This window comes from Paenibacillus sp. sgz302115, from assembly GCF_056120445.1.
In genome coordinates this window covers 634387-748930 of sequence record NZ_JBVYOK010000001.1, presented here as the reverse complement: position 1 = coordinate 748930, position 114544 = coordinate 634387, and the positions used below count along the sequence as shown (strand labels likewise).

Genomic DNA, 114544 nt, shown 5'->3' with positions numbered 1-114544 from the left:
TATGCAATAATCGTCGCTGTACAGATGAACAGTCCGGTAAGTCCGGCAATGAATCCGCCCCAGGAGCCAAGCGGCTGGCTGATGATCCAGACCAGCGAAGAGTCTGCTCCGCCCCGGAGATAGCTTTGTGTTCCAACTGTGGCGAGTGCGGAGAGGAAATACAGCACTCCCACGATAATTGCGGCAATGGTAACGCCTTTGACCGCCGCCCGCTGCGGGTCTTTGAACTCTTCAGAGAGATGGGACACAGCCTCCCAGCCAATAAAGCACCAGAACAAAATCGCTGCGGCCTGCCCGATGCTCATCCATCCGTGCGGGACAAAAGGTGTAAAATGCGCACTTTCCATCCGGGGAAGCGCTGCGGCAAACGAAAAGACCAAGACGGCAATAATTGCGATAACAACAGCAATTTGCACTTTTCCGGCCACCTGCATGCCGATCCAGTTCGTAACCAGCCCAACTCCCAGCATGGCAGCGGCCATGGCAATTCTGGCAGTGTCACTCCAGCCCATGGCTGCGGTCATATAGCCCGCTCCCGTTAATGCGGCTACAGGTCCGCCAATCGGCACCGACATCAGGAAGAACCAGCCGACCAGCGCTCCGGCTTTAGGTCCAAAAGCTAAAGTGACAAAATGGGAGACACCGCCGGCATTTGGATATTTAGCGGAGAGCAGGCCCATGGACAGGGCCAGGGGCAGGATCAGCAGTGTCATAAACCCCCAGGCCAATAGCGATGCCGGACCAGCCATTTCCGCAGCGAGACCGGGTACAATGAGGACCCCAGAGCCAAGCACTGCTCCAATGTACAGGGCAATAGCCTGCGGCATGCCGATATTTCGCTTAAGATGATTCGTTTCCTTCATATAACAATCCCGCTTTCCTTGTAATTAATTATAGAGTATCAGATAATAGACCCATTGGAAAAACAGAAATATCAAATGGTATCCATTCAAAAAACCGATGATACCTCTTTAGAGGGGATGTTTCGATGGAATCAAGGCACTTATATACGTTTCTGGCCGTGGTGGAAGCAGGCAGCTTTACTCGCGCCGCCCTGAAGCTGGATTACGCTCAGTCAAGTATTACCGCCCAAATTCAGGCGCTCGAAGCGGAACTGGGCCAGCCTTTGTTTGACCGCATCAGCAAAAAAATCATTCTCACGGACGCCGGACGCCGCCTGCTCCCCTACGCTCAGGAAATTTCCAGAATGCATACTATGGCTGAAGATGCACTGCGTTCGGAGACCGAGCTGTCAGGAGCTTTGCGGATCGGCGCGCCTGAATCCTTGGCAGCCTTCCGGTTACCGGGGATTATTAAAGAATTCCGCGGGAGATTTCCGCAGGTGCAAATTACCCTGAAGCCGGGGCTCTGCTGGGAGCTTACCGAGCTTGTGCGCTCCGGGGAGCTGGATTTGGTTTTTCTGCTCCAGCCGGAGACCGAGTATAAGGACATGCACAGCGAGACGCTGATCCATGAACCAATGACGCTGGTTGCGCCTTTAGGACATCCTCTCCTTGAACTGGACGAAGTGCTGCCGCTTCATCTGAAGAACGAAACGATTCTCCATACCGAAACTGGCTGCACCTACCGGACATTATTCGAGCGTCATTTGAATAGTCACGGTGTCTTTCCCGATCCCAAGCTGGAATTCTGGAGCATTGAGGCGATTAAGCAATGTGTCATGGCAGGGCTGGGCATCTCTTTTTTGCCGCTGATTACGGTCAGAAATGAGCTTGCCGAAGGCAAGCTGGCCCGCCTAAGCTGGAATGACGAGTCGCAGCGGGTCGCCACACAACTCGCGTACCACAGCAAGAAGTGGAAATCGCCGGCGCTTGCAGAATTTCTCTCAATCGTCCAGCAGCATGCGGCGGAGTGGAGAGCTTTAACCACTTGATTCTATGAAGCTAATCTATGGTACAATAGGTTGTCATTAACACAGGGGGGAGCTGGAGGTCATGAACGACTGGGAGCCTGACTATGAAGAAGAGCTGGACGCCTTTCTCATCTGGATGAAGGACGCAGGCTTTACCGCCTACACACAGAAATCTTATCTAGCTGATGTGCGGGAGTTCCTAGCGAGTCTGAACGGCAAGAAGCTGGAGACTGTCAAGAAGCTGCAAGTCGTTTCCTATTTGACCTCTGTCCGTGAACGCGGGGTAAGCGATGCAACCCGGAACCGGAAGCATGCCTCGGTAAACTGTTTATTCAAAGCCCTGATGGAGCTTGAACTGCTGTCAGCAAATCCTGCGGCCGGAATCAAGAAGTCCAGAACCGAAAAGAACCGTGAGCCGGTTTTTCTGGATGAAAATGATCTTCAGCGGTTTTTGTCCGTCGTAGAAGGAAAGTACCGAAGCCGCAATCTGGCTGTTTTTCTGCTCATGTCCTACATGGGGCTGCGGGTGGGGGAGGTGCACACCCTGAATCTGAGCGATTACAACGCCGAACGGCGTTCGCTCCGTGTTTTCGGGAAAGGCCGCAAATGGCGTAATGTGCCGGTGCCTGCGGATGTTGCTCCTTTTTTGGAGCAGGCGCTGACGGACCGTCTTGACCCTTGGCGCAGCAAAGAGGAAGCCATGTTCATCTCGCAAAAGGGACGGAGACTCTCCATCCGCGGAATTCAGGGCATCGCAGCAGATACCTTTGGGCGTTTTCAGAGCGGAGTTCCCGCTGCACATCGCCGGCCGTACTCCAGCCACAAGCTGCGCCACTCCTTCGCTACGATGCTGCTGCGTAAGGGGGCTGATTTACGCACAGTGCAGGAGCTGCTGGGCCACTCGTCAATTCAGACCACGACCGTATATACTCATATTACGAGCCGGGAGAAGGAAGAGGCGATGTCGCGGCTGCAAATCAGCATGCCTGAACGAGAAATAGCCGCCACAGAATAACATAATTAATATTATGTAAACAATTGGGTCACAATCAAGCAGACGAACAATTCGACTCCTTTGTGGAAGCTGCCAAGAATCGGGGATAACTACGGATTATGGAGATTGCCGGCCTCCCGCCTTCAGGTTGCCTGGAGATTTTTCCGGTAACAGGAGGGGGTGCAGCCGGCAATTTTCTTGAATTGCTGCACGAAATAATCCGTGTCCTGGTAGCCGACGCTTGCGGCGATTTCGGCAACCTTGAAGCTGGTTGCGTCCAGCAGCAGCCGGGCTTTTTCGATCCGCGCTTGATGCACGTAATCGTTGAAATACATCCCGGTTGATTTTCTGAACAGCTGCCCCAGATAGATCGGATGAAGGTAGGCTTTACCGGCGATATCCTTCATGGTCATCTGTTCCCGGTAATGTGCGGCGACATATTCTTTTACAAATTCAACAGGATCACTTGGAGGCTTATCCAGTTCACTCAGGTCATGCAGAGCGTCCTTCAGCATTCTTTTTTTGGCCCGCAGGAGAGCGCTGATCAGTTGGTCCTCTTCCACAGGCTTCAGAATATAGTCCACGGCCCCGCAGACCAGCGCTGTTTTTACATATTCAAATTCATCATAACCGGAAATCACGATAAAGCTCGTATCCATTCTGCCGGTCACGTTCTTCATAAGCTCAAGTCCGGTAATTCCGGGCAGCCGGATGTCCGTAATCACCAGCGCCGGATTCTCCCGTTCAATCATCTCAAGCGCCTGCTGGCCATTCTCCGCGTCACCGCACACATTAAATCCGTATTTCTCCCAGTAAATAATTCGTTTCAGGCCTTCCCGCATGCGGGGCTCATCCTCTACGATCAATGTCTTGAGCATCATATATTCTCCTTCCAAGGTGCCGGTTCCGGCTTGAACATAGCTGGAATTTGTATTTCAACTGTGGTTCCTTCTTCCGTACTTGAGTGTATGGAAAAAATAAATTCGCTGCCAAAATGCCATTTCAGCCGGTTGTAGACATTTTTCAGTCCGACATGCTTCCCCTGAATAACCTGGCTTTCCATGCTCGCGGTTAACTGCTGCAAATGCCCGGGTTCGATGGCAAGGCCATTATTGTGCACCCGGATGATGACGCGTTCCTGTGAACATTTGGCTGTTACCGTGATAGCACCAGGGCACTCGGAATGTTCAATCCCGTGGATGCAGGCATTTTCCACCAATGGCAGGATGCTCATCTTCGGAAGCAGAACCTCCAGAACATCATCATCAAGATCAAGCTCATAAGATAGACGATGCCTGAAGCGGAACTGCTGAATATCCAGGTAATCGGTGACAAAATCCATCTCCTCATAGAGCGGGATCAAATCCTGCCCCCAGCTAAGCGATCTCCGAAACCCTCTGCCCAGCAGCTTGATCACAGAGGCGGTTTCGTCTTCACCTTTGATCAGACAATTCATCCTTATCGCTTCCAGGGTATTGAATAAATAGTGCGGGTTGATCTGGCTCTGAAGTGCATTAAATTGTGCCTGTCTCCGGTCCAGCTCCGCGATATAGACATCATGGATCAACCCGTTGATCTGTTCGGTCATCCGGTTAAATTCCTCTGTTAGTTGGCCGATCTCATCACTCGCGGGTTTAGCTTTCAGAATTTCAAACCGCTGATTTTTCACCCGCTTGATCCCACCAAGTAAAAGACCCAATCTTGAATTGAGCGAACGGGAGATCAGGAGGATGATGATGCTCGGAAAAAGCAGATTCGCACAGGTCAGATATACGATGAGCCTCCGGGAATTCAGCAGGCTTTGATCCACAATGCGGCTCGGATACACCCCGGTCATTTGCCAGCCCTTCAGATAATCCACATCGTCAAAAGCGCTGCTGATCTGGGTCGTATTTTTGGATGCGGTTACATTCAGTCTCAGCGAAGGCTGCTCCTCTGACGAATAAATCACTTTTCCCTCTGGATTGATTAAATAAATCTGTCCCGGAAAGGAACGATCGAACAGGGTACTTTCCAAATACTCCGGTAAAATATCCACCTTCAGGATTTTATGATAATGAGAGTAGGCTTTGTAGAAATCCAGCTCACGAATGACGCTCAGGTAAGAGGAGGTGCAGTCTCCCTCAGGCGTACCTGCAGCAGCGTTCTTACAAGTTGCATTCGAAGTATTCGTATAGAGCATCCATTTCCGGTTGCTGCCGGAGCGTGCGGTTGCCTGATACCAGCCCTGTTCTCTAGTTGCCGCGTCGATAAATTGCACCGGTCCTGAATGGATCAGCGTGTCATTATCGGTGTACAGGTAAGCGTTGTAGAACTGTTTGTTAAGCGGTACGAACCGGTTGATCGAATTGTTCAGCACTTCGCTGTACACGGAGAGTACTTCACTCTCGCTGCTGTAGGACTGATCAAGCGCGCTGTACAGCACCCCGTCATTGTAAATGACAGAAGAGAAGCTGATGATTCCCTCGACCATTTTGCGGAAGTTATCCTTGTTGCGCTCCAGCGACTGCTTGAGATCCTTCACCTTGTCTGATCTTACATTGTCGGCAGTGATCGTATAGAAAAAAATGTTCGTCAGGAGCACCGGAACAAAGACCGCTGCAAAATACAGAATCATCAGCTTGTTTCTAAGCCTGAAATCGTTCCAGCGAAACGGATGCAGATTGTAATTCATCTGGATTTCCCCTTACATTCGATAACAAAGCTAATTTGTTATTATGACTCGCTTCTTTTATTCTAACAGTTATTAAGCGTTTTCAATAGTTGTTTTTTACAGCAATTCCTTTGATTTGCCGGGTATGATGTTAAGGTTCACCGGGTACATAGCCGGCTGACGGTCTGATACAGTATTGATATATTAGCGAAAGGGTGGTAGATATTTTGAATAAAAAAAGAGCGCTTACAATGATAGCTTCGACGACACTGCTCCTGTCGATGATGCTGGGAGGCTGCAGTTCGGGCAATAATGCCAATACTCCGGCAGCCAAAGGAAATGCTGATTCTTCGGGACAGAGCGCGCAGCAGACTTTTAGCTATTTTGTATTCGATCCTGGAGACAACGTTCCTGAGCACACGAAGATTGGGGACATCATTGAGAAAAAGACGGGCGTGAAGATCGTCTACGAACGTCTTGTCGGTGAAAAGGAGCAGAAGGTGGGCGTCATGATTGCCGGCGGCGATTATCCGGACCTGATTAATACGGATCAGACCGTGAAGTTCGAGGATGCCAAGGCGCTTTTGCCGCTGGAGGATCTGATTGAGAAGAACGCGCCGAACATTAAGCGGATCTATGGCCCTTATTGGGAGCGGCTGAAGGCAGCCGATGGACATATCTATGCGCTGCCGCAGGTCGCTCCCACTGGAACACCGATCAAGGGAATCAGTGCAGCCTTCTGGATTCAGAAGGAGGTGCTGAAAGAGGCGGGTTATCCGAAAATCACAACCTTTGACCAGTACGTGGATGTTCTGAAAGCGTATTATCTGAAGCATCCCCAAATCGACGGTGCGGATACGATTCCCTTTGAAATCCTGACGTATGACAACCGCAACTTTACACTGACTACTGCGATGCAGTTCCTTGCCGGCGGGCCTAATGACTCGCGTGCTCTTGTGGACCCGGTGGAGAACAAGCTGACCTTCTATCAGACGGATGAAAATATCACCAAGCGCTACTACGCCAAGCTGAATGAGATGTTCGGGGCGGGCATGATTGACAAGGAGGCTTTTGTCAGCAACTACGAGCAATATCTGGCTAAGCTGTCCAGTGGACGTGTGCTCGGAATGTTCGATCAGAAGTGGCAATTCCAGACGGCGCTCGATTCGCTCAAGCAGCAGGGCAAAGCCAACCGGATGTTCGTGCCGCTGCAGCTCACCTTCGATGACAGCATTCAGCCGGATTATCTGGACGTGCCTTCCATGAACTACAATATGGGCTTTTCGATCACAGTGAATTGCAAGGACCCTGTTGGCGCGATTAAATACGCCGATTACATGGCTAGCGATGAAGGGCAACTGCTGCGTAACTGGGGGGTAAAAGGGGAGGATTACACGGTCAGCGACACCGGGCGTTTCTATCGGAATGACGAGCAGCGTGCATTCTTCGCCGATCCTAAAAATGGCCTGAAAACGAGCGGTAACATTCTCTGGTACTGGCCGGGTTCTTCAGGTGCGATGCCTGACGGCAACAGCTACCAGCAGTATCAGCAGCCGGAGGAAATCGCCGCAGGCTATGATGACATGGACAAGGAGCTGTTGAAAGCCTATGGAGTCACTACCTATGAAGAATTGTTCGACGGACCTAATATGAAACGTAAATACTTCCCGCTATGGAGCATTGAGCTGACGGAGAAGAACAAGGTTTTCAATCAAAAGCTGGATGATATTAACAAGAAATACCCGCCGCAAATGGTTGTAGCCAAGAATAAAGACGAGTTCGAGAAATATTGGAAGGAATACACAACTGCCGTGAACAAGCTGGATGTTAAGAGCTGGCTCGATGAGCTGACCACAAAGGTCAAGGACCGGCAGGCGAACTGGTAAACGCAGCACCTGGGAAAGCGCCGCCTTGCTGTCAGGGGGCCGGCGCTTTTCTTTTCATAGAGAAGGAGGGAGAATTCCGTGTCTGCAACTGCTGAACTGGCAAATAATCAACCCATGATGCGCAAGAAACCATCCAAATGGAGAAAGCTGAGAAGCCAAAAAGCGCTAATGGTGATGTCGATACCGTTTCTGATCTATGTCATTATTTTTGCCTATGTTCCGCTCTATGGCTGGATCATGGCTTTTCAGAATTACAAGCTGGGCTCTTCTATGCTGCACAATGAGTGGGTCGGACTAGCCAACTTCCGGGAATTGTTCCAGGATGACAACTTTTTGCGGGTGATCCGCAATACGCTGGCGATGAGCACAATCAATCTCGTATTCGGCTTTGTCAGCTCCATTACACTGGCCATCATGCTGAATGAAGTGCGCAAACTTCTGTTCAAAAGAGTGGTGCAGACGATCAGCTATTTGCCGCATTTTCTGTCCTGGGTCGTAGCGGCGAATCTGATTATGAATGTGCTCTCGATTGACGGGGTAGTGAATAAGGTGCTGGTCAGCCTTCATCTGGTTAAGGAACCGGTGATGTGGCTCTCCGAGCAGCATTATTTCTGGTGGATTATCGGGGCCTCCAACGTCTGGAAGGAGATAGGCTGGAGTGCGATCATTTATCTGGCGGCTATGACGATGATAGATCCTTCCCTGTATGAAGCGGCCAGTATTGACGGGGCGGGACGGTTCCGCAAGATCAGGCACATCACTCTTCCGGGAATCAGCTCTATTATCGTCATTCTGCTGATCATGAACATTGGCCATATTCTGGATGCAGGCTTTGAGCAGCAGTATTTGCTGCAGACGCCGATGGTGGTAGATTATGCGGAAACGATAGATATTTTTGTACTCAAATATGGGATTAACCTGTCGCGGTTCTCCTTCGCCACGGCCGCCGGTATCTTCAAGACTGTCATCAGCGTCATTCTGCTGCTGGCGGCGAACCGGATGTCGAAGCGTTTGGGACAAGAGCGCCTGTTCTAGGAGGGAACTTATGACTACGATGACATCCGGCAAAACGAAACGTCCGGCAGGGGATTTGATTTTTGATATCGCGAACATCACCTTGTTAGTTTTCCTGCTGGTGCTGACCTTGTACCCGGTAATCAATACACTGGCGGTTTCCTTTAATCAGGCCTCCGACACGGTGCGGGACAGTACGTTTCTGTGGCCGCGCAAATTTTCAACGTTGAATTACAGCACCTTGTTTGAGGACGGGATGATTTACCATGCTTTTTTCATATCAGTGGCCCGAACCTTACTGGGGACGGTTACGAGTGTCTTTTGCACAGCGATGCTGGCTTACACGATCAGCCGTAAAGAATATTTACTGCGCCGCTTCATTTCTTTTATCTTCATCTTCACCATGTATTTCAGCGGAGGGCTGATTCCGGCCTATATGCTGATCAAAAACCTTCATCTATATGGCACCTTCTGGGTGTATATTATCCCCGGACTGGTGGGAGCGTTCAATCTGATTGTGATGCGGTCATTTATGGAGGGGCTGCCGGAGAGCCTGGTGGAATCGGCGCAGATCGACGGGGCCAACCACTTTTCGATCTTCATGCGGATTATTCTGCCGCTCAGCTTGCCTGTGATTGCTACTGTTGCGTTATTCGTGGCGGTAGGACAGTGGAATAGCTGGTTTGATACTTTTTTGTATAACTCATCGAATATCAACCTGAGTACCTTGCAGTACGAGCTGATGAAAAAACTGCAATCTGCCAACATGAGCGTCGGCGGTACGGCCGAATCCGCTTTTGCCAGCAGCAAAAATATTCAGGCCAACATCGTCACCCCGGCATCCATCCGTGCGGCGATTACGGTTGTGGCAACCGTTCCAATCGTGATCGTCTATCCGTTCCTGCAAAAGTACTTTATCACCGGCCTGACTCTGGGCGGAGTAAAAGAATAATTGTAATTAAATGCAAGGGAAAGCAAGGACCAATTTCATTGGCAGACATGACGATTCATGTTATATTTGTTGATACAAGAAGCTCCGTCCTTTCAGTAAGTGGGGGTTATTCTCCATTACCGGAAGGACGTTTTTTTTGCTTTCCGGTGTGCGCAGCACGTAAAAATAGGACTATCCCGCACCCCGGTTATGGTGGTGGAGATAGTCCATTCAGTTATGCGGTCTGGCTTACAGCTCCAGCTTGGAGATTTCACTCTTCAGCTTCTCAGCGGATTGCTGAAAGAGCGCTTTTTCTTCTTCGCTGAGCGAAAGGTCCAGCACTTCGCGAACACCGGAGCGGTCAACTACGCTCGGTGCGCCGAGGAATACATCCGATACTCCATTGTAATTGTTAAGCAGCGTGGAGACATTCAGCACAGCGCCTTCATTCTGCAGAATCGCAGCCACGATGCGGTCCAGGGCTAGGGCAATTGCATAGGAGGTAGAACCCTTGGCGTCGATGATTTCGTAGGCGGCATTCTTGGTATCTTCGAAGATTTCCTTGCGTTCCGCATCGTCGAACCCAAGATCAATCCCGGCAACATTGGCCAGGCTCCAGACCGGCAGCTCGGAGTCGCCATGCTCACCGATGATTTGTCCATGAATGCTGCGCGGATCAATTTCCTTATGACGGCCAATGAGGTAACGGAATCTTGCGCTGTCAAGCACAGTACCGGAACCGATGACACGTCTGCGGTCGAAGCCGCTAATCTTCAATGTGGCATAAGCAAGGATATCCACCGGGTTTGTGGCGATCAGCAGGATGGCGTGATGGTTGTATTTCGTGATTTTCTGGATAATATCCTTGAAAATCGAAATGTTCTTGCGCAGCAGATCAATCCGGGTCTCACCCGGCTTCTGGGAGGCGCCGGCGGTCACAATAATGATGTCCGCTTCCCGGCAATCTTCATAGGTTCCGGCCCAGAGCTTCACGCCGCCGACAAAAGGCATGCCGTGGTTCATATCAAGCGCTTCACCAAGCGCTTTCTGATGATTGACGTCGATAAGGACCAGTTCCTGCATGCGTCTACGCAGCAGCAGAGTATAGGCGGTTGTAGTGCCGACGGCACCGGTGCCGATAACTACAACGCGATTTGGTTTAAATGGGGGGGCCATTGCTACATCTCCTCCTGATTTTGAATTTTCTGTGTCCAATCTTATCCATCATAATCGCAAAGGTTATTGTTTTCAAGCATGCTTCTTCCAATCCATTACCCAAAAGCGGGCATGCTAACAACGAGGCTGGAACAAATGAAACAGCAATGTTTAGTATTTCCACAATTTTATTATTTATTGGAAGTCACATCTACTGACAGGAGAGAACTTAAGTATGGATTTATTCCGCAAGAAGCCGCTGGCCGCACCTGTAATCGCCGAAGCGGACAAGTTAAGCAAGACACTGGGTGCATTGGATCTAACCACTTTGGGAGTGGGAGCGATCATCGGCACCGGAATATTTGTAATGACAGGCGTTGCTGCTGCAGAGCATGCGGGACCGGCCCTGGTCCTGTCCTTCATACTGGCTGGTATTGCCTGTGTGCTGTCCGCACTATGCTATTCTGAATTCGCTTCCACGCTCCCGGTATCCGGCAGTGCTTATGCTTACAGCTACGTAGCCTTCGGCGAACTGCTGGCCTGGATTCTCGGCTGGGATTTGGTGCTGGAATATGGCGTTGCGGCGGCGGCAGTGAGCAGCGGCTGGTCGGGTTATTTCCAAGGTCTGCTTGATGGCTTCGGCCTGCATTTGCCCACGGCACTGTCCGGGGCGTATAATGCGGACAAAGGAACTTTTATCAACCTGCCCGCAATTGTTATCATTTTGCTGATTTCCTTCCTGCTGAGCCGGGGTGTCAAGGAAACGGCCCGTTTCAATGCGATTATGGTCGTAATTAAGCTGTCAGTGGTGCTTTTGTTCATAGTTACTGGCATTTTCTATGTAAAACCGGAGAACTGGACACCCTTTATGCCTTTTGGTTTTCACGGTGTAGTGAATGGCGCGGCTACAGTGTTTTTTGCCTATATCGGCTTTGATGCCCTCTCTACGGCAGCCGAAGAAGTCAAGCGTCCACAGCGTGATCTGCCGATAGGGATTATCTCTTCCCTTGCGATTTGCACTGTGCTGTATATCGTTGTCTCACTGGTGCTCACCGGTATTGTTCCTTACCAGAACCTGAATGTCAGCGATCCGGTTTCGTATGCTCTGCGGTTTGTGGATCAGAACATGATCGCCGGCCTCATCTCTGTAGGAGCTATCGCGGGGATGACCACGGTTCTGCTGGTATTGCTGTTCGGTCAGTCCCGTCTGCTGTTCGCGATATCGCGGGACGGGCTTCTGCCGCAGACCTTGTCCAAGGTTAGCGCCAAGACGCATACCCCTGTCCGCAGCACATGGATGGTAGGCGGCATTATCGCCCTGCTTACCGGCTTTGTTCCACTCGACCGTCTGGCTAACCTGACCAGCATCGGCACACTGTTTGCTTTTCTGGTCGTTTCCCTTGGTGTAATCGTGCTGCGGTATACTCATCCTAATCTGAAGAGAAGCTTTAAGGTTCCCTGGGTTCCAGTAATTCCATTACTCAGTGCGGCGGCCTGCGGCTATTTGATGTATAATTTGGGAAAAGAAACGTGGACCGGCTTTATCATCTGGCTGATCTTTGGACTCGTGATCTATGGACTTTACGGCTACAAGAGCAGTAATTTGAATAAGAAAAAATAACTATATAAACTGACTGGAAAATTACAGAAGGCAGAAGTGGCGGAGGGGAAGTTTGGAACTGTAGGAGCGATAGCGACCGCCTTTGTCTGCGGATTTCTACCGCGAATAGCGGTATAATTGAAGAAATCTGCAGACGGGCAGCGGCCGGAAGTCCAAACATTTCCCGCAGTCACGACCATAGCCGATTTGTTAGATTTACAGTTCAGTTTATATAGACAAGGAAGAGGAGAGAGAAGATTGTCACCTAAAATGCCTGGCTTCAAGGTTCTGGCAGCCGTATTTACGGTATTCCTGACCCTGCTTATACTCTCGGCCTGCTCTTCTCCTCCACCGGAGCCTTCCCAGCCCCCACAGCCGACGGAAGCGCCGGAAATAGGGCAGACGATTACACTGATCACACCCGATGCCAAGAATATCGACAATGAGAATACCCCGAAATATCAAATCCAGACCCGGCTGACCGATTTCAGGCTCCTGAATGATGCAGTAGGGCTGGCCTGGGGGGTGACCAAAAACGAGCTGCGTATCTACATGACAAAGAACAACGGCAGAACGTGGACCAACATCTCGCCTTCAACGAATGTGCAGTTTTTGGCTAACCCTGTGTATGGCAAAGATATTTTCTTCACGGACCCAAGCAATGGCTGGATTCTGCGAAGTGCCGCCGGGCTTACGGAAACGGTTGTGCTGCGGACCACGGATGGGGGAAACAGCTGGAAGGTTTCTTCTTTTCCTGATGCGAACACGATTTCATCAATCTATTTCAACTCGCCATCTCATGGCTGGCTGATGACTTCCTGGGATGCCAGTGCCACTAAAGAGAGCAAGGCGCTTTATGCAACGGTAGATGGCGGCGCGACCTGGAATATGGTGATGCAAAATGAGCAGTACAATCCCAATCTGCCGAATAATACGATCCCGATATCAGGGGTCATTACAGGAATGATTTTCAAGGACAGTATACATGGCTTTGTAACCCTGCAGACCGGGGCGCTCCCGAAGATCTACATGACCAAAGACGGCGCAGCAACCTGGAGTCAAGGCCCCGAATTTCTGGTGAATGACCAATTAGCAGGCTGTGACCGTGTGATCACCGGCGAGCCGGTTTTCTTTGACAAGGCCAATCAGAGCGGGTGGATGCCGGTAGGGTGCCAGAAGGAAAAAGATAGCTCCATTACTTACAATGGTTATTTTACAGCTAACGCGGGAGAAAACTGGAAATTTGTGTCGTTTGGACTGGGTAGCCAGACGGGAATTAACCGCCACATTGCTCCAACCTTTTTCAATTCGCAGTATGGCTGGATTTTGAAGCAGAACCTGTTGTACAAGACAACGAATCAGGGGCAGACATGGACTGCGCTTCCGGCCAGCAAAGTGCTGCAATCGAAGCTTGAGGAGTATCCGGAGATTGTGAAGCTGCAGTTTATTTCCAGTGAAGTGGGCTGGCTGCTGATTGAGAAAAAAGAAGACCGCAGATCAATCCTGCTGCAGACTACGAATGGCGGGATTAGCTGGCGTGTGATGTAGAACTTGATGGCAGGGAGGCGTTAATGTTATGGAGATTCATATCCGTAAGGCTCTGCGGGCTGATGCCCGGGAACTGTGCCGCTTGATAGAGCAGTTGAAAGGCGTACCACAGTCGCTGGAGCAAATAGAGCGCCGCTTGGAATTTATAGAGAATAGCCCCATTGAGGAGCTATATGTAGCCGTGCAGTCCGATGGGCAGGAAGATCTCCCGCTGCTTGGGGCTATGGGCTTCCGGCTGCGGGAGAACATCGAGGATATGACCCGCTATGGGGAAGTTTCGATGCTGGTTGCGGATAAGCAAGTCCGCAGGCAGGGGATCGGGCGGCAACTGATCGCATATGCAGAACAGTTGGCTTCAGAGCGCGGCTGTTTGGGAACCTGGCTGGTCAGCGGGCTGAAGCGGGCGGAGGAAGCGCATGTTTTTTATAAAGAGCTGGGTTATGAAATCACTGGATACAGATTTGTAAAGGTGACGGAGAAGGACCAGCATTAATTAATTAGAAATCCCGTTCGGATATCAGTTTTATAAAAAAATGAAACAAAAAAATCTTTATAAAAATTTTATTTATAAGTGTGAAAAAAATCACATGACAAACAAATAAACGTGTGATATATTTAACACATAGAGAACATGTTCATTTTTTCACAAACTTTCATCCCGAATAGGAGAGATTCTAATGAAAACTTTCGAAACGGATTATGTGACTAGAAACCTGCTGCAACTGTGCTACAACTGTGATGACGCTCACCTCTGTGAAACAGAAGAACAATGCAGAGCATGCTGGGCGGAAAGCGGAATGCTTCCAGTAGACAATGACGAAACCAAGCAATTATTAGATCTCGTACACGCCTAATCCAAAGGGCGGATTGATGTTAATGAAGGCCACAGCTGATCTCTGATTACAGAGAATGGTTGTGGTCTTTTTGACATGTCTGAGCCATTTACTCAGATTTAATGTTTTTGTAATGCTTTATGGAATAGCAGGGGCATATACATGTACAGAAGTGCCTGTATCCATGCTGTAAGCAGGATAACATGGGGAATAAGGGGGAATAGGTCATGGGAATGGGCCCGGATTCATCTTGGATGTTTGATCTGACGGGGACGGTAATACCGATCTTTCTCGCCCTGGTGATTGGCATTGTCGCTGTATCTGCAGGCAGGGGTTTGCTACAGTGGAGCCGGAACAACAGCTCGCCCATACTGACCATCCCCGCCCGCATCGTCAGCAAACGCAGTGAGGTGCGGCAGCAGCAGTCCCAGGAAGAGAACACAACCAGCCGCACCAGCACAACCTATTATTTAACCTATGAGGTGGAGAATGGTGCCCGGATGGAGTTCAAAGTGGAAGGCAGCGAATACGGCATGAGCGCAGAAGGGGATAGGGGGATACTGACTTATCAAGGTACAAGATACCACGGATTCCAGCGGCAGCCCCACTATTCAACTGCAGAATAGTACAGATGTAAGCTTGCTTATGAATATAACAGCTTGTAGCATCCCCTTGATTCCGGGTAACGGAACAAGGGGATATTTGTATGCTGCGATTCAAGAACTGGGCGGAATTTAGGTATGGACTGTCACCTCTTGGGCGAATGCACATACAATACAACGAGCAGTAGAGAAAAGTGCAGCTAAGGAGGAGAAGGCGTGGCTGTTATTAAGGCGAACTCGCAGGATGCTAGAGTGCTTGCAAGGCTGATGAGGGCAGAAGCCGAGGAGGATGGGGACTCAGGCATGCTAATGGTCGGCAATGTGGGGGTCAACCGGATACTTGGCAACTGCCTGGACTTTAGAAACATCCGCAGTGTGAATGATATGGTATTTCAGAGCCCTGGCGGCTTCGAAGCACCGCAGAAGGGGTATTTCTACCAGCGTGCCCGTGATGCTGATGTCCGCCTGGCCAGACGTGTTATTGGGGGCGAAAGAATATGGCCTGCGTCGAACGCGCTCTGGTTTTTCCGGCCTGTCGGAGAATGCCCGGCAACCTGGTACAACCAGCAGAATACCGGCCGGTACAAAGCACACTGCTTCTTTACGCCAACCAGTGAGGATTGTCCTTCATTATTCTAGGGTGCAGGAATGCCCGCGAAGACAGAGTTAAGCATGCGAAAGCAATAAAACATTTAGGAGGTATTTGGAAAATGATAACTCAGCCTTACCGTCCGGTTACTTATTCAATTGGCAGTATGCCATCAGGTGGAATGAGCAACATGAATAACATGAACAATATGAATAACATGGGCCCAATGAGCAACATGAGCCCTATGAGTGGTAAAGGTTCTATGGGAACAATGGGCAGTATGGGAAGTATGGGAAGTATGGGTAGTATGGGAAGTAGTATGGGGACCACCTTGCCCGCGACGCCTCCCCCAGTTACCAGCGGCAGCCCAATGACTCCTAGTGGAACTGTTACACCCACAACCGCTCCAGTATTTGAGCAATCATACATCGAAAACATTTTCCGGCTGAATCTTGGCAAAGTGGGTACTTTTTATTTCACATACGAAAACAACAAAGAATGGAATGCCAAGATCTACACAGGTGTACTTGAAGCTGCGGGCCGTGACCATATCATCATCAGCGACAAAGCTACCGGACAGCGGATAGTGCTGCTTATGGTTAATTTCGATTATGCAACCTTCAACGAACCGCTTACTTACCAATATCCAGGTGTAATCGGCAATCCGCCAACCACCCGCAACTGTCGTTAATCATTACGCGGTAAGCTGCATTTCTATTCCAGAGACGGCAGTCGCCCTACGAGGGAGGCGGTCGTTTCTTTTTTTGGTTCTGTTTGCACCTATCCAGGGCTGCCTTAATAAGATGTTGAGAAGTCGTTTAATTCTAAGGAGGAATAGAACGGATGCAGAAGATACGGCCTACCGTTAAGAAGATCAGAAGAGGCACTATTCAGACACAGAGACATGTACATGAATTCGAAGGCAGCACTAAACTGGCTGAAACCGGTGCAGATCGGCACAACCATCGGTTTGCAGGTGTTACAGGACAAGCGATTAAATCAGGAAAAAGCCATTTCCATGAAATTGAGTTCGAACACACTGACTTCTTGAACCATTTCCATAATTTGAAGAAGATTAGAACAGGACCAGCCATTCCAGTTGGAAACGGCAAACACGTACATTTTGTGACGGGTCATACTACACTAAATGATGGCCACATGCACCAATTCAATTTCGCGACATTGATTCAATCACCGCTGGTGTAATATAAGAAAATAAATTAACCCGCCGGGCGCCTTTGGCCTGACGGGTTTGTTCAATTTAAGAACAAGCCCCTTACGTTTTTGCATGAAGAGGCCATGTGAACTGATGAATCTATTGTTTGCTTACCGGCACCTGAAATTCAAAAGGATTGCTGATTCCGGACAAATTGGCCTTGATGGTCAATTCAAATTGGTCAGGCAGTTGTGTACCTTCAATACTTGAAATTTGCAGAAGAGCTGCATTTTTTTGCACACTGTGATCGGAGTTGATAATAGGCAGCAGGTTCATTTGACCCTTAACAGGCTCTCCGTTTATCAGAACTATAAGCTCGTCTGGCAAGAGCAGACCTTTTTCAGTGGGGGCAGGTTCACCGACTAAACGATCTTCGTTTGTAGTCAATCCTTCGCGCGTTAAGGCAATGGACAAGCTCTTTCCATCGTGGTAAGCCTCTGCAATAGTCAGGGTCGCCCCCTCATGAGTATCACTGATTCCAAGCTTCGTAATCTGGTCGTTGCCCGCAGAGGATCTCAATTCGTTATTGACTGAATCATGGAAGAAGCTGCCTACAACAGGAATCTGGCTCAGGGCATCTGCCATTACTGGTGAGATAAAGCCGGTACTAACAATTCCAAGACCAAGCGCGGCTGCTGTAGCGGCGGCGATTGACGTTTTCTTGAGTATGCTTCCTTGTGCAGCAGTTTTTTTCATAGGATTCTCCCTTATCCGTTTTATAATTTGTGTACTGAGGCTGTACTCGGGCGTTCCGGTTTCACCAATCATTTCATCAATAAGCTTCATCTGCTTTTCATTCGTTGGGTTAAGGCTATGATGATAAGCAAGCTTATACAGCCATGCGGAGAAAGGGACGGCTGGTGTGTAACGGTGAATTTCCTGATGTGCTTTGAAAAAGATTTCTTGAACCGCATCCTCAGCTTCCTCCCGGTTTTTGAGCAGGTGGTAGCAATATATATACAGTGGCTTTTCAAATCTGCGAATGATAGTTGTGTACGCTTCAAGATTACCATTTCTTACAAGTTCAACCGAAGCCTCGATCTGCTCATCAGAAATGTTACCGGATCTCCCTTCTTCCAAGTGATCACCTCCTTTGCTTTACGTCTATATAACAATTTTCGATATGCGTTTTGTGACAAGGAATAATAGATCATATTTTTACACCAATAGATACCTGTTTTTATGCTCCGAGTAATAATATAATAATGTATATATTTATATCCGTGATTTCAGTCAGGAGATGAAGACATTGGGAAATTGATACTGAAAGGAACAACTGGCGCTGCCCAGGCTGACATTTTGAACAAACGAAGGAGGTGGGCCTATCTGCCTGAATCGTGGAGACGGTGGATAGGAGTATAAATTGAGCGACCCTTTACCCGGTATATTACATGTAGGTCTTATTATTTTGCTGGTGTTGTGTAATGGCTTTTTTGTTTCGGTTGAATATGCGATGGTGAAGGTACGCAGCGGCCGTATTGATTCCCTGATTGAGGAAGGCAGCAAAAGAGCAGTAGCAGCAGGTAAAATCGTACACAATCTCGACGGCTTCCTGTCCGCCTGCCAATTGGGGATCACCCTTGCCTCGCTGGCGCTTGGCTGGCTGGGGGAACCGGCAATTGCAACGATTGTGGGGCCAATTGTAACAAGCCTAGGATTTGGCGAAACATCCGTTTTTGTGATCTCTTTAATCATTGCTTTTCTGTTCATTACGGTTCTGCATATTGTGCTGGGTGAGCTTGCTCCCAAGACGATAGCGGTGAATAAAGCCGAAGCTGTGCTGCTGTTAGCCGCAGGTGCGATGAATGTTTTCTACCGTATCATGTATCCATTTATTTGGGTAGTCAACGGTATGGCCCGCGGGCTGCTAAGTATTTTTCGACTGGCGCCGGCCTCAGAGCTCGCAACAGCGCATACAGAGGAAGAAATCCGCATCATTATGCAGGAGAGCAACAAGAGCGGACTTATAGATAATACAGAAATGACTTTGGTGGACAATATTTTTGAATTTTCAGGCACGATGGCCCGGGAGATTATGATCCCCCGCACCGAAATGATCTGTCTGAACAACCATCTTTCAATAGAAGAAAATCTGGAGGTTGCCTTCGACGGCATGCGGACTCGTTATCCTGTCTGTGACGGCGATAAGGACCATATCCTTGGCTTCATTCATATTAAGGATCTGATCCGGGACAATGCGCTCAAGTATGATGAGCTGATCCGTCCGATTCTTACCGTACCCGAGTCGATCCAGATCAGTGCCCTTCTGAAAGTGATGCAGCGCGCCAAGACGCAAATTGCCATCCTGATTGATGAATATGGCGGCACATCGGGGATGGTAACGCTGGAAGACATCATGGAGGAAATTGTCGGGGAGATTCAGGATGAATTTGATGAAGAGCGTCCTGGCGTTGAGAAGCTGGGGGAGGATGAATACTCCATAGACGGCCTGATGCTGATTGAAGAGATCAACGACCGGCTTGGACTGAACATGGAGACCGATGATTATGACACCATTGGCGGCTGGCTGTACTCTAAGCTTGAGGTGAATCCGCCGCATAATGGCCAGACGGTTGAATTCGACAGCCACCTGTTCGTGGTGGAGGAGACCGATAACAAAAGAATTTCCCGCATTAAGGTGTTGAAGGTGCAGCAGCTTCTATCCGAAGAGGCGGGAGCTTAATTCAGCAATAGCAAAGCTTTAAGAGGCATGGCGTTCAGTACTGGCGCTGTGCCTTTTTGCCGTGACCATAAAAGCTTTGCCGCCATCAGGAGGAACTTCCGATTCGCTTCTATTCATGTCGGGTATAAGGAATGTAACCAGCGCTTATCCATCATCCGAAGGAGAAAGGGGAAGAGGCAATGCCCGATCATCTTCACTATAACGTGCTGCTTGTCCTTTTTTCTATTATAGTCGCATTGCTGTCTTGTTTTGCGGCACTCGATCTGACTGAACGGTTGGTCCGGGACAAAAGACCCCCATCCTATATCCTATATATTTCCTGTCTACTGGGGGTAGGGATGTGGAGTGTGCATTTTATGGGCATGATGGCTATAGAGCTGGAAATGGCTGTTTCTTACTCGCTTCCGCTAATGCTTCTTTCATTGTGCGTCCCCATCGCGGCGTCCTATATACTGCTTGTGCTGTTCAATCATCCCCGGACCTGCAACAAGCTGTACCTCGGATTTGGCGGGTTGCTGTTTGGCAGCGGCCTTCAGATTATGCATTACTGTGGAATGCTGGCGATGAACCCCTCTTTGAACTATGAGCAAAGCAGGCACTCTATTGCAGTGTCTGTCTTGTTTTCACTTATCATTCCTGTCGTTACCGTCTCCTTTGATTCCAACTGGGTGCGAAATTCCTATAATATGTTTACCGTCAAAAAAATAATGCTGATGCTCACGCTGACCGGCGCGCTTCTGGGAACCCATTACTCCGAGATGGCCGGAACCACTTTTGTTACACCAGATATGGCGATGGATACAGGGAAAAACTCGCTCCTTAGTGATTCAGTACTAGAGCTGATTTTGGCATGTGCCTTTCTACTTATGGTGACCATCGTATTTAGTCTTCTATATAGGGACCGGCAGCGGGTGCTGCACTCCTCGCAGTTTAATGAGCAGCGCTACATGGCCTTGTTTGAATTCAGTCCGGATATGGTGATTTGTATTGATCCTGTCCGTCAAAATGTCATCAGTGTCAATCCTTCACTCCGTCAGACAACAGGGTTCGGCACAGAGGAGCTGGGTAACTATAAAAATGTTATGTATACCGCTCAGGATGAAGAGGCGCTCAAAACCGCAGTCAAAAGAGCGGCAGAAGGTGAATCCAGCAAGCTGGAATTGTCAGTCAGAACCAAAGGCGGACGCAAGCTCGTGTGCAGCGCAACTGTTTTTCCATTGGTGCATGATAAACAGAACTTTGTGTATATTGTTGCGGAGGATGTTACCGCTTTGGCGGAATATCAGCAGGAGTTAATTGTGGCGAAAAATGCTGCCGAGAGCGCCGCCCGGATGAAAAGCGAGTTCCTGGCTACCATGAGCCACGAAATCAGGACCCCGCTTAACGGAATCATTGGCATCAATCAACTGCTCACAGAGGAAATAAGATTGCCTGAGCATTTAGACCTGCTTAAGCTCCAGAACACAAGCAGTCACGCTCTACTAAAAGTAATGAACGACATCCTCGATATCTCCCGCTTGGAGGCGGAGAATTTGCTGCTGTACATAGAGCCTTTTCAGCTTGCAGCCATGCTTCAGGAATGTATGGACCTGTTTGCAGTGAATGCCAGCGATAAAAATTTGAGCCTTCAGCTTCAGCTTGAGCCGTCGATCCCCCAAACTGTAGTCGGTGACAGTGCGCGAATCCGCCAGATTCTCGTTAACTTAATCGGAAATGCAGTTAAATTCACCCATGCCGGGGAGGTTAGTGTAATTGTAGAGCCTTATAACTCTGCTGGAGCAGCCTTGGATCTGCAGTTTACAGTTAAGGATACGGGCATTGGGATCTCGCCTGACAAGCTGAGGCTGTTGTTCCAGCCTTTCTCCCAGGTGGATGCTTCCCACAGCCGCAGCTATCCCGGAACCGGACTTGGGCTGGCTATATGCAAAAAGCTGGTCGATTTAATGAACGGCGAGATTTGGGCTGCAGCCGCAGATGGCGGCGGGACCGAATTTAGCTTTCGGATTACGCTGCAGACTATTGAACAGATCGGGACAGAAGCCGTGTGAATGGGGTTTGCCAAAGCTAGAGTTTTAATTATATAATTTTAAATCATATGAACTTCATCACACCAGTCCGCACAGGACGGAAAGGAACTCTCTTTTGAGCAAAACAAAAAATAATAATGTCATGGCTCCCCAATTAAACAAGCAGGAGAGACGCAGGGCAGAGCTTGAGAAGCAGAAGCAGAAGACGAGAATTCTGATTATCAGTACAGTAGCGTTAGTTGTTATCATCTTTGTAGGGTTATTCATGTTAGCTTCGAAGGACAGTTCCTCGTCAACAGCAGGTTCCGGTACAGCATTCAACTTCAATTACAGTGAGCTGCCAAGACTAGGCAAAGAGGATGCCCCGGTAAAAATCGTCGAGTTTGGCGATTTCAAATGTCCGGCGTGCGCCCAATTCTCCGGCTCGATCAAACCGCAGCTTGTTCAGGAATATGTAAATCAGGATAAGGCAGCACTTTATTTTGTGAATATGGCCTTTATTGGCCCGGATTCGGTAACAGCCTCTTTGGCCGCATTGTCTGTCTACCATCAGAACAGTGACGCTTTCTGGACCTACTACGATGCTCTATATGCTAATCAAGGTGACGAGAACAAGGAGTGGGCAACCGCAGACTTTCTGGTGAGCCTGGCGCAGAAGGAAAAGCTCCCGATTGATTTTGATCTGCTGCGCAAAGACATTGAGAACCGCACCTATGAAAGTGAACTGCAAAGCGACATTAAGATCGCCAAAGATGCAGGGGTAACTTCCACACCTACAGTTTTTGTTAATGGTGTAAAGGTGGATGAGCCTTTCAAGATGCAAGCGATTGACGCACAGGTTAAAGCCGCCACCACAGCAGTGAGTGCCAAGTGATGAAGTTTTCCAGGTTCTGCCGCCGCCACTGCCTTTATCTGGCCTGGTTCGTATCCGTAATTGCCGTAGCAGGCAGCTTGTATCTCAGCGAGGTGCTGAAATATGAGCCCTGCAAGCTCTGCTGGTTCCAGCGCATCTTTATGTATCCGCAGCTCATCCTGCTCGGAATTGCCACCTACCGGAATGATAAAAGCATTATTCCCTATGTGCTGCCCTTAAGTCTGATTGGCGGCTCGATCTCGCTCTATCATTATGCCGAGCAGAAGATTCCCGCACTCAGCAAGGTGATTCCTTGTACAATCGGCGTTCCCTGCAACAAGGATTATCTGAATTATTTCGGGTTTATTACCATTCCGTTGCTCGCCCTGATTGCTTTTGCTATGATTGCGATTTTGCTCTGGAACGGTCGTAAAGAAGAAGAGGCAGAGTGAGAAACTTCTGACACAAATATTAATCGAAAACCTGTAAAAACACGTGTTGCAGGGATAATTGAAGAGAATGAAAGATCAGGTTATCCCTCATCATGGATTTGCGTTTTTTGAATGTTTTTTCATTCTTTTTTCATTTTTTTCACCGCTTTACGGAAGACGCGTTGTAGATTATCATTAGTCCTTGTGAGAAGTTGAATACGCGCTGAATTTTCCGTAAGGGAAAACGGGGGAACCATTATTGGCAGATGTGCCAAAGGGGTGAATCGGTAGCGGGTCAGATGACCCCGACCGTAGGGCTACCACAGTCCGAATCCGCCAGCTAACCTCGTAAGCAATGGTGGGATAATGACGATGCTGTAAGCATGCGGATCATTTCCGTATGCTTATTTTTGTGCCTGCATTTATGAAACCCGCTAATGAAAACAGCGCACGGTACTACCGATTCGACTTAACAAAGAGAGGAACTGTTACTACAATGGTAAGCAAGGTAAAACGACTATTGATCGGGCGTCCGATGAAGTCGAACGAACTCGATCATGAAAAGTTATCCAAGGTAAAAGCATTGGCTGTCCTATCTTCTGATGCGCTCTCGTCTGTAGCCTATGGGACGGAACAAATCCTGATTGTCTTGGTGGCTGCCGGTTTTACAGCCATCTGGTATTCACTGCCAATTGCATTAGCCGTATTGGGCCTGCTGGCTATTTTGATTTTATCCTATCGCCAGACCATTTTTGCCTATCCTCAGGGCGGCGGCGCGTATATCGTAGCCAAAACCAACCTCGGGATTCCAACCGGCTTGCTCGCCGGAGGCTCTTTGTTGGTGGATTACATTTTGACCGTTGCGGTAAGCGCCTCGGCGGGTACGGATGCGATCACATCCGCTTTTCCAAGTCTGCATAATCATAGCGTACTTATCGCTGTTACCGTAATTACGCTCCTGACCATTGTCAATTTGCGGGGAGTTACGGAATCTGCATCATTCATTGCCATTCCGGTATATCTGTTCGTAATCTCGATCTTTGTGCTGATAATATCCGGAGTATTCAAATATATAACCGGCGGCGCTCATGCGAATGTCCCTGAAATTGGGTCGGCCGTTTCCAACGTCAGCCTGTTTCTGTTGCTCAAGGCCTTCAGCTCCGGCTGTTCGGCACTGACAGGTGTTGAGGCTGTATCCAATGCCATTCCGAATTTTAAAGCCCCGGCGGAGAAAAATGCCGCTAAAACCTTGATGATGATGGGGATTATCCTCGGGATTATGTTCACGGGAATTACGCTGCTTGCTTACTGGTATGGAATTACACCGGATGAAAAAGCGACAGTTGTTTCACAAATTGCCGAATCCACCTTTGGCCGTGGCGCTTTGTACTATTTCATACAAGGCATTACAGCAGTGATCCTGTTCCTGGCTGCCAATACAGCCTACTCAGCGTTTCCGCTGCTCGCCTTCATGTTCGCTAAGGATAAGTACCTTCCGCATGCATTTATGGTCCGTGGTGACCGCTTGGGCTTCTCCAACGGCATTATTTTTCTCGGGGTTCTGTCGGCTTTGCTGGTAGCTGCATTCCACGGCAATACCGACGGCCTGATTCCTTTGTATGCGGTGGGTGTGTTTATTCCGTTTACGCTGTCCCAGCTTGGCATGATGGTGCACTGGTTCAAAACCAAGCCCAAAGGCTGGCATAATAAATTTGCTGTGAACACAGTGGGGATGCTCACAACTCTGACTATTACGCTCATCTTCATTATTACGAAGTTCTCCAGTGTATGGATGGCCTTCATCTTCCTGCCTGTTGTCATGTTCGTATTCCATCGTATTCACCGCCATTATCTGAATATTGCAGATCAATTGCGAATTTGCCCGGCAACAGATAAGCCTTGCATTAAGGGAAGCACAGTAGTCGTTCCTGTCGCGGGTGTGACACGTGCGGTGCTTCATTCAATCAGCTACGCCAAGTCCTTGACGGACAATGTGGTGGCTGTGTACATCGGTTTTGATGAAGAAGAAATTCACAAGATGGAGCAGAAATGGGAGGAGTGGAACCCGGGTGTACGCCTGATTGTGCTCCGTTCCCGTTACCGCAGCATTATCCGGCCGCTTGTCAAGTTCATTGATACGGTAGAGTGGAAGACGGCTTCAACCGACCATATCACCGTCTTGATCCCGCAATTTATTACCAAGCACTGGTGGCAGGCCATTCTGCATAACCAGACCAGCTTGTTCATCCGTTCTTATCTCATGAATCAAAAAGACATTGTTGTAGCAACCGTGCCTTTTCATTTGCACAAATAGACAGATGGTCATCATTATCTAGGCTGTTTCCGAGGAGTTCGGAAGCGGCCTATTTTTTATGGAAGAAAAATGATTTATCAATATGGTATTATATGTATTACGAATATTTCAGGGGGGAGATAGGAAATGGCTATTTATTTTGTAAGACATGGTATAGATGACGAAGGATTTCGTGGCGGGTGGAGTCAACGGGGACTTGTAGCTGAGGGGTACAGGCAATCGGAGAAGCTTGGCAATTATCTCAAGGAAAACCAATCCACATTCAACATTCATCGTATTGTTAGCAGCGATTTGCAGCGGGCATTAGATACGGCAAATGAGATTGCCAGGGCACTGGAACTGCCAGTTGAAGGCAGCGGTTATTGGAGAGAGACGAACAATGGTGTTATAGCTGGCATGCCCAATGAAATTGTAAATGAACGGTATCCTGGTTTGTATTTTGCAAGTTTGCAGATGGATGAGAGGTATCCCGGCGGAGAAAGTCCCCTTGAGTTTTTCACTCGCATTAAAGAGATATTATTAAAATTATGCGAAGAGCAAGTAAGATGCAGTCATAATGAAAATGTAGTCGTTGTTACACACGGAGGTGTAATAAATGTAATTTATCATATTCTAAGAGGGTTAGATTGGACAAACAAAAGCAGCAAAGCATTCCCGGCTTCAAATACCAGTATTCATAAAGTAGAGTATTGTGACGGAGGCTGGGAAATTTTAATAGAAAACCATACGGAGCATCTAAATTATACCAAAAACTAAACATTTATATTGACATGGATAATGATAATCAATATCATTTAGTGGAGTGAGACTAAGGCATTCAGCTTAAGCTTCATACTATTTAAGCGAATGTTACGAAGCGAATTTTACTGTGATGTTGAACCTGCAGGAGCAACTGCTTCTTAAAACTTTTTAGGAGTGAAAACCATGTCAGAACGTTTGAACACAGAACAATTAAGTATAGGATATGCTGAGGCGGTGATCGTCAAGGGATTGGATCTGTCTCTTCCAACAGGGAAGATCACAGCGCTTGTCGGGGCCAACGGCTCCGGGAAATCTACCATTCTCAAGACTATGGCGCGTATCATGAAGCCTAAGAGCGGCAGCGTGATGCTGGACGGCAAGTCGATTCACAATCTGTCCACAAAAGAGGTAGCCCGGCAGCTTGCGATTCTGCCGCAGAATCCTACCGCTCCGGATGGTCTGACCGTCTCTGAACTGGTTGGCTACGGCCGCTATCCCCATCAGAAGGGCTTCGGTACCATGACTTCGGAAGACCGCGATATTATCGCTAAGGCGATCTCTGTTACCGGGATGGAAGCATTCCATGACCGCCCGATTGACCGGCTCTCCGGGGGGCAGCGCCAGCGGGCCTGGATTGCTATGGCTCTGGCTCAGCAGACGGATATTCTTTTCCTCGATGAGCCGACAACGTTTCTTGATATGGCGCACCAATTGGAGGTGCTGCAGCTTCTGCAGAAGCTGAACGAGGAGGAAGGCCGCACGATTATTATGGTTGTGCATGATTTGAACCATGCGTCCCGCTATGCCCAGCATATGGTGGCGATCAAATCGGGCAGTGTGATCAGCGAAGGCACTCCGGCCGAGGTAATGACGCCGGCCGTGCTGCGTGAGGTGTTCGGGATCGAAGCGGATATTGTTCCTGATCCGCGTACGGGTGTGCCGCTCTGCCTGCCTTATGAATTGGCGGCATACAAAGCGGTAGGGATGTAAGGAGGCAAGGTCATGAATGAAGCGCTCAGCCAAGAGCTGATCAGCAAGTTTGACCTTCATCCCGCAGAACCTGCCGAGGCTTTGCATTCTTTTAAGGCGCTGGAGCTTGTCCATAAAGAGGGAATGCGCGATTTCCTCGAATGTTACCGCCCTCTTATGAGAGCACTGGATGATAAAGCGGCTGCGGCATATATGGGAAGCTGGTTCTCGAGTCTGGCGCTTGCGGTGCAATATTCGCTCTCCGTGTATTCCTCAATACCGGTAATAAGCTTGTCTCGTTTATCCATCCATCTCATTCCGGTCAACGGGTATTGCCGGATAGTTTTTTCGCTACAGGACTGGGAGATAGAGAATGCCCCGAAGGAAGCGGCGCGTGAGGGTTGGCGCAATGAGGTGCTGACCCGCTTCTACCGTGATACAGCAGCTCCGTTGCTGCGGAGCTTGCATGAGGCAAGCGGTCTGAGTCTGAGTGATATATGGGGCCAACTGCCGACTAAATTCAACTACTATATGGAGCAGTTTGCAGATGGGCTTCAGGATTCCAAGCTGCTGGATACTTTGCAGGACGATTACAGCTATCTGAAGCACAGTCTGCCGGCAGAAATTCTCGGGATGAAGCGGAATCCGTTTGATGTCACGGTTCGCAGAATAGAAGCGCTGGACGACCCGGGGCGGACCGTGCAGATGCGCAACCGCTGCTGTCTCTATTACCGGACTGAAGGTGGAAGCTACTGCTACACCTGTCCCCGCTTGAAAGAAGAGGAGAGGGCGGCACGGCGGGTAGAATACCGCAAAAAGGCGGCCCGCGCCCAAGGATAGGTTATAAACGTGAAATCTGACTCATAATGATTACATATGCAGCAGGCCCAGGCTCCCGTCATTGACAAGGGAGCCTGTTCGTTGTTAAAGTTGTGGTTGCCCTGGTTAAATTCCACACTATTTTTTTTGCATATAAGCAGCGGAGTATGATTATCCGGTGAATAAGGATCATTATTTTTATAGAGTCAAAGGAGCAAAGAAGATGAACATCAGCAAAATATATGAGGATCTGCAGCAGTTGGTTCCGGCTGGAGTGGTTAAGCGCGATGAGGTGCTGGAGAGCCATGTGTTCACCCGTATGGGCGGTCAGGCGGACATCCTGGCAGCGCCAGTGACATATGTGGAGCTTCAGTCCATTGTTACATATGCCCGCGTAAATGAAATTCCGCTTACAGTCCTGGGTAACGGCTCGAATGTCATTATCCGTGACGGAGGCATCCGCGGAATTGTTCTGCTGACCTCTGAATTAACCGAAATGGGGCTGCGGGACGATTTGCTCTATGCCCAGTGCGGCGCAAAGATTATTGATGTCTCCAGATTTGCCTTGGAGAAGCAGCTTGCCGGACTTGAGTTCGCCTGCGGAATTCCTGGCACTGTAGGCGGAGCGCTGTACATGAATGCTGGCGCATATGGCGGTGAGGTCAAGGATGTGCTGCATAGCGCACTTGCCGTTGACAAAGCTGGGCGGCTGGTGACTTTGCAGGGAGATGAACTGGAGTGGGGCTACCGTAAAAGCGTCTTCGCCAGCGGGGACTTCATTGTGCTGGAGGCCCGATTTGCATTGCAGCCAGGGGATTCAACGAATATCAAAGCCATAATGGACGATTTGACCTACCAGCGTGAATCGAAGCAGCCACTGGAGTATCCTTCCTGCGGAAGTGTCTTCAAGCGCCCTCCCGGAAGATTTGCCGGGCAATTGATTCAAGAAAGCGGACTTCAGGGAACAAGAATCGGCGGTGCTGAAGTGTCGCGTAAGCATGCAGGATTCATTGTGAACACAGATCATGCGACGGCTAAGGACTATATTGGGCTGATCCATCATGTTCAGGCTACGGTTAAGGATAAGTTCGGTGTGGAGCTCGAGACGGAAGTTGAGATTATTGGAGAAGAGTAACTGACATAGGACGCAGGCTGAAATGCCGCGTCCTGTTTTTTTCTGCATAAGAGGCAGGGTCATGCTTCAGCCAGTGAGATGGAATACTTTCCTCTGTCAGTCCGCAGTTCAACCTGACCGTCATTCACAGCATCCAGACGGAGCCCGCTGACGGCAATCTCATAGCTCTGCTGAGGAAGAGGTACTAGCTCGCCATCCCTGTTCAGGGTACTGCCAGTGCCCCGCAAGATCAGCGCGCTGTCCAGATAATCGTCAATAACGTCATCGGCATTGCGGTAAGCGACGGCTTCCAGACTGAAGTGGACGGTGTCGTGGTCATTCATCTCCTGCTTCTCAATCACAATGGTTGCGCCCACCTGGGCGGTCAGCCAATCCATAAGTTTCTGTTCGCTTTGATCCATCAGATGATCCCATCCTTATCAAGGAGATTATAGAAGTTAAGTTACCCTTTTGTTCGAAATTGAATCCATAGTTCTGTCAGTGTGGGAAAAATTATAATTAATGTGATGAATAATTTATGCCATGAAAAAATGCGTCAGGGCTGCTCTTTTCACTGATTTTGGATCATCTGTAAGGGTTGCCAGGCTACGGCCTGACATGGTATAGTTCAATTCGCAGTACTATGAATAAAGAAGAATTCTGCGGATAACCCGCAGGAGAGGTTCGCAAACTCCCTCTATAAAAAACTAAGACCGTTTTGGCATAATGGCTCTCTAATGCAGAGGGCTTGCTTCATGTTATGCTGTGCGCAAAAAGACAGCGCCTGTCAGTCAGTATGCATATTATCCGTCCAGCAAGGACGGGAGGCGTTTCTTCTTAGTAGAGCCAGGTTTTCGAAGCTCATTCTTCTTTCCTGTTCCGGCGGACAGCCGGGGGAAAAGAGAGGGGTTTTTTGTCATGTCAGAAGGCAGATTGAAAGAGGAAATGCAGGAGGTTACCCTGCTCGGCAACCAAGGCACAACGTACAAATTCGGATATGATCCGGATATTCTTGAGGTGTTCGATAACAAGCATCCGGGTCGCGATTATTTTGTTAAATTCAACTGTCCGGAGTTCACAAGCCTGTGTCCTGTTACCGGGCAGCCGGATTTCGGGGCAATGTACATCTCGTATATTCCCGAGCAGAAAATGGTTGAATCGAAATCACTGAAGCTCTACTTGTTCAGCTTCCGCAATCATGGCGATTTCCATGAAGACTGTGTGAACATTATTATGAACGATCTGATCTCGCTGATGGAGCCGCGTTATATTGAGGTCTGGGGCAAATTCACCCCGCGTGGCGGCATTTCCATCGATCCTTACTGCAACTGGGGGCGTCCGGGGACCAAATATGAAGCGATGGCCGAGCACCGGCTGATCAATCATGACCTGTATCCTGAGAAAGTGGACAACCGTTAATCCGGGGCAAGGAAAAGGAGGAAATCGATCATGAACAAAAAAGCACTGGTCGTCTTCAGCGGCGGCCAAGACAGCACAACGTGTCTGGTATGGGCGCTGCAGCAGTTCGAGGAGGTTCAGGTGGTGACCTTCAATTATAATCAACGCCATGCGGCTGAAATAGAAGTTGCCAAGGAGATTGCTGCGAAGTTCAAGGTGAAGCAGCATATTCTCGATCTCGGTCTGCTGAATCAGCTGGCACCGAACGCATTGACGCGTGATGAGATTGAAATCGTTGCGGGTGAAGGAGAGGAATTGCCGAGCACGTTCGTGGATGGGCGCAATTTGCTGTTCTTGTCCTTTGCGGCAATTCTGGCGAAGCAGCTTGGGTATGCGAATATTATCACCGGAGTCTGCCAGACCGACTTCAGCGGATATCCCGACTGCCGGGATGTGTTCGTCAAATCACTGAATGTGACCCTCAATCTGTCGATGGACTACGAGTTTGTCATTCATACACCGCTCATGTGGCTGGATAAAAAAGAAACCTGGAAAATGGCCGATGATCTCGGCTGCTTCGAATATATCCGTGAGCATACGCTGACCTGCTATAACGGAATTGTCGGCAGCGGCTGCGGCACATGTCCGGCTTGTCTGCTGCGTAAGCGCGGCCTGGACCAATATGAAGCAGAACGAAATGAGGTTGGTTCCTGATGCTGGGCGAGGTATCCGTATGTAAGATTTTTACCTTTGATGCAGCCCATCAACTGGTCGGGCATAAAGGAAAGTGCAGCAACCTGCATGGTCATACCTATAAGCTGGAAGTGGTGCTGAAGGGCAAGCCACTCGCAGCAGAGGGTCACTCCGACGAAGGGTTTGTAGTTGATTTCAGCGATATCAAGGCTACGGTGCAGGAGAGTCTGGTGGAGCATCTGGATCATGCTTTTCTGGCGATGGGCAATGAGCCTGTATTGGAGACGCTGGTAAATACGGGGTCCAAGGTGGCGCACCTGTCATTCCGGACAACGGTGGAAAATATGTCGGCATATATCGCCTACAAGCTGAAGATGGCCTCACTTCCGCTGTATTCCGTCAAGCTGTGGGAAACGCCAACCTCTTGGGCGGAGGTGCTGGCGGCGGACATCCCCGAAGAAGGGCCGTACTATCGGCTGTATGGGGGTTGTGACTGTGAGTAAGCTACCGGTAATTGAAATATTCGGCCCGACGATTCAGGGGGAAGGTGCGGTCATCGGCGTCAAAACGATGTTCGTCCGCACCTACGGCTGCGACTACCGCTGCGGCTGGTGTGATTCCGCTTTTACCTGGGATGGATCGGCGAAGGACAAGATGCGGATGCTTGCACCGGAGGAGGTTCTGGCGGAGCTGCTTGCGCTTGCCGGGAATAATTTTGACTGTGTGACGATCTCAGGGGGCAATCCCGCTCTGATTGGCGAAGGCATGGGGACATTCATCCGGCTGCTGCATGAACGCGGCATTCAGGCGGCGATTGAAACCCAGGGCAGTAGATGGCAGGACTGGTTCTACGACGTGGATGTGCTGACGGTCAGCCCCAAGCCGCCAAGCTCAGGGATGAAGACCGATTGGGAAATGCTAGATGGTATTATGGATAAAATGAAGGCACAAGGCAGGTCTGCCCATAGCCTGAAGGTAGTCGTCTTTAACGACGAGGACTATCTGTACGCGAAAAGCATCCACAAGAGATATCCGGAAGTGCCGCTCTTCCTGCAGCCGGGCAATGATAATGTGACGGAAGAGGGGGACATCTCGGCCCGCCTGCTGGGTCGGCTGGAATGGCTGTTCAATCAGGTAATTGCTGATCCTGAGATGAACCGGGCGCGGGTGCTTCCGCAGCTGCATGCCCTTATTTGGCATAATAAGCGGGGCAAATAAATCCGGTGCTAGACCGGGCTTCTGCAACGCTGCAGAGGTCCGTTTTTTTATGAAAAAATCTGTTATAATCTTTAAGGTGAATAGACAGTCCGTTAGAGATTTTCAATTGCGAAGGGAGAGAATGAAGTGGCAAACGATTCAACCGCATTAGTAATCATTGATGTGCAAGAGGCGATGTTTTCATATCCGGGCATGAAGCTGCATGATGAAGAGGGCGTAATGGACAGAATCGTTGCACTGCTGCATAAAGCCCGTTTGGCAGGAACGCCTGTCGTGTATATTCAGCATACCGAGGATGAAGAATACACCAAGGGTACTCCCACCTGGCAGATCAGCAGCCGCATAACTCCGCGCGAGGAAGATTTAATTGTGGAAAAGCCGACCTGGGACGCGTTTCACCGGACACCGCTGCATGAGGAGCTTCAGAAGCGTGGCATCACCGATCTGGTCCTCTGCGGAATGCAAAGCGAGTTCTGTCTGGATACCACGACCAGACGCGCATTCAGCATGGGCTACTCCAGTGTGCTGGTGGAGGATGCGCACAGCACCTTTGACAATGCCAATTTAAGCGGCGGCGAGATCGTGAAGCATCACAACTCTGTGCTGGGTGGCAGATTTGCCAAGCTGCGCAAGGAACATGAAGTGGAATTCTAATGGAGTCCGCCAGATTAGCTATGAAGCCTATCCGCCGTTCACGGCTGAGACTTTTCGCGGGCAAGCGTTATTTTACCTGGAAAAGATATTGGCAATGGTTAACCCAGCGAAAGAATAGAGCAACAGCACATCTTGCAGAAGACCTGCGCTATACCTCAGCCACACATGCGACACCGCTGCTGCGAAGTCTGCGTAACGTCGATATGCAACTGCAATACAATAAAATAACGAATCTGAAGCTTGCAGTGGCGAAGCTTAACGGTCTGACAGTGTGCCCCGGCGAGACTTTTTCCTATTGGCAGACTATTGGCAAGCCGACACGCCGTAAAGGGTATCTAGATGGAATGGTGCTGCATTACGGCGGGTTCCGTTCCGGCACGGGAGGCGGCTTATGCCAGCTCTCTAATCTAATCTACTGGATGACGCTGCACACTCCGCTGACCGTTACAGAGCGGCACCGTCACAGCTATGATGTCTTTCCCGATGAGCAGCGGACCCAGCCTTTCGGCAGTGGGGCAACCTGTGCCTACAATTATCTGGATCTGCAGCTGATGAATCGAACGGACGAAGTGTATCAGCTCAAGCTGTGGCTGGATGACAGTCATTTGTACGGGGAATGGAGATGCAGCGGGCAACCGCTATACACCTACGAAGTTTACGAAGCAGATCACGTGATCAGTCTGGAACCATGGGGTGGCTATATCCGCAGCAACAGTATCCGCCGCAAGGTCATGACCCGCACGGGTGAAATCGCCCGTGATGAAGCGATTGCTGACAATCATGCGCTTATGATGTATTCACCGCTGCTTACATAGTTAGTTTTATCCCAACCGAAAGGAACCAAAGCTGTGAATTCAAAAAAACCGCCCGTTCCCGTCCCGCTCCTGATGCTGGTCGGAATTGTGGCTATTTCGTTTTCTTCTATATTTATTAAATGGTCGGCGGCTCCGGCCTCGGTTCAAGGCATGTACCGGCTGCTCTTTACTTCGCTCCTGATGCTGCCTTTTGCCCGTCCCTACAGTGGAGCCCTTTACGCTCTGCGCCGGAAGGACTGGCTGCTGCTGGGTTGCTCGGGGATGATGCTGGCTTTGCATTTTTTGCTGTGGATGGGCTCACTGAAGTATACCTCCGTAGCCAGCTCGACGATGATTATGGCGCTGGAGCCGGTATTTATTATGCTGGGCGCATACATGCTGTACAAGGAACGGAGTACATCTGCCGCCATATTGGGCCTCGCAATCGCGATCTTCGGGGTTGTCTTTATCGGTTGGGGGGACATAGGGCTGTCCCCGGATAATGTGAAAGGCGATCTGTTGTCCATTGGCGGAACTGTTGCAGTGGCTGTTCATATGCTGATTGGCCAAAAGCTTGTGTCCCGTATGCCTTCCTACCTCTACAGTCTGATCGTCTTTATCTCAGCGGTGCTGGTATTTGCCATCTACAATTTGCTGTCCGGCATCCCGTTTTTTGCTTATCCGGCACGTGAATGGGGAATCTTTATTCTGCTTGCTGTCGTACCGACGGTATTCGGCCACATTCTGTTCAATTGGCTGCTGCAGTATGCTTCGGCGACTACAGTTTCGATGAACATTCTGGGCGAGCCTGTGGGGGCAAGCATTTTGGCATTTCTGCTGCTGGGTGAAGCGCTGACCGGACTGCAGTGGATCGGCGGTGTGCTGGTGATGGGCGGTCTGGCCGTCTATTTATTCGCAGGAAGAAAAAAAGCCGCAAGGGCAAAAGAAGCCCTTAAAAACGCATCATAGCAGAGATTTTCACTAGAAAAAGGGGCCTAATTGAATGAATGAACATGATCCGAATCAGGAAGTAACCCAAAGCGCAGTTCCCTCCAGTGAGGAGCTGTGGAACGAGGATACATATGCTGCTTGGACAAGCCGCTTTGGTACACCTTCTGAGGCTGCGGCAAAGCTTGTAAAGGAGCCTGCGGGCAAGCTGTTCCCGCTTGGCGGTTATCTCGGAGAAGTTAGAGGCAAAAGGATAATGAATCTCATGGGTTCAAACGGCATGAAGGCTGTAGCTCTGAGCCTGCTGGGAGCCCAAGTAACCGTCGCCGATTTCTCGGAAGCTAACGCCCGTTATGCTGGTGAGCTGGCTGCCGCAGCGGGAGTTCAGTTGAATTATATTGTCTCGGATGTCTTGAAGCTGCCGCAAGAGCTGCTGGACGGCTCGTATGATATCGTTTTTGCCGAGATGGGGATTGTGCATTATTTTACGGACCTGGCACCGTTCATGGATACCGCGTACCGGCTGCTGGCAGCCGGCGGAAGGTTTGTACTGCGTGATTTCCATCCGGTAACGACCAAGCTGATCACCTCGAAGGGATCGACCGCGAAAGTCCGCAAGCATAAGGTGAGCGGGGATTATTTTGACACCGCACTGGAGGAGAAGAAGGTTTCGTATTCGAAGTATTTACCCTCGCCAGGCGAAACCGCGGAAGACGTGAAACACAGTGTCGTGTATTGGCGCCGCTGGACGCTGGGTGAAATCGTAACGGCAGCAGCGCGCAGCGGACTTGTGGTCCGTGAATTGGCCGAGGAGCCGAATCTGTCTTCCGAGGTGTATGACAAAGGAATTCCCAAGACATTCGTCCTGGTGGCGGAGAAAAAGTAGTCTGTTAACCAAACGGTATAGCCTGAGGCGCTTGTTCAGCGGCCACTTGAGGCTATGCCGTTTTTTTTATGGACCATTGCTTATTCCGCTGCCGTACCCCCAACTGCCAAATTCACAAAAGCCTGCTGCAGGGGAGTCAAGGCAGAATCCTTCCGCCAGGCGAGCACAAAATCGCCATGATCCGGCTGCACTCCCGGGAGCGCCGCATAAGATAAGCTCCCGGCTGCCACTTCTTCCATAATTCCCGCCTTGGAGAACAACGCGACACCTCCGCCTTCACGAAGTATTCTCTTCATCGCCTCCGGCGAATTCAACACCACATGTCCCCATACTTTTACCCCGTTCCGCTGGGCCCATTGATCCGCAAGCCTCTGCAGGGAAGAGGACGGTTCATGTTGAAGCCAGGGTTCAAGGACGAGCTGCTCCGGTGTTAAATCATGAATATTTGCGAAAGGGTGGCCGGGGGCGAAGACTAGTACGGCTTCATCCCGCGAGATGCTTTTTGTATGGAAGGAGCTGTCCTGACCAGCCGCGCTATGTAAAGCCGCCAGCGGAATTTCTCTGCCCCGCAGCCGTTCACGTATAACATCCTCAGGCTGAACCGAGAGTGAGATGTCCAGACCCGGATATTGTCCAATGAATTGCGCGAATGTTTTTGGCAGAAGATATGTACCGGGAATATAGCTTGCCTCCAGATGCAGGTTACCTGAGGAGAGGGAGGAGTACTGTTTGATGCTGCGCTCTGCCTCGGCTGTCAGTGCCACAATTTTGGCCGCATATTGATAAAGAGTCCGTCCAGCGTCAGTAAGGAGTACTCGCCCGCTGCGGTACTGAAAAAGGGGAGCTCCCAGCTCAGCCTCCAGACTTTTCATATGGAAGGATACCGTCGGCTGTTTCAGTCCCATTTCAGCGGCAACATCGGTTACTTTTTTATATTTTTCAATCAGGACAATGATTTGTAATTTAACAATATTCATAATTTACCTCCGGCAAATAGGGAATCGTTAACAAATAGTATTCTCAATATAGATTATATCTATTGAATTATACATTTTCTATTATGTTATTTATCTTTTATTTTACAAACATAAGAATTTTCCCTGACGAACGGGCTCTAGAATAAGAAGAGTCAGATGTGACATGAGCACAGTCTGATGCTTCCAAAGGTGAGTTTTGTACGAACACAGATCATGTAGCAGACACTCACAAAACATAGCAGATGCAGCAGCAGATGCTATACAAAACACTCAGGAGGAGACAAAAAAATGCAATTCAGAAAATCGTGGGTCATGGCTTTGGCGTTAACTGGTGTAGTAGCACTTTCAGCATGCGGTAACAACGGTGGAAATAATGCAGCAACCAATAACGGAGGAAATGCGGCTGCCACAACTGCTCCTACAGAAGCAAGCAGCGGCTCGGATCTAAGCGGATCTATTCTGGCTTCAGGCTCTACAGCACTACAACCGCTCGTTGAGCAAGTAGCTGAGAAATTCATGGAAAAGAATTCCGGCGTAGACATTCAGGTTCAAGGCGGAGGCAGCGGCACCGGACTTACTCAAGTAGCTGAGAAGCAAGTGGATATCGGTAACTCCGATGTATTTGCAGAAGAAAAGCTGAAGGATGCCGATGCTGAAAAAGCTAAATCGCTCGTTGACCACCAGGTAGCGGTTGTAGCGATTGCAGCAGTTACTCATCCGGATGCAGGCGTAGATTCCTTGACCAAACAACAGCTTGTCGACATTTTCACTGGTAAAGTGACGAACTGGAAAGAAGTTGGCGGCAAGGATCAAAAGATTCAGATCATCAACCGTCCGGGCAGCTCCGGTACACGCGCTACCTTTGAAAACTTTGCACTTGGCACCAAAACAGAAGATCTGCAAGGTTCGATCCAAGAGGATTCTTCCGGTACAGTTAAGAAAATGATCGGCGAAACTCCGGGAGCTATCGGTTACCTCGCTCTGTCCTATCTGGACTCTTCTGTTAAAACATTGAAATATGACGGTGTTGAACCTTCCGTTGACAATGTAATTGCTGGTAAATATCCGGTATGGGCTTACGAGCACATGTACACTAACGGCGAACCTAATGCACAAGTAAAAGCATTCCTTGACTACTTCATGACTGATGAAGTACAGAACGGTGATGTAGTGGATCTGGGCTACATTCCAGCTTCAAAAATGCAGGTTTCCCGTGATGTAGAAGGTAAGGTTACTACTAAGTAATCCATTAGTAACACCCAAGCAAATCATCCATTAGAACTTCATGTGATTAGAGGCGGAATTCTTCTGCCTCTCTTTTCACTTTAGAAAGAGGGAGCATGTTGACGGTAAAACCGAAGAAAACACGGATTGAAAAACATCATATAGAGGATTTCATTGGACGTTCATATATGTCCTTTTGTGTACTGCTATTGATAGTTATCATTGTATCGATGGTTTATTTTGTAGCGTCCAAAGGGATTTCTACCTTTACCAGCGGTGATGTCAAGATCTCAGAATTCTTGTTCGGTACAAAATGGGCGCCTGAAGGAGATACCCCATCATATGGAGCGTTCCCTTTCATTGCCGGCTCATTTCTGGTTACGCTACTTGCAGCGCTTATCGCAAGTCCGCTCAGCCTGTGCGCGGCTCTGTTCATGACTGAGATTGTACCGGGCTGGGGCAAAAAGCTGCTGCAGCCTGTAATTGAATTGCTGTCCGGAATTCCATCCGTTGTATACGGCTTTGTGGGACTAAGCGTAATTGTTCCGTTTTTGCGTAATACATTTCCCGGCCAGGGCATCGGGGTTGCTGCAGGCGCGCTTGTCCTGTCGGTCATGATTCTGCCGACCATTACAAGCGTGGCTGCAGACGCGCTGGCTTCTTTGCCGCAAAACTTGAAAGAGTCCTCCTTTGCGCTCGGTGCCACACGGTGGCAGACGATCTCCCGGGTAATTCTCCCGACAACCTTCCCGGCGATTATGACGGGGATTGTTCTGGGGATGGCACGCGCTTTCGGTGAAGCCCTTGCTGTTCAGATGGTTATCGGGAATGCGCCGTTCGTTCCGCGGTCGCTCTTTGAATCGGCTTCGACCCTGACCAGCGTCATTACGCTGAGCATGGGGAACACTACGATGGGCTCGCCGCATAATAATGCGCTGTGGAGCATGGCACTGGTTCTTATGTTGATGACCTTTGTATTTGTCCTCCTCGTAAGAATGCTCGAAAGGAGAAATAAAATATGAAGCCGAGAACCGCAGATAAAATAGCCACAGGGCTGATCGTATTTTTCGCATTACTTATTGTAGCCATCCTCGTAGGATTGCTTGGATACATTATCATCCGCGGCTTCAGCCATATCAGTTGGGATTTCCTGACATCAGCACCGCAAAAGATCCGCGCAGGCGGGGGGATTGGCCCGCAGTTGTTCAACTCCGTTTTCCTGCTGGTGCTGACTTTAATCATTACGATACCGCTTGGACTTGGCGCGGGAATCTTCATGGCGGAATATGCCCGTCCCGGCAAGCTTACGAATTTTATCCGTCTGATCGTGGAGGTATTGTCTTCTTTCCCTTCGATTATCGTCGGTTTGTTCGGACTTTTGTTAATCGTCAATTATTTTGATCTTGGCTTCTCCCTGATATCCGGCGCACTTGCGCTTACCTTCTTCAACCTGCCGCTGATGGTCCGGATCACGGAGCAGGCGTTCCGCACAGTACCGAAGCAGCAGAAGGAAGCGGGCTTTGCTCTTGGGTTGTCCAAATGGAAAATCGTTACCACCGTGCTGCTTCCGGTAGCCTTGCCAACGATTATCACCGGAACGATCCTGTCCGCAGGCCGTGTCTTCGGTGAAGCGGCTGCACTCATGTTCACAGCGGGTATGAGCAGCCCGCGCCTCGATTTCTCGAACTGGAATCCGCTCAGCCCTTCTTCGCCGCTGAACCCTTTCCGTCCGGCGGAAACGCTGGCTGTGCATATCTGGAAGGTCAACAGCGAAGGCTTGGCGCCTGACGCCGCACAAATCGCGGCAGGAGCTTCGGCTGTGCTTGTAATTACCGTACTGATTTTCAATCTGGCGGCGCGTTATTTCGGCAGATTTATCTACCGTAAGCTCACGGCTTCCAAAAGAATGAGCTAAAACCAAGAATACGATAGATCAATAGGAGGAGTAAGAGATGGGTATTGCAGAACCAGTGGTGCGCGAATCTTTTCAAACGGAGAATCTAAGTATATTTTACGGCACATATGAGGCAGTGAAGGGGATTAGCCTTCCTTTTGCCCAGAATACGGTTACGGCGCTAATCGGGCCTTCCGGCTGCGGCAAATCGACATTTCTCCGCTCGCTGAACCGGATGAACGATGAAATCTCCGGCTCGACAACGAAGGGGAGCATCTGGATTGACGGCGTGGACATTAACGCACCCGGCACAGATGTTATCAGACTGCGGCAAAAGATCGGAATGGTCTGGCAGAAGCCGAACCCGTTCTATAAGTCCATCTACGACAATATCGCCTTCGGGCCGAAATACCACGGCATTAAAGGTAAAGCTGCCTTGGATGAAATCGTTGAGAGCAGCCTTCGCCGCGCCGCCTTGTGGGACGAGGTCAAGGACCGGCTGAAGGATTCGGCGCTGGCCTTGTCCGGCGGACAACAGCAGCGGCTGTGCATAGCACGGGCCTTGTCGGTTAATCCGCAGATTCTGCTCCTGGATGAGCCGGCTTCGGCGCTGGACCCGGTATCCACAGGTAAAGTTGAAGAGCTGATTAAGGAGCTCAAAGAGGAGCTGCGGATCGTAATCGTTACCCACAATATGCAGCAAGCGGCGCGCATCTCGGATTATACGGCATACTTTTACCTGGGTTCGCTTGTAGAATATGATAAGACGGAGAAGGTCTTCAGCAACCCTGAGAATCAAATGACGCAAGAGTATATCATGGGCCGCTTCGGCTGATTTTACTTAGCAGGTATGGTTCCTCCATTGTGAGGGGCCATATTTTTTTGTTAAGCCCTCAGGTATTCCGAATTTGTTTGGGCGCCGAATCATGGCTTGCGTGAGCCCTGGAGGTTCATTGCTTTCCAGGGCGAAGGGGCAATATTTCTTGGGGATGCCGTGTTCTCATTGATGAAGCGCATAACCCCCGATCCTGAGTTCGCAGTGAAGCGCAAAGAATATGTTGCTTCAATTCCGCTTACGCTGATTGTCGTGATGCCCGAAGACCCACGGCAGAGAGAATGGGATGAGGATTACGCCGCCGTGGGGACGTTTATAATAGGAAACTGCAAAAATAGCCCGGTAAGGGCAACCAAATAAAATATGAGCTATCACATTACACAGGATACCGCCCTATTGGACAAGCAGGGCGGTATTTCTGTATCTGGATAGCGGTACTTCGGGCCAAGTTGGCCCGAAGTTATTTTTTACAGGAAAGGAGGGTCGCACATGGCGACAACCTACTTTAAGCCACATCATATCAGCAAGGGCGAAACGATAGCGCAGTCTATGAAAGACCGTTTTGACTACGGGCAGAACCCGGAAAAAACACAGGGCGGCGATTTGGTTCTTGCCTATGAGTGCGACCCGAAAATCGCAGATGCAGAGTTCCTTTTAAGTAAAGCCAAGTACAAGGCCACCACAGGCTGGGAACAGAAAAGGGACGAGGACATTTTGTGCTATCAGGTGCGCCAGTCCTTTGTTCCCGGCGAAGTGGATTCCGAAACAGCGCTTAAAATCGGCTATGATTTCGCCATGCGTTGGACAAAAGGCAAACACGCTTTTTTCGTGGTTTCCCATGTAGACCGCCCTCACCCCCATGTGCATATCTACTACAATTCCACTACCCTCGATTGCACAAGGAAGTTTCGGGATTTTCCCGGCTCGGCTCGTGCGGTGCGGCAGCTTTCTGACCGTATCTGCCTTGAAAATGGTCTTTCCTATATCGCCAATCCCAAACTGAAAAGCAAGGGCAAGTTTAAGCACTATGGCGAATGGCAGAGCGGTAACAAGCCGCCTACTTTTAGGGAACGCCTAAAGGCGCAGATTGATATTTGCCTTGCAATGAAGCCGCCGAATATGGATAGCTTTTTACAGGCTATGGCGGCGGCTGGTTTTGAGGTTAAGCACAGGAGGGGCGGCGGGATCAGTTTCCGCAATAAGGGGCAAGAACGCTTTACACAGCTTCGGGCTTCTACGCTCGGTAAGGGCTATGGTTTGGAGGATATACAGGCGGCGATTGAGGGTCGGGCTGCTCCTATGGAACGGCACAAGGTAAATCTGATTGTGGATATTCAGTCCCGTATGAGAACCGGGAAAGGCCCCGCTTACGAACAGTGGGCCAAGATATATAACCTAAAGCAGATGGCGGCGGCATTGCAGTATTTGCAGAAAAAATGGTTTGATGGATTATACAGATTTAGAGCAAAAAGCTACACAGGCGGCAAACCATTTTCATACACTTTCGGACAGCATAAAATCCACCGAAATCGCCATGCGTACCAATACGGAATTAAAGGCGGCGGTTGTGGGTTATGCCAAGACCCGGCCTGTGTTTGAGGGGTACAAGGCGGCTAAGTATAGCAGGAAATATCTTGCGGAGCATGAAGCGAATATAGCCGCCTACCGGGCGGCAAGGGCTACAATGGATAGGCTTCTGAACGGTGCGAAGCTCCCTAAAATGGATACGCTTAAAGCGGAGTTTCAGCACTTGGCTTCTGATAAGAAAAAGGCTTACCGGGAGTACCGAGAAGCCAAAAAGGATATGCAGGAAATTATAATGGTGAAAAGCAATATCGACCATCTGCTCGGCCTGACGGACGGGCAGAAAAACAAGGAAATGGAGCGATAGCGACATGACGCAACAAGAGGTGCAACGCACCGACTTCGGGCCAAGTTGGCCCGAAGTCGCAGGGCTTGGGGAAGGCACTCCCCAACAAGCAGTTTTGAGGATTTCCCGCAAGGGAAAATCCTCAAAACGTGCTGGTGTATAGACACCAGCCCTGCTTGTCGTTTAGCGAAAGCCCGGAAAAGTAGCGCGTTTATTTTTGCACTGCGTAGGTGTAACGCTTGAATATTTCCACAATTGGTATTATTATCGATAGTAGGAATAATGGAGGTGTGACATGCCAAAAAACATTTATGACATTATGTTAAACTCTACCCGAATGAGAATAGTGCAAGTTCTTGCTCCAGACAAAAAAATGACTGCGACAGAAATATGTGAAATCATCAACGACGTTCCTCGCACTACTTTATACAGACATATTAACATTTTATTGGATGCAAATGTGTTGACGGTTGTTGAAGAAAAAAAGATACGAGGGAGCCTTGAACGGACTTTGGCGTTAAATGTAAATGAGTTAGTTGCGCAAACCTCAGCGGACAGTCTGCCTCAACAGGCGTTTCGCTTTTTGATGAATATATATGGCAAGTTTGAGCGGTACAGCAAAAACTCAATCCCTGTACAGGGCAATAACAAGATATTTTTTAACAATACGATTATGATGCTGACCGATTCTGAGTTCGACCAATTTCTGTCGGAGTTACAAGCATTGCTAATAAAGTATCACTACGAAGCAGCAGAGGGGCGAAAGCCAAGGGACATTTCCTTTATATCAGCGCCCCCGGAAAGCGAAAGCGATAATGAATAGGCCAAAAAAGAAAAGAGGGGAAAAGATCAAGATGGTAATTTTGACAATATTAGGAATAGTTCTTGCATTAAACTTATTTAGCTTTATTATTAACAAGGCATTTTTCTCTCACGAAATAGACAGCATTGCACCTTATGGGAATATGGTGGAAGTGAGCGGAAAGAAGATGCACATTTACTCTATGGGAGTTGGCGAGAAAACCATTGTGCTTTTGCCCGGTTTTGGTGTTGCCTTGCCTTGCGCCGACTTTGGGCCTCTTATGCGGGAGCTTTCCAAAGAATACACTGTTGTCTGCATTGAGTATTTCGGTGTTGGTTTTAGCGACGGGATAGACACGCCGCGGACGAATGAAAATTATACGGAGGAAATAAGGGCGGTATTGTCTGGATCAGGCTTTAAGGCCCCGTATGTATTGATGCCACATTCCGGTTCTGGCATCTACGCTGAATACTATGCCACAAAATATCCCGACGAAGTATCTGCAATGATTATGCTTGATACAACCTCATCGGTAAAGATTGAGCCCGAAGCTCCTAAGTTTTTATTAGAGTTAAGCAAGGTTCAACAGGCCATCGGGCTTGGCCGAATTTTCAACCCGCTTGTTGTTTCCTCCATGCTTTCAATGACTGAAAAAAGCGGTTATACAGAGAAAGAGATTGAGGACTATACAAAGTTTATGAACCACGTTAATAATGATACGATCATCGACCAAACGTACCGGCTAAATGATAATATTCGTGAAGTCATGGGGATGGACTTCCCTGATATTCCTGTTTTGATGATAAGTGCATCGGAAACAGTGAAAAAGGTTGGTAAAGAATACGAGCAGGAACACATCAAAGGATTAGGTGACAATGTAGAATCTATAACTCTTGATGGTTCACACTTTATCTACCACAACCATGTTCAGGATATTTTCGAGGTCACTCTTAGATTCTTGGAAGAAAGCAGACAAAGTTAAAGTGAAATAGTCACAACATAAACACTTCGGGCCAAGTTGGCCCGAAGTCTGCCACAACAAAACATGAAAAAAACCCGCCGCTTATGCGGAAAAGAAAAAAACCGTTGTTCGGCGGATAACTTTAATTACGCTTTTTTTGAGAATGGCGGTTTTGAGAAATCAGAGCCGCCGTTCTCTGTGTATCGGAGGGCTTGGTTAGTTGCGCCCTTTTTGTAGAACATGGCGGCATTAGGAGGAATGTTACCATACTGCCGTACCTATAAAGACCAATCCAAGACAGCTTGTACCAAACACACAATCAGGCACAATCATCTGGAACAAGGTGTATTTCATGTCATTGAAAAGATGGTTTTCCTTGCGGCAGAGTTTTCCGAGATTGTTTCAAGAATTAACACCGCTCCATTGCAGAAAAGCCAGTCTATACGGCTGAACGATCTGATAGCGGCAAAGGAAAAAGAGCTTTCCAAGATTATGCGCTACAAACAAAGCATTTACCAAGATTGGAAAGATGGAGAGATAAGCCACAAAGATTATCGCCATATGCAGGAAGATTACGAGCGGCAAATGGAATCCATCAACGAGGTTATAAGGAACCTAAACGAAGAAAAGGCCGAATTTGAAAATGGGATTGATACGGAAAACCCATTTTTAGCAACCTTTCGGAAATATGAAAATATCGACAAGCTGACAAGAGAGGTTTTAATTGAGCTTGTAGACCACATCAAGGTATATGAAAATGGCAGTATCAGCGTTAGCTTGAAATTTGCCAACGAGTACCGCCGAGTAGCTGAATACATCAAGCTCAATACCCACTCAAATGCGGTTTAGACAGACCGCAATTTTACAGGCAGTTTGTTTTCCTAATATAAACGCTCCGGTCTCCGCATTGGTGCAGAATTTCCAGCTTGCTGCGTGGGAGCAGGGACTCGGCACGATATGGAAGACCATACATTTATGCGCCGGATTTTCGCACTGCAATCGGTGTGAAGCCAGGAGAAAAGATTGTTGCCATGGTTCATGTTGGATATCCGGAAACCGTTCCCGGTGCCCGTCCGCGCACAGAGGCCGGCAAGCTGCTGCAAGTTATAGACAGCTACCCGGAGAACGGGACGTTAGGCTAGGATTATACGATTCGTGCTTACGGCATCGTCATTATTTTAATACTTCTTTTCGGGCATCCTGCGGGGTGCTTTTTTTGTATAATAACATGCCATAATGCAATATATAATGTACATAATGACGTTTATAGATTACAATATTACCATTCTATAATGATGCTGGAGGGGGATAGGTGGGCGATCAGAAGAATATGAAGCTGAAGCTGGCGCGGATTCAGAAGGATCTGTCCCAGGAGCAGCTTGCGGAAGCGGTGGGGGTTACTAGACAGACAATAGGGCTGATTGAGGCCGGCAAATATAATCCGTCCATCCGGTTGTGCATTGCCATCTGCAAGGTGCTGGAGCGAACATTAAATGATATTTTCTGGGAGGAAGAAGCTTGAGGAATAGAGGATTTAAAGATGAACGTCTAACAGCCGAGCATCAAAAGCTGAATTCACACGGTTTTCTGATTGTGCTTGCGGGTCTGTTGACCAGCGTAATGGTTAAGGTATTTATTCTGCAGTGGGATATAAAGTACTGGTTGGATGTATTCCTTATTCTGATGGCAGCCTGTCTCTATATTACGGTGAAGGGGATTCGTGGTGGTCTGTACCTGCTGCCGGGCAGAGCCGGAGAGAAGCAGAAGCTCAAGAAGGCGAATCTGCTGAGCGGTGCCATAGGAGCAGCCGTCTGGACGGTCCTGATGATCACCTATGACGTACTGGAGAGCGGGAAGGAGGGCTTGCTCCAAAATGTGGCAGGCACATTGGTGGGAGCTGTGATTTTTTTCTTTGGCATCACCTGGGTGCAGAGCGCGATGGTTAGAAGATCAACTAAAAATGCCGATAAACCCCTGGACTGAACCAAGGGGACGATATTGGTGCTGTTGCATGTGTGCTAAATGTAAAAAATAGCGGAGAATTTGCGGTTGCTCTTGATAAACTAATCTCATTAGTTTATATTGTAACTAATGAGATTAGTTTTTGAGGAGGATGTTTGATGAGAGTAACTCAAGAAGGCCATTTGCTGCAGCTTACCTGGATGCCAAGATTTTTTCCTGTCAATTGTTACCTTGTTGAAGAAGCGGATGGCTTGACATTAATTGATGCGGCAATGCCGTTCAGTGTTCAAGGGATTATGCATACTGCGGCTCGGCTGAACAAACCGATTACCCGCATCGTTCTGACTCATGCGCATGGCGATCATGTGGGTGCGCTGGATGAGCTGAAGAAGCGGATTCCTGAAGCGAAGCTGTACATCTCCGAAAGGGACGCCGCTCTGCTGAGAGGGGACCGTTCTCTAAGAGCTGACGAGCCACAGACTCCGATTAAAGGCAGTGTGCCGACCAAGATATCTTCGAGGCCTGACGTATTGCTGCATGAGGGCAATTCAATCGGCTCATTAACGGCCATCAGCACGCCCGGCCATACGCCGGGTTCCATGTCTTTTCTGGATGAGCGGACAGGGGCGCTGATTGTAGGCGATGCTTTCCAGACCTTCCGTAGAGTCGCGGTTTCGGGGACGGTTGTTCCTTGGTTCCCTTTTCCGGCCATGGCCACCTGGAACAAAGCTCAGGCGCTGAGCAGCGCAATAAAAATCCTGGAGCTCTCGCCCAAGCTGCTCGCAGCAGGTCACGGCAATCTGCTGAAGGCTCCAGGAGAACAAATAAAACAGGCAGTTCACACAGCACAATTACTGCAGGAGAAGGTGGGAAGCTGAGATGTCACCGAGAGCTGGATTAGATACACATACACTTGTGCTCGCAGCGGCTGAAATCGCAGATGAGCAGGGGATTGAGGAAGTTACCCTGGCTGCGCTGGCGGCCAAGCTGGGCGTACGTTCACCATCGTTGTATAATCATGTTAACGGTCTTCAAGGACTGAGATCATTGCTTGCTGTTCACGGCCTGGAGCAGCTATACGCTGCCATGGCTGCTTCTTCAGCGGGGCTAAGGGGAGATGAAGCTCTTCACGCTATGGGGCGTGCGTATGTTGACTTTGCAAGGAAACACCCGGGGCTGTATGAGACTACATTGCGTGCGCCGGAGCAGGGGAATTCAGCGCTGGAGAAGATGAGTGAACAGCTGCTGTCGTTAATTATTGAAGTGCTCGCCAGCTATGAGCTTGGAGAAGAGGGAGAACTGCACGCCGTCCGGGGCTTCCGCAGCTTACTGCACGGCTTTGCCGCTCTGGAGAATAAGGGAGGCTTTGGCATGCCGCTGGACCTGGATGTAAGCTTAACCCGGCTGATCAGCATGTTTATTGCCGGTATTCACAGCATGAGAGCAACTGCTGAATAACTAAACTAATAACAACCGCCGGGAGGTATACGAACGTGAGTATTGTTGAAGAGCAAGGGATGGTTACAACATACGAGGAAATGAAAGCTGTCATCGACAGGCTGGGAATTGTGCCGCTGGCTTCACTGATCCCGGAGCATCCTTCCGTGAACGGCTTGACCAAAGCTGAGAACTGGCACACTGATACTGAATTGGACCCTTGGGGGTGGCGCGCACGCTTTCCCGGCGAAGGTCTGGCTGCATACGGCAAGTTCATCAAGAAAAAAGCAATTCTGGTCTCAAGAGAATGGTTCCCGGCATATGTGGCGGCAGCAGGCAGCAAGCTGGACCTTGAGGAGCGTTACAATAGCGGGCTGGCCACCAGGGAAGCACTGACTCTGCTGCAGATCATCCGCGATAACCAGGGCATAGAGACACGCGAGCTGCGCAGGCTGGCTGAGATGAAGGCGAAAGAGAAGAAGACCCCATTTGACAATGCGGTAACGGAGCTGCAGGGTACGCTGGATATTGTGATTTCCGGTGTGAAAGAGCGTTATAATGCCGAAGGTGAGAAAAATGGCTGGAACAGCACCTCGTATGAAACGACGAGCCATTGGATGAAGGAGAATGGAATTCCAGCATTTAATGGCACAAGGGAGGAAGCAATAACGTGGCTCCGCTCTCGTATGGAAGGGAAATGGACTCCAGGGGCAATAGGCTGGCTTAGCAAGGTACTGTCCTGGTAACATAGAAACGGCTGATCGTCTCCCGCAGGGGATGGTCAGCCGTAAACGCTTTCTATAGGGTACATAATAACACAACCTATTCCAGCATGGGAGCAAGGTAAGCGATCAGGAAATACAAGAAACCGAATAATAGCATAATGTAGGCAGTGTATTTAATGGCATTGGAGGCAACAATACTTAAGTCTTTAGGGGCATTTCCTTCCGATCGTTCCTTTTCAAGGGGCTCTGTGTCCTGGGATAACGACTCTTTCATCCGGATTACCTCCTCAAAAGTTATGTGGGAACTTGGAAACTGATTCCTTATCTGTATTGTGACATAATTGTGAATTTAATTCAACAATTATGTGAATATTATTTGAACATATCTTTAAATTGCAATTATCCATCTGATTAATTACAGTTATTGAACCGAAAAAACACCCTGTAGCTCTCCATTTCAAGAAGAGTTACAGGGTGTTCTGTATGAATTGATGATTTGTCAAGAAGTTCAATCCAAGAGCTTATGCCCAGTTTCCATTGCGGAACAGCGGTTCTGCAATGCCATCATCCGTAATTCCGTCGATATTCATCTCAGGCGAGCCCATCATGAAGTCCACATGGGTCAAGCTTTGGTTCATGCCTCTTTCAAGAAGCTCTTCCTTGGACATCTTGGTCCCTTCCTGCAAGGTGAATGCGTATGCTGCACCCAGAGCCAAGTGGCAGGAGGCATTCTCATCATAAAGGGTGGTGTAATATAGAATGCCGCTTTCCGAGATCGGAGAATGATAAGGAACAAGAGCGACTTCGCCAAAATAAACAGCGCCTTCGTCCGTAGCGAGCAGGGTGGCTAAAGCGTCATGGCCTTCCTCTGCCGTAAAGTCTGTAACCTTGCCGTTCTCCAGTGTAAGTGTAAAACGGTCAATAATCTTGCCGCTATAGCTGAGCGGCTTGGTGCTGCTGACTTTGCCGTTAGCACCGGTCTTTAGTGGCGCTGTGAAAACCTCTTCTGTTGGAATATTGGCCAGGAAAGGCACGCCGCGTCCGTTCACGGCACCCGCCTGACACCAGATATGGCCTTCAGGCAGCTCAATTGTCAGATCAGTGCCTGGAGCAGAATAGTGCAGCTTGCGGTATTTTTTCGCGTTCAGGATGTCACAGCGCTGCTTCAAGCCGTTCAAATGAAGTGTCCAGGCTTCAACCGGATTCTCCAGGTCCGCACGGACAGCCTTGAATATAGCATCCCACAGTAGCCCAACCTGTTCCTCAGGAGGAGCATCCGGGAATACCTTAGCAGCCCAGACCGGGGAAGGGAAGGCGACAATACTCCAACTGGCATGGTTGCCCATCAGCATTTCACGGTAAGGAGCTGTAGCCTGACCAACTGTGCGCTGGTTATCGGCAATTCTTGCAGGCTCTATTCCGTTCAGCAGATCCGGATTGGTCGAGACGATTGTCAGGAAGGCTGCACCGTTCCGGGCCAGATCCTCAAGCTCATCCGCCTGCCATTTTGGCGGCTCCAGAAAGCTGGAAGCAGGCGCAAGCTCATACCGGGTCCGCGTGACAAGCTCATCCGTATAATTGACTTTAACCAGCTTCGCACCGGCCTCATAAGCTTGACGCACCACAAGACGCACCAGCTCTGCAGAAGCAATATCGGCATTGACCACAAGAGTCTGCCCAGGCTGAATATTAATTCCGATCTTTACCGCAAGCAATGCATAATTCTCCAGCTTTTGCTCGAAACTCAGCATAGTTTCTAATCCTCCCCGTATCTCTGTCTATGTTCTTAAAACTAAAACGCCCAGTTTCCTTTAAGGAATACCGCTTCCCGTGTGCCGTCGGCCGTAATACCGTAAATGTCCATCTCCGACGAGCCAATCATGAAATCCACATGGGTGACACTGGTGTTCAGGCCGTGGGCAATCAGCTCATCCTGTGTCATTTCCTTGCCGCCTTCAATACAGAAGGCATACGCTGTGCCGATTGCCAGATGATTGGAAGCATTCTCGTCAAAAAGTGTGTTGAAGTAGAGGATATTGGACTCAGAGATAGGGGATTTATGCGGAACGAGGGCAACCTCGCCAAGATATTTTGCCCCTTCATCCATGGCAATGAGATGCTCCAGCGCTTCCTGGCCTTGTTCAGCACTCACACTGACAATACGGCCTTGCTCAAAAGTAATCGAGAAGCCATCAATAATATTGCCCCCGTGACTTAGAGGTTTGGTGCTTCTCACGGTTCCATTAACACCGGTCTTGAGTGGAGCTGTGAATACTTCTTCGGTCGGCATGTTGGCTACAAAAGTATGGCCTTTAGCGTTGATGCTGTCCCCTTGCGCCCATAAATGGCCCTCTGGCAGTTCAATGCTGAGGTCAGTGCCAGGTGCTATGTAGTGGAGGCTTTTATACTTTTTGGCATTCAGGACATTGGCTTTCTGTTCAAGGGTGTCCAAATGCTCCTGCCAGGCGGCTACCGGATCTTCCCGGTCCAGACGTACGGTGTGGAAGATGGCTTCCCAGAGCTTATCTACGCGTTCTTCTGCGGGAACGTCCGGGAATACCTTATCGGCCCAAGGCTGCGAAGGGATGGCTACAATGCTCCAGCTAACCTTATCGGACATTTGATACTCGCGGTATTTCGTGAGTGCGGCTCCGCGGGTTTTCTGGTAGGTGGCAATACGTTCAGGATCAATGCCTTTGAGCGCATCCGGGTCTTCTGCAATGACATGGAGAAAAGCTGCGCCATTCTCAGCGAACTCGGTCATCTCTCCGGCGAACCAGGTAGGCGACTTGCTGAAAACTTCCGGTGCGGCATGTTCAAATTGCTGGCGGGTAATGAACTCGTCGCTCCAGTTGACCTTAACCTGACTTACACCGATGGCATAAGCCTTGGCTGTAATGAGACGCACGAATTCAGCGGCCGAGATCGGCGCGCTTACGACCAGGATTTGTCCAGGTTGAACGTTAACACCGATTTGAACGGCCAAATCCGCGTATTTACTAAGCTGCGCTTCAAAATGAGACATTACGATTTCCTCCATTTACTAATTATTAGTCTTTAGTATTAAATTATTAACCGCCGGATGAAAAAAGTCAATTAGAGTACAAAGGGAGGGATTTGCATTCATATCAATGATATACTATGTAAAAAGCAAGGATGATCAGATGAAAGGAAGATCAGAGTATGAACGTAGAAATTATTAAAGCAGAAATGAAACGGGAAGAGGACAGCAGCTTCATTGGGAGGACGATCTTCAAGCTGGAGAATCATAACTCTCCTTATGAAATCACATTCTTCAGCAAACGCGGTACGGAATGGGATTATAGCTTGAGCTTTGCCGGCGAGCCGGGCAGTGAAGAGCAGTTCCTGGAAACCGACCAGCTTCTGGAAAATGATGACGATGTCTATAATCAGTTGCTCGATGCGGCACTGGATACCCAAGAGCTTCCGGAAGAGGAAGCGTAACAACAAATGCGACCGCTTTTGGCATGGACTGCCGGGAAAGGGTCGCATTTGTCATGTTAGAGTATAGCGGATGTTCTGTGCCGCAGCAGCGGAACTGGATCTAGCCAATGGTAATGTTCCCTTCAGGATAGCGGTAGAGCTCTTTGCTGTTCTTGGGCTTAAGCGCATAGGCCAACGTCAGTGGACCCGTCCGGCCGACGAACATAAGAATAATTACAAGGATTTTGCCTGCCGTTGTCAGCTCTGGAGTAAGCCCCATGGTAATGCCGGATGTACCGAAAGCCGACACGGCTTCAAACAGCACAGTGAGAAAATCCGCACGCTCTGTTACGGACAGCAGCATGGTGGCAGAGACAACAAGCATGAGTGAGAGCAAGGTCATGGTGATTGCGCGGTATACATTCTCTTTGGATATCCGGTTGCGGAACATGACGATGTCTTCTTTCCCGCGAAGCCTGGCAAATGCAGTGCTGACCAGAATTGCGAACGTAGTGATCTTAATCCCTCCGCCGGTCGAGCCGGGAGCCGCCCCAATAAACATTAGCAGAATCATTAGAAATTGTGTGGATTCCCGCAAAAGTGGAATCTCGATCGTAGTGACCCCTCCAGAACGCGGAGTAACTGCCTGCAGGAGCGAGGCCATTATTTTGCCGCCAGGATGCAGGGGCTTCAGCGTTGAGTTCAGCTCCAGCCAGAAAAAGACCGCAGCGCCAACCACTATTAACACGGCGGAGGTAGAGAGAACCACCTTGGAGTGAAGTGTAAGGCGTTTGCGCTTAGGGTAATCGACCACATCGGATAGTACGATAAAGCCGATGCCGCCGAGAAAGATCAGCAGTATAGAGGTAATATTCACAATAAAGTCCTCCGCATACCGGGTAAGCCCGCTGAACGGTCCGTGTATATCTCCGAAAAGATCAAAACCGGCATTGTTAAAAATGGAGATGCTGTGGAACAGTCCGTAGTATAACGCTTTGCCAAGCGGCATATCCAGCGTAAATCTGGCGGCAAGAAGAATAGCTCCGCTGAGCTGGATGACAAGCGAGTACAGGATTACCCTCCGGATCAGCTTAACGATCCCTTGCATCGAATTCTGATTCATGGATTCCTGCAGGAGAAGACGGTCTTTCAGCGAGATTCTCCTATTGAGCACGAGCGTAATTACCGTAGCCATAGTCACGAACCCCAGGCCCCCGAACTGAAACAGCACCAGCAGAACAATTTGTCCAAATACGGTAAGCTGCGTTCCGGTATCAATGACCGCTAGTCCAGTGACACAGGTGGCGGAGGTTGCCATAAATAAAGCGTCGATGAAGGAGATCTGCTCGCCGGTGGAAGCCGCCGGCAAGCACAGCAGAACCGTTCCTGCTACAATTAGTAGAAAGAATCCAAGTGATAATATTTTGGGCGGCGTCAGCCTGAGGTTCCCAAAAGATAAGTTAGCCAAAGCTCATTCTCCTGACGTCTGATGATTATCTGACAAGATTATAGCATAACTTTACACCCCTTCACTTATAGGGGCAGGAAATTGGCAGATTTTATCGAATTGGTTAAGTGTACCAACTACAGTTTCACAGGGGAGGCATTTTGACAGTGACAAGTCCGATTCTGAACCAGATTGGTGCCGTCTTCATTCCGGTTAGTGATATTGAGAGGTCGAAAGACTGGTATTGCAGCTTGCTTGGGCTTCCGCTCGACGGAGAAGTATTGTTCGGACATCTCTACGTTGTGCCGATGCAAGGACCGGGAATTGTGCTGGACAGCAAAATTTTTACAGCCGAGGCTGTACTGAAGGTGCCGGCTTTCCATCTGAACACGGAGGATATTGACGCTGCATACGATTTTGTCAAAGCATCCGGGGCGGAAATTCTGACAGACATTGAGAATGATCACTGGTTCAATTTTAAGGACCCGGACGGGAATATATTGATGATCTGCCGATGTTAATAGAAGTGAGAATATAATTCACGTCATTAATTAATTCAGATGATTAATGGCATTAATGAAGAAACAGGAGGATTTCGTTCATGATTAGAGAAGCAGTGGCGGAAGATGCGCCCTCCATTGAACAGCTATACCGGATACTGCTGCCTGACCAGAAGGATATTAAGGTCCTGCCTGCAAGAATCGGTCAAATCGCAACCAATCCTGAGAGCTTTCTGTATGTATATGAAGCAGAGGGAGCCGTAGTTGGAACGGTACATCTTCACTTTTGCATGGATGCGCTGAGCGGCGAACGGCCTTTTGCTGTGATTGAACGTGTAGTGACTGCACCGGAATCGCGTGGCAAAGGTTACGGAGCCGCACTGATGAGACATGCCGAGGAGACAGCTGCAGCCAGGGGAGCGCTTAAGGTGATGCTCTCCAGCTCCATGAAGAGGACGGAGGCCCACCGGTTCTATGAGCGGCTCGGTTATGATGGAGATGGCAGCAGACTATTTAAGAGGTATCTGCAATAATCATTGAGAAAGAGCAGGAGGAAAAATTGCAATGATCGTTACACTGAGGAAGCTGGTCCCGGCTGATGCCGCTGAGCTTCTTAATCTGCAGCACCGCCTGGATGAAGAATCAGCATTCATGCTGCTTGAGCCTGATGAGCGGCAGACGGGTATTCAGCAGGTGGAAGAGATGATCGGGAGCTTTGCGGGCGCTGAAACCTCTATCCTGATCGGTGCTGAGGCGGATGGCAGACTGGCAGGCTATCTGTCGGTTAGAGGCGGAAGCGTTAGACGCAACCGGCACAGTGCTTATATCGTCATTGGCATCTTGGATCAGTATCAGGGCATGGGTATTGGCAGCGGCCTGTTTAAAGAAATGGAGAACTGGGCAAAGGAAACGGGAATCGTCCGTCTGGAGCTTACAGTTATGGTACATAACGAACGTGCTTTGGCGTTATACAGCAAGAACGGGTTTGAGATTGAAGGGACCAAAAAGAAGTCGCTTAAGGTGAACGGCGAATGGGTGGATGAATATTACATGAGCAGAATATTTTCAGCTTAAATGGAATTTCTCTATTGATTTCGGCGTTTTGCAGCAATCTTGAAGGAAACGCTAGAACTAAATGGAGAAATTCCATTTAGCAAATGCAAGAAAGGCGCTCCATACTCGGAGCGCCTTTCGCTATATATAAGATCGCTAGAATGCCATTATACCTATACAGTGCTGGGTTGGCCAATCTTCATCTCAACCTTGCGGATGCGGTGACGGTTCATCTCACGGACAGTGAGTGTCACATGCTCATGAATCACACTTTTGCCGACTGCGGGTTCCTCCAGATGGCTGTACAGCCATCCTCCAATAGTGGTGACCTCGTCATCATCAAGATCAAGACCAGTCAGTTGCTTAACTTCCAGGACGGAGACCTTGCCGTCAAATAGATAATGTGAGTCACTGAGCTTCTCCACGTCCCGGCGTTCATCGCCGTCAAATTCATCGCGGATTTCACCTACAATTTCTTCGAGGATATCTTCGATGGTGATCAGACCGGAGGTCCCGCCGTATTCATCCAGCAGCAGCGCGATATGCACACGCTCCATCTGCATACGGGTCAGCAGGGTTTTAACCGGGGTCACTTCAGATACCGTCAGAAGCGGCAGGATCAGGCTTTTGAAATCGAAATCCGGGTTGTTGTCATATTTCAGGTAGAGCTGCTTGGTATTGATCATCCCGATGATGTTGTCCTTGCTCCCATCTGCAACAGGGAAGCGGGTATACTGCTCTTTGCGGATGATCTCGAAATTCTCCCTCAGAGAATGGTTAGTGTATAAGCATATCATGTCTGTCCGCGGCACCATAATTTCTTTGGCCAGCATTTCATCGAAGTTAAAAATCCGGTTCACATAGCCGTATTCGGCTTTGTTGATTTTGCCGCTTTCGTAGCTTTCCGACAGGATCAGGCGAATCTCATCTTCGCTATGCGCATCTCCATGCTCACTGGCCGGCTTCATTCCGAACATGCGGACCAGCAGATTGGCGGAACCGTTCATGATCCAGATCAGCGGGTACAGAATTCTGTAGAACCAAATAATCAGCGGTGAGGTAATTTGACCGATTTTCTCCGGAATATTTATAGCGGCTGTTTTCGGGGCAAGTTCACCGACAACAACATGCAGGAATGTGGCAATAATAAATGCCAATGCAAAAGCAATAGGCTCACTGACACTGTGGCTGATGTTCACCAGATCGAATACCGGAAGCAGCAGCCGCTCAAATGCAGGTTCTGCCAAAGCCCCGATACCGAGGGCAGTAATAGTGATCCCAAGCTGGCACGCAGACAAGTAACCGTCGAGGTTGGCGGACACTTTTTGTACAGCTAAAGCGTTCTTCTTCCCGTCAAGCACCATTTGGCTAACCTGGCTGCCTCTCAGCCGTACCAATGCAAATTCCGTCGCTACAAAAAATGCGGTTAAAACAATCAAAATTGCCACAAGCGTCAAACTAAGTCCTATACCCATAAAATCTTTACCATCCCTTTCGTTGTTAAAATAGGTTATACTCATATTATGAGTTCACATGAACTCATTGTACGAACTTTTCTACAGAAAATCAAATGGCGAAGGGGTGCCATATATGGAAGCTATCACACTGAGCCGGATTGAGATGTCCGAATTGCTGTTGTCTTTAAACGGAGTTTTGGAGCGGAGACCGCTGCATATTTTACAGGAAGCCTGGACGAAATTTCATCGTGAAGAGGTACAAAAGGGCACGACCTTGCCTGCTTTTTTGTCCACAGAGATTCCTCCGCTCCTGCAAAAAATCATTAACGGCGGCAGAGTTAAAGGTCTATCGCTCGGGGAAATTGCCACACTCGGCCACTTGATTGAGTACTCTACGCTGTCGGTTACGGCCATGCAGAACTGGGTCAAACGCGACTTTAAGGAATATCTGGGTTCGCCCAGGGAGGGCAAGAAGTATTCAGTCAATCAGGCGGCGCTGCTCTTTATGATTGATGATCTGAAGGCGGCGCTTGATTTCGAAAGCATCCGCCAGCTCTTCAGGCTGCTGTTCCTTGCACCGGAACGGGATGATGATGATCTGGTTGAGCCGGCTCAACTGTATTACGGCTATGCGGAGCTGTTCGAGGAGATCAAAAGCTCTCCCGTGCTGCAGGTTCAGGGTCTCGCTGACCGCAGTGCCCAGCAGGAATATTCCACGAAGGCGGAGCGGGTGCTGAAGGTGTCGCTGGAAAATATGATGAAGCGGCTGAACCATCTGACGAGATCACAGCGGGATACGGTGCGGAATATGCTGATGATTGCTGCGATCTCCGTGCAAACCAGTTATTTTCAAGCGCTGGCCCGGCAATACTGTAATGCGGCGTTATTCCTTGATTTTTGAACCCGGCAATTTTAGAATGTGTAAGAAAACAAGCTATATTCAGGTTGATCAGCCGGAGTCAGAAAGAGGTGCTTGAAGATGAGTAAATTGTCGCTGCTGCAGCATCCGAAGCAAAGAAAGCTGCTGTTTAGCGCAGGGCTTAGCTGGATGTTTGACGCGATGGATGTGGGAATGATTTCTTTTGTGGTAGCGGCGCTTGCCAAGGAGTGGGGGCTGGGACCGGAAAGAATAGGATATTTAACGAGTATAAATTCTGTGGGCATGGCTGTAGGCGCTGCGGCAGCAGGCATTCTCGCTGACCGCTTCGGCCGTAAATCGGTGCTCCTGTGGACGCTGCTGATTTTCTCCATAGCGAGCGGATTATCGGCTTTTGCCGCAGGGTATGCCGTGCTGTGTGTGCTGCGTTTTGTGGCCGGCTTCGGGCTCGGCGGAGAGCTGCCGGTTGCTTCGACTCTGGTATCCGAGAGTGTGCCTGCGAAGGAACGTGGACGGGCTGTAGTGCTGCTCGAAAGCTTCTGGGCGGCAGGCTGGATCGCCTCGGCCTTGATCGCTTATTTCGTCATTCCGGATTACGGCTGGAGAATCGCTTTTGCCATCGGCGCGGTTCCTGCGCTGTACGCGTTATATTTGCGGCGTGCCATTGATGATTCCCCAAGGTTTACGGAGAATAAAAAGAAGACCTCCGTTCCTTTTCGCAGCCGTATTGCTTCAGTCTGGTCAGTGGAACACCGCCGTTCGACGATGATGCTGTGGATTTTATGGTTCACGGTGGTCTTTTCCTACTATGGCATGTTTCTATGGCTGCCTACGGTTATGGTCCTCAAAGGCTTCAGTCTGGTCAGAAGCTTTGAGTATGTGCTGATTATGACGCTGGCCCAGCTTCCGGGCTATTTTACAGCCGCCTATTTCATTGAGAAGTTCGGGCGTAAGTTTGTACTTGTCATCTATCTGCTGCTCACAGCGATCAGCGCGGCCTGGTTCGGAAATGCGACCACCGAGGGAATGCTGATGGCAGCCGGTATCTGCTTGTCGTTCTTCAATCTGGGAGCCTGGGGCGGAATGTACGCTTATACACCGGAGCTGTACCCCACAGCCATCCGCTCGACAGGAACGGGCATGGCGGCCTCCTTCGGACGGATTGGCGGGATTATCGCACCTTCGCTGGTGGGTGTGCTGGTAGGCAAGTCTATCGGCATCGGGTCGATTTTTATGCTGTTTTTTGTGACGATTGTTATCGGTGCGCTTGCGGTGCTCTTTCTTGGTAGAGAGACTAAGGGAACTGAGCTGACCTAAGCTTCGGTGGAGACGGTATCTACTTGATGTTCATCCGGGAAGAATGCTAATATTAGTAGTGAATTGTAGACTGGACAACGTAATGCGAGACCAAGTAGAAACGGCCACGCCGTCCTTAAAAGGACGGTATTCGTTTCAGCGAGAAATATAAGGATAAAGTATAGGGTGAAACTTATACTTTCTTATATTTGAACAAGACGGTTCCTTCACAACTGTGAACAGGACCGTTTTTTCATAAGGCCGGAATGGCCGGCAGCTTGAAAATAAGTCTGCTGGCGTGCGAATGGGGGGGGAGAGCTATGAAGAGAAACGGGGAAGGGCTGCACTTTACGGAGCTGGTGTGGGAGAGCACAGAGCAGAATCTGCCGATTCCGCCCCGGAGTTCCGCTGACGCAGCAATACCCAAATCTCCGGCTGCCGGAGAAAAGAAGAAAGCGCCCGAGGAAACTACGGTACAGCTACAGCTATGGGATATGGAAGAAACGCAGGAGCCAGTGACTACGACGGAGAGTGAGTTTGTTATGCGCGCGCGGGAGCTGGTGGACCGCAAGGAAGCTGCGGCGTTGTTTGTTCCATTTAAAAGCTATTGGCCGACCTATGGACATATGACGGGGGCGCAGAGCCGGTGGTATTTCTTTTGGCGGGACGAGGTTAGGCAGGGCAGGTACCTGAAGACTGATCTTTCGTACATCTTCTTGCATGTTTATGAGCTAATTAATGGTGTGGGCTGGGACGAGCCTGAGGATGGCTACAGACAGCTTAATCTGTTATGGGAGGCGTACCGGGATCAGTATAAACGTCTGGATCAATATCTTGGCGGCTGGATTGCGGATTTTTCGTTTGTGCATCATCTGGAGGTTCCGCTCTCGGGAATTGTTGCCCGTACGCGCGGTCTCGCCGGTGATCTGGCCGAACTGGAATTAATGCGCTGTCTGTCGGCGGCTCCGGAGCAGTTGACGTTCGAAGTGCTGACGGTAATGTCGGACTATGATATCAGCAAATCCAAGTTCTATACCGGTGACGGCAAAACGGCTGCGGAACGTTATATCCCACAGGTGGTTGCTCTGATTGACGCCTATGTGGCGCGGAAGCACGGCTCGAATCTGATCGGGATGTTCCCGCCGGGTCCGGCGGTGTCCAGGGAGCGTTACCTGTTCCGCAGCGCCGTCTATGATATTTCATTATATGGGTATTCAGTGCTTGTGCCTGTGGTGCGGATCAGCAAATCGCCTCCGCTGCGCAGTCTGATTACACGCCTGTTCCGGCTGACTGAGAATAAGCTGCGTGAGCTGCTGGGCTTCCGGGGGAGACTCAAGGACGTTCGGGTCGATGCGGATATGGAGGATTTGGTGTCGCGGTTTCTGAAGCGCGAATTCCGCAAAGCGGAGCAGGAGGAGAAAGGTCCAGCCGTAGTTATCGACCAGAAAAAGCTGGAGCGGCTGCAAAGCGACTCTGAAATCGTGCGTACAATGCTCACGGTAGAGGAGATCACAGAGCTGGAAGACAGACATGAAAAGGAAAATGTTGAAGCCTGGGATAGCGCCGGTTCGTCGGTAGAAGAAACCCTTGAAGCCTCAGAAGCTGTAAGTGAAGACGATGGGGATGCGACAGTCGAGACGCTGGAGCTTGCTGTTCCTGCTGCAGATGAGCTTTTACATAGCCCCGGCGACAGCGACGCTTCGCCATGGGAGCAACTGGCGTCCTCGCTGACTTCCTTGCAACGTGCTGTAGTGCTTGCCCTCGCCGCAGGAGAAGGTTCCACTGCAGTACATAATCTGGCTGCTGCCGGAGGTACCATGCCGGAGCTGCTGTTTGATGAGATCAATGAACTTGCAATGGACCTGCTCGGGGATCTGCTGATCGACGGCGAAGAGCTGAACGAGGAGTATGTGCCAATGCTGCATTACTTAATGGGGTGAAGGATAAATGAATGAACTGAAAATACCGAAACGGATAACAACAGCGCTCGTGAACTCACTGACTGCGGGAGTAGTGCCGCGTATCGGGCTGGAGCATATCGCTGTCGGCCGCCGTCCGGAGGTGGAGGCGATTCTTCGGGATATGGACAATATCGCCGAAGGCGGAGCCGCCTTCAAGCTGATCACCGGCAGATTCGGCAGCGGCAAAAGCTTTTTGCTGCAGATCATCCGCAACTATGCTATGGACCGGGATTTTGTCGTTGCCGATGCCGACCTGTCGCCGGAGCGGCGGCTTGTGGGTACCAAGGGCCAGGGGCTGGCCACCTATCGTGAGCTGATGAGCCACCTGTCAACACGCACACGCCCGGATGGCGGAGCGCTGGAGATTATGCTGCAGAAGTGGATTGTTACGCTTCAGCAGGCCGTTATGCAGGAGAAGGGCTATGGGCCGGACTCCCCGCAGCTTGGAGAAGAGGTCGAACAGAGAATCTACATGGTAGCTTCAGAGATGCGTGGTCTGGTGCACGGGTTTGATTTTGCCAAGGTACTGGCATCCTACTGGAATGGGCATAAGCTTGCGGATGATGATCTGAAGCAGGATTCCCTCCGCTGGCTGCGCGGTGAATTCGCAACCCGCACTGAGGCGCGGAAGGCGCTGGATGTGGGAGTCATTATTGATGATGACAACTGGTACGATTATATGAAGCTATGGGCTGAATTCACCGGTGCAATCGGCTATAAAGGGCTGCTGCTGTTCATTGACGAAGGCGTGAATCTTTATAAGATCACCAACAGCATCTCCCGCCAGAGCAACTACGAGAAGCTGCTAACCATGTTCAATGATACGATGCAGGGCAAAGCGGAGCGGCTGGGCATCTTCATCGGGGGAACGCCGCAGTTCGTGGAAGATGGCCGCCGTGGATTGTTCAGCTATGAAGCTTTACGTTCCCGTCTGGTTGCGGGACGTTACGGCGGAACGGGGCTGAACAATTTCACCGGGCCGATTATTGCCCTGGACATGCTCTCCCATGAGGAGATTCTGGTGCTGCTGCAAAAGCTGCGGGATATTCATGCCCTGCATTACGGCTATGAAGCCAGGCTGACGCAGGAACAGCTGGTGCATTTCATGGAGGAAGCTGTAGGCAGGCTTGGCGCGGATGAGCTGCTAACCGCACGCGAGGTGGTTCGCGATTTCATGGACCTGCTGCATACCCTGCACCAGCATCCGGAGCTTTCGTTCGAGAAGCTCGTAGGCGAGCGTACCCCGAAGCCAGCCGAGACAGAGAGAAACGAACTGGATGGCTTCCTTGCGGAGTTTGACCTATGAGCAGTAATCCGTTCTACAGGCTGGCTCCATTTATTAAAGAGTTCATCTATAAGAACCGCTGGGAGACTTTGCGGGAGGCCCAGGTGGATGCTTGCCGGGTGCTGTTCGATACCCCGCATCACCTGCTTATCGCATCAGGTACGGCTTCGGGCAAAACGGAGGCCGCCTTTTTCCCGGCGCTTACCGAGCTGTATGAACAGCCGTCCGCCTCGGTGGGCATTCTCTATATCGCGCCGCTCAAGGCGCTGATTAATGATCAATTCACACGGCTAAATGATCTGCTGCGTGAAGGCCATATCCCTGTCTGGCATTGGCACGGCGATGTGCCGCAGGCTGACAAGAGTAAGCTGATGCAGAATCCTTCGGGCGTGCTGCAGATCACCCCGGAATCGCTGGAAGGGCTGCTGATGAACCGTCCGAACGCGATTCCGGCGCTGTTCCATGATCTGCGGTTCATCATTATCGACGAGGTGCATGCCTTCATGGGTGCTGACCGCGGCATTCAGGTCCTGAGCCAGCTTGCGCGGATCTCGCGTATGGCCGGCTGTCATCCCCGGCGGATCGGACTCTCCGCTACGCTGAGCGATTACGCCTCCGTGACGGAGTGGCTCGCCGCCGGAACCCGCGAGAGCGTGGAGGTCTCCGCGCCGCAGGGCGGGAGGAAGCTGCGGCTGAGCGTAGAGCATTTTTCCTTCCCGGATGCGCGGGACGAGCAGCAGGCTGAGCATCTGGAGCGGGCAAAGCAAGCTTACCAGGGCTTTATTTATGACCACACGCACCTGAAGAAGGCGCTTATCTTCACCAACAGCCGCTCGGATGCAGAGGAGGCGATTCTGGAGATGCGGCGGCTTGCTGCCAAGCGCGGGGAGCGCGATGTGTTCTACGTGCATCACGGGAGCATCTCCGCGATGCTGCGTGAAGAGACGGAAGCCGCGCTTCGGCAAGGCTCCGGTCCGGCGGTGGCTGCAGCGACGCTGACGCTGGAGCTGGGGATTGACCTCGGCGAGCTGGAGCGGGTGCTGCAGGTAGGCGCGCCATATAGCTGCGCCAGCTTCGTCCAGCGGCTGGGACGCTCAGGCCGGCGGGGCGACGCGGCCTCTGAGATGATCTTCGTCACACCGGAGGAAGAGGACGAGGAGGCGCAGCTTCCGGCGCGGATGCCGTGGACGCTGCTGCGGGCAATCGCGGTTATCGAGCTGTACGTGCGCGAGAAATGGGTGGAGCCGCTGGTAGTAAGACAACTGCCTGTGGGCCTGCTGTACCATCAGACGATGAGTATTCTGAAGAGCATGGGGGAAGCCGAACCGGAGGACCTGAAGGCGGCAGTATTGAGCCTGCCATCCTTTCAGAGCATCGACCCTGCGGATTATGATGCCTTCATGGAATATATGCTTGGCATGGGCCATATTGAGGCTATGGATGAAGGGGGCCTGCTGATTGGCATAGCCGGGGAGAAGATCGTCAATAACTTCCGCTTCTATGCGGTATTTAAAGACGATGAGGAGCATGTGGTCTACAACGGCACGGAGGAGATCGGTTCGATTACTACGGTGCCGCCGCCAGGCTACTGCTTCACGCTGGCGGGCAAGCTGTGGAAGGTGGAAGAGGTGGACAACCGCCACAAGGCAGTGTACGTCAAGGGCTCGCGCGGCAAGGTGGATACCTTGTGGGTTGGCGGAGGCGGGGATGTGCACACACGAATCATGACCAAAATCCGCGAGGTGCTGGGAGCAACCACACTGTACCCTTATTTGGCACCAAGTGCGGCTGCGAGGCTGGAGCGGGCCCGCCGTCTGGCGAAGGAGAGCGGGCTGCTGACACATTCCGTCCTTCCGGCAGGCGGGGACTCCATGTTCATTCTGCCTTGGGCAGGAAGCCGGCAGTTCCTTACGCTGGAGCGCCTGCTCAAAAACAACTTGAAAGACAGGCTGGGCCTGCGTTCTGTTACTCCAATGGAGCCCTATTATATGGTGGTGGCCGGAAAGGCAGATTCGGAGACGCTGGAGGAAGAGATTATGGCCGAAGCAACAGCCGTGTCAGACCCCATAGCTCTGCTGGGACCGGATGAAGCGCCTTACCTGGGCAAATATGATGAATTTATCCCGCATGACCTGCTGCGCAAAGCTTTTTCACTCGACGGACTGGATGTTCCGGGCCTGCTGGGTGTGTTAAGACAATGGCGGAAGAACGAATAAACGCCCTGCACTAAAAAAGGAAGCTGATGCCGATTTCAAAAACCGGTGTCAGCTTCCTTTTTGGTAAGGCACATTCAGTGCTATTGCTCAGCGGGTTAGATGTTGTTGAAGCTATTCCAAGTGTTTATACTGCTTCCATCATTAATGAAAATCACAGCGAGAACGATTATAGCAATTAGAATGGCATAAAGGATCGTGCCAATAATTCCGCAGACCAGTCCGGCAATCGCCATGCCTTTACCTTGCTCATAGCGGGTACGGATCTCTTTTAGGGAAATTGCTGAGAGAATGATGGCAACGATCCCGAATAAGAGGCCGACATATGGTGTTACAACGGCTAGAATACCGAGCACCATAGAGGCAACAGATTTGCCGTTCGTCCGGGCTGGCGGCGGCGGGGCTGGTGGATAATACTCCTGATTTCCAAATGGCGGTGGTTGATAACTCATGTAGTAGCTCCTTTAAAAGTTTTATTAGCTTACGCTTAGTTTTGTGTGTTGGTGCTCTTTTTATTATATCGGCTGCTCTATGTAGTTAATCCAGTGCTCAAGCGTTACAGCAAGCAAAAGTCCGATGGACCCGGCCAGACGAATGGAGGGGATATTGCTGTCCAGGACCTGATATCTTGGAATGTGGCCCCTTTGCAGGATATGAAATAATGCTGTGCAGACCACACGACGTGCCAATCCCTTTCTTCTCCCGGCCTCTGCCGTATGTACGGCGCCAATCTCCCATATCTGATCTTCGTTGCGGAAAACCAGACAGGTGCTCAGCGGAGCATCATCTTCGAAAAGAGATATGGAAAAAGCGCCCTCCTCAAAATAATGTGCGACCTCCTCTCTCGTATAATCATTCGCCGCCCACAGCGGGAGCAGCCGTTCGTCGAGCAGTTCACTCAGCACAGCGCTCTCATCCCTGGCGTAGCTCTGTCCCGGTGCAGAGGTGAAGGAATAGAAGCTGCGGACTTTATGCAGCGGGTAATGCTCGGCCAGTGCGCGGAGGCATTGTTCCTCCTGAAGCTTGAAGACCAGTCTGGCATCCTTGGGCAGCAGCTCAAATAGAGCAGGAAAAACATCCGGGCTGCTATAGTCCATGAGCACAATCTTATCAGCATCAGGATATGCTCTGCGGTCATAAGCAAATGCTCCGGCAGGCAGCAGCAGAAGAATTCCCCAATGTTCGCGCTGCTCAACTAAATAGCTGTCGATCACCTGATGATAAGAGGCCATCATTTTTAGCAGGGTGACATTTTTCAGCGGATGCTTCCGCAGATGCTCCATAATCACTTCTTGATGCCCCAAATATTGTTCACCTCCTACCCTGAGTGAGTGGACCATCACCTGTATTTCTTCAATTTTACTATAAAATTCCGTTTATGACCTCACCTTTATTTACCGGCCTTCAGAAAAGTTGAAAAAGCTGCCTTCCCGTCATGGTGTGACGTTCGTGCAGCCCGCTTGGTCAATTAAGTTTCATTTTTGGTAACTCCATTTAAGCTTGGCACATAATTGGCAGATTTTTGATTCGACGCCATTAGCGGTTCTTCTGTAAAATGAGCCTGATTCCGCTGACTATTTTTCTTATCGGCACGATTATTGGAGCGGTCCTTCTTGGGATCGGCACTATTCTTAGGCATTTCATTCACCTCCATCTCTGGACATAGTATGAGACCCTGGTTTGCATTTTATCCCAGAATCCGATACAGTTCCACACGTTCACCTTACTTAGAACGCTTTCGACACCAGTTATTATCCGTTGACAGATGTTGCTATACTATATGTACAAAATAATGCAAAGCAGGTGACAGTCATGGCGGAAAAAACCAAGATTGCCCAAGTTGTTGCCTACGATCCCGCATGGAAAACGGAATTCGGCAGACTTAAAGCATGGATGCTTGAAATCGTGGGGGATCTTATCATTGCTGCTGAGCATGTGGGCAGTACCTCTGTGGAAGGATTATCAGCCAAACCCATTATTGATATTGATCTTGTGATGGAGAATTATGATGTTTTTCCGGACATTGTGGAAAGGCTGCGGCAATACGGATATGTGCATCAAGGCAATCTCGGCATTGAGGGCAGGGAGGCGTTCAAGCGGGAGCAGGAGGACCAATTCATGAAATACCATCTGTACGTGTGTCCCAAGGACGGCAAGGGTTATTTGGAGCATATCGCCTTCCGTGACTATCTGCGGTCTCATCCAGAGGCGCGGTTGGAGTATGAAGAAGTGAAGAAAAGGCTGGCTGAGCAATTCCGCTATGACATTGACAGCTACTGTAACGGGAAGACTGAGGTTGTCCATTCCATTTTGGAAAAGTCCGGGAAGTGGGGCGGCCATCCGAATAATTAATGATTCTTTAAGGAACGGGAGGTACACTTAATTGTACTTGCAGTGATGTGAATGAAGCTCACTAGAATCGTTCAGAGAGGATCACTTATGAATAGAGTATTGTTAATCGAAGATGAGAAGAATCTGGCCCGGTTCATAGAGCTTGAGCTGCAGCATGAATCATATTCAGTAACACAGGCGCATGATGGGCTAACAGGTCTGAAGCTGGCGGAGGAAGAAGCCTGGGACATGATTTTGCTGGACGTTATGCTGCCTGGGCTAAACGGCATCGAGGTGTGCCGGCGCATACGCAAGGTGAAGATGACACCCGTCATTATGATTACGGCAAGAGACGGCTTATCCGACACTATTAACGGGCTGGACAGCGGTGCCGACGATTATCTCGCCAAACCTTTTGCGATAGAGGAATTGCTGGCCCGGATGAGATCCCTTTTCCGGAGATCAGGTTCCTTGAATGACGCCCAACTGTTAGTGTGCCAGGATATTAAGCTGGATGCTCTCGGCCGGACCTTAACCAAGGATGGGGTGCCTGTTGAACTCACGAAACGTGAATTTGATATCCTCTTGGTGCTGATGCAGAACATGGGGCGGGTGATGACACGCGAGATGCTGCTGGAGTCGGTATGGGGCTATGAATCGGATGTGGATATGAAGGTCGTCGATGTGTACATCAGCTATTTAAGAGGCAAAATTGATTCACTGGGCCAGCCCAGCATCGTGCAGACCTTGCGCGGCCTGGGATACGTGATCCGCAAATGAGCAGAATCTCCTTGCTGTTCTCGAAGCTCTCTATCCGGTGGAAGCTGGCCATCTGGGCCTCTGTACTGCTCTGTTTGCTTTTTTTGGGGTACAACGGTGTGCAGTATTTTGTAATTAACCGCTGGATGTTCCACCAGGAGGAAACCTCCATCACCAAGAATATGGGGGAGATTCAAGGATATCTAAAAACAGAGGATGGAAAGGACAACTGGATCGCGAGCAGCCATGCTTTTATTGAAAGCATCAATGTGAGCCACCAAATGGTTCGCATTCTGGATTCTCAGGGCAATCCGGTGTTGACTGTTTCTGATCAGCTTCCAGAGGCTTGGGTCAAGCCGCAGGTTTCCGGCACGACTACAATGGAGAGCGTATGGCATGAGGAGGAGCATCTGCTGCTGATCAGAAGTCCGCTGCATATGTCACAGTTCACCGGCACGATTGAAATTGTGAATAACCTGGAGAACTCTGACAAGCTAAGCGACGTGCTGCTGGCTGTTATGCTCGCCGGTTGGATCGGGGCTATTGTGCTTAGCGGATTGGGCGGGGTTTTTCTGTCCCGGCAGCTCCTGCGGCCGATTCAATCCTTAAGCGACACCATGATCAGCATTAAGCAAAAAGGGCTTCAGGAACGGGTAAGCATCTCGGGCAGCAACGATGAGCTGGCACAGCTCGCAAAAGTATTCAATGATCTGATGGACCAGTTGGAGAGATCCTTCTATAACCAGAAGCAATTCGTTGAGGACGCCTCCCATGAACTGCGGACGCCGATATCCATCATCGAAGGGCATATTTCGCTGCTTAACCGCTGGGGCAAGCACGATCCGCAGATTCTGGAGGAGTCGCTGAATGTGTCGGTTCAGGAGCTGGGCCGGTTAAAAGGAATCGTCAACGAGCTGCTGGAGCTTACGCGGGCTGAAGAAGAGATTAAAGAGAAGCGTGATTTTCCTTGTCTCGTAATGGATACCGTCCAGTACACCCTGCGGAATTTCTCCCTGCTGCATGCCGATTTTAAGTTTAGCCAAAGCCTGGATGCGCTTGCCGGTGTGATCATCAAAATTGTACCGAATCACCTGGAACAGATATTGCTCATTCTGCTGGATAATGCCGTAAAGTATTCGGGGACCGTGCGGGCCATTACGGTAAACGGAGCCCTGCATTCGAACAAGGTTCAGATCAGTGTGGAGGACCGGGGAATCGGGATACCTCAGGAGGATTTGCCATTTGTATTCCAGCGCTTTTACCGTGTCGATAAATCAAGGAGCCGTGAACAGGGAGGAAGCGGCCTGGGACTTGCAATTGCCGAACGATTGGTCAAAAGATACGGCGGTGAGATTACGGTCTTCAGCACACCAGGCCTCGGCACCACCGTAAACCTTTCTTTCCCGATAAACCCAATGTAGCCGTTTCCGGTATGGTCCATTTCTATTCCTGCCGCAGAAGCGTCCGGTATTCACTGGGCGACATGCCGCAGAATTTGCGGAACTGCCTGGAGAAATACAGCGCATCGTTGAAGCCCACCGATGAAGCCACCTGATCAATCGTAAGTGTGCCGCTTAGCAGCCCCTTGGCTTTGTCCATCCGGGTCTTGAGCAGATATTGCTTCGGGGATAGGCCGGTCTTCTGCTTGAAAGCCTTGGACAAATGCGCCCGGTGGTAGCCGAGCGTGGACGCCATATGATCAATGCTGATTTGCTGATGGAACTGCAGCGAGATCCAGCGGATGGCCTGATCAATCTGCCGGTCGATAATCTCCGGCATTTCTGCTGGCCTTGCAGGCAGCAGGTCAAGATTGTCCTGCCCGAAATGATGCAGCAGCAGCCTTGCCCAGCCGGAAGCCTCCAGGCTCTCAAGCTGCGGGTAAGCGGACTGCTGGAAGCACAGCCGGATGCGTTCGTACAAGCTGTGAAGGCTGACGGTACTCTCCGAATGCAGCAGCGGCTGATCCTTCGTAATGCCGATGCCGGCGAGCAGCGTGGATACCGCTGTACCTTGCAGCGCTACCCAGGCATAATGCCAAGGGTTGTGCTGATCCGCCTGATAGCTGAACAGTGAGCCGGGGAAGATAACAAAGGTGTCCCCGCTGCGGCACTGGTGAGAGACGGTGCTGCTCTGAAAGCAGCCTTCTCCATCCAGAACGGTATGGATCAGATAATAATCATGTACGGACGGTCCAATTTTATGGCCGGGATAAGGAAGGCCTTCTCCGCTGAACAGGACGGCAAAGTCCTGCTCTTCCGGGAGCAGGTTGAAGCCGGCTGTAAATTGATAGTGCTCAGGAATCATGGACTCGCCTCCTTTTTTGCTTATGGGAACACACTATTGTCAGGCTACATCAGGCCTGCCCTAAATGCAACATTCTTTCACTTAACATCTAGTGAAGCTCCGCAGGTTTATAGTATGCTAGCCATATAAGGGAGGAGAGGAAATCTATGGTGAAACAACTGATTGTAGGAGACGTCATGCATGAGCTGGCCGCTACGCGCCGAATCCTGGAGCGCTTACCCGAGGAGCATATGACGTGGAAGCCACACGTGAAATCGATGACGCTCAGCGGGCTGTCCACGCATCTGATCAACCTGCTGAACTGGCAAATTGCAATTTTTCTTTACCCGGAATTCGATCTTTCGACCGTGCCGTTTCGGCGGGAACCTTTGGAAAGACGCGAAGACGTGCTTGAGGAATTCGACACGAACGTCGCCAAGCTTGAAAAGCTATTAGCCGAATGCGACGTAGAATCGCTCGGCGAGGAATGGACCTTGCGGAACGGCGACCATATCATCCTGCGCCAGCCGCGGGCGATCGCGCTTCGCACCTTCGGAATAAGCCACATGGTCCACCACCGGGCACAACTCGGGGTGTATTTACGGCTGCTCGATATTCCGGTGCCGGGCCCTTACGGTCCCTCGGCCGACGAGCAAGGCAAATGAACTAAGCCGCGCTCCGAATACGCACGATGCCCTGCAGAGATGCAGGGCTTTTTTTGTTGATTAGCCATAAACATAAACATTTGCCACTACAGTGGTCATCCAATTGTCCATGAACGATTGTGTTCAAGTGTGTGTTCGTCCAAGCCGCTAAGCTTATAGTGCATACACATATAGATATAATTTGCGGAAGCTGCCGGGGTCAATCCGGCGCTTACACACGGAGGTGAGCTTCGGTGATTGTTAAGAAAAGTGTACTATCTCCCGGAACCCCGTTTGCCACACCCTATTATGTAGTCAATAGCTTGCAGCCCGGACCGGTCTTTATGGTGGTCTCCGGCATTCATGGAAACGAGCGGGCCAGTATCCGTGCTGCCAAAAATTTAGCCGGAAGCTTCACACGCAAGGAGCTGCTTCTCCGCAAGGGCAAGCTGATCATCGTCCCTCTGGTGAATCAGAAAGCATACAGCAAGCATATACGAGGCGTGCCGGATCTCAACCGCACCTTTCCGCGAAACGCTAAGGCCCGTGCCAGCCATCCGCTTGCCGCAGCTTTAGTTGAGCTTGCACGGCGCTATCATCCTTCGTGGTACCTCGACCTGCATGAGGCAAACGGACTGTCGCAAAAAAACCGCAAGCGGGTGGGGCAGACCCTGATGATCAGCCCGGGAAGCAAGGCAGCCCCTGTAGCGCGGCAAATTGTTAAGCGGATGAATGAGTCTATTTCTGTTCCTGCGTATCATTTCAATATTCACCTGCGCGAGCGTTCAGGGACATCCCGGATGGCGATGCAGCGCATGTTTGGCGCGAGAGCAATCACCGTAGAGACCTGCTGGAGTCTGAGCTTCCCGCTGCGGGTCCGGTATCAGACGGAGATTGTCGGCCTTTTCTTGAGAGCGGCGGAATTGACACGCTAGAGTCAGGGCCGCTAACGGGCGGAATAGTTCAAGAACATTCGCGGTGAACCCTACCTTAAGGGACGGCGAAATTTTTAGTGTTTAATCCACGTAACAAAACGAGTTCTCATACAACTCATATACAGTGAGCAGCTGCTCCGCAAGGCTTTTCTCAGCATTTTTAATCCATTTATTAAATGCCATGTGAAAAATTTCAACCGTAAACCGCGCGGCAAGCTCCGACAAATCGCTATCATATGTGGCAGATAACGAGTTTGTGACAGACGCAATGAGCACCTGCCCCTTCAACAGCTCCCGTTCCTGCAGATCAGGGTTGCTTTGAATAATTTGATTCCGCGCTAGCACCCTCTCCCGCGAGTTATCGAAAAACCCGGAAATCGATACAAAACCTTCAACCGCAAGCTTCAGCGGTTTTTTCTCTACGTCAAAATTGTCCGTGATAAAAGCCGCGACCCCCTGTCCCAGCTCATTGTTCGTGTCAAAAAGCACGTCCGACTTGTCCTTGAACTGCCGGAAAAAGGTTCGCTCCGTCACACCCGCAAGACTCGCAATCTCCTGTACAGTCGTGTTTTCATAGCCTTTTTCCATAAATAATTTGGTGGCCGCCGCCTGTAATTTTTCTTTGCTTTTCATTTTTTATCATTCCTATTTATGTGATTGATGGAAGAAGATAGAAAGGTCAGTTTCTGACATTTTTTCTTGACAATAAAAATCCTGCAGGTATACAATGATTTCAAATGTCAGTTTGTGACACTATTTTATCAAAAAGAAGGAGAATACACAATGAAAATCACAGTACTCGGCTCACTTGGCAATATTAATCGTTACTATCTTCCACGTCTCATCGCTGATGGGCACGACGTCACGGTCATCACAAGCTCCAGTGATCGTATCGCTGACATCGAAGCCCTCGGGGCCAAATCAGCAGTCGGCTCAAACCGGGACGTCGACTTCCTTACCCGGGCTTTCACAGGCAGCGACGTAGTTTATCTCATGATTTCAGGCATCAATCCAGCCTCCGGTATAGACATGTGGCAGAGCGCAATCGAGCTCTCAGAGAATTATAAGACCGCCGTGCAAAATTCGGGCGTGAAAAACGTCGTCAACCTCAGCTCAGTCGGTGCCGACAACCCTAACGCCGGCATCCTTTACATCTATCATTTTGCAGAAGACGCGCTTAACTCGCTTGAAGGCGTGAACGTTGCTCATATTCGTCCTGTCGGCTTTTACAGCAATCTTTTTGCCGACATGCAAAGCCTCAAAACGATGCAAACCCTCTTTAGTCCAGTTTCGGCTAATATCGCGCACGGTTGGGTCAGTCCCATTGATATTGCGGACGTCGCTTACGCCCTGATTGACCACACCCCAGCGGGCAAAAGCGCGAAATTCGTCGTTAGCGACTGGGCCACAGGCAAAGACTGGCTTAAGGCTCTTGCCGAGAATGGTATCGAAGCCAAATACCAACAAATCCCTTTCGAAGCCCTCGTTGAAAATATGATAAAACTAGGCTTCTACGAAGACACCGCTAACCGCTTCGCCCAAATGAGCCGCGCTGGTGAGAGCCCCGATGAATTTTACGCCAGTCTCCGCGCCACCGACTACCACCTAGGCAAAGTCAAGCTCGTAGACTTCGCGAAAGTTTTTGCTGCTGCATACAAGGGGAGAGACAATGAACGAAACACGTACGGATATTGAAAACAGAGTATTTTTAATTTCAGGGGGAACATCCGGAGTAGGAAAAGCAATCGCAACGGGACTAGCTAAACTTGGCGCCAAGGTCGTGATCATCAGCAGAAGTGCGGAGCGTGGACAAGCTGCATTAAAGGAAATTTCGGAAGCCACAGGCAACAGCAGGGGAGATTGGGTGGCGGCGGACCTTTCGCTACAGTCATCGATCCGGGAAGTCAGCGATGTGATCAAGCGGAAGTACGATCAATTGCATGTGCTTGTTAATGCTTGTGGTGCAATCTATTTTAAGAAGGAATTGACGGCTGAGGGGATTGATCGTACGTTCGCGGTCAATGTGCTTAGCCATTATCTGCTGACTAACCGGCTGCTCGACATCCTCAAGGAAAGCGGACCTGCACGCGTCATCACAGTGTCGGGTAACCCTAGATTTTTTAAGAATCCCGTCATTAACTTCGATGATATTCAAATGGAGCGCCAGTATAGCGGGATGAGTGCAGCCAACCAGTCGCTGTTCGCCAAGACGCTGTTTGCTTTCGAATTGGCAAAACGTTTGGAAGGAACGGGAGTGACCTCCAACGCTTTTTATCCGGGGTTTGTGAAATCCAATCTTTCGAGGAACGCGCCTTGGTATTTAAGGGCCGCTGCACCTCTCATGAACGCATGGGTCAAAGCAGAATGCGAGATCGGGGTTTATCTGGCATTCGCAAAAGAAATAGAGCGCTCAAATGGCGTGTTCTTCGATGATAAGAAGCAGATCGTACCGATTCACACCAGGTTTGATGATGGAGCGGGCAACAAACTGTGGAGCTTGTGCGAAGGGCTGACAAGTTACTGACCGAGCCGCTTGTCTAGCTATTGAGAATGCTTTGTCAATAACGGAGTGATATCGAGCAAAGGCCATCCCGCAAAAGGATGGCCTTAAAACTTGCATTTACAGACAAAGCGGAGAACCATATCCAGAGTCAGTCTACAACATACTTTATTTTCTTTTGACAGCAAATACACTCCCGTAGCTTCCTTTATAGACCGGGCTGCCGAAGGCTTTTACCCATTCCTGGTAGAGCTTGCCGGAGCTTCCATCTTTGACGAAGATATAGTCGGGATGATCGGCTTTCACAATGTCCGGGAGATACTCTGAGAAGCCGTACATCGAGCGTTCAAACGCAGTCCAGCCCATTGCACCTATGGATGCCTTAGTGATAAAAGGGTCCTGTCTGCCGTCACAGAGCACATCTCCTCCGCGAAACATTACATACCCTGACGAACCATAGCTCGAGAGGACCCTCGGTCTTGTGCCTTGGGCGGTATGCTTCAGAACATAATCCATTTCATCCACGGGATAAGCCCTCGCGTCGATTACCGGCGGCACAGCAAAGATATAGCCGATATTAAAAAGCAGACCGGCAGCCAGCGCAAGCATCAGCAGCCTGCGGCTGAACCGGAAGGTGGTGTTGCGGAGATATGGAATCGCTTCGAAAAAGGCGCCGGCAAAATAAGGGATGAACAGCCACATGAACAGATTCTGTTTGAAATTGGACACGCCCAGATACAGAATGCCGGTCATGAGGAAGAAGCGGAACGGTTTCTTTTGCAGGGAAAAGGGCAAGGTTACGGCAAAAAACAGCAGCAGCAGCAGAATCGGCAAGTTCTCCAGACGGCTGTACTGGATGGGCTGCCATTCATTGATCAGCATGTTGAAGTTCTTATGGGTCACGGTAAAGATAAACAGCAGGCTTTTTAGTCCACCCGGATTGAGAAGACCGGAGAGCCACACCAGAATAAACACAGCAGCCCGCCGCCACGTAAGCTTCCGCTCCAGCAGCGATTCCAGCGCAGCCATACCTGTGAATACCGCAATCACCAGCCATACGCCAGTGTGAATATTCGCTACAGCGCAGGAGAGCAGGATCATTGCCGCAGCATACTTAAGGTTTGTCTTAAGCTGGAACTCGCGCAAATACACGAAGAACCATACGATCATCCAGGAGGAGATCATCTGCGGTCTGCCTTTGAAATAGTTGTAGTAGATCCAGCTTGTGATCAGCAGTACGAAGGGAAGCAGCAGCGGGTGCTCTTCCGTCATGCCCAGCTCTTTGCGGGAAATGCGGCCCAGCCGGAGCAGACCCATCACCAGAAGGAAAAGACATAACGCGGTCAGCAGATATACCCCCGGCCATCCGAATTTCTGATACAAGGGAGCTAATATTATCTGAAAGCCGAATTCATGCGGGATATAAGGCAGCTTGTCTCCATAAAAGGTATGGATGGCGTGATGCAGAACGGTCCCGTGGGCAATCATATAGCGGCCGAGCTCAATATGCCAGAAGGTGTCCGGGTCATTGTAAGAGTATTTAGGCATCATAAGTGCAACGACAACGAATATCAGCACCCCATAGCCCAGCTTGAACCATTTTGTTCGCATTGGAATGAATAAACCCCTTTTTCCACCTATTATATCTCTGCATTGTTAATGAACGGTAAAATAAAAAATCCTCATGATTACCTTTTCCCAATAAGTCCTCCCGTAATACGTGTCCATCTGCCCCTTTTGCACAAAAGCATAGCCTTGACAATGGCTGGAATGGTGTATATATTACATATATACAATAAATACATTAATCACAAAAGGTGCTGGTGCCGCAACATGAACATATTGATATCGAGTACCTCCGGCGAGCCGATTTATGCCCAGATTGTAAGGCAGGTCCGTCAAATGGTTTTACAGGGGGAGCTGGTCTCCGGCACACCGCTGCCATCCATCCGTCTGCTGGCCAAAGAGCTGCAGATCAGTGTCATCACTACCAAACGCGCATACGAGGAGCTGGAGCGGGAAGGGCTGATCAACTCTATCGTCGGCAAGGGATCTTTTGTATCCGGGGCGGATCAGGAGTTCATCCGGGAGCAGCGGCTGCGGATTATGGAGAGTAAGCTGAAAGAGATTATTGAAGAGAGCAGGCTTTTGGGAATGGAATACGATGAGCTTGCGGAAATGCTGAAACTGCTCTATGAGGAGGAACAAGAATGAGTGAAGTCATCAGATTGAACAACTTAACCAAAAGCTATGACCGCTTTGAATTGCGGGATATTACACTCGGGATTAAGGAGGGGTATATCACGGGGCTGATCGGCCCGAACGGAGCGGGTAAAACAAGTCTGATTAAAATGATGATGTCGATGGTCTACCCTGACCAGGGTGAAATTGAGCTGTTCGGGCAGAATCACCTGCGGCATCAGGCGGCGATTAAAGAACGGATCGGCTATGTATCGGATGAGAATATCTATTATGAGAATCTCACCGTCAAGCAGATGAAGCGGGTCGTTGCCCCGTTCTACAGTCATTGGGATGAGCATACATACCAGAAATACCAGGAGCTGTTCAAGCTTCCGCCCGGCAAGAAGATCAAGGATTTGTCCAAAGGGATGAAAATCAAATTCTCGCTCGCGGTTGCCCTGTCGCATAATGCAGATCTGCTGATTATGGATGAGCCGACGTCGGGACTGGACCCCATCTTCCGCAGGGAACTGCTGGAGCTGCTCAGTGAGCACATTCAGGATGAGAAGAAGTCGATTTTGTTCTCCACCCATAACACTACCGATCTGGACCGGATTGCGGATTATATTGTTTTCATCAATGACGGGCGGATTATTTTCAACGAGATGAAAGAGACGCTGGCGGAGAAGTATCTGCTGGTGAGAGGCGGGAAGGAGCTGCTTGACCGGGATGTCCGGCGCTGGTTCATCGGCATCCGCGAGAGCGGACTGGGCTTTGAAGGACTGATCGGCAACCGGGCGGAGGGAGAACGTTATTTCAAGGATACCGCAATTTGCGAAACTCCGACGCTGGAGGAAATAATGTATTTTACCGTAAAAGGAAGTGAAGCCCGTGTATAGCTCGCTGCACTTGATCCGCAAGGATTTCATCCTGCTGCGCAAGTTTATGCTGCTGATGATTCCCTACTTTGTGATAATGGCTTATACGAATATTGATTACTACACGATGTTTGGGCTGTTTCCATCCATGCTGCTGATGATGAACGTTTGCACCTTGGATGTGCAGCATAATAATCAACGGTTTCTGGTCAGTCTTCCACTTCGCAGGCAGCAATTGGTGCTGGCAAAATATTTGGCGATGCTGCCCTATTGCTTGTTTAGCCTAATCTGCACTCTGTTATTGTATTATGTTGCCTTCTTCGTAGGCTGGACATCACAGCCCGTAGCCTGGAGAGAATTGTTCTTGGTCATCGCGACTTTTCCATTGCTTGCAGCCATTTATTTGCCACTCTACTATTGGCTGGGACAAAAAGGAATGCCAATCGTCAATGTCATTTTTATGCTAATGATAATGATCAATGTCACCGGCTTATCCAGCTTGAAAGACCGCTTTCCGGCGCTTTCTGAGTGGCTGGCTACTGGAAATACAGACAACATGCTTATACCGGTTATTGCCGGCTTAGGTTATGTAATCATCCTGTATTGTTCTTATCTGATTTCGCTGCGGATTTTCATTAAGAAGGACGTATAAACTCATAAATCTCCAGAAGTGGCCTCTGATCATCGTCAGGGGTCATTTTTTTGTCACAACTCAAGGCGAAAAAACCATTTACATCATGCCCCCCGGGGGGATATATTTATGAGAACGGTTCTCACTATATTTGAGGAGTGAATGGCATGGGAGAAATGATACGAACGAAGGAAACCCAAGCTTTCTCTTGGAAGTCTGCATGGGAAAAGAACGGCGGAATCCTGATCGCAGCCGCCTGTCTGGTGCTGATTGGAGTGGCCTGGAACCTGGACCGGAGCGGGCAAGAGGCACTGTCGATTATCTTTTTTGTCATGGCTTATGCTGTGGGCGGGTATCGCAAGGCGTGGGAAGGCCTCGAAACCCTGATTAAGGAAAAGGATCTCGATGTCGACCTCCTTATGGTCGTTGCGGCCATTGGCGCGGCAAGCATCGGCTACTGGCTGGATGGTGCGGTGCTGATCTTCATTTTTTGTCTTAGCGGGGCGCTGGAAGATTACTCTATGGAGAAGACCAACCAGGATATCGCTGCGATTTTGAAATACCGTCCGGAAGAAGCGGTAAGGCTAATAGAGGGGGCGGAAGAGCGGATCAAGGCCTCCGAGCTGCAAAAGGGAGATCTTGTGCTGGTGCGCCCCGGCGAGCGTATCCCCTGTGACGGGACCATCGTCGAAGGCAGCTCCTCAGTTGATCAGGCTACAATTACCGGTGAACCTATTCCCGTGGATAAAACGCTGAACGATGCTGTATTTGCCGGTACAATGAATGGGCAGGGCGCCCTTCGGGTGCTTGTGACCAAGGCGGCGGACGATACGCTGCTCTCCCGGATTATACATATGGTGCAGGAGGCGAAGAATGAGCTGCCGCCGAGCCAGCTTTTTGTGGAGCGGTTTGAAGGCATTTATGCCAAAAGTGTGGTCGTGCTTGCGCTGTTGTTAATGGTGCTGCCGCCATATCTGTTTGGCTGGACCTGGGAGGATACGATTTACCGGGCGATGATCTTCCTTGTTGTCGCTTCACCATGTGCACTTGTGTCCTCGATTATGCCTGCGATCCTATCAGGCATCTCCAATGCCGCCCGCAAAGGCGTTCTGTTCAAGGGAGGTGTACACCTGGAGCAGATCGGGAGCGTGAACGCAGTGGTTTTTGACAAAACCGGAACACTCACGCAGGGCAAGCCGCAGGTGACGGATATCCGTCCGGCGGACGGCTTCACGGAAGAGGAGCTGCTGCGCCTTGCGGCATCGCTGGAGAAGCTGTCCCGGCATCCAATTGCCGGAGCGGTAGTTGAAGCGGCCGAGGAGCAGAAGCTTATCCTTGAGCCAGCGGCTGCGATGCAGGCGGTAACCGGCATGGGCGTCAGCGGACTCGTGAGCGGCAAGCCCTGCCGGCTTGGCAAAAGAGCTCTGCTGCCCGACCTTGCCATAGCTGCAGAACCGATTGCCGAAGCGGAACAGTTGGAGGCTGAAGGGAAGACCGTCGTCTTCGTCGAATTCGGGGGACGATATGCCGGCATGCTGGCTGTGCAGGATGTTCTGCGTTCCCATGCCTCAGAAGCGATTCAGCGGCTTAAAGCGATGAACAAGCATGTGGTCATGCTTACCGGAGATGCCAAGGCTACTGCAGAGGCTATCGGCAGACAAGCGGGAGTTGAGGAGATATACGCCGAGATGCTGCCGGACGGGAAGCTGGACGTGATCCGTAAGCTGACAGAGCAATATGGTAAAGTGGCGATGGTCGGGGATGGCGTGAATGACGCACCAGCACTGGCGGCAGCATCCGTGGGCATTGCGATGGGAGCGGCCGGGAGCGATGTGGCGCTGGAGACGGCAGGCGTGGTGCTGATGACCGACGATATTGCCAAGATTCCTTATGCCATCTCACTCGGGAGCCGTACCAGCCGGGTCATTAAGCAAAATATTGCGTTTGCCCTCGCCGTTATTTTGCTTCTTGTTGTGTCCAACTTTGCGGGCGGTATCAATTTACCCTCCGGTGTGGTCAGCCACGAAGGCAGTACGCTGGCTGTAATCTTAAGTGGCCTGCGGCTGCTGAAATAAGCCCTGTTTGTTTCTTGGAATCTATTCTTGCTATAATACCCCTAAAGCTATCTTCAGATGATAGAAAAGAAGCCGGGGTGTAAATATATGGTTCAGGAAGCAAGTGGTCATCATCATGACGAGAATTACGAGCACAAGTACCGCAAGCAAATCGTTAACCGGCTGGCCCGCATTGAAGGCCATGTCCGCGCCGTCAAAGAAATGACCGCCGAAGACCGCGATTGCTCGGAGGTATTGCTGCAAATTGCCGCTGTGCAGAAAGCGCTGGACAAAGCCGCGAAGCTGCTGCTGAAGGACCATCTGGAGAACTGTGTGGTCAAAGCCGTCCATCACGGCAACGAGGAAAAGGTGCTGGAGGATCTGAACAAGGCGATTGACAATTATATACGCTAGCAGAGACAAGTGGCTGTACTATCCTTAGGGGGATGGTGCAGCCATTTATTTTGCCTCATGCATAATGTCATATCTATCTGCTTAGAAATATGATATTTTATTGCAAAATTTCAAACCAAGGGGGCGTCTGAGTGATCACTCCGCATAATCTCGAAGACTACTATGTAAGAATCGGCAGATTGAAGCAGCGTTATTTATCTGAGCGCTTTGAATGTGATCTCCCGGCATTCGCTTCCCATGCAGAGGCGGCAGACTGGTTCCGCAGTCTGTTCGCGGACAGCTTCATCTTTGTGGAGGAGATAGAGGCGGCCAATTCGGAGAGCTATTACTTGTATGACATCATCCATGACCGGGAGCTATGGGAACGCCGGCAAAGAGATTTACGTGACAAGGGAACGGTAACAGGTGCGGGCATGCTGCTCTGTACGCAGAGAGTAGATATTTACGAGGATGGCTCTGTACAGTTGTCCTTCTAGGCAGAATTAGCCACAGCAAAATTTAATACTGGATCAGCGTATTTTACGCTGGTCTATTTTTTTGGTAATAACATCAAAAAGTGACCAGACGCATAATCACTTCCCGGGATCGGTGTATATTCAAATTATGAGAAATAGATTTTGAAACTTTCAAAATTTGATTGTAATCCTCCTTTTTGTTTGGCTCCCATTATAGAATGAGGTTGTTGATAAACATTATCATTCAGGGGGCTAAAGAATATGAACGCAGAATTCAAGATTGCAAGCGACACTTATTGGGTTGGAAAGATCGACGACCGGGAGGTTCCATTCCATCGCCTTATATTAGCGAAAGGAACCACCTACAACTCTTACCTGCTGAAGACAGGCAAGCCAACCGTTATTGATACCGTCGATATGGAGTTCGGACGTGAATATGCGGAGCGCCTGGGTCAAATGATTGATCCGCTCGACATTGCATATATCGTAATTAACCATACCGAACCCGATCATTCCGGCGGACTTGCTGCACTGGCTTCCCGAGCTACCAATGCCACTATTGTATGCACAGGGATTGCCGTACCGGAGCTTCAGGAAATGTATAAGCTGCATAACCGGAATTTCCTTGTAGTCCAAGACGGCGATACGCTGGACATTGGCGGAAAAACGCTGTTGTTCAAAGAAACGCCGTATCTCCATACGGCAGAAACGATGATTACCTACTGCATTGAAGACCGGATATTGTTCCCTTGCGATATTTTCAGCACACATGTGGCTGTGGAGAAGCTTTTTAGCGATGAAGCCGGGTTTGATATTACAGAGGATTTCAAGGGCTATTACAACGCAATCATTCATCCTCACAGAAGATATGTAAGAACGCTGCTGGCGGCTGTCAAGGATTTGGATATAACGATGATCGCACCATCCCACGGTTTTATTATCCGGGAAGATATCCGCAAATATATAGATCTCTACGCCACACTGAGCCGTGAGACAACCCGGGGTAAGAAGGCAGCCATTGTCTATACGACGATCAAAAACAACACGAAAAAGATGGCTAATATCTTGCAGACTACCTTGCAGGAGAACGGTATCGGGACAGAGGTTTGGGATGCAGACAAGAGCAGCATGGAAGATATCCTAAGCAGTATCAATTCGGCGGACGCCGTCTTTATCGGCAGCTCCACCAAATATGCGGACATGATCGGCAACCTTGAGCCATTGCTGAAAGAAATGCAGAAGATGAATCTGGAGGGCAAGCTGGCGGCGGCGTTTGGTTCCTACGGCTGGAGCGGAGAAGCTATTGAGGTTATTCAGGATTATCTGAACACAACAAATATGACCGTACAGAGCACTTCGGACGTGATCAAGTCGACGGGAATGACACATGTGGAGTTTCCGGTGCGCGTTCGTTTCTCTCCCAAGGAAGCAGATAAGGTGCAGAAAATTAAAAATGCTGCCGAATTTGTCTCTGACTTGCTGCTGAGCTCATTTTAAAGGAGGTAGAAGATCCATGCCAAAGCATTTTATTATAGTGGGCAGCGGAGTTGCGGCAGTTCATGCCGCCAAGGCTATCCGTGACCAGGACCCGGAAACGGAAATAACGATTCTCGGTGAGGAGGATCATCTTCCCTACAACCGGATCAAGCTGACCAAGGGCTTGTTCAGTGACCTGCACAGTGAGAAGGTGCTGATCAAGAAAGAGAAATGGTACCAGGACAACCGTATTTCTGTCCAAAAGTCGACCCGCGTTGTGTCCATCCATACAGACCGGCAGCAGGTAGAGACAGCAGAGGGCAAACTCCTCACTTACCACAAGCTGCTGCTCTGTATGGGGGCAAGAAACCGGGCGCTCTCAATAAACGGCGCAGGACTGAAAAATGTGCATACCATCAGGGACATGAATGATGCCGACAGGCTGAAGGCAAGCCTTGCGAGCGGCAACCGTGTAGTCATTATCGGGGGAGGGGTACAGGGACTTGAGACTGCCTGGGCATTGCATGAAGGCGGATACCAGGTAACTGTCATCGAAATGTCCTCCCGCCTTATGACCAGACAGCTTGACGAAAGCTCCTCACAGCAGCTTTTGCAGACGATGGAGAACTCAGGTGTGAAGGTTGTTCTTCAGGCTGGAGTGACTTCAATTACAGGCGTAGAGTCGGTTACTGGAGTAATGCTGGATGATCAGTCCACGATCCCTTGTGAGCATGTGGTTTACTCGATTGGTATCGTACCGAATATAGCACTTGCAAAAGAAACAGGGATTAACACCCGGTCCGGCATCGTTGTTAACGCAAATATGGAGACAAGTGTACCTAATGTGTATGCTGCCGGAGATATTGCGGAAATCAATGGCCATGTAGAGGGCTTGTGGGGAGGAGCCATGGAACAGGGGCGTATTGCCGGGAGCAACATGGCTGCAGCGGAGAATGCTGTTTATCGCAGAGCGGTTCCTGTTACGTTATTTAATGCTTTTGGAATCTCGCTTTTCTCGATTGGCAGTACAGATGAGAGTCAGTGTGACCTGACCGTAGCGACTCAGGAAAATGGCATCTACACCCGGATATTTGTGAAGAATGACACAATGGTTGGAGCGATCTCATGGGAGGGAGCCGCCGCTTCACTGGTCTATAAGGATGCTATCGAGCGGGGAATCAGCCTCACCGGCATCCGGCTTGCAGAAGGCAGCCTCTCAGAGATTATGGCCGAAGTACAGTCCAGATTACACAATTAGTTTTATATACTATATGAGGAGATGAACAGAATGCAAAAATATATCTGTCTGCCATGCGGTTACATCTATGATCCTGCGATTGGAGACCCGGACGAGGATGTAGCTCCAGGTACTGCATTTGAGGATCTGCCTGAAGATTGGTGCTGCCCGGTCTGCGGGGAGGACACTAGCCATTTTGCGCCTGTAGAAGATAAGGGTGCGGTTTCCTAACGCCACTCTGTATACAAAAACTAGGGGGAAACAGACATGTCGGAACATTCCTGCCAGAACGCCGCGGAGCCCTGTACACGTAAAGTGCCAATCTTCGCTTCGTTAACCGATGGGGATCTTTCAAGGATCAGCGCTATGATCAAACATCGGAAATATGCCAAGGGTCAGGCGTTGATTCTTGAAGAACAGCCGACGGACACACTATATATTATTCAGCAGGGGCATGTTAAATTGTCCAAAATGACCCCGCAGGGGAAGGAACAGATTTTGCATGTTTTGACGACAGGCGACTTTTTCGGCGAGCTGAATATTTTTAATAGCGAAGAGCTTAGCAACTTCAGTGCCTATGCATTAAAAGATACCAGTATATGCATGCTGACCAAGACGGATATGGAGCAGCTAATAGCGGAGAACCCGGATATTTCTTACAAGCTGCTGAAGACTGTCACCAAAAGGCTGGCCCACACAGAAAATCTCGCCCAGAGCCTGGCAACCAAAGACCCGGAAATTCGGATTGCCTACATGATTCTGGAGCTCAGTGATAAATACGGCAAGCAGCGGGGAGGGCGGATTCATATAGATCTTCCTCTGTCCCGTGAAGAGTTGGCCAATTATGTTGGCGTTACCCGGGAAACGATCAGCCGGAAATTTGCTGTTTTTGAAGATTTGGGCTTAATCGAGCTGATCGGCAATAAACAGATGATCCTGACGAATCGTCCTTCCTTGGAAAAGTATATAGATTAGCCTATGCAGTGGGAAAACAGGCCAATGATCTTCTCCGATCATTGGCCTGTTCTGTTGTGTCAGCTCTTAGTGAACACCAACCGCATTATAGGCTTGGGTCACTGCAGCAACCTGAGCAGACCCTGCTCCGAACAATTCGGTTGCAGATTGAATGACTGCGGTGCGCGCAGCAGAGAAGTTAGAAGAAGTTGTGAGGTAATAGACGAGTGCATTGTAATAGATTTGAACAGCATCTTCACGGCCGATGCCTGTGACCGTCACACCGTTGAATGTGCCGCCTTGTGCTGCCAGATAGAAGGCTTTGTTATTGATACCGCTGTTCGTATGCACACCACCGTTATCGCTGGTGCCGGTGTAGCGGTCGCTGTATTTGTCAGGCTGGTTGTAGAGGGGCGGGTTGGCCAGTGAACGAAGAGCGTCGCCAGCTACTCCCGGGGTATACACATCATCTCCTATCAGCCAGTTGTCGCCTTCAATCGCATTGCCGATGATGTCCGAGAAGGATTCATTCAGCGCTCCAGGTTCTCCATAGTATTCGAGATCAGCTGTTTTTTCCGTTACGCCATGCGTAAGCTCATGTCCTACAACATCCAAATCACCGGATAATTGCGTAAATGTAACCCCATCTCCATCTCCGAAGACAATTTGAGTTCCATTCCAGAAAGCATTGTTATAGGAGGTGTAATAGTGGACGGTGGAGCGGATCTGCAGCCCATTGTTGTCCAGGCTGTTGCGGCCGAAATGCTGGAGATAATAATCGTAGGTTTTCTCCGCATACGCATGTGCATCAACGGCGGCTTTGTCCGTCCAGACGTTGGTGCTGCTGGTTAGGAGCGTTCCAGGAAGGCTGGTCCGGTTTCTGGCCGTGTAGGTAACGATCCCATTGCCCCGAGTACTGTCGTAGAGCTGATAAGTGGAACCGGAGAGGCGCGTCTCGAACGTTTTGGTATCACCGTTGACCCCTGTCCCTGTACCGGTCAGATCCTCCAGAATATTATACTTGAACAACACACTTCCATCCTCTGCCGAAATGAAGTACCGTATCCGCAGCGGTTCAGGCTCAAGCACATTCACTTCCGTTTTATAAGCTAATTTAGGTTCTCCTTCTACGATAAAATAATAGAGTTCCGCTGCGGGCTCAATTTGGGCTTCCCCAAGCGGTCCATACTCCAGCGTCGCATCCTGAGTTGCAGCTGAAATGGCCTCTGTTCCTGAAATGGTTTTGAGCGGAATCAGCGGCTGCGGGATGGACTGGTAGACATCTTCAACCACGCTGCCGAGCAGGGAGGTAACGTTGCCGTTTTTATCAATATGAAGTGTCTGATCTGCACCATATACCGGAATACCGGAGATGTATTGGCTTAACCGGTAGTGCTGGCTACCTGTCTTGCTGTTTGTTTTTTGCTCCGTAATTTGAAATTTGCTGCGTACATCTTCTTTGGCGGATAGGCTCAGGTTCCCTTTGACACTTTCGAGATACCCCCACACCTTATCTTCAGGAGTTGATCCGGCCGGTGCTTTCCAGGTTTGGTCCGTAAGAGAAATGGGGGAAGAGCTCGTGAACAGCTCACCTGACTGGCTGTGCTCATTGCTCTCGGCTGCGGCACCTACGGATGCGAATGAGCCTAATGCTACAATACCTGCAAGAAGGGAAGCTAAACTTTTTTTCATAAAAAATACTCCTCCAATCAAAATAGTTGGTTTTTAATTGTGCCGAATTCTTGTAGACATCCTTTATCTAGCCTGTATCCAAGCTGCGATCTGGCTGTAAAGACAAGTGCAACGGACAACCTTTTGATTAGAGTAGGTGAGAGGACACCCCCATTTCACATGGATTTACAACTACATTTCAATCCACGACAAGAAAACTGGATATTTATGTAATTATAGTATTTTTATTATATTACAAAATTAGGAAGAGTCAAGAGATTTATGTAATTTTATGGAGAATCAAGAACGCAACGAAGCAATGCTTTGATTGCCATACTTTGCAGAATAAAGAGTTATATTGAATTCATGACTAGGAGGCCAGACTGTCGAGAGTTTCGATGGCCTGGTCTTGTAAACGGGAGAAGGACAGGATTTTAAGAAAATTGGGTTAAAAGAATTAAATTTGGGGAAGCGTTCGAAACAAAAAAACTCCCGGGGAGGCTTTTTTTGTCCTGCATCTTGACGGGGGTTTTGAAAGCGGTTATATTATGAATGTAAATAATACGTTATATAACGTTATATGAGGGAGAGAGTGAAATGAGCGTGAAAAATGTAATTCAAGCGATCAATGAACAAACTGAAAACGGGATTACGGAAGTCTATCTGGTTGCCTGCGGCGGGTCTCTGGTTGATATGTACCCATCCAAGTATTTTCTCGACAGTGAGGCGCAGAAAGTCGTTTCCGGTATGTATACGGCCAATGAATTTGTCCATGCCCTGCCCAAACGGCTGAACAAAGACTCCGTCGTCATTGTCTGCTCGCATGGAGGCAATACTCCTGAATCGGTTGCTGCGGCAAAAATCGCGAAAGAACACGGTGCGCATACCATCGGCCTGACCCATAATACAGAAGCGGCGCTGCTGAAGTTCTCTGACTATCCGTTTGTGTATGAATGGGGCGAAGACAGCAATGTCAAAAACAATCCGATGGCAATTATTCTCGAATTGACCGTGGAAATTCTAAACAAAGTGGAAGGTTATGCCCACTATGACGCTTTTCAAAGCGGCCTGCAAAAAATCAACGGCATCATTGCAGGCGGCAAGCAGCAGGTGGCGGAGCGGGCCAAAATTTTTGCAAGCAAGTACCGGCATGAAGATCTGTTCTACATTTTGACCAGCGGTGCTTCTTATGGACATGCGTACGGCTTCGCAATTTGTTCCCTGATGGAGATGCAATGGCTGAACGCCGCGCCGATTCATTCCGGAGAATACTTCCACGGCCCATTTGAAGTGACGGACAAGGAAACGCCGTTTATTCTGGTGATGAATGAGGGACGTACCCGGGCGCTGGATGAGCGGGCGCGCACTTTCCTGAATCAATATGCGGAAAAAGTGGAAGTGGTGGACGCCAAAGAGCTGGGCATCAATACGATCAAAGATGAAGTGGTGGAATTCTTTAATCCTGTGCTGTTTTACAGCATCTTGTCCGTCTACCGCGAGGCGCTGGCCGAAGTCCGCAACCATCCGCTGGAAACGCGCCGTTATATGGGCAAAGTGGCTTACTAAAGCGAGGTGAAGAAAAATGAAGGTTCTGGGTATTGGAGACAACGTTGTTGATAAATATGTTCATCTCAAGATCATGTACCCGGGAGGAAATGCGGTTAACTTCAGTGTTTTTTCCAAAAAACTAGGCGCAGAAGCCGCTTTTGTCGGCACTTTCGGTGACGATGACGAAGCCCGGCATGTGGAGAAGGTACTACGGGAGCTTGAGATCGACCTGTCCAGATGCCGGCATTTCAGCGGAGAGAACGGCTGCGCACGGGTGACACTGGAGAACGGAGACCGCATCTTTCTCGGCAGCAATGAAGGCGGGGTTACACGTCTTCACCCGCTGCGGCTTACCGAAGAAGACAAACAGTACATTCGTGAATTCGCCGTCATGCATACCGGGCTGTACAGCCACACCGGCCATCTTCTACCGGAGCTGAAGACACTGGGCGTCCCGCTGTCCTTCGATTTCTCCGATGATTTTACAGAAGAGCAAGTGAATGAGCATATTGCTTTTGCCGATTATGCCTTCTTCTCCTGCAGCCATATGTCGGATGCGGATACGCAGGACTATATCCGGTCCAAATGGAGCCGCACCGGCCAATTGATTGTAGCTACACGCGGTAGCGAACAGGCCATTGTCTACGATGGAGCACGCTACTATTTCCAAGAACCGCAGGTAGTGGAGGCCGTCGATACGATGGGGGCAGGTGATTCTTTTATCGCGGCGTTTCTGCTAAATGTTTTGTCCGGAGGAGACATACAGGAATCTATGCTCAAAGCATCCCGCTTTGCAGCCCAAAGCTGCCTTGTAGAAGGTTCCTTCGGGTATGGCGTATCCTATAAATGATGTATTGGCCGCCGCTTGTGAAATACCACAACGTTTGATACTCTGATAAAGAGTAAGGTACAGTGTAAATCTCTGTACTCAAGGTAGATAACAAGCGAGGTAAATTATGTTAAATGCAGATCATGCCGAACCATTATATGTCCAACTGAAAAAAGCGCTGCAATCAGCGATTCACAACGAAGAGTTCAAACAGGGAGAGAAGATTCCAACCGAAACGGAGCTCAGCGAGCGTTACCAGGTAAGCCGGATTACCGTTCGCAAAGCAGTGGAAGAACTGTCCAAAGAAGGTTATCTGGTTAAGCAGCAGGGCAAAGGGACCTTTGTCAGCCAGGCCAAAATTGGCCGTAAAATTGAACATGTCATCGGCTTTACGGCGGCTTGCGCAGCCAATGGGCTGACTTCGCACAGCATAATTACGCAAAGAGAAATTATTGCACCGGACAATGGGATGAAGCAGCAATTGCGTCTTGCGCCGGGGGAACAGGCGATTTTTATTCAGCGTAAACGATATGCCGGAGACAGTCCGCTGATGCTGGAGAACAACTACTATCCGCACAATCGGTTTGCATTTCTGCTGAAAGAACCGCTGGAAGGCTCGCTGTATGAGCTGCTGCGGGACAAGTATGGCATAGATGCAGTCAATCCGGGTGAAACGACGCTGGAAATTGCGCTGGCCGATGAAGTGAAAGCCGGGCTGCTCGAGACGCCGATTGGCAAACCGCTCTTTTATTTGAATACGATCATTTACGATCAGGACGGACTCCCGGTACATCTTGGTAAGCAATACATCATTGGAGACCGCTATCAGTTTACTCTCTAGCGTGCACGGTTGACAGACAGACATCCTTTACTGCTTCAATTTTTGGGGCAGTCTGGAGATTTTTGACATAACGTTATATAACGTAATAACAACTTGTGCTTGATATTTAGTAGAGAGCAGAACAAAGATGGTACAGGCGTTCCGGGGGACGCCTGAGTGTAGCCAACAGGAGTTGAGGGTTGATGAAAAATAATACTGCAGATCTTGTGCTTGTATCGGACTGTCTGTTCATCGGTGACCAGGATGCTCCGCAGCCCGGTTTTGTGGCGGTGAGCAACAACCGGATTGTTGCAGTCGGCGGGCCGGGCGGCCAAGCAGAATGGATAGGCCCGGAGACCAAAGTGTATATGTTGGGCGACAGGCTGGTCATGCCGGGGATTCATGACAATCATGTTTTTTTTACAGGGTATATGTCTTTGCATCTTGGCGTTGATTTGTCGCAAACCGCTTCTTCCGCGGAAGCGTTGACCTTGCTGGTCCGGCATGCTCAGACTTTGCCCGTTAATGAAAATGTATACGCTTACGGATGGGATCAAAACCGCTGGAGCTCATTGCCGGAGCAATCTGCGCTGGACGAAGCTTTTCCGGATCGCCCCGTCATTGCGATTAACAACAGCAAAAGCCACTGCTGGATGAACCGGGCAGCGATCGCCAAATACCGGTTTACGCCGGAGGAATGCAGCGCGGAAGCAAGGGCGCTGTTACTCAAGGATATGCAGCAGGATCAACAGCGGGTGGAACAGATGTTTCTGGATTTTTGCCAGATGCTCGCCAAACAGGGCGTTACCTCGATCAAGGATATCGGCTTTGATGATTACAGCGGTCTGCTTCCGGTTCTGGCCGGACTGGAAGCGGGCGGCCGCCTGCCGCTGCGTGTCCATTTCGCGCTGGAGCCTGTACTTGAGCCGCTGAATTCCGCATTGGGCCGGACATTTCTGGAACGCTATACCAGTGACGGTCTCCGTTTTCAGGGCTACAAAATTATGATCGACGGCGTTGTGGCGGATCATACGGGCGACATGCTGGAATCCTATGCGGATATGCCGGGTGTCACCAATCTGAAGCCGGTGGATTATTCCGCGATTGAAGCGGCAGTGCTGGAAGCAGACCGGAACGGAATGAAATGCTGCCTGACAGCGGAAGGCGATGCCGCCATTCGCCGGGCAGTCTCCATCTTGGAGAAATGCCGGACCATTAACGGGGCGCGCGATGCCAGACATTCGCTCAGCGATCTGGAGTATCCGCATCCAGCAGACCTGCAGCGGATGGGGAAAAACGGAATATTTGCGGAGATATACGCCCAGATTCTGCTGCTGAATCCGGCTTATGATGCCGCCTATATGGCGGAAGTGGCGGGCCGGGACAATGAAGACCGGTTTTATGATTACCGGGCGTTCAGGGAAGCGGGTGTGACTCTAACGATCGGCACCGATTTGCCGCTGTTTATAACCAGCGTTCCCGATTCCATCTATGCAGCGGTTGTACGCAAATTTCCGGACGGGTCGCCCGAAGGCGGCTGGTATCCGGAGAAGGGCATGACCGTGGCGGAGGTGCTGCGAGCCTGGACCGTGAACGGAGCGAAGCATAACTTTATGGAAGAAAAAGTGGGCACACTGGAAGCAGGTAAATATGCGGATATTGCCGTATTTGATTGCAATCTGTTTACCGTCCCGGAGAAACGGCTGCGGAAAGCGCAGGTTGTACTGACGGTAGCGGATGGCCGAATTGTCCACGATATTACAGGCGGCGAGTCTTCGGTGTCATGATGTATGACGATAAAGAATATTTTCAACCCTTAATAATACGTATTATAACGATATAATTATGGAATGAGGGATATATCATGGAATCATTGGAGAAAAAAAGCAGATGGGCTCTGCCGCACAGTTACACGCTCATCTTTCTGATTATTATCGTGATGGCCGCACTTACCTGGGTGGTGCCCAGCGGTCAGTTCAGCCGGGAAGAGACAACAGTCGGCGGCGCTGCCAAAACGGTCATCGTGCCGGGAACCTACCACACCGTGCCCAAATCCGGCGAAGACGGGGATCTGCGTCAGGGAATTCCGCAAATTCTGGGCGCTCCGATGGAGGGCATCATCAATGCGGTGGATGTGGTTGCTTTTGTTCTTATTGTGGGCGGAGCTTTTGGCATTATTCTGCAGACGGGGGCGATTGACCGCGCACTTCTGGCTCTGGCCCGGGCCTTGAAAGAAAAGGGAATTCTCGTAATCCCCATATCTATGATGATCTTCAGCCTTGGCGGCTCCACCTTCGGGATGAGCGAGGAAACCATCCCGCTGTATACGATTTTTATAACCTTGATGTTTGCCCTCGGCTTTGATTCTATTACGGCCATCCTGATCTTGTTCCTCGGCACGCAAATCGGTTATGTCGGCTCGACCACCAACCCGTTTTCGGTGCTTATTGCCCAAGGTGTGGCCGGCATTCAGGGCAATCCCCAGCTCTGGCTGCGTTTTATCGAATGGATTGTGTTCACTGCCGTTTCCATAGGGTTCACGATGTGGTATGCGCAGCGGGTAAAAAAACATCCGGAGAAATCGGTTGTTTTCAAAAATGACCTGATCAACCGCCCAATCTTTCTGAAAGAAGATACGGGGGAAGCGGTGCACTTCTCATTCCGGGACAAGCTGATTATTTCCGGGTTTATTGTGACGCTGGGGCTGATCGTTTGGGGGATTCTCAGCAAAGGCTGGTATATGACCGAGATTGGCGCGCTATTTTTCGCTTTGGGTTTATTTGCGGGGATTGTATCCAAAATGAACCAGAAGGAGCTGGCGGAGAACTTTGTTAAAGGCTGCGGCGAATTTGTGTATGCCGCCGTCATTATCGGGCTCGCCCGGGGGATCCTGGTCATTGCTGAAAACGGCATGATTATTGATACGATCCTGAACTCGATGTCCAATCTGCTTAAAGGACTACCCAGCTATGCGTTCACGACAATTATGCTGATCGTCCATAACCTGATTACTTTCTTTGTCCCGTCGTCTTCTGGGGAAGCGGCCTTGACAATGCCTGTGCTGGCGCCGCTCGGCGATCTGGTCGGCATTAACCGGGAAGCGATTGTTACCACCTATCAGTTCGGCAACGGGCTGACCAATCTCATCTCCCCCACCGGAGGTGTTTTGCTGGCCGGACTGGCAATCGCCCGCATCAACTTTGGACAATGGCTGAAGCTGATTATGAAAATTTTTCCGCTCCTATGGATCATTGCAGCGATCTTCTCTGCGATTTCGGCTTATGCCGGGATGTAGACAGTCATAGCCACCCGTTTGACGGGTGGTTATGATTTTTTTTGTATGCCGGGCATGGGCCCTTCTTAGTGAATGCCTTCATATTTGACTAGGAGCAACCTAAAGTTTATGATCTCCTTATAATTAGAATCCTAACTATGAAACCTATAAGGGAGAGGGTCGTATGACAAAACCAGCTTCGAATACTCCATATTCAAATCTGATCCGGGAAATTGGATTGAAGCAGAAAAGAATAGGAGACGCCAGATTAATGGAGCTGGGACTGAATTCTCAGCAGGGACAGATGATCGGCTACATTTTTGAAAATCAGGATAAAGGTCTGATCCAAAAGGATTTGGCAGAGCACTTCAATCGCAAAGAAGCCAGCATCACCAGTATGCTTCAAGGGCTGGAGAAAAAAGGGTACATCACACGGGTCATTCCGAAAGACAATGAGCGGCAGAAAAGAATATATTTATTGGACAAGGCGGTTGTTCTTGTCGATGAATTCAATGAGATTTTTGCGGAAGTGGAAAAAAGCATCACCAAAGGCCTTTCTGCAGAAGAAGCGGAAACTTTAATGGATCTATTGATGAAAGTTAATTCGAACCTATGATCGCTCTGAAGCGGATTTACGAGCCGGCTGCTCCAGAGGATGGATATCGTATACTGGTAGACAGGCTGTGGCCGCGCGGCATTTCCAAACAGGAGGCTTCCATTAATGAGTGGATGAAGGAGATTGCTCCCAGCCCGGACCTGCGCAAATGGTTTGATCATAAGCCGGAGCGTTTTGATGCATTTAGCAAAAGCTATATTCAAGAGCTGGAGGGCGACCCATTACGCGGGGAACTGGGTGCGAAGATCGCGGAGCTTGCGCTGCATCAAAGGGTGACTTTGGTTTATGCCGCGAAAGATCCTGTCTATAATCATGCGATAGTTTTGCAGCAGTGGCTTCTTTTGAAATGAGAAAATTTGGCTGGAAAACAGGGGAAGAGGGAACGGATGCCTACAATACTGGTTGCTGACGACGATGCGAACATTCGCGAACTCGTCTGTTTATTTTTACGAAATGACGGATACACAACGCTCGAAGCTGAGGACGGTAAGGAAGCACTGGCCGTGTATACCTCAACACATGTCGATCTTGTCGTGCTCGATATTATGATGCCTATCATGGATGGCTGGACGTTATGCAAGGAGCTCCGGAGAGCCAATCCTGATCTTCCGTTGCTTATGCTGACTGCGAGAGGCGAAACCTGGGAGAAAGTGAAGGGGTTCGATCTTGGGACAGACGATTATTTGACGAAACCATTCGACCCCTTAGAGTTGACAGTTCGTGTTCGAGCATTATTGAAACGATACCGGATTGGCTCCACGCAGTTGATCCAGTTCGGCAACGTCGTCCTTGATCGGCAGACTTATAAGGTGAAGAGAGGGGCGGAGACGCTCACATTGCCGCTCAAGGAGTTCGAATTGCTGTATAAGCTTGCGGGAACACCCGGACAAGTCTATACGCGCGAGCAGCTGATTGATGAAATTTGGGGGATTGATTACGCTGGAGATGATCGGACGGTAGACGTACATATTAAGCGTCTGCGGGAACGGTTTGCGGATACACCGGATTTTCGTATCGAAACGATGCGCGGGCTTGGTTACCGGCTTGAGGTATATGAATGATCAGATCCTTATATATACGGGTCGTCCTGACTTTCCTGGCGTCTGCAATCGTGGGAACGATTATTGCTTTTTATGTGGCAACCTGGGTGTTTAAAGATCAATTGAACGAGAATATGCAGATTACCTTACTTGATTTTGGTCAGGACGTCTCCCGGATTTACGAGACTTTACCGACGCGTGAAGCAGACTCATTCGTGGGTGACATGAAGCAGCTCAATTCCTATTATATTCGAATTTATGATGGGAAGGGGCAGTTGCAGTCCTTCGGAGCGCTTAAGGGCCACAATCCTGGTACAGTGACTAAGGAGCAAATAACGGAAGTACTCGGTGGCGGAGTTGTTCAAGTCAAGACCAATGGTATTAAACCGCTCCTCTTAGGGCTGCCCTTGAAAACGGAGATGGGAACGAAAGCGATGTTTGTGGAGCAGCGCCCGCCTTCTTCCTCCTCATTTATGGTAAAGTGGGTTATCAACTTTTTAATCTACTCATTGGTTGCAGGCAGTCTGTTGATTATGGTTGCTGCTATGTTCTTAATAAGACCGATCAAAAAACTGACAAAAGCGACTAAGCAAATAGCAGATGGAGATTTCAGCGTCAAGCTGAATATTAAGCAAAAGGGTGAGTTAGGTACTTTGGCCCGCAGCTTCGAAGAAATGATGCAGGATCTGCAGCGGCTTGAAGAGATGCGCAGGGAATTCGTATCGAACGTATCTCACGAAGTTCAGTCACCGCTGACCTCAATCTCCGGTTATGCCCAAGCGCTCAAGCAAGTTGATGTTGCGGATCATGAGCGAAGCCGTTATCTCGATATCATCATTGCAGAAGCAAATCGGATATCCAAGCTGAGTGATAGCCTGCTCAAGCTGAGCTTGCTTGAATCGCAGTCCCAGCAGCTGCGGCTCACTAAGTTTAGCCTTGATGAGCAGATCAGACGAGTTATCGTTGCAATCCAGCCGCAATGGTCGGCCCGCAACATTAGTTTTGAGCTCAATTTGAAGGCCGTTCGGCTCATGGCGGATTATGATCAATTAAACCAGGTATGGACGAACCTGCTCGGCAATAGCATCAAATTTTCTATGGATGGCGGCGTTATTAATGTCAGCACCCGGCAAGATGTCAACAATGTGATCGTCCGGATATCCGACAACGGCATTGGTATTTCCCCCGAGGACCAGAAGCGTATATTCGAACGGTTCTTTAAGGCGGATCGTTCCCACAGTCGTAAGTATAACGGCAGCGGTATGGGGCTTGCTATCGTCAAACAGATCGTTTCGCTTCATCAAGGCGACATTCAAGTGGAGAGCGAGCTCGGCCGGGGAACGGCCGTCATTGTCACGTTGCCGATCAGAACACGGGCAGATTAATTAGTCATCTCTATGCTACGGCATTATGTGCAAGCTTCCTTGCATGTGGCGCTGTAGCATTTTTTTTGCTTGTTCATATTCCGTTCATATTGTAGTCATTAGGAGTACATCTTCGTCCTATAAGCTATCATTAACAGCTATTTAACGCAGATCAATAGACAGATGAGGATAGGAGAAGATGAGAGTGGAACAAAGAGAGGTAATGAACATTAGGAAGGGTACTGGAATGAAGAAACTGTCCACCATTTTACTGAAAACCATAGGAGTTGTAGCAATAGCGATAGTGCTGTTTTTTGCTATTGTTTTTATAGTTAATGTGATCAGTAACAAATCAGAGCAAGGGAAAATACATTCCTATGGCCAGTTAGTGCCTGTAGACGGGAAGAATATGAATGTTCTGATCCAAGGAAAAGGCGAAGAAACAGTTGTGCTGCTTCCAGGCCTTGGTACAGGGGCGCCGGCACTTGATTTTAAGCCGCTGGTAGAGGAGTTATCTCCGTTTTACCGGGTAGTCGTAATTGAGCCTTTTGGGTATGGACTAAGTGATGGAACCGGCAAAGAACGGAGCACTGAGAATATCGTTAGTGAAATTCATGAAGCTTTACAGCAGTTCAAGATTGACCGGTACACACTTATGGGCCATTCCATTGCGGGCATTTACGGACTGGATTATGTGAATAAATATCCAAACGAAGTGAGTGCATTTGTCGGGATCGACAGCAGTGTTCCAACGCAAGGTGGTGAGGATGAAGAAACTCCAATCCAGTCGCTTGAGTTTCTCGAAAAATCAGGTCTCATAAGATTGCTCAAGAAAATAGGCGGCGACCCCTATGCTGGACTGCCTTATGATGATGAAACCAAAGATCAGATGAGAATGATTTCGAATAAGAACTCGAATAATGCCACTGTTTTGAATGAAATGAAAAATATTAGTGCTAATTTCAAGGCAGCCAAAAGCCAAACATTCCCCAAAAATCTTCCTGTTCTTTTGTTCGTACTGGCGAATGATCCAGAAGTTAAAGATTGGATACCACTGCATGAAGAGCAAATAAAGAATTCTGTGCATGGAAAAATGATTACCCTAGAAGGAGCGCATTATTTACACCATACCAGATCCAAAGAAATCGCTGAGGACTTCCGGGAATTTATGAAAGACGTAAAATAAGTGCAATTAAAAACCGTCCTTAGGGGCGGTTTTTAAAATGTAAGTATTTCTCGCTGAAACGGCTACGCCGTCCTTATAAGGACGGCGTAGCCGTTTCAGCTTGCTGGTTGAAATAATTAAAAATGTAGTTGGAATTGTTTGTTTTTTTTCATAATTAAATCTGTATCATTAGAAATGAATAATCTACAGAAAATGGCATTAATGAAATAAAAAAACAAGGGGAGGTAATCTGTATGCGAAGAGGAGTCAGCTTGTTGTTGTGCTCCACGATGGTATTGGGTTTGTTATTAGTGAATGAAGTGCCGGGAAACAAGGTCAGCGCTGCTGCTGCGGGCGAGCTGTCAGTGATAGATATATTCGGACGGGAGGTGAACGGATATGGGATTGATCTGGTAGACTGGCAGGGTTATCTGGCGAATCCCTATATCAAGCTCACGGTTAAACCCCCGGCGAACGCTGTGTATCCGGTCACGGTTAACCTTCAGGCCGAAGGCTCTTCCCGGCTGATGATGGATTTGCCCAGCACCTTATCCGCAAATGGTGCGACAAAGACACTGAAGTTCGCAAACGCTGCTGAATCCAAAAACTTCCTGCTCGAAATTGCTCCGGACCGGGTGGGTGGTGCAGGAAGTATAGAGAACTATACGCTTTCTATGCAAATCCGTGAAAACAACGGAAACACGAGAACCCAGACGGTGCCGGTTCGGGTTCTCGATCAGGACGATAACACAGACAGCACGTTTCCGCTAGTGTTTGATTACCGTTATGACACGGTCAATCATTATTTTGACGATCCCGGAATCCGGGCCGCCGCAGAGCGGGCGATCAAGGATTATTTCTACTTTCTGGACATTTCGCCCTTTGATACGGTTCCCGCCGGGGACGAGGTGAATATTGTACCAAACGACAATTTTAACGGCAACACAACGGTAAGTAACAATGCCCCTTTTAAGGGGGAGTGGATTTTCCTGCGGGGCATCAATGATCCTTACTCTACAGGCTGGTCCTCCAATAACGGAAAATATCACAAAATCAATGGAGTCAATGCACCAGGGAATTTACACCGTTCACTCGGGACGGCACTTGATTTCTACGCGAATGCCAGCGTCTTTACTTCGATCAACGATGACGATTGGTATAAGACGGACCTCAGCCAGGTGACGGATGTCTATGGCCTGATCATGCATGAATTTGGTCACGGCTTCGCTTACAGCGACAGTTGGCCCGGAATGGTTGCTTACTACAACAGCAATGGTACCAACGATGCGGAAGTGATTGCTTACCAGGGCCACGCAGTGAAACTGGATAACAGCTATCATATCCCTGGAGATCAGGCTAGCTGGGATCGGATTAGTGGTCAGAGTGGAGGCTGGAACCATCTCTTTCCTACCAGAAGATGGCTGCCGACCAAGCTCTCCCTGCTGATAGCAGAGAATGCAGGCTGGAAGCTGAACAAGAATCTGACTCCATTCCTGGCGCCTTCCATTACGACGAGCACTATCCCGAACGGAACTAAAGGGAATAGCTACACGGCACAGCTAACAGCTAATGGAGGGGTGCCGTTCTATGACTGGACGCTTGAGAGCGGAAGCCTGCCGCCCGGCCTTTTGTTGAACCGCTTCACCGGAGTGATCAGCGGTACCGTGGCGTCTTCGGCACCGCAGTCTATCTATAACTTTACAGTCAAGCTGAGGGACTATGATGAGATGAGTGCACCTGTTGTTAAGTCCTTTTCACTCAACCTGGGAGATACTTCGAATCCGGCTGTCATTTACGAAGCGGAAAGCGCGACAGTGAATAATGCTAACGTCAATGAAGCGGCTGGAGCTTCGGCCGGCAAATATATAGGTCAGATTGATTATCCGGACAGCTACGTTCAATTCGCTGCTCAAGCAGCGGGGGCAGGTCCATATAAGTTGGAAATCCGCTATGCAAACGGGACTGGTGCTTTGTCGACCCAGAGTTTGAATGTTAATAATGGATCGGCGCAGACAATCAGTTACCCGGCCACGGAGGGATGGGGGCAATTCGGCACAGTGTCAACCACAGTCAACTTGAACAATGGTGCCAATACCATTCGCCTGTCCAAAGGAAACACAGGTTATGCCGAACTGGATTACATCCGTCTCATTCCGGTTTCATAGTAAATGATAGACCGGCTGGTCAGGTTGAATATTTATGTATAGAGTATCGGGGGGAGACTAGGCTCCCCCTTCAACTTGTTAGCTTATCATTGCGGGCTTTCGTTACTCATCCAACTGTCTACATAAAATTCTCCGTTATAGGACTCATGCGCTGAAATTTCTTTGAGCTTATTCTGGGCTTCTTCAGCAGTATCATATCCGCCAATGACCGCGATAAATTTACCCGAGGCAGTTTTTATAAATGAGATATCCTCTTCTGGATATTGCTCTTCGAGAATGCCCATATCCTCTCCTAACGGCATTTCTCCCGTACGAATAGAGAAGACCTCATGAGGCGGAGCTGATTCGCCGTTTGGAGTCAGCTTCAACTCAAGATATCCGGGATCTTTAAATTCAGATATGGAATGCTTCACACCATCTTTCAGTTCAACGACGAACCGCATTGCTGAGTCATCCAAAACGATATTTCGATAAACATCCTTCACTAGGGGAAGAGTAAGCAAATCTTTCTCTATCGTATCAAAATCAAATTGACGGGTACCATTGAATGTAAAGATTAGACGGTTAGGTGCATCTTTTTGTTCAACTGTATAAAACGGTACATTGGCAACAGGCTCGTTCTCAGAACTAAAATGAATTTTAAGTGTATTCTCCGTCGCTTCCGTTCCAACTTTGGCGCCATCTGTACGCTCGCCACCTTCGCCAAATTGCAGAACCTGAACAATCTTTCCAATTACAGGTATTTTAGACATCGCGTGTGATACACTTGGGATGTTAACGACGAACAGGAGCATGATACAGGCCGCAATTAATGAAGCGAAGCGCATCGTTCTAAGGGATCTCTTACGAGCGGATGCTCTTTTCTGGGCATTATTAATGACGCTGACAAGCTGGTCAGGAATTTTGATATTCTCGTAACGATCTTTTCCCATCATACGTTATCAACCTCTCCCTCTATCAAATAATGTTTTAATTTTTTTATAATACGGTAAAATTTAGATTTGACTGTATTTTCCGATATAGAAAGAACCTGCGCCATTTCTCTAAAGGGAAGATTCACAAAGAATTTCAAAATAATATAAGTTTTCTCTTCTGGTACAAGCCGGTCCAGTGCATCATACAAATCCATTTTTTCTTCCAGCGTCGCTCCCCGCTCAGCAGCCGCAAGCTCTTTTCCATGATCCTCGATATAAGTCATCCGCTTGTTGCGGCTTATATGATCAATAGCTGTATTAATCACAATACGTGACATCCAGGTATCAAAATAGGTCATAGACTGCAGCTTGCCATAAGCGAGAAAACCTTTGTAAGTAGCTTCGGACACAATGTCCAGCGCTTCTTGCTCATTTTTTACATAGCAGTAGGCGAGGCGATAAAGCTTATCCCGAATGACTCCGAGCTTTTCGCTGAACTGCTCTTCTTTTGATTTAATGATGTTAAGTCTCATTACTCTGCGTAAACCCCCTTAAATATAAGCATTAGAGCCACAGCACGTATACCAGGCCTGGTACTTGCTCAAGCACGTTGAGCTCTCATAGCTAATGGTTAGACTGATGAAGGGAGGAAATAGTTCTACGATGTGAAAAAATAATTACTAGGGCGTTCACAAATTTACCAATAACACTGCTGAGAGTGAGAAGGTTTTGTATATTGAAAACAAGAATATATTCACAATTCCAATTTATGAGAATGGAGTTGATAAGCATGAGTGACAAGATGGTAGCTATCTTAAGAAGACAGTTTGAACCGACAATAGAAATGTTGAAGCAGCTTGTCGAAGTATGTCCTGATGAGTGTGGCCCGTAAGTTTTTCGATGAACTTACTGACGACAGATTGTTGGAACCATGCGTACTCTTCGAAGAAATCGGAATCAGCTTCTTACAATGAGGAGTGTTATTTAATATGGTGTATGAATTTGATAGCGAGATAAAGATGCTGGAAGGTAAAATGAAATGGAAGGTCGTTTATTTCCCGTATTCAGTAAGGGAAGTATTCAATACTAGCGGTAGAGTATCTATCCAAATCTCCGTTGACGGGCACGAGTTCGACCATACATTGTTGCCGTCAAAAAATGGGCATTATTTTGTTTATAATGAATTTATTCGAAGAGCAGTACATAAAAAGCTCGGTGACAGTCTCCATGTAATTCTTAAAAAAGATGAGGAGAATCGTAATATTGTTTTGCCAGACTACATTACAGTAAAACTTGAAGAGCACCACATGCTGAATACATTCCTTATTCAACCTGATTACATTAAACGGGAGCAGATCAATTATATTGAACTTGCTAAAAAGGAAGAAACAAAGAATAACCGGGTACTAGCTTTAATTAATAAACTTAAAGATAAATAAATCCTAGAGCAGTCATCGTTGGTGGTTTTTTAAGTCATCAAAACATCGGTAGCGAGCACCGGGTACTAGGCCTAGGTCTTAATCGGTACTAGACCTTGGTTTGTTTTGCACATTCTAATCCACTGCTACACTGGTATACACATCTGGTCTAAAGGAGTTGGAATGGAATGAAAACATTGATTGCAGAAGCCAAAGAACAGGGCCCTGATGGAGAAAAAGGCGTGATTCAGTCATCCAGGAGGGGATTGCTCATTTTCTTTGATATGCTAATCCCTCTCACGATCATCAGCTATGTACTGGTAATAAACGTATCCCCCAATTTTGTCCTGCTTCTCATGTGGACACCCGGCTTGTCCTCGATTTTCGCCCGTTTAGTCCTGCGCGAAGGCATCGCGGATATTTCCCTGCGGATTGGAGGCAAGCAGACGTTAAAGAGTATCCCATTTGTCCTGATGTTACCGGTTGTCATTGGTTTGTTTGCGTATGGATTCGCTTGGATTACGGGGCTGGTACAGTATGTTGAACCAGGTAATTCCGCAAATGGGTCCCTCACCGTAACTATTATTTTCCAAATGTTTGTAGGTACCGCAATAGGCATGATCAGCAGCACAGGTGAGGAGTTGGGGTGGAGGGGCTACATGCTCACTCGACTCATTCAGGCGCGCATACCCAGGCCAATATTGACGAGCGGTTTGATCTGGGGAGCATGGCACATCCCTGCAATACTATTTGCAAGTTATTATTCCGGCCCATCTATTGCCTTGTCCATTATACTGTTTATGATTACAATCTGCTCTTTCAATACTATTATCAGCCGCCTTCGTTTAACGACGGGGAGCATTTGGCCGGCAATTCTGTTGCACGCATGTTGGAATGCTGTGATTCAGGATGCTTTCGACCAGTCATCAAGGGGCGGAGATGTGTTTCTCTGGACGGGTGAATCGGGAATACTGGTGGCCCTTGCTCTGCTGATTGCGGCTTGGATCTTCTCGAAAAGACCTCTGATCATTAGACGGTTATAGTCAGTGTCGATGAATAAAGAAATGGGGGAGGCTTTAGCACCTTGTTTCACAATTATTATTACGTAAAATATAAATTTGACGAATAATTAGTGATAAGTTATATTATAGCCATGGAGGCTGTGATACATATGGATAAACAGATGAAGCTACATTACATGCAACGTATTGATGAGAAGCTGTCCGATCTTCCTTGGTTCGTAACAGAATTTATAGATAGCAAGAAACGAAAACTTTCTCCAACGACACTTTTGAACTATTGCCATGATTATATTATCTTTTTTGACTGGCTTGTTGTGGAGAATCTGACTTCCATAAGCCGAAAAGAAATCAGTCTGGAAGCACTAGAGTCATTAACCGTCCGTGAAGTTGAGAATTTTTTGTCTTTCCTGGAGTATCAATTGGGGAACACAAAACTGACGGTAAATCGCAAATTATCATCCCTAAAGTCCTTGTTTGATTATCTACAGAACAAAGCTGAGACAACTGATCTGAAGCCTTATATACAGCGGAATGTGATGGCCAAAATAGATTTAAATGCGGTTAAGGAAAGCCAGGAAACCATCGCGAACCGTATCGAAGGAAAAATTCTCAGAGAAGATGACTTTGAAGCGTTTAGACAATTTGTAGCGCATGATTTCGGAGAAAAGAATAAAGAAAACAAACGGATTTATAATTTCCATCAATTCAATCGTGAACGGGATACAGCCATTGTTTCACTTATTTTGGGTTCCGGACTTAGACTTTCAGAGGTTGCAGGGATTAACCTGGAAGACATAGATATGAATAAAGCTTTAGTACGTGTTATACGCAAAGGCAATAAAGAGCAATATGTGTATTTCAGCAAGCAAGCATTATTGGACTTAGAAAGTTATCTGCAGATCAGAGAATCAAGATATACACCTGAAAAGCTTGAAAGCTTCTTGTTCATGGCAGCTCCCATAGGCCGCAAAGGAAAAAGCCGGCGTTTGACAGGCCGATCCATCGAAAAGTTAATTGAAAAATACGCAACAGCTTTTGGGAAACCATCTCTAACCGTACATTCACTTAGGCATTCCTTTGCAACAAGATACCACTTGGAGAATAACGATGTACCCAGATTGAAGAATCAATTAGGACATTCATCAATTCAAACAACGATGATATACACACACTTAACAGATGAAGAGATGCGTAATGCTGTGAACAACATGGATCGTTAAAACCCAAGGTGTTACGGGTTTTCTCAAGTACATATTCACAAAACCCGTATTTTGTACATATGTCTATAAGTAGCTGATAGTCCCTTGTGGGACAAGAACTTGGTCTACGCCTACAACCAAGCAAATGTCCTGCACAACAGATAATTCACCCATTAACCAATCCTCCATTCATTTTCCACAACTTATTACTGCAGTGAAAAGCTTCGCCATTTGCAGTTTTGCAATCCCTACACTCCTAGATTTTTATCTACATTTGGAAATGGTTTGATTATTTACTGAATGGATTTAATTTGAAAATAAAAATAAAGCACTTCTTCTCCAGCTTCACTATGTTTAGACGATCATCGAATCGGTAAAAGTACCATATTCTTGTCCATTTTCGGCAATGGGACCAAGTTCTTGTCCACCGACAAAATTTGACGTCCCCACTCGTTTGCAGGACATATGCTTTATTCCCTAACTACCTATCTATTGGCATATCATTTTGTAAGCCAGGGCCAGACTTCTTAAATTCAATGAAATCATAAGACTTCTCCCCATTTCTACGGTAATGTTTCCACCTGTCATGACAGAAGCAATTCGCACCTAATTTAGCTACTTCGTCAGCTGGTCCGCGATGCAAATCCGGACGGTCGCTCGTAGCCGTTTATCAGGCTTTCGTTCTCTGCAGTTTGAACTGCGCTGTTGAGCCGGTCGCCGGCCAGGAATTGTGCACGCCTCTCAGCGACCGATCACCACGACAGCAAACGGCCGTCCGGATGCATTATTTCATTCCGGAAGCTGCCAGCTTTTCCGACATGGTCTCTGCGGATTCCTGCATGCCTCTTGCAATCCACTCCTCGATCCATCCATAGGTTCCATAGGTAACAAATGAAACGACGTATGCGGTCATGTTATCCTGCTCCGGTTTTGTTCCATACAGTTCTAGAAAAACCTGCAAGAACATGTGAAAAAGGTTCCGCTTCTTCAGAAGCAGAAAAAAGTCTTTACTTTCCTTGAGACGCTTGAAGAGATTACCGTAAAGTTCAGCATTGGAATTCATTCCGGAACGTTCATAGTCTGCCTGCCAGCTTTGCATCATTGAACGGATATACTGCAGAAGGATATCTTCTATAGCGCTGTAGTTTCTGTAAAAGGAGTTTCGGCTGACTTGTGCGGTCTGGGTGATTTGAATGATGGAAATGTCTCTGAATTCATTTTTCTCCAAAAGGCCGATTAACGTATCGGTGATTTGCTTTTTGACGTACGTGTTTTTTTCTTCATTGTTCATGATGGAACATTACCTCCACTTTTGTACCATTTTCATTGCATCACTTGATCTCTGGAATTCGAGATGGTACATTTGCTACGTCAAAGATGGTACAGAAGTACCATCATGAAGTCAAGGAGGATTTAAAAAATGATGACAAAGCCAAGATGGATCATTCTTCTGATTGTGATTGTGGCAGGATTATTTCTTGGAAGACTTGCAGTCCGTACTTTTTTTAACCTGATGGTAGGTGGTTCGCTGTTCGGAGGTAATTTCTTATGAGAAAAAAAGAAAATAAAGGAAACAAGAGAGGTATGTTTGCTGTCATTTGTATTCTGGCATTCATTATCTCATTTGCTGGGTCTTCAGTATTCAAGCTGACTTATAAATCCTCCGCTTTTAAAAAATATACAGTGGAATGGAGTGATGTAATCGGCACTTCATATACAGATATTTCCTATGGCGAAGGAGAAAAGAACAAGTTCGATCTCTATGTTCCTGCGGACAATACAAGAAAAACTTATGGCCTCATTGTTTATCTGCATGCGGGCGGATTTACAACCGGTGATAAATCGGATGACGCCTCCATCCTGCAGTGGCTCAGTTCAAAGGGATATGTCACCGCAGGTATAAATTATACATTACGAGATAATGATCACCCGGAAGCCAGTGTCTATTCACAGTCCATGGAGATCAAGAAAAGTATTCCTGTAATTGTAGAGGAAGCAAAGAAGCTTGGTTACACTTTGGATGAAATGGCAATTGCCGGCGGGTCTGCAGGCGGAACGCTAGCAATGCTGTACGCGTACCGAGATGCTGCGGATTCTCCCATTCCTGTAAAAATGATGTTCGAAGCGGTCGGACCTTCCAGCTTCTATCCGGAAGACTGGGGTGTTTACGGTCTTGATCAGAACCCGGAAGCTACAGCCAATCTTTTTGGTATCATGGCTGGTACGGAAATTACAGCGGATATGTTCGGAACAGAAGCTTACGAAGAGACAATTAAGCCGATCTCGGGATATATGTGGGTTAATGAAGATTCTGTTCCATCAGTCATTGCCTATGGCGTCTATGACAAAGTATGCCCATTCCTGTCTGCAAGACATTTGGTGAAAGCACTGGAAGACAATCATGTTACTCATGAGTATATTGAGCTACCTCATTCTGGCCATGCGTTACAGAATGATAACAAGCTTTATATGAAGTATCTGGATACAGCACTTGAATATCTGGATACCTATATGCCGGTAAAATAACGTATGAAACACTGATGAAATAACCCATTCCATAGCTGGACAAAATTATTTAGATACCTGTCAAACCAGCAATAGTACCAAGTTCTTGTCCTTCGACAGAACTTGGTCCTCAAGTTTTTCCTTCCGTCTACCTACCAGGACGACTACTGAGCCCTCTTTTGCCAAACCTCACAGCCGTCGCACGACCCAACCCGGTGCCTGCCCCAGTAACAAGCGATATGTGATTATTAAGTAGACCCATTTCGCTTCACTCCTTATAACGATTTAGTCGCCTTAATCCTCATGGACTCTGGTTCCAACTTTTCCGGTGATCTTACCTTCTTTTAATTTTTTTAAATAGGCGGGAATTTCTTCCATAGTTATCGTTGTGATTTGTGGAGAGATAATCTTTCCTTCTGCAATCAATTTACCAAAATGATCTCCGATTCTCGCAAGATTGGATTGTGCATTAAAGTCTCCTTGAGTGTGAGCAGCACCAAGAGCTATCTCGTGTAAAGACATCCCTTTATCATAAAAACGAATACGGCTAAAATCAGGGAATCCAGCCGTTACAACCATTTCGCCGCCGAAGGCAAGAACCTCAAGGTCTTTTGTCGCACTATCAGGACTTATCGTATTTAAAACGTAATCAACACCCCTGCCATTAGTTAGATTGGAAATTTCTTCATATACACTTCCTTTAGTAAAATCAATCGCCTCATCCGCTCCGAGAGCGCGTACATAGTCGATATCCTTTCCTAAGCAAGTAGTAATCACTTTCAATCCACATATTTTTGCTAATTGAATCGCATATCCTCCTACACCACCTGCGCCGCCATGAATCAATATCGTGCCACCAGACTGCGGGTTAAGTTTCTGCATTATTGCTTGATAAGCCGTATATCCTGCTGCCGGAACCACCGCCGCCAGTTCGAAAGGCACTTCATCCGGCAGTTTGCTTGCCGTGTGAGCTGTAGTCACAGAGTATTCCGCAAATCCGCCATCGAGATTATTAATGCTACGAAGATAGTACACGCGGTCTCCAATTATAAAATTGCTCACGCTGCTGCCAACAGCATCTACAATTCCCGCAATTTCCAATCCTAAAACGCGTTTTTTCTCGGATTCCAGACCAGCGTGCTCAGCGACTTGGTAATCCGAAGGGTTCAAACCTGCTGCCTTGACCTTTACTCTGATTTCATTATCTTTTGGTTCTGGCATTTCCCTATTTGTAACAACAGTAAGACTGTCCAGTTCCCCTGGTTTTTCAAGAATTAGTGCTTTCATAATATTTCTCCTCTCAAATTTAATTGACAAAATTCAATAAATAACATACATTCGAACTGACATTACAATTGTAACATCATATCAAATAGGGTCAATGCATGACAGAATGGACTAAACAAATAAGGGGGTATTGTAATGTCCGCGAAAGAAGTTACGGAGTTACAACGTATGGAAGGGCTCAGGGTATCAAATGAGGAATCTAATCGAATCACTAGATCAAGTATTGAAGCTGCTTTGGTGCTGCTAATGAACGATCAAGCTTTTGAGGATATAACGATTACAGCTATCGTTAAACGGGCTGGGGTGTCCCGCACAGCCTACTACCGGAACTACAACTCCAAAGAAGATATTCTACAGAGTACGATGAAGGAAATTGTAGATAAAATCGTTGCTGCGATGAATCTGCATCATCCAATTAGAAACTCATTTGAATATTGGCTTGCTTTATTTCAAACCTTAGAACAACATATGGACTGCTTGCAAATTATCCTGAAAGTTAACATGGCAGATACTATTCTTAACGAATTGCAAGCCGCACAGTTAAATAGATCAAACGAAGTAACCCTACTTACCAACTACGCTGCTTACTTTTGGAGCGGCGCTATCTACAGTGTAACTGCGAATTGGATTAGAATCGGTGCCCAGCAATCCGCAGCAGAAATGGCAACGGTCTGCTATAAAATAATAGAAGCGGTAAATGGCGATTGTTGACAATACAAATGTCCACCAACAAAACCTCTTGCTGTCGGAGGACAAGAACATGGTCCGTTAAAGGACAAGAACTTGTACCCATCTTCTTGCTGGTTCTCCCCTTCGTTTAACAATAAAAAAACCTCGTTGATCTTTAAATAGCGATTGAATATCATCTAGATGATAAAACTCAATTGAGCTTGATGAATCATTTAGGCATTTAATATATTTTGTTGCCATGTTTGGGAAACTGTTGTCTCTCATTTGTTCGATTTCTTTCCATTAGGTACAACTTCGGGCCAATTTGGCCCGAAGTTAAATCGTCTTTGGAAACGAATGCGAATCACTTGAATCCAATCACGCATTTGGATCAAGTCATATCATCCCGAAGCGCGTCAATAATATTTTCTTTTTTTATCTTGCTAATGGCATACAGCATTGTAATGAACACGATAAAGAGCACGCTGAACACGCTGATTGCCATACTGCCCCAGGGGAACACAAAATCAATGTTCTCCGCCCCGCCGCCCATCCCTTTGTAAATCAGCCAAGAAGAAATTGCTGCTATGGGAAGCCCGAAGAGCAACGCCCTCATGCCATAAAAGGCACACTCGAAATTCATCATCTTTTGGAAATCGCGTTCAGACATCCCCACAGAGCGGAGCATGGCAAGCTCCCGCCGGCGCAGCTTGATATTCGTGGAAATGGTGTTGAACACATTGGCAACCGCAATCAGCGAAATCATAATGATAAAAGTATAAGCGAACACGTTGGCAATGAATATCATATTGCGGTTCTGATCAAGCACTTCAGAGAAATTGATCAGGGTGTAACTGGATGTAGTCCCCACATCCTGAATCATCGTTTTCATTTCAGCCATCGACTGTGTGGGATTCTTTGACCGAAAGGTCATGCCCTTAATAGACAGATGGTTATCGGAGGTTTCAAACTTCTCTTTGAGCGAATAGGGGGCCATCACCTTAAAAGAGAACGGATTCTTCGGCCCGGAGTTTCCTGGGATCGAGGGGCCATCAGGCGGCACGATATTGACAAACGTAATGCTTACATTTCGCCCCTGTTCCATCTTCGGCTTGCCATTTGTTTCGGGAGCGATGGTAAAATTCATGGAAGAACTCTTGAACATATCACTAAGCTGAGCAACCTCCGCCATCTGATTGGCCTGGTCTTCCATTTTGGCAACGGCAATCAGTTTCGCATTTTGCCCGGTATATTCCTCTACAGGCAAGCCGAGGCCCTGGACAATATTCAGATAGGTGCTGTCATCAAGAAACTGGATGTCCATTGGTAGATTAACCGCTTCGTCCGGCGAGTGGGAACTCTGGCTTTCCCAGTAAGCGTCTGAAAGATCGCTTGCTTTGGCAACGCCTGAATACTTCATGAGCGCTTGATACGAGCTTTCGTAAACCCCGTCGGCGGTTTTTAGTTTGTCGTAAAGCGGCAACATTTCGCTATCGTCCATGTCCTGCGTGGCCAAAATGATGTCAATGTCAGTAGCCACTACTGCCCGCTCCGACGCCTGCTTCAGATCCGTTACAAAAGCACTGGCCGATATAAACAGCACTACGCTTAGAATAAGTGATAGCACAATGCTGCGATAGCGTTTCTTGTTTCTTTTAAAATTCTTTAGCGCAAGGGTTCCTTCCAAACCGTAAATACGCTGCGCCAGCTTTGACGTTTTCACGGCCTTGGATTCAACTTTGACCTCGTTTGACTGGCGAATACTCTCCATTACGGGAGTGTTTGCGGCCTTCCTGGCCGGGATATAGGCCGAAATCAGAATCGTAACCATGCTGACCGCAGCCGCAACGACAATGACGGGGATGGACACCGTTAAGGTAAAAGGGACGTTGCTGTAGAGAATACTTTCAAAATTTTTGGCTACAACGGAAATCACAAGCCCGATGCTGCCTATGCCAATGATAACGCCAATGGGTATACCTGCCGCACCGATACAAAGCCCCTCAAACAGCACCGAATTTCGCAGTTGCTTTGCTGTGGCTCCCACCGACGAGAGAATCCCGAACTGATGTGTGCGTTCGTTCAGCGAGATGTTGAATGCGTTATAAATCAGAAAAATCGAGCCGATCATGATGATGGCGACCACAATGCCACCAACCGCGTACAAAAACGTGTTGAATATATTATCATCCGACAGACCCATGAAGCGCAGCACATTATCGTTAAAGACATAAGCCTCGGTTCCGGCTGTATTGCTTGCGTAAGCGTGAACCCCACGTGGATTTGTAAGCGTGACAAATAGGCTGAAACTGTCCGCTTTATCTCCAGGATCTGCTTTTGTGATCAAGGTATAGCCCGGCGCGGAAGATTCCTCAAAGTAGGCTTTTTGGTAGATACCGACAACCGTATAGGTTCTCTTGGCTTTTGGCACAAGAGTTTCTTTTCCGGAAATGTAAGGGGTGTGTTGACCGAGTTTCTTGTCACCATTCATGCGGCTTCCAATACCAAGTGAAAGCTTGTCACCCACCGCAAATTTAACGCCGCCCTTTACTTCGACGCTCATCGGAACAAGAATCTCTCCGCTGTTTTCAGGCAGCCTGCCGGACGTCAGGTTGATGGGCAAGGTATCGAAGGTTTTCTTGCTAAATCCGGCTATAAAAAGATACGGCTTGTTGGGGCTTTGCCCGTCCTTAAGTGCTGCGTAGCCGATATTTTCAAATGCAGCGGTGTTAGCGACCCCCTTGTCGTGGGTTCGTTCCTGTACGAAAGAAGAAGGGGCGTCCAAGAACTCAACATGCCAATCGCCGTATTTCTGGGCCGCGCCGTTTGCCATATAGTTCAGCAGGGAAACGCCAAAGGTGAGTACGCCCGTGATCATAGCAGCGGACAGAACAACTCCGATAATCGTGACAATCGTTCGGGTACGGCTTTTTTTCATGCTTTGCAGGGTGACTTTGTTGAAAATATTCATGACCGCACCCTCTCGTCCCGCACTACTTTGCCGTCTGATATGCCGATAATGCGGTCTGCTTGCAGGGCGATATTCTCGTCATGAGTGACGAGGAGCAGGGTCTGCCCATATTTTTTATTGCTTTCTTTCAGCAGCTTGATGATTTCATGTCCATTCCGGCTGTCCAAACTGCCCGTGGGTTCGTCGGCAAGCATGACTGCCGGAGCGTTCATCAAAGCGCGTCCTATGGAAACACGCTGTTGCTGACCACCCGAAAGCTGATTGGGTAAATGCGTTTTGCGGTCTTTTAGTCCAAGCATTTCGAGCAGGTCATTCAGCCGTTCCCCGTTGACCTTGCGCTTGTCCATTAGGATAGGCAAGGTGATGTTTTCCACCACATTCAGAGTGGGAATAAGGTTGTGAAACTGGTAGATCAGCCCAACCTGCCGCCTGCGGAAAATGGCGAGCTTTTCATTGCTTTGGGAATATACATCGTGCCCGTCCAAATACACCTTTCCGCTTGAGGGCACGTCCACGCCGCCGATGATGTGAAGCAATGTGGATTTTCCGGAGCCGGAGGAGCCGATGATTGCGGTAAACTCCCCCTTTTCGATTGTAAGCGAAACATGGTCAAGCGCGGTAACTTGGTTTTCGCCCTTACCGTAGACCTTGCATAAATTTTCAATTTTTAAAAACTCCATTATGTGAGTCCCCCTTCTTATGGCTTACCCATATAATAGAACCTGCAACTTACATCTCTGTGACTTTCAGGTGAGAGATTCGTCACTTTGGGAAACGAATGGCAAATACCGCGCCGCCCTGCGGGTGATTTTTTGCGGTAATCGTCCCTCCCTGCCGTGTAATAATCATCTTGCAGAGAGCGAGACCAATCCCGTATCCTGTAGCGTTTGGATTTTTCCCGCGATAAAACCTGTCGAACAGGCAGGGTAAATCTTCTTTTTCAAAACCTGCGCCGCTGTCGTGGATAGCAATCTCGGTAAACAGTGGGTTGTCCGTGCAGACAATCTCAATCTTCCCGTTCTCGCCTGCGCTTTCCATGCAATTTTTGAGGATGTTTTGAATTGCTTCCGAAAGCCAACCTGAATCGCCCTGAATAATTACCCCTTTTGGCACGTCTATTTGCAAATCAATATCGTGCAGTTCCATTGGGATCAGGAACGGGCGAAGCGCGGCGCCTATCAAGTTGTTTACATCTATCTGCTCGCTTTGGAACACCACAATGCCCGCGTCCAGGCGGGATAATTTCAATAGAGAAGTAATCAGCCAATCCATCCGCACAAGCAGTTCCTCTGTTTCCCGCACAAATGCTTTCCGCTCGTTTTCATCAGGGTTATTCGCTAACAATGACAGAATGAGGTTCACGGATGTGAGCGGAGTCCGGAGCTGGTGGGCTATGTCGGCCAGCGAATCGGCAAGATGTTCTTTTTCTTTTTTGAGCGCGTCGTTTTGATCCCGAATACGCGACGTCATTTTTGTTATCTCGCTATGTAGAATGGAAAGCTCGCCCTCGTCCGATTCACCAATAAACAGATGGTCAGCATTATGAAGCACAAGGTCGATTTGATTTGAAATCCGCGCAATACTGTTGTATCGGGCTTTGGTAAACACGAAAAACGCTGTACCAAAGGCGGCGGCAGAAGCGATGGCAAGGATTCCCGCCGCCGTATTTATTGCAAATCCCAGCATTACAGCGGCGGCGGCTATTAAGGAGAACAAAATGGCAAACTGCCGAAACTCTCTATTCCGAAGCATACTCGCCACCCAATCTATACCCCGTCCCGCGAACGGTCAGAATGATTTGGGGGCTTGCCGGGTCGTTCTCAATCTTCTCCCGCAAGCGTTTGATGTACACAGTTAATGTATTGTCATTGACAAACTCGCCCGCCGCGTCCCACAATTCGTCAAGTAGCCTGCCCCTCGTGATAATACTTTTTGGGTTGCTAATGAACACCAGCAACAAGCGGTATTCTAAAGCTGAAAGAAAAACCTCGTTGCCGTTTTTTTTCACAACACCGCTTGCCGTATCGACATGAAGCCCGCAGATTTCAAAAGCCGACTGGGAGCGCCCGCTTTTTCGCAGTGCGGTTCCAATCCGCGCAATCAATTCACGCGGACGAAAAGGCTTGGTGATATAGTCGTCCGCACCCATGTTCAGCCCGGTAACAACACTCGCCTCATCGCCGGAAGCCGTCAGAAAGATAACGGGAACATCCCCTGTTTCTTTGATTTCCGTGCAAATCGTAAAGCCATTTCCGTCAGGCAAAGAAATATCAATCAACGCCAAGTCAAATTTATTCCCCGCAAGCGCGGCAAGGGCGTCCCCCCGCGTTGGGGCATGGGTGACTGTAAACCCCTCCGAGCGGAGCAAAAGCACAAGGTTTTTAGCGATTGCCTTATCGTCCTCAACCAAAAATATTCGTGGCATTAGTCAGACCTCCGTTTTCTTATCCATACTTGCAAGTCGTCTAAAGTAATGTGACTACCTCGAAGAATAGTTAATAATCATGGCTTCTTGCGTACCTTCATCGTACGCGATCCACAACTCATCTCCAACCTCTACACCATATACTGGTTCAATAGTTTGTTTAATATGGTAGATAACTCCGTCCTTTTCTGCGGTAATATTGGCTAGTGGCCGTTCTCCCTTTGTTCCGTCAAAATGAACGGAGAGCACTTTAGCCGCGCCCTGCTTACCTTGAAGTAATCGGGTCTCCTTCTGTAAATCGTTAATTTCCATAGTGACTGGAATGACTGTACCCACATTTACGGACAGGTTTTCTGGCACAAAGAGACTATTGGCTTTACGGATTCGGTCCGCTCCTCTAGAAATCATGACTTCCAGAAGCATGAGCTGCTTATTTTCAATGATTATCGGCATTTTCTGCACACGGATTACTTCACCCTGTAGAGAGAGCTGGTCTGATGCCTTAGCTGTGCTTTTATCGCCATACCTGAAGATTCTTGCCATTCCCTGAATCAAAATAAGGTTCGCTCGTTCACCAGTACGATACTCAAATCCGAGAGGCTGAACGACCGGTATCGTATAATCTCGTCCTTCGGCTGTGAAGTGAAGCTGAAGGGCTTGTCCCCGGTTCACTTTTCCATAACGTTCGATACGGGTGAGGACCGCATCCTTAATAAGTACCGGTTTTGTCTCCTGTGCCGCATGTTTCAGATCCTCTTCTGTGATGAACACAGCCTTGTGTTTCTTTCGGTTGTAACTGATCATGACTGTATCACCAATTTGAACAGGATTCAGATAGGAGATGACCTGCTTGATTTCAACCTCTTTCATTTGACCTTCATCCTCGAACTGAACGATAAACTGGATCATCGGCCGTTCATTCACATATACACCCGATTCTCGCATATCACTAATCCGGCCCTGAATATGCTGGCCATCTCTCATTTTTTTCATTTTTGATCTCACCAACATGCGAGGGGCGATTGCGAGGCCTAGGAATGAGGCTAGAATGATAAAGACCCAAACCGCCCAGTTAATAAGGATCGCTCCACCTTGCTTTGCATAATTCCAGAAGCTTTGAATCGAGACCTTGGTTTCGTCTTCTGTGACCATCCATCCTTCGACCTGATCGCCCGAAAGAACCTTAGCCTTTTGGATTTCCATATCGGCATAACCTGCCGCAAGGTCCCCACCATGATAGTAAAGGATGTCACTGCCCAATTGCTTGTGGAATTCAGTGTCACTATTTTTTAAATTTTCGTAGGGCAGCTGCTTCAAAAGAACTGTGGCATCTTGAAATTTTCCTGATTTCTCATTGAATACATATCCAATAACAGTTCCATTTAATTCATCTTCTGCAGTGGATCCGGCGATTAGAAGCTCCTCGTCATTCAATAAGAATACACGGGCTTGATAAACCGGCTTTGGCGTAGGAACCGCAGTTCCCCAATGTTTCTCGTTAGCGTTATAAAATGATGCTTCTTCAGGGTAGTTCCCATTTTCGCGTACCAGCTTGGCGTTATTGAAACCGAAGACTTTGGCGAAGTGTGCGCCTGCCCGATCCTGTGCAGCAAACGTCCCTTCATCCTCGTTCTTAAGCAGCACGGATAAATCGCCTTTTGAGTCTAGTATCCCGCTGACAAATGCAGTTCTATCGTCCTTTAAACTCACTGAAAATATTGGAACTGACTGGTCGTTCTGAAAACTTCCATGCACTTCATCTATCCTAACAGGCCTGGATGGAAGTAGCCTCTTTTCGTCTAAATTCACTTTAACTAACTTTCCGTTCTTAACCTGAGCTACATACCATTCAGAACTTGGTGACTCCCCAGCTACAATGAGTCTGCCGCGCCAGGAATAAACACTTGAACTCCATGAGGGTGGAAGGTGCATCGTTCCCTGAGCCAACTCTTCAGCCTCGCCTGTTGAGTGGAAGTAATTCATTTGCAGCCCTAATGTATTGTCGTAGGTCGGGATGATGATTCCATCTTGCTGATAAGCCGCTGGCCCCAGTCCGGATTGGAAATTGGTGCGTAAAGTAGTCTCTTTAATTATGGTTTCCGTACCGGTATCAAAAAGATAAACATGGTATTGTTCATCAAACCGGTCATCGTTTGAAAAGCCGATCAACTTCTTCCCCTCATCCAGCATATAGACGCTCTCCAAGGACGGCAAATAGTCATCAATATTTTTAATATATCTCTTGTAATCGTTC

Annotated in this window: 116 protein-coding genes and 2 riboswitches (2 of these 118 running past the window's edge); of the genes, 88 read left to right on the top strand and 28 right to left on the bottom strand. The window is 48.9% G+C overall.

Features of this window, described 5'->3' with window-relative positions:
* A protein-coding gene (locus tag AC0LWN_RS03415) for an APC family permease (RefSeq protein ID WP_474663213.1) crosses the window boundary here: on the bottom strand, nucleotides 1-863 show its 5' portion. Its footprint begins 454 nt before the window's first position; only the first 863 of its 1317 coding nucleotides appear in the window; it begins with the start codon at nucleotides 861-863; the stop codon falls past the left edge of the window.
* Between the two features lie 125 nt (nucleotides 864-988).
* Between AC0LWN_RS03415 and AC0LWN_RS03410 the strand changes: the two genes are divergently transcribed.
* Together AC0LWN_RS03410 and AC0LWN_RS03405 are read left to right on the top strand one after the other, a co-directional pair.
* Nucleotides 989-1894: a LysR family transcriptional regulator gene (locus AC0LWN_RS03410; RefSeq protein ID WP_474663212.1), complete on the top strand. Its 906-nt coding sequence runs from the start codon at nucleotides 989-991 to the stop codon at nucleotides 1892-1894.
* 61 nt (nucleotides 1895-1955) lie between these two features.
* Nucleotides 1956-2888 (top strand): tyrosine-type recombinase/integrase, encoded by a 933-nt coding sequence (locus AC0LWN_RS03405; RefSeq protein ID WP_474663211.1) that lies wholly within the window; start codon nucleotides 1956-1958, stop codon nucleotides 2886-2888.
* A gap of 122 nt (nucleotides 2889-3010) precedes the next feature.
* Here the strand turns inward: AC0LWN_RS03405 and AC0LWN_RS03400 are convergent, their stop codons facing one another.
* Complete coding sequence (locus AC0LWN_RS03400; RefSeq protein ID WP_474663210.1) at nucleotides 3011-3745, bottom strand: response regulator transcription factor; 735 nt, start codon at nucleotides 3743-3745, stop codon at nucleotides 3011-3013.
* A complete protein-coding gene (locus tag AC0LWN_RS03395) occupies nucleotides 3745-5541 on the bottom strand; it encodes a sensor histidine kinase (RefSeq protein ID WP_474663209.1) in 1797 nt (598 codons plus the stop codon). Before AC0LWN_RS03395 ends, AC0LWN_RS03400 begins: the two co-directional genes overlap by 1 nt.
* Before the next feature lie 206 nt (nucleotides 5542-5747).
* Here AC0LWN_RS03395 and AC0LWN_RS03390 point away from each other — a divergent pair, with 206 nt between their 5' ends.
* The 3 genes from AC0LWN_RS03390 to AC0LWN_RS03380 all read left to right on the top strand — a co-directional run bounded on the left by AC0LWN_RS03390 (nucleotide 5748) and on the right by AC0LWN_RS03380 (nucleotide 9372).
* The gene (locus tag AC0LWN_RS03390; RefSeq protein ID WP_474663208.1) at nucleotides 5748-7406 is read left to right on the top strand and encodes an extracellular solute-binding protein; all 1659 of its coding nucleotides are present in this window, start codon (nucleotides 5748-5750) and stop codon (nucleotides 7404-7406) included.
* 114 nt (nucleotides 7407-7520) lie between these two features.
* Entirely contained in the window at nucleotides 7521-8441 is a 921-nt protein-coding gene (locus AC0LWN_RS03385) for an ABC transporter permease (protein WP_474663574.1), read from the top strand.
* Between the two features lie 10 nt (nucleotides 8442-8451).
* A complete protein-coding gene (locus AC0LWN_RS03380) occupies nucleotides 8452-9372 on the top strand; it encodes a carbohydrate ABC transporter permease (RefSeq protein ID WP_474663207.1) in 921 nt (306 codons plus the stop codon).
* A 228-nt stretch (nucleotides 9373-9600) separates the two neighbouring features.
* On the opposite strand, the gene AC0LWN_RS03375 is transcribed toward AC0LWN_RS03380, so the two are convergent.
* Nucleotides 9601-10527, bottom strand: a complete 927-nt coding sequence (locus AC0LWN_RS03375; RefSeq protein WP_474663206.1) for an L-lactate dehydrogenase — start codon at nucleotides 10525-10527, stop codon at nucleotides 9601-9603.
* Nucleotides 10528-10741: 214 nt separating this feature from the next.
* Here AC0LWN_RS03375 and bcaP point away from each other — a divergent pair, with 214 nt between their 5' ends.
* The 8 genes from bcaP (at nucleotide 10742) to AC0LWN_RS03335 (ending at nucleotide 16884) form a co-directional block, all read left to right on the top strand.
* Complete coding sequence (gene bcaP / locus AC0LWN_RS03370; RefSeq protein WP_474663205.1) at nucleotides 10742-12127, top strand: branched-chain amino acid transporter BcaP; 1386 nt, start codon at nucleotides 10742-10744, stop codon at nucleotides 12125-12127.
* A gap of 237 nt (nucleotides 12128-12364) precedes the next feature.
* On the top strand, nucleotides 12365-13654 hold the full coding sequence (locus AC0LWN_RS03365) for a WD40/YVTN/BNR-like repeat-containing protein (RefSeq protein WP_474663204.1): 1290 nt from the start codon (nucleotides 12365-12367) through the stop codon (nucleotides 13652-13654).
* A 28-nt stretch (nucleotides 13655-13682) separates the two neighbouring features.
* Nucleotides 13683-14147 (top strand): GNAT family N-acetyltransferase, encoded by a 465-nt coding sequence (locus tag AC0LWN_RS03360; RefSeq protein WP_474663203.1) that lies wholly within the window; start codon nucleotides 13683-13685, stop codon nucleotides 14145-14147.
* Nucleotides 14148-14331: 184 nt separating this feature from the next.
* A complete protein-coding gene (locus AC0LWN_RS03355) occupies nucleotides 14332-14508 on the top strand; it encodes a hypothetical protein (protein WP_458962354.1) in 177 nt (58 codons plus the stop codon).
* Between the two features lie 212 nt (nucleotides 14509-14720).
* On the top strand, nucleotides 14721-15113 hold the full coding sequence (locus tag AC0LWN_RS03350) for a DUF2500 domain-containing protein (RefSeq protein ID WP_474663573.1): 393 nt from the start codon (nucleotides 14721-14723) through the stop codon (nucleotides 15111-15113).
* A 192-nt stretch (nucleotides 15114-15305) separates the two neighbouring features.
* Nucleotides 15306-15728, top strand: coding sequence for a cell wall hydrolase (locus AC0LWN_RS03345; RefSeq protein ID WP_458962353.1), 423 nt, complete (start codon nucleotides 15306-15308; stop codon nucleotides 15726-15728).
* A 71-nt stretch (nucleotides 15729-15799) separates the two neighbouring features.
* Nucleotides 15800-16369 (top strand): spore coat protein GerQ, encoded by a 570-nt coding sequence (gerQ, locus tag AC0LWN_RS03340; protein WP_474663202.1) that lies wholly within the window; start codon nucleotides 15800-15802, stop codon nucleotides 16367-16369.
* 152 nt (nucleotides 16370-16521) lie between these two features.
* The gene (locus AC0LWN_RS03335; protein WP_458962352.1) at nucleotides 16522-16884 is read left to right on the top strand and encodes a YmaF family protein; all 363 of its coding nucleotides are present in this window, start codon (nucleotides 16522-16524) and stop codon (nucleotides 16882-16884) included.
* 109 nt (nucleotides 16885-16993) lie between these two features.
* On the opposite strand, the gene AC0LWN_RS03330 is transcribed toward AC0LWN_RS03335, so the two are convergent.
* Nucleotides 16994-17974 (bottom strand): DUF4179 domain-containing protein, encoded by a 981-nt coding sequence (locus AC0LWN_RS03330; protein WP_474663201.1) that lies wholly within the window; start codon nucleotides 17972-17974, stop codon nucleotides 16994-16996.
* Between the two features lie 283 nt (nucleotides 17975-18257).
* Here AC0LWN_RS03330 and AC0LWN_RS03325 point away from each other — a divergent pair, with 283 nt between their 5' ends.
* The 9 genes from AC0LWN_RS03325 (at nucleotide 18258) to murB (ending at nucleotide 28866) form a co-directional block, all read left to right on the top strand.
* Complete coding sequence (locus AC0LWN_RS03325) at nucleotides 18258-19577, top strand: hemolysin family protein (RefSeq protein WP_474663200.1); 1320 nt, start codon at nucleotides 18258-18260, stop codon at nucleotides 19575-19577.
* Between the two features lie 179 nt (nucleotides 19578-19756).
* A complete protein-coding gene (locus AC0LWN_RS03320; protein ID WP_474663199.1) occupies nucleotides 19757-21625 on the top strand; it encodes an ATP-binding protein in 1869 nt (622 codons plus the stop codon).
* A 94-nt stretch (nucleotides 21626-21719) separates the two neighbouring features.
* On the top strand, nucleotides 21720-22478 hold the full coding sequence (locus tag AC0LWN_RS03315) for a DsbA family protein (protein ID WP_474663198.1): 759 nt from the start codon (nucleotides 21720-21722) through the stop codon (nucleotides 22476-22478).
* Nucleotides 22478-22909, top strand: coding sequence for a disulfide oxidoreductase (locus tag AC0LWN_RS03310; protein ID WP_474663197.1), 432 nt, complete (start codon nucleotides 22478-22480; stop codon nucleotides 22907-22909). Before AC0LWN_RS03315 ends, AC0LWN_RS03310 begins: the two co-directional genes overlap by 1 nt.
* A 190-nt stretch (nucleotides 22910-23099) precedes the next feature.
* Nucleotides 23100-23258: riboswitch (cyclic di-AMP (ydaO/yuaA leader) on the top strand.
* A 126-nt stretch (nucleotides 23259-23384) separates the two neighbouring features.
* Nucleotides 23385-25202, top strand: a complete 1818-nt coding sequence (locus tag AC0LWN_RS03305) for an APC family permease (protein ID WP_474663196.1) — start codon at nucleotides 23385-23387, stop codon at nucleotides 25200-25202.
* 126 nt (nucleotides 25203-25328) lie between these two features.
* Nucleotides 25329-25958 (top strand): histidine phosphatase family protein, encoded by a 630-nt coding sequence (locus AC0LWN_RS03300; RefSeq protein ID WP_474663195.1) that lies wholly within the window; start codon nucleotides 25329-25331, stop codon nucleotides 25956-25958.
* Nucleotides 25959-26126: 168 nt separating this feature from the next.
* Nucleotides 26127-26933 (top strand): ABC transporter ATP-binding protein, encoded by an 807-nt coding sequence (locus tag AC0LWN_RS03295; RefSeq protein ID WP_474663194.1) that lies wholly within the window; start codon nucleotides 26127-26129, stop codon nucleotides 26931-26933.
* A gap of 12 nt (nucleotides 26934-26945) precedes the next feature.
* Nucleotides 26946-27752, top strand: a complete 807-nt coding sequence (locus tag AC0LWN_RS03290) for a (2Fe-2S)-binding protein (RefSeq protein ID WP_474663193.1) — start codon at nucleotides 26946-26948, stop codon at nucleotides 27750-27752.
* A 202-nt stretch (nucleotides 27753-27954) separates the two neighbouring features.
* On the top strand, nucleotides 27955-28866 hold the full coding sequence (gene murB, locus AC0LWN_RS03285) for a UDP-N-acetylmuramate dehydrogenase (protein WP_474663192.1): 912 nt from the start codon (nucleotides 27955-27957) through the stop codon (nucleotides 28864-28866).
* Nucleotides 28867-28925: 59 nt separating this feature from the next.
* Here the strand turns inward: murB and ymzB are convergent, their stop codons facing one another.
* A complete protein-coding gene (ymzB, locus tag AC0LWN_RS03280) occupies nucleotides 28926-29267 on the bottom strand; it encodes a protein YmzB (protein ID WP_474663191.1) in 342 nt (113 codons plus the stop codon).
* Between the two features lie 251 nt (nucleotides 29268-29518).
* Nucleotides 29519-29562, top strand: a riboswitch (PreQ1 riboswitch).
* Between the two features lie 201 nt (nucleotides 29563-29763).
* Between ymzB and queF the strand changes: the two genes are divergently transcribed.
* The 8 genes from queF to AC0LWN_RS03240 all read left to right on the top strand — a co-directional run bounded on the left by queF (nucleotide 29764) and on the right by AC0LWN_RS03240 (nucleotide 35436).
* Complete coding sequence (queF, locus tag AC0LWN_RS03275; protein WP_025708122.1) at nucleotides 29764-30264, top strand: preQ(1) synthase; 501 nt, start codon at nucleotides 29764-29766, stop codon at nucleotides 30262-30264.
* 30 nt (nucleotides 30265-30294) lie between these two features.
* Complete coding sequence (gene queC, locus AC0LWN_RS03270; protein ID WP_458962340.1) at nucleotides 30295-30957, top strand: 7-cyano-7-deazaguanine synthase QueC; 663 nt, start codon at nucleotides 30295-30297, stop codon at nucleotides 30955-30957.
* Complete coding sequence (locus AC0LWN_RS03265; RefSeq protein WP_474663190.1) at nucleotides 30957-31439, top strand: 6-pyruvoyl trahydropterin synthase family protein; 483 nt, start codon at nucleotides 30957-30959, stop codon at nucleotides 31437-31439. The genes queC and AC0LWN_RS03265 overlap by 1 nt, the downstream gene beginning before the upstream one ends.
* Nucleotides 31432-32154, top strand: a complete 723-nt coding sequence (queE, locus tag AC0LWN_RS03260; RefSeq protein WP_474663189.1) for a 7-carboxy-7-deazaguanine synthase QueE — start codon at nucleotides 31432-31434, stop codon at nucleotides 32152-32154. Before AC0LWN_RS03265 ends, queE begins: the two co-directional genes overlap by 8 nt.
* Nucleotides 32155-32280: 126 nt before the next feature.
* A complete protein-coding gene (locus tag AC0LWN_RS03255) occupies nucleotides 32281-32808 on the top strand; it encodes a cysteine hydrolase family protein (protein WP_474663188.1) in 528 nt (175 codons plus the stop codon).
* Nucleotides 32808-33623, top strand: coding sequence for a VanW family protein (locus AC0LWN_RS03250; protein ID WP_474663187.1), 816 nt, complete (start codon nucleotides 32808-32810; stop codon nucleotides 33621-33623). Before AC0LWN_RS03255 ends, AC0LWN_RS03250 begins: the two co-directional genes overlap by 1 nt.
* A 33-nt stretch (nucleotides 33624-33656) precedes the next feature.
* Complete coding sequence (locus AC0LWN_RS03245) at nucleotides 33657-34571, top strand: DMT family transporter (RefSeq protein ID WP_474663186.1); 915 nt, start codon at nucleotides 33657-33659, stop codon at nucleotides 34569-34571.
* Nucleotides 34572-34605: 34 nt separating this feature from the next.
* Nucleotides 34606-35436 carry a class I SAM-dependent methyltransferase gene (locus tag AC0LWN_RS03240; RefSeq protein ID WP_474663185.1) on the top strand — a complete coding sequence of 277 codons (831 nt, stop codon included), beginning with the start codon at nucleotides 34606-34608 and terminating at the stop codon, nucleotides 35434-35436.
* A gap of 80 nt (nucleotides 35437-35516) precedes the next feature.
* Here the strand turns inward: AC0LWN_RS03240 and AC0LWN_RS03235 are convergent, their stop codons facing one another.
* Nucleotides 35517-36413 carry a LysR family transcriptional regulator gene (locus tag AC0LWN_RS03235; RefSeq protein WP_474663184.1) on the bottom strand — a complete coding sequence of 299 codons (897 nt, stop codon included), beginning with the start codon at nucleotides 36411-36413 and terminating at the stop codon, nucleotides 35517-35519.
* Between the two features lie 288 nt (nucleotides 36414-36701).
* On the opposite strand from AC0LWN_RS03235, the gene AC0LWN_RS03230 reads away from it, so the two are divergent.
* The 15 genes from AC0LWN_RS03230 (at nucleotide 36702) to AC0LWN_RS03160 (ending at nucleotide 48144) form a co-directional block, all read left to right on the top strand.
* Nucleotides 36702-37658, top strand: a complete 957-nt coding sequence (locus AC0LWN_RS03230) for a phosphate ABC transporter substrate-binding protein (RefSeq protein WP_474663183.1) — start codon at nucleotides 36702-36704, stop codon at nucleotides 37656-37658.
* 95 nt (nucleotides 37659-37753) lie between these two features.
* On the top strand, nucleotides 37754-38659 hold the full coding sequence (gene pstC, locus AC0LWN_RS03225; protein WP_458962332.1) for a phosphate ABC transporter permease subunit PstC: 906 nt from the start codon (nucleotides 37754-37756) through the stop codon (nucleotides 38657-38659).
* Nucleotides 38656-39552 (top strand): phosphate ABC transporter permease PstA, encoded by an 897-nt coding sequence (gene pstA, locus AC0LWN_RS03220; protein WP_474663182.1) that lies wholly within the window; start codon nucleotides 38656-38658, stop codon nucleotides 39550-39552. Before pstC ends, pstA begins: the two co-directional genes overlap by 4 nt.
* 37 nt (nucleotides 39553-39589) lie before the next feature.
* On the top strand, nucleotides 39590-40366 hold the full coding sequence (gene pstB / locus AC0LWN_RS03215) for a phosphate ABC transporter ATP-binding protein PstB (RefSeq protein WP_474663181.1): 777 nt from the start codon (nucleotides 39590-39592) through the stop codon (nucleotides 40364-40366).
* 168 nt (nucleotides 40367-40534) lie between these two features.
* Nucleotides 40535-40726 (top strand): nitroreductase family protein, encoded by a 192-nt coding sequence (locus AC0LWN_RS03210; protein ID WP_474663180.1) that lies wholly within the window; start codon nucleotides 40535-40537, stop codon nucleotides 40724-40726.
* 129 nt (nucleotides 40727-40855) lie between these two features.
* Entirely contained in the window at nucleotides 40856-41965 is a 1110-nt protein-coding gene (locus AC0LWN_RS03205) for a relaxase/mobilization nuclease domain-containing protein (protein WP_474663179.1), read from the top strand.
* Nucleotides 41934-42257 carry a hypothetical protein gene (locus AC0LWN_RS03200; protein ID WP_474663178.1) on the top strand — a complete coding sequence of 108 codons (324 nt, stop codon included), beginning with the start codon at nucleotides 41934-41936 and terminating at the stop codon, nucleotides 42255-42257. Before AC0LWN_RS03205 ends, AC0LWN_RS03200 begins: the two co-directional genes overlap by 32 nt.
* A 274-nt stretch (nucleotides 42258-42531) precedes the next feature.
* The gene (locus tag AC0LWN_RS03195) at nucleotides 42532-43059 is read left to right on the top strand and encodes a helix-turn-helix domain-containing protein (RefSeq protein ID WP_474663177.1); all 528 of its coding nucleotides are present in this window, start codon (nucleotides 42532-42534) and stop codon (nucleotides 43057-43059) included.
* A 31-nt stretch (nucleotides 43060-43090) separates the two neighbouring features.
* Nucleotides 43091-44020, top strand: a complete 930-nt coding sequence (locus AC0LWN_RS03190) for an alpha/beta hydrolase (RefSeq protein WP_474663176.1) — start codon at nucleotides 43091-43093, stop codon at nucleotides 44018-44020.
* A gap of 237 nt (nucleotides 44021-44257) precedes the next feature.
* On the top strand, nucleotides 44258-44848 hold the full coding sequence (locus AC0LWN_RS03185; protein ID WP_474663175.1) for a DUF4368 domain-containing protein: 591 nt from the start codon (nucleotides 44258-44260) through the stop codon (nucleotides 44846-44848).
* 481 nt (nucleotides 44849-45329) lie between these two features.
* Entirely contained in the window at nucleotides 45330-45521 is a 192-nt protein-coding gene (locus AC0LWN_RS03180; RefSeq protein ID WP_474663572.1) for a helix-turn-helix transcriptional regulator, read from the top strand.
* Nucleotides 45518-45982 carry a DUF6773 family protein gene (locus tag AC0LWN_RS03175; protein ID WP_474663174.1) on the top strand — a complete coding sequence of 155 codons (465 nt, stop codon included), beginning with the start codon at nucleotides 45518-45520 and terminating at the stop codon, nucleotides 45980-45982. Before AC0LWN_RS03180 ends, AC0LWN_RS03175 begins: the two co-directional genes overlap by 4 nt.
* A gap of 137 nt (nucleotides 45983-46119) precedes the next feature.
* The gene (locus tag AC0LWN_RS03170) at nucleotides 46120-46839 is read left to right on the top strand and encodes an MBL fold metallo-hydrolase (RefSeq protein ID WP_474663173.1); all 720 of its coding nucleotides are present in this window, start codon (nucleotides 46120-46122) and stop codon (nucleotides 46837-46839) included.
* 1 nt (nucleotide 46840) lies between these two features.
* Nucleotides 46841-47419 carry a TetR-like C-terminal domain-containing protein gene (locus AC0LWN_RS03165; protein ID WP_474663172.1) on the top strand — a complete coding sequence of 193 codons (579 nt, stop codon included), beginning with the start codon at nucleotides 46841-46843 and terminating at the stop codon, nucleotides 47417-47419.
* A gap of 35 nt (nucleotides 47420-47454) precedes the next feature.
* Nucleotides 47455-48144 carry an AlkZ-related protein gene (locus tag AC0LWN_RS03160; RefSeq protein ID WP_474663171.1) on the top strand — a complete coding sequence of 230 codons (690 nt, stop codon included), beginning with the start codon at nucleotides 47455-47457 and terminating at the stop codon, nucleotides 48142-48144.
* A 76-nt stretch (nucleotides 48145-48220) separates the two neighbouring features.
* Here AC0LWN_RS03160 and AC0LWN_RS03155 read toward each other — a convergent pair whose 3' ends face one another.
* The 3 genes from AC0LWN_RS03155 to AC0LWN_RS03145 form a co-directional block, all read right to left on the bottom strand.
* Nucleotides 48221-48397, bottom strand: coding sequence for a hypothetical protein (locus tag AC0LWN_RS03155; protein ID WP_458962325.1), 177 nt, complete (start codon nucleotides 48395-48397; stop codon nucleotides 48221-48223).
* A 247-nt stretch (nucleotides 48398-48644) separates the two neighbouring features.
* Nucleotides 48645-49874, bottom strand: coding sequence for an aminopeptidase (locus AC0LWN_RS03150; protein ID WP_474663170.1), 1230 nt, complete (start codon nucleotides 49872-49874; stop codon nucleotides 48645-48647).
* A 41-nt stretch (nucleotides 49875-49915) separates the two neighbouring features.
* Nucleotides 49916-51148 carry an aminopeptidase gene (locus tag AC0LWN_RS03145; RefSeq protein WP_474663169.1) on the bottom strand — a complete coding sequence of 411 codons (1233 nt, stop codon included), beginning with the start codon at nucleotides 51146-51148 and terminating at the stop codon, nucleotides 49916-49918.
* Nucleotides 51149-51306: 158 nt separating this feature from the next.
* On the opposite strand from AC0LWN_RS03145, the gene AC0LWN_RS03140 reads away from it, so the two are divergent.
* Nucleotides 51307-51588 (top strand): hypothetical protein, encoded by a 282-nt coding sequence (locus AC0LWN_RS03140; RefSeq protein ID WP_458962322.1) that lies wholly within the window; start codon nucleotides 51307-51309, stop codon nucleotides 51586-51588.
* Nucleotides 51589-51688: 100 nt separating this feature from the next.
* Here the strand turns inward: AC0LWN_RS03140 and AC0LWN_RS03135 are convergent, their stop codons facing one another.
* Complete coding sequence (locus AC0LWN_RS03135) at nucleotides 51689-53035, bottom strand: TrkH family potassium uptake protein (protein ID WP_474663168.1); 1347 nt, start codon at nucleotides 53033-53035, stop codon at nucleotides 51689-51691.
* Nucleotides 53036-53181: 146 nt separating this feature from the next.
* On the opposite strand from AC0LWN_RS03135, the gene AC0LWN_RS03130 reads away from it, so the two are divergent.
* The 3 genes from AC0LWN_RS03130 (at nucleotide 53182) to AC0LWN_RS03120 (ending at nucleotide 54588) form a co-directional block, all read left to right on the top strand.
* On the top strand, nucleotides 53182-53535 hold the full coding sequence (locus tag AC0LWN_RS03130; protein WP_458962320.1) for a VOC family protein: 354 nt from the start codon (nucleotides 53182-53184) through the stop codon (nucleotides 53533-53535).
* An 80-nt stretch (nucleotides 53536-53615) separates the two neighbouring features.
* Complete coding sequence (locus AC0LWN_RS03125; protein WP_474663167.1) at nucleotides 53616-54047, top strand: GNAT family N-acetyltransferase; 432 nt, start codon at nucleotides 53616-53618, stop codon at nucleotides 54045-54047.
* A 31-nt stretch (nucleotides 54048-54078) separates the two neighbouring features.
* Complete coding sequence (locus AC0LWN_RS03120) at nucleotides 54079-54588, top strand: GNAT family N-acetyltransferase (protein ID WP_474663166.1); 510 nt, start codon at nucleotides 54079-54081, stop codon at nucleotides 54586-54588.
* 152 nt (nucleotides 54589-54740) lie between these two features.
* Here the strand turns inward: AC0LWN_RS03120 and AC0LWN_RS03115 are convergent, their stop codons facing one another.
* Nucleotides 54741-56042, bottom strand: a complete 1302-nt coding sequence (locus AC0LWN_RS03115) for a hemolysin family protein (protein ID WP_474663165.1) — start codon at nucleotides 56040-56042, stop codon at nucleotides 54741-54743.
* A gap of 115 nt (nucleotides 56043-56157) precedes the next feature.
* Between AC0LWN_RS03115 and AC0LWN_RS03110 the strand changes: the two genes are divergently transcribed.
* The 5 genes from AC0LWN_RS03110 (at nucleotide 56158) to AC0LWN_RS03090 (ending at nucleotide 63659) form a co-directional block, all read left to right on the top strand.
* A complete protein-coding gene (locus AC0LWN_RS03110; RefSeq protein WP_474663164.1) occupies nucleotides 56158-56925 on the top strand; it encodes a DUF1836 domain-containing protein in 768 nt (255 codons plus the stop codon).
* 78 nt (nucleotides 56926-57003) lie between these two features.
* Nucleotides 57004-58218 carry an MFS transporter gene (locus AC0LWN_RS03105; RefSeq protein ID WP_474663163.1) on the top strand — a complete coding sequence of 405 codons (1215 nt, stop codon included), beginning with the start codon at nucleotides 57004-57006 and terminating at the stop codon, nucleotides 58216-58218.
* Between the two features lie 299 nt (nucleotides 58219-58517).
* Nucleotides 58518-60137 carry a TerB N-terminal domain-containing protein gene (locus AC0LWN_RS03100; RefSeq protein ID WP_474663162.1) on the top strand — a complete coding sequence of 540 codons (1620 nt, stop codon included), beginning with the start codon at nucleotides 58518-58520 and terminating at the stop codon, nucleotides 60135-60137.
* A 7-nt stretch (nucleotides 60138-60144) separates the two neighbouring features.
* Entirely contained in the window at nucleotides 60145-61464 is a 1320-nt protein-coding gene (locus tag AC0LWN_RS03095; protein ID WP_474663161.1) for an ATP-binding protein, read from the top strand.
* On the top strand, nucleotides 61461-63659 hold the full coding sequence (locus tag AC0LWN_RS03090) for a DEAD/DEAH box helicase (protein ID WP_474663160.1): 2199 nt from the start codon (nucleotides 61461-61463) through the stop codon (nucleotides 63657-63659). Before AC0LWN_RS03095 ends, AC0LWN_RS03090 begins: the two co-directional genes overlap by 4 nt.
* A 95-nt stretch (nucleotides 63660-63754) precedes the next feature.
* On the opposite strand, the gene AC0LWN_RS03085 is transcribed toward AC0LWN_RS03090, so the two are convergent.
* From AC0LWN_RS03085 to AC0LWN_RS03075, 3 genes are all read right to left on the bottom strand, one after another.
* The gene (locus AC0LWN_RS03085) at nucleotides 63755-64108 is read right to left on the bottom strand and encodes a DUF4190 domain-containing protein (protein WP_458962311.1); all 354 of its coding nucleotides are present in this window, start codon (nucleotides 64106-64108) and stop codon (nucleotides 63755-63757) included.
* Between the two features lie 63 nt (nucleotides 64109-64171).
* Nucleotides 64172-64960, bottom strand: coding sequence for a GNAT family N-acetyltransferase (locus AC0LWN_RS03080; RefSeq protein ID WP_474663159.1), 789 nt, complete (start codon nucleotides 64958-64960; stop codon nucleotides 64172-64174).
* Nucleotides 64961-65124: 164 nt separating this feature from the next.
* Entirely contained in the window at nucleotides 65125-65295 is a 171-nt protein-coding gene (locus AC0LWN_RS03075) for a hypothetical protein (protein ID WP_458962309.1), read from the bottom strand.
* A gap of 173 nt (nucleotides 65296-65468) precedes the next feature.
* Here AC0LWN_RS03075 and AC0LWN_RS03070 point away from each other — a divergent pair, with 173 nt between their 5' ends.
* The 3 genes from AC0LWN_RS03070 (at nucleotide 65469) to AC0LWN_RS03060 (ending at nucleotide 68167) form a co-directional block, all read left to right on the top strand.
* Nucleotides 65469-66008, top strand: a complete 540-nt coding sequence (locus AC0LWN_RS03070) for a GrpB family protein (protein ID WP_474663158.1) — start codon at nucleotides 65469-65471, stop codon at nucleotides 66006-66008.
* 87 nt (nucleotides 66009-66095) lie between these two features.
* Nucleotides 66096-66767, top strand: coding sequence for a response regulator transcription factor (locus tag AC0LWN_RS03065; RefSeq protein ID WP_474663157.1), 672 nt, complete (start codon nucleotides 66096-66098; stop codon nucleotides 66765-66767).
* Complete coding sequence (locus tag AC0LWN_RS03060) at nucleotides 66764-68167, top strand: HAMP domain-containing sensor histidine kinase (RefSeq protein ID WP_474663156.1); 1404 nt, start codon at nucleotides 66764-66766, stop codon at nucleotides 68165-68167. Before AC0LWN_RS03065 ends, AC0LWN_RS03060 begins: the two co-directional genes overlap by 4 nt.
* Before the next feature lie 22 nt (nucleotides 68168-68189).
* Here the strand turns inward: AC0LWN_RS03060 and AC0LWN_RS03055 are convergent, their stop codons facing one another.
* Complete coding sequence (locus AC0LWN_RS03055) at nucleotides 68190-69050, bottom strand: AraC family transcriptional regulator (protein ID WP_474663155.1); 861 nt, start codon at nucleotides 69048-69050, stop codon at nucleotides 68190-68192.
* 146 nt (nucleotides 69051-69196) lie between these two features.
* Between AC0LWN_RS03055 and AC0LWN_RS03050 the strand changes: the two genes are divergently transcribed.
* Together AC0LWN_RS03050 and AC0LWN_RS03045 are read left to right on the top strand one after the other, a co-directional pair.
* Nucleotides 69197-69694: a DinB family protein gene (locus AC0LWN_RS03050; RefSeq protein ID WP_474663154.1), complete on the top strand. Its 498-nt coding sequence runs from the start codon at nucleotides 69197-69199 to the stop codon at nucleotides 69692-69694.
* Nucleotides 69695-69927: 233 nt separating this feature from the next.
* Complete coding sequence (locus AC0LWN_RS03045) at nucleotides 69928-70608, top strand: succinylglutamate desuccinylase/aspartoacylase family protein (RefSeq protein ID WP_474663153.1); 681 nt, start codon at nucleotides 69928-69930, stop codon at nucleotides 70606-70608.
* Nucleotides 70609-70689: 81 nt separating this feature from the next.
* On the opposite strand, the gene AC0LWN_RS03040 is transcribed toward AC0LWN_RS03045, so the two are convergent.
* A complete protein-coding gene (locus AC0LWN_RS03040) occupies nucleotides 70690-71241 on the bottom strand; it encodes a TetR/AcrR family transcriptional regulator (RefSeq protein WP_474663152.1) in 552 nt (183 codons plus the stop codon).
* A 150-nt stretch (nucleotides 71242-71391) separates the two neighbouring features.
* Between AC0LWN_RS03040 and AC0LWN_RS03035 the strand changes: the two genes are divergently transcribed.
* Complete coding sequence (locus tag AC0LWN_RS03035) at nucleotides 71392-72303, top strand: NAD(P)H-binding protein (protein WP_474663151.1); 912 nt, start codon at nucleotides 71392-71394, stop codon at nucleotides 72301-72303.
* Nucleotides 72278-73132: an SDR family NAD(P)-dependent oxidoreductase gene (locus tag AC0LWN_RS03030; protein ID WP_474663150.1), complete on the top strand. Its 855-nt coding sequence runs from the start codon at nucleotides 72278-72280 to the stop codon at nucleotides 73130-73132. Before AC0LWN_RS03035 ends, AC0LWN_RS03030 begins: the two co-directional genes overlap by 26 nt.
* Before the next feature lie 144 nt (nucleotides 73133-73276).
* Here the strand turns inward: AC0LWN_RS03030 and AC0LWN_RS03025 are convergent, their stop codons facing one another.
* Nucleotides 73277-74719, bottom strand: a complete 1443-nt coding sequence (locus AC0LWN_RS03025) for a hypothetical protein (RefSeq protein WP_474663149.1) — start codon at nucleotides 74717-74719, stop codon at nucleotides 73277-73279.
* 222 nt (nucleotides 74720-74941) lie between these two features.
* Here AC0LWN_RS03025 and AC0LWN_RS03020 point away from each other — a divergent pair, with 222 nt between their 5' ends.
* The 10 genes from AC0LWN_RS03020 to AC0LWN_RS02975 all read left to right on the top strand — a co-directional run bounded on the left by AC0LWN_RS03020 (nucleotide 74942) and on the right by AC0LWN_RS02975 (nucleotide 83409).
* A complete protein-coding gene (locus tag AC0LWN_RS03020; RefSeq protein WP_474663148.1) occupies nucleotides 74942-75322 on the top strand; it encodes a GntR family transcriptional regulator in 381 nt (126 codons plus the stop codon).
* Entirely contained in the window at nucleotides 75319-76188 is an 870-nt protein-coding gene (locus tag AC0LWN_RS03015; protein WP_474663147.1) for an ABC transporter ATP-binding protein, read from the top strand. The genes AC0LWN_RS03020 and AC0LWN_RS03015 overlap by 4 nt, the downstream gene beginning before the upstream one ends.
* Nucleotides 76181-76819: an ABC-2 transporter permease gene (locus AC0LWN_RS03010; protein WP_474663146.1), complete on the top strand. Its 639-nt coding sequence runs from the start codon at nucleotides 76181-76183 to the stop codon at nucleotides 76817-76819. The genes AC0LWN_RS03015 and AC0LWN_RS03010 overlap by 8 nt, the downstream gene beginning before the upstream one ends.
* A gap of 146 nt (nucleotides 76820-76965) precedes the next feature.
* Nucleotides 76966-78873 (top strand): heavy metal translocating P-type ATPase, encoded by a 1908-nt coding sequence (locus AC0LWN_RS03005; protein ID WP_474663145.1) that lies wholly within the window; start codon nucleotides 76966-76968, stop codon nucleotides 78871-78873.
* Between the two features lie 87 nt (nucleotides 78874-78960).
* Nucleotides 78961-79266: a metal-sensing transcriptional repressor gene (locus AC0LWN_RS03000; RefSeq protein WP_019910892.1), complete on the top strand. Its 306-nt coding sequence runs from the start codon at nucleotides 78961-78963 to the stop codon at nucleotides 79264-79266.
* Between the two features lie 131 nt (nucleotides 79267-79397).
* On the top strand, nucleotides 79398-79742 hold the full coding sequence (locus tag AC0LWN_RS02995; protein ID WP_474663144.1) for a hypothetical protein: 345 nt from the start codon (nucleotides 79398-79400) through the stop codon (nucleotides 79740-79742).
* A gap of 240 nt (nucleotides 79743-79982) precedes the next feature.
* Nucleotides 79983-81218, top strand: a complete 1236-nt coding sequence (locus tag AC0LWN_RS02990) for an FprA family A-type flavoprotein (protein WP_474663143.1) — start codon at nucleotides 79983-79985, stop codon at nucleotides 81216-81218.
* A gap of 16 nt (nucleotides 81219-81234) precedes the next feature.
* Nucleotides 81235-82455 carry an NAD(P)/FAD-dependent oxidoreductase gene (locus tag AC0LWN_RS02985; protein WP_474663142.1) on the top strand — a complete coding sequence of 407 codons (1221 nt, stop codon included), beginning with the start codon at nucleotides 81235-81237 and terminating at the stop codon, nucleotides 82453-82455.
* Nucleotides 82456-82485: 30 nt separating this feature from the next.
* The gene (rd, locus tag AC0LWN_RS02980; RefSeq protein WP_458962289.1) at nucleotides 82486-82665 is read left to right on the top strand and encodes a rubredoxin; all 180 of its coding nucleotides are present in this window, start codon (nucleotides 82486-82488) and stop codon (nucleotides 82663-82665) included.
* Between the two features lie 36 nt (nucleotides 82666-82701).
* Entirely contained in the window at nucleotides 82702-83409 is a 708-nt protein-coding gene (locus AC0LWN_RS02975) for a Crp/Fnr family transcriptional regulator (RefSeq protein ID WP_458962288.1), read from the top strand.
* Between the two features lie 66 nt (nucleotides 83410-83475).
* Here the strand turns inward: AC0LWN_RS02975 and AC0LWN_RS02970 are convergent, their stop codons facing one another.
* On the bottom strand, nucleotides 83476-85080 hold the full coding sequence (locus tag AC0LWN_RS02970; protein ID WP_474663141.1) for a M4 family metallopeptidase: 1605 nt from the start codon (nucleotides 85078-85080) through the stop codon (nucleotides 83476-83478).
* A gap of 576 nt (nucleotides 85081-85656) precedes the next feature.
* Here AC0LWN_RS02970 and AC0LWN_RS02965 point away from each other — a divergent pair.
* From AC0LWN_RS02965 to AC0LWN_RS02915, 11 genes are all read left to right on the top strand, one after another.
* The gene (locus AC0LWN_RS02965; RefSeq protein ID WP_474663140.1) at nucleotides 85657-86625 is read left to right on the top strand and encodes an SIS domain-containing protein; all 969 of its coding nucleotides are present in this window, start codon (nucleotides 85657-85659) and stop codon (nucleotides 86623-86625) included.
* A gap of 16 nt (nucleotides 86626-86641) precedes the next feature.
* Nucleotides 86642-87457, top strand: a complete 816-nt coding sequence (locus tag AC0LWN_RS02960; RefSeq protein WP_474663139.1) for a fructoselysine 6-kinase — start codon at nucleotides 86642-86644, stop codon at nucleotides 87455-87457.
* Between the two features lie 106 nt (nucleotides 87458-87563).
* Entirely contained in the window at nucleotides 87564-88277 is a 714-nt protein-coding gene (locus AC0LWN_RS02955; protein ID WP_474663138.1) for a GntR family transcriptional regulator, read from the top strand.
* A 182-nt stretch (nucleotides 88278-88459) separates the two neighbouring features.
* Nucleotides 88460-90043 (top strand): amidohydrolase, encoded by a 1584-nt coding sequence (locus AC0LWN_RS02950; protein ID WP_474663137.1) that lies wholly within the window; start codon nucleotides 88460-88462, stop codon nucleotides 90041-90043.
* A 77-nt stretch (nucleotides 90044-90120) separates the two neighbouring features.
* Complete coding sequence (locus AC0LWN_RS02945; protein WP_474663136.1) at nucleotides 90121-91551, top strand: YfcC family protein; 1431 nt, start codon at nucleotides 90121-90123, stop codon at nucleotides 91549-91551.
* Between the two features lie 163 nt (nucleotides 91552-91714).
* Nucleotides 91715-92146 carry a MarR family winged helix-turn-helix transcriptional regulator gene (locus tag AC0LWN_RS02940; RefSeq protein WP_474663135.1) on the top strand — a complete coding sequence of 144 codons (432 nt, stop codon included), beginning with the start codon at nucleotides 91715-91717 and terminating at the stop codon, nucleotides 92144-92146.
* Entirely contained in the window at nucleotides 92143-92496 is a 354-nt protein-coding gene (locus AC0LWN_RS02935; RefSeq protein WP_474663134.1) for a DUF488 domain-containing protein, read from the top strand. Before AC0LWN_RS02940 ends, AC0LWN_RS02935 begins: the two co-directional genes overlap by 4 nt.
* Before the next feature lie 36 nt (nucleotides 92497-92532).
* Nucleotides 92533-93207 (top strand): response regulator transcription factor, encoded by a 675-nt coding sequence (locus AC0LWN_RS02930; protein WP_474663133.1) that lies wholly within the window; start codon nucleotides 92533-92535, stop codon nucleotides 93205-93207.
* Nucleotides 93204-94571 (top strand): sensor histidine kinase, encoded by a 1368-nt coding sequence (locus AC0LWN_RS02925; protein ID WP_474663132.1) that lies wholly within the window; start codon nucleotides 93204-93206, stop codon nucleotides 94569-94571. Before AC0LWN_RS02930 ends, AC0LWN_RS02925 begins: the two co-directional genes overlap by 4 nt.
* Nucleotides 94572-94749: 178 nt before the next feature.
* Nucleotides 94750-95736, top strand: coding sequence for an alpha/beta fold hydrolase (locus AC0LWN_RS02920; protein WP_474663131.1), 987 nt, complete (start codon nucleotides 94750-94752; stop codon nucleotides 95734-95736).
* 233 nt (nucleotides 95737-95969) lie between these two features.
* On the top strand, nucleotides 95970-97880 hold the full coding sequence (locus AC0LWN_RS02915; RefSeq protein ID WP_474663130.1) for a putative Ig domain-containing protein: 1911 nt from the start codon (nucleotides 95970-95972) through the stop codon (nucleotides 97878-97880).
* 86 nt (nucleotides 97881-97966) lie between these two features.
* Here the strand turns inward: AC0LWN_RS02915 and AC0LWN_RS02910 are convergent, their stop codons facing one another.
* Nucleotides 97967-98815 (bottom strand): hypothetical protein, encoded by an 849-nt coding sequence (locus AC0LWN_RS02910; protein ID WP_474663129.1) that lies wholly within the window; start codon nucleotides 98813-98815, stop codon nucleotides 97967-97969.
* Nucleotides 98812-99327 carry a sigma-70 family RNA polymerase sigma factor gene (locus AC0LWN_RS02905; protein ID WP_474663128.1) on the bottom strand — a complete coding sequence of 172 codons (516 nt, stop codon included), beginning with the start codon at nucleotides 99325-99327 and terminating at the stop codon, nucleotides 98812-98814. The genes AC0LWN_RS02910 and AC0LWN_RS02905 overlap by 4 nt, the downstream gene beginning before the upstream one ends.
* A gap of 456 nt (nucleotides 99328-99783) precedes the next feature.
* Between AC0LWN_RS02905 and AC0LWN_RS02900 the strand changes: the two genes are divergently transcribed.
* From AC0LWN_RS02900 to xerS, 3 genes are all read left to right on the top strand, one after another.
* Nucleotides 99784-100233, top strand: coding sequence for a YdeI/OmpD-associated family protein (locus AC0LWN_RS02900; RefSeq protein WP_474663127.1), 450 nt, complete (start codon nucleotides 99784-99786; stop codon nucleotides 100231-100233).
* A gap of 167 nt (nucleotides 100234-100400) precedes the next feature.
* Nucleotides 100401-101255 carry a CPBP family glutamic-type intramembrane protease gene (locus AC0LWN_RS02895; protein ID WP_474663126.1) on the top strand — a complete coding sequence of 285 codons (855 nt, stop codon included), beginning with the start codon at nucleotides 100401-100403 and terminating at the stop codon, nucleotides 101253-101255.
* A gap of 128 nt (nucleotides 101256-101383) precedes the next feature.
* Nucleotides 101384-102454, top strand: coding sequence for a tyrosine recombinase XerS (gene xerS / locus AC0LWN_RS02890; protein ID WP_474663125.1), 1071 nt, complete (start codon nucleotides 101384-101386; stop codon nucleotides 102452-102454).
* A 763-nt stretch (nucleotides 102455-103217) separates the two neighbouring features.
* Here xerS and AC0LWN_RS02885 read toward each other — a convergent pair.
* Nucleotides 103218-103724, bottom strand: a complete 507-nt coding sequence (locus AC0LWN_RS02885) for a TetR/AcrR family transcriptional regulator (protein ID WP_474663124.1) — start codon at nucleotides 103722-103724, stop codon at nucleotides 103218-103220.
* A gap of 129 nt (nucleotides 103725-103853) precedes the next feature.
* Here AC0LWN_RS02885 and AC0LWN_RS02880 point away from each other — a divergent pair, with 129 nt between their 5' ends.
* Together AC0LWN_RS02880 and AC0LWN_RS02875 are read left to right on the top strand one after the other, a co-directional pair.
* The gene (locus AC0LWN_RS02880) at nucleotides 103854-103985 is read left to right on the top strand and encodes a hypothetical protein (RefSeq protein ID WP_474663123.1); all 132 of its coding nucleotides are present in this window, start codon (nucleotides 103854-103856) and stop codon (nucleotides 103983-103985) included.
* Nucleotides 103982-104959, top strand: coding sequence for an alpha/beta hydrolase (locus AC0LWN_RS02875; RefSeq protein ID WP_474663122.1), 978 nt, complete (start codon nucleotides 103982-103984; stop codon nucleotides 104957-104959). The genes AC0LWN_RS02880 and AC0LWN_RS02875 overlap by 4 nt, the downstream gene beginning before the upstream one ends.
* A gap of 273 nt (nucleotides 104960-105232) precedes the next feature.
* Here AC0LWN_RS02875 and AC0LWN_RS02870 read toward each other — a convergent pair whose 3' ends face one another.
* Nucleotides 105233-106225 carry a zinc-binding dehydrogenase gene (locus AC0LWN_RS02870; protein ID WP_474663121.1) on the bottom strand — a complete coding sequence of 331 codons (993 nt, stop codon included), beginning with the start codon at nucleotides 106223-106225 and terminating at the stop codon, nucleotides 105233-105235.
* A gap of 135 nt (nucleotides 106226-106360) precedes the next feature.
* Here AC0LWN_RS02870 and AC0LWN_RS02865 point away from each other — a divergent pair, with 135 nt between their 5' ends.
* A complete protein-coding gene (locus AC0LWN_RS02865) occupies nucleotides 106361-106936 on the top strand; it encodes a TetR/AcrR family transcriptional regulator (RefSeq protein ID WP_474663120.1) in 576 nt (191 codons plus the stop codon).
* Between the two features lie 349 nt (nucleotides 106937-107285).
* Here the strand turns inward: AC0LWN_RS02865 and AC0LWN_RS02860 are convergent, their stop codons facing one another.
* The 5 genes from AC0LWN_RS02860 to AC0LWN_RS02840 all read right to left on the bottom strand — a co-directional run.
* A complete protein-coding gene (locus AC0LWN_RS02860; RefSeq protein ID WP_474663119.1) occupies nucleotides 107286-109865 on the bottom strand; it encodes an ABC transporter permease in 2580 nt (859 codons plus the stop codon).
* Nucleotides 109862-110545 (bottom strand): ABC transporter ATP-binding protein, encoded by a 684-nt coding sequence (locus tag AC0LWN_RS02855; RefSeq protein WP_474663118.1) that lies wholly within the window; start codon nucleotides 110543-110545, stop codon nucleotides 109862-109864. Before AC0LWN_RS02855 ends, AC0LWN_RS02860 begins: the two co-directional genes overlap by 4 nt.
* Nucleotides 110546-110627: 82 nt before the next feature.
* Nucleotides 110628-111617 (bottom strand): sensor histidine kinase, encoded by a 990-nt coding sequence (locus tag AC0LWN_RS02850; protein WP_474663117.1) that lies wholly within the window; start codon nucleotides 111615-111617, stop codon nucleotides 110628-110630.
* The gene (locus AC0LWN_RS02845) at nucleotides 111604-112290 is read right to left on the bottom strand and encodes a response regulator transcription factor (protein ID WP_474663116.1); all 687 of its coding nucleotides are present in this window, start codon (nucleotides 112288-112290) and stop codon (nucleotides 111604-111606) included. Before AC0LWN_RS02845 ends, AC0LWN_RS02850 begins: the two co-directional genes overlap by 14 nt.
* 54 nt (nucleotides 112291-112344) lie before the next feature.
* On the bottom strand, nucleotides 112345-114544 hold the 3' portion of the coding sequence (locus AC0LWN_RS02840) for a hypothetical protein (protein WP_474663115.1). Its footprint extends 77 nt past the window's final position; 2200 of the gene's 2277 nt are visible here — the last part of the coding sequence; its start codon lies off the right edge, out of view; its stop codon occupies nucleotides 112345-112347.

Excerpts from the sequence above, each read along its gene's own strand:
- AC0LWN_RS02920 (WP_474663131.1), top strand. The coding sequence starts at position 94,750 with ATGAGAGTGGAACAAAGAGAGGTAATGAACATTAGGAAGGGTACTGGA.
- AC0LWN_RS03305 (WP_474663196.1), top strand. The coding sequence starts at position 23,385 with ATGGTAAGCAAGGTAAAACGACTATTGATCGGGCGTCCGATGAAGTCG.
- AC0LWN_RS03395 (WP_474663209.1), bottom strand. The coding sequence starts at position 5,541 with ATGAATTACAATCTGCATCCGTTTCGCTGGAACGATTTCAGGCTTAGA.
- AC0LWN_RS03235 (WP_474663184.1), bottom strand. The coding sequence starts at position 36,413 with ATGAATATTGTTAAATTACAAATCATTGTCCTGATTGAAAAATATAAA.
- AC0LWN_RS02985 (WP_474663142.1), top strand. The coding sequence starts at position 81,235 with ATGCCAAAGCATTTTATTATAGTGGGCAGCGGAGTTGCGGCAGTTCAT.
- AC0LWN_RS03030 (WP_474663150.1), top strand. The coding sequence starts at position 72,278 with ATGAACGAAACACGTACGGATATTGAAAACAGAGTATTTTTAATTTCA.
- AC0LWN_RS03290 (WP_474663193.1), top strand. The coding sequence starts at position 26,946 with ATGAATGAAGCGCTCAGCCAAGAGCTGATCAGCAAGTTTGACCTTCAT.
- AC0LWN_RS03140 (WP_458962322.1), top strand. The coding sequence starts at position 51,307 with ATGAACGTAGAAATTATTAAAGCAGAAATGAAACGGGAAGAGGACAGC.
- AC0LWN_RS03120 (WP_474663166.1), top strand. The coding sequence starts at position 54,079 with ATGATCGTTACACTGAGGAAGCTGGTCCCGGCTGATGCCGCTGAGCTT.
- AC0LWN_RS03040 (WP_474663152.1), bottom strand. The coding sequence starts at position 71,241 with ATGAAAAGCAAAGAAAAATTACAGGCGGCGGCCACCAAATTATTTATG.
- AC0LWN_RS03050 (WP_474663154.1), top strand. The coding sequence starts at position 69,197 with ATGGTGAAACAACTGATTGTAGGAGACGTCATGCATGAGCTGGCCGCT.
- AC0LWN_RS03265 (WP_474663190.1), top strand. The coding sequence starts at position 30,957 with ATGCTGGGCGAGGTATCCGTATGTAAGATTTTTACCTTTGATGCAGCC.
- queC (WP_458962340.1), top strand. The coding sequence starts at position 30,295 with ATGAACAAAAAAGCACTGGTCGTCTTCAGCGGCGGCCAAGACAGCACA.
- AC0LWN_RS03025 (WP_474663149.1), bottom strand. The coding sequence starts at position 74,719 with ATGCGAACAAAATGGTTCAAGCTGGGCTATGGGGTGCTGATATTCGTT.
- AC0LWN_RS03405 (WP_474663211.1), top strand. The coding sequence starts at position 1,956 with ATGAACGACTGGGAGCCTGACTATGAAGAAGAGCTGGACGCCTTTCTC.
- AC0LWN_RS03110 (WP_474663164.1), top strand. The coding sequence starts at position 56,158 with ATGGAAGCTATCACACTGAGCCGGATTGAGATGTCCGAATTGCTGTTG.
- AC0LWN_RS02900 (WP_474663127.1), top strand. The coding sequence starts at position 99,784 with ATGGTGTATGAATTTGATAGCGAGATAAAGATGCTGGAAGGTAAAATG.
- AC0LWN_RS03295 (WP_474663194.1), top strand. The coding sequence starts at position 26,127 with ATGTCAGAACGTTTGAACACAGAACAATTAAGTATAGGATATGCTGAG.
- AC0LWN_RS02905 (WP_474663128.1), bottom strand. The coding sequence starts at position 99,327 with ATGAGACTTAACATCATTAAATCAAAAGAAGAGCAGTTCAGCGAAAAG.
- AC0LWN_RS03165 (WP_474663172.1), top strand. The coding sequence starts at position 46,841 with ATGTCACCGAGAGCTGGATTAGATACACATACACTTGTGCTCGCAGCG.
- AC0LWN_RS03000 (WP_019910892.1), top strand. The coding sequence starts at position 78,961 with ATGGTTCAGGAAGCAAGTGGTCATCATCATGACGAGAATTACGAGCAC.
- AC0LWN_RS03375 (WP_474663206.1), bottom strand. The coding sequence starts at position 10,527 with ATGGCCCCCCCATTTAAACCAAATCGCGTTGTAGTTATCGGCACCGGT.
- AC0LWN_RS03020 (WP_474663148.1), top strand. The coding sequence starts at position 74,942 with ATGAACATATTGATATCGAGTACCTCCGGCGAGCCGATTTATGCCCAG.
- AC0LWN_RS02930 (WP_474663133.1), top strand. The coding sequence starts at position 92,533 with ATGCCTACAATACTGGTTGCTGACGACGATGCGAACATTCGCGAACTC.
- AC0LWN_RS02970 (WP_474663141.1), bottom strand. The coding sequence starts at position 85,080 with ATGAAAAAAAGTTTAGCTTCCCTTCTTGCAGGTATTGTAGCATTAGGC.
- AC0LWN_RS03310 (WP_474663197.1), top strand. The coding sequence starts at position 22,478 with ATGAAGTTTTCCAGGTTCTGCCGCCGCCACTGCCTTTATCTGGCCTGG.
- AC0LWN_RS03100 (WP_474663162.1), top strand. The coding sequence starts at position 58,518 with ATGAAGAGAAACGGGGAAGGGCTGCACTTTACGGAGCTGGTGTGGGAG.
- AC0LWN_RS03400 (WP_474663210.1), bottom strand. The coding sequence starts at position 3,745 with ATGCTCAAGACATTGATCGTAGAGGATGAGCCCCGCATGCGGGAAGGC.
- AC0LWN_RS03035 (WP_474663151.1), top strand. The coding sequence starts at position 71,392 with ATGAAAATCACAGTACTCGGCTCACTTGGCAATATTAATCGTTACTAT.
- AC0LWN_RS03180 (WP_474663572.1), top strand. The coding sequence starts at position 45,330 with ATGAAGCTGAAGCTGGCGCGGATTCAGAAGGATCTGTCCCAGGAGCAG.
- queF (WP_025708122.1), top strand. The coding sequence starts at position 29,764 with ATGTCAGAAGGCAGATTGAAAGAGGAAATGCAGGAGGTTACCCTGCTC.
- AC0LWN_RS02865 (WP_474663120.1), top strand. The coding sequence starts at position 106,361 with ATGTCCGCGAAAGAAGTTACGGAGTTACAACGTATGGAAGGGCTCAGG.
- AC0LWN_RS03145 (WP_474663169.1), bottom strand. The coding sequence starts at position 51,148 with ATGTCTCATTTTGAAGCGCAGCTTAGTAAATACGCGGATTTGGCCGTT.
- AC0LWN_RS02870 (WP_474663121.1), bottom strand. The coding sequence starts at position 106,225 with ATGAAAGCACTAATTCTTGAAAAACCAGGGGAACTGGACAGTCTTACT.
- AC0LWN_RS03195 (WP_474663177.1), top strand. The coding sequence starts at position 42,532 with ATGCCAAAAAACATTTATGACATTATGTTAAACTCTACCCGAATGAGA.
- AC0LWN_RS02925 (WP_474663132.1), top strand. The coding sequence starts at position 93,204 with ATGATCAGATCCTTATATATACGGGTCGTCCTGACTTTCCTGGCGTCT.
- AC0LWN_RS02965 (WP_474663140.1), top strand. The coding sequence starts at position 85,657 with ATGAGCGTGAAAAATGTAATTCAAGCGATCAATGAACAAACTGAAAAC.
- AC0LWN_RS03070 (WP_474663158.1), top strand. The coding sequence starts at position 65,469 with ATGGCGGAAAAAACCAAGATTGCCCAAGTTGTTGCCTACGATCCCGCA.
- AC0LWN_RS02885 (WP_474663124.1), bottom strand. The coding sequence starts at position 103,724 with ATGAACAATGAAGAAAAAAACACGTACGTCAAAAAGCAAATCACCGAT.
- AC0LWN_RS02860 (WP_474663119.1), bottom strand. The coding sequence starts at position 109,865 with ATGAATATTTTCAACAAAGTCACCCTGCAAAGCATGAAAAAAAGCCGT.
- AC0LWN_RS02955 (WP_474663138.1), top strand. The coding sequence starts at position 87,564 with ATGTTAAATGCAGATCATGCCGAACCATTATATGTCCAACTGAAAAAA.
- AC0LWN_RS03055 (WP_474663155.1), bottom strand. The coding sequence starts at position 69,050 with ATGATTCCTGAGCACTATCAATTTACAGCCGGCTTCAACCTGCTCCCG.
- AC0LWN_RS03060 (WP_474663156.1), top strand. The coding sequence starts at position 66,764 with ATGAGCAGAATCTCCTTGCTGTTCTCGAAGCTCTCTATCCGGTGGAAG.
- AC0LWN_RS03205 (WP_474663179.1), top strand. The coding sequence starts at position 40,856 with ATGGCGACAACCTACTTTAAGCCACATCATATCAGCAAGGGCGAAACG.
- murB (WP_474663192.1), top strand. The coding sequence starts at position 27,955 with ATGAACATCAGCAAAATATATGAGGATCTGCAGCAGTTGGTTCCGGCT.
- AC0LWN_RS03090 (WP_474663160.1), top strand. The coding sequence starts at position 61,461 with ATGAGCAGTAATCCGTTCTACAGGCTGGCTCCATTTATTAAAGAGTTC.
- AC0LWN_RS02950 (WP_474663137.1), top strand. The coding sequence starts at position 88,460 with ATGAAAAATAATACTGCAGATCTTGTGCTTGTATCGGACTGTCTGTTC.
- AC0LWN_RS03300 (WP_474663195.1), top strand. The coding sequence starts at position 25,329 with ATGGCTATTTATTTTGTAAGACATGGTATAGATGACGAAGGATTTCGT.
- AC0LWN_RS02895 (WP_474663126.1), top strand. The coding sequence starts at position 100,401 with ATGAAAACATTGATTGCAGAAGCCAAAGAACAGGGCCCTGATGGAGAA.
- AC0LWN_RS03075 (WP_458962309.1), bottom strand. The coding sequence starts at position 65,295 with ATGCCTAAGAATAGTGCCGATCCCAAGAAGGACCGCTCCAATAATCGT.
- xerS (WP_474663125.1), top strand. The coding sequence starts at position 101,384 with ATGGATAAACAGATGAAGCTACATTACATGCAACGTATTGATGAGAAG.
- AC0LWN_RS03250 (WP_474663187.1), top strand. The coding sequence starts at position 32,808 with ATGGAGTCCGCCAGATTAGCTATGAAGCCTATCCGCCGTTCACGGCTG.
- AC0LWN_RS03190 (WP_474663176.1), top strand. The coding sequence starts at position 43,091 with ATGGTAATTTTGACAATATTAGGAATAGTTCTTGCATTAAACTTATTT.
- AC0LWN_RS03065 (WP_474663157.1), top strand. The coding sequence starts at position 66,096 with ATGAATAGAGTATTGTTAATCGAAGATGAGAAGAATCTGGCCCGGTTC.
- AC0LWN_RS02945 (WP_474663136.1), top strand. The coding sequence starts at position 90,121 with ATGGAATCATTGGAGAAAAAAAGCAGATGGGCTCTGCCGCACAGTTAC.
- AC0LWN_RS03155 (WP_458962325.1), bottom strand. The coding sequence starts at position 48,397 with ATGAAAGAGTCGTTATCCCAGGACACAGAGCCCCTTGAAAAGGAACGA.
- AC0LWN_RS02915 (WP_474663130.1), top strand. The coding sequence starts at position 95,970 with ATGCGAAGAGGAGTCAGCTTGTTGTTGTGCTCCACGATGGTATTGGGT.
- AC0LWN_RS03105 (WP_474663163.1), top strand. The coding sequence starts at position 57,004 with ATGAGTAAATTGTCGCTGCTGCAGCATCCGAAGCAAAGAAAGCTGCTG.
- AC0LWN_RS03150 (WP_474663170.1), bottom strand. The coding sequence starts at position 49,874 with ATGCTGAGTTTCGAGCAAAAGCTGGAGAATTATGCATTGCTTGCGGTA.
- AC0LWN_RS03230 (WP_474663183.1), top strand. The coding sequence starts at position 36,702 with ATGCAATTCAGAAAATCGTGGGTCATGGCTTTGGCGTTAACTGGTGTA.
- AC0LWN_RS03240 (WP_474663185.1), top strand. The coding sequence starts at position 34,606 with ATGAATGAACATGATCCGAATCAGGAAGTAACCCAAAGCGCAGTTCCC.
- AC0LWN_RS02880 (WP_474663123.1), top strand. The coding sequence starts at position 103,854 with ATGATGACAAAGCCAAGATGGATCATTCTTCTGATTGTGATTGTGGCA.
- AC0LWN_RS02940 (WP_474663135.1), top strand. The coding sequence starts at position 91,715 with ATGACAAAACCAGCTTCGAATACTCCATATTCAAATCTGATCCGGGAA.
- AC0LWN_RS03095 (WP_474663161.1), top strand. The coding sequence starts at position 60,145 with ATGAATGAACTGAAAATACCGAAACGGATAACAACAGCGCTCGTGAAC.
- gerQ (WP_474663202.1), top strand. The coding sequence starts at position 15,800 with ATGATAACTCAGCCTTACCGTCCGGTTACTTATTCAATTGGCAGTATG.
- AC0LWN_RS02845 (WP_474663116.1), bottom strand. The coding sequence starts at position 112,290 with ATGCCACGAATATTTTTGGTTGAGGACGATAAGGCAATCGCTAAAAAC.
- AC0LWN_RS03380 (WP_474663207.1), top strand. The coding sequence starts at position 8,452 with ATGACTACGATGACATCCGGCAAAACGAAACGTCCGGCAGGGGATTTG.
- AC0LWN_RS02960 (WP_474663139.1), top strand. The coding sequence starts at position 86,642 with ATGAAGGTTCTGGGTATTGGAGACAACGTTGTTGATAAATATGTTCAT.
- pstC (WP_458962332.1), top strand. The coding sequence starts at position 37,754 with ATGTTGACGGTAAAACCGAAGAAAACACGGATTGAAAAACATCATATA.
- AC0LWN_RS02850 (WP_474663117.1), bottom strand. The coding sequence starts at position 111,617 with ATGCTTCGGAATAGAGAGTTTCGGCAGTTTGCCATTTTGTTCTCCTTA.
- AC0LWN_RS03335 (WP_458962352.1), top strand. The coding sequence starts at position 16,522 with ATGCAGAAGATACGGCCTACCGTTAAGAAGATCAGAAGAGGCACTATT.
- AC0LWN_RS02910 (WP_474663129.1), bottom strand. The coding sequence starts at position 98,815 with ATGATGGGAAAAGATCGTTACGAGAATATCAAAATTCCTGACCAGCTT.
- AC0LWN_RS03015 (WP_474663147.1), top strand. The coding sequence starts at position 75,319 with ATGAGTGAAGTCATCAGATTGAACAACTTAACCAAAAGCTATGACCGC.
- pstA (WP_474663182.1), top strand. The coding sequence starts at position 38,656 with ATGAAGCCGAGAACCGCAGATAAAATAGCCACAGGGCTGATCGTATTT.
- pstB (WP_474663181.1), top strand. The coding sequence starts at position 39,590 with ATGGGTATTGCAGAACCAGTGGTGCGCGAATCTTTTCAAACGGAGAAT.
- AC0LWN_RS03410 (WP_474663212.1), top strand. The coding sequence starts at position 989 with ATGGAATCAAGGCACTTATATACGTTTCTGGCCGTGGTGGAAGCAGGC.
- AC0LWN_RS03385 (WP_474663574.1), top strand. The coding sequence starts at position 7,521 with ATGATGCGCAAGAAACCATCCAAATGGAGAAAGCTGAGAAGCCAAAAA.
- AC0LWN_RS02875 (WP_474663122.1), top strand. The coding sequence starts at position 103,982 with ATGAGAAAAAAAGAAAATAAAGGAAACAAGAGAGGTATGTTTGCTGTC.
- rd (WP_458962289.1), top strand. The coding sequence starts at position 82,486 with ATGCAAAAATATATCTGTCTGCCATGCGGTTACATCTATGATCCTGCG.
- AC0LWN_RS03185 (WP_474663175.1), top strand. The coding sequence starts at position 44,258 with ATGTTACCATACTGCCGTACCTATAAAGACCAATCCAAGACAGCTTGT.
- AC0LWN_RS03125 (WP_474663167.1), top strand. The coding sequence starts at position 53,616 with ATGATTAGAGAAGCAGTGGCGGAAGATGCGCCCTCCATTGAACAGCTA.
- AC0LWN_RS03355 (WP_458962354.1), top strand. The coding sequence starts at position 14,332 with ATGAAAACTTTCGAAACGGATTATGTGACTAGAAACCTGCTGCAACTG.
- AC0LWN_RS02975 (WP_458962288.1), top strand. The coding sequence starts at position 82,702 with ATGTCGGAACATTCCTGCCAGAACGCCGCGGAGCCCTGTACACGTAAA.
- ymzB (WP_474663191.1), bottom strand. The coding sequence starts at position 29,267 with ATGGATCAAAGCGAACAGAAACTTATGGATTGGCTGACCGCCCAGGTG.
- AC0LWN_RS03115 (WP_474663165.1), bottom strand. The coding sequence starts at position 56,042 with ATGGGTATAGGACTTAGTTTGACGCTTGTGGCAATTTTGATTGTTTTA.
- AC0LWN_RS03360 (WP_474663203.1), top strand. The coding sequence starts at position 13,683 with ATGGAGATTCATATCCGTAAGGCTCTGCGGGCTGATGCCCGGGAACTG.
- AC0LWN_RS03320 (WP_474663199.1), top strand. The coding sequence starts at position 19,757 with ATGCCCGATCATCTTCACTATAACGTGCTGCTTGTCCTTTTTTCTATT.
- AC0LWN_RS03350 (WP_474663573.1), top strand. The coding sequence starts at position 14,721 with ATGGGCCCGGATTCATCTTGGATGTTTGATCTGACGGGGACGGTAATA.
- AC0LWN_RS02990 (WP_474663143.1), top strand. The coding sequence starts at position 79,983 with ATGAACGCAGAATTCAAGATTGCAAGCGACACTTATTGGGTTGGAAAG.
- AC0LWN_RS02855 (WP_474663118.1), bottom strand. The coding sequence starts at position 110,545 with ATGGAGTTTTTAAAAATTGAAAATTTATGCAAGGTCTACGGTAAGGGC.
- AC0LWN_RS03085 (WP_458962311.1), bottom strand. The coding sequence starts at position 64,108 with ATGAGTTATCAACCACCGCCATTTGGAAATCAGGAGTATTATCCACCA.
- bcaP (WP_474663205.1), top strand. The coding sequence starts at position 10,742 with ATGGATTTATTCCGCAAGAAGCCGCTGGCCGCACCTGTAATCGCCGAA.
- AC0LWN_RS03005 (WP_474663145.1), top strand. The coding sequence starts at position 76,966 with ATGGGAGAAATGATACGAACGAAGGAAACCCAAGCTTTCTCTTGGAAG.
- AC0LWN_RS03170 (WP_474663173.1), top strand. The coding sequence starts at position 46,120 with ATGAGAGTAACTCAAGAAGGCCATTTGCTGCAGCTTACCTGGATGCCA.
- AC0LWN_RS02935 (WP_474663134.1), top strand. The coding sequence starts at position 92,143 with ATGATCGCTCTGAAGCGGATTTACGAGCCGGCTGCTCCAGAGGATGGA.